The 115343-nt window shown below is 64.7% G+C and carries 94 protein-coding genes (2 of these 94 only partly in view); 45 read left to right on the top strand and 49 right to left on the bottom strand.

All coding sequences use genetic code 11. The annotated features are described in order from the left end of the window. Positions 1–238, top strand: the 3' portion of a protein-coding gene (locus AB7G19_RS41985) for a MarR family winged helix-turn-helix transcriptional regulator (RefSeq protein WP_085404035.1). 233 nt of this gene lie to the left of the window's left edge; 238 of the gene's 471 nt are visible here — the last part of the coding sequence; its start codon lies off the left edge, out of view; the stop codon is at positions 236–238. A 126-nt stretch (positions 239–364) separates the two neighbouring features. After that, a complete protein-coding gene (locus AB7G19_RS41980; RefSeq protein WP_085404034.1) occupies positions 365–655 on the top strand; it encodes a hypothetical protein in 291 nt (96 codons plus the stop codon). Between the two features lie 32 nt (positions 656–687). On the opposite strand, the gene AB7G19_RS41975 is transcribed toward AB7G19_RS41980, so the two are convergent. From AB7G19_RS41975 to AB7G19_RS41960, 4 genes are all read right to left on the bottom strand, one after another. Beyond that, complete coding sequence (locus AB7G19_RS41975; protein ID WP_135215592.1) at positions 688–3555, bottom strand: PAS-domain containing protein; 2868 nt, start codon at positions 3553–3555, stop codon at positions 688–690. 402 nt (positions 3556–3957) lie between these two features. Beyond that, positions 3958–4833, bottom strand: a complete 876-nt coding sequence (locus AB7G19_RS41970; RefSeq protein ID WP_085404032.1) for an acyl-CoA acyltransferase — start codon at positions 4831–4833, stop codon at positions 3958–3960. 95 nt (positions 4834–4928) lie between these two features. Then, on the bottom strand, positions 4929–5909 hold the full coding sequence (locus AB7G19_RS41965) for an amino acid--[acyl-carrier-protein] ligase (protein ID WP_028155272.1): 981 nt from the start codon (positions 5907–5909) through the stop codon (positions 4929–4931). 65 nt (positions 5910–5974) lie between these two features. Next, positions 5975–7192: an acyl-CoA dehydrogenase family protein gene (locus AB7G19_RS41960; protein WP_085404031.1), complete on the bottom strand. Its 1218-nt coding sequence runs from the start codon at positions 7190–7192 to the stop codon at positions 5975–5977. Positions 7193–7550: 358 nt separating this feature from the next. Here AB7G19_RS41960 and AB7G19_RS41955 point away from each other — a divergent pair, with 358 nt between their 5' ends. The 3 genes from AB7G19_RS41955 to mtnA all read left to right on the top strand — a co-directional run bounded on the left by AB7G19_RS41955 (position 7551) and on the right by mtnA (position 10006). Then, positions 7551–7823, top strand: a complete 273-nt coding sequence (locus AB7G19_RS41955) for a phosphopantetheine-binding protein (RefSeq protein ID WP_014491153.1) — start codon at positions 7551–7553, stop codon at positions 7821–7823. 179 nt (positions 7824–8002) lie between these two features. After that, positions 8003–8878: an S-methyl-5'-thioadenosine phosphorylase gene (locus AB7G19_RS41950; RefSeq protein ID WP_085404030.1), complete on the top strand. Its 876-nt coding sequence runs from the start codon at positions 8003–8005 to the stop codon at positions 8876–8878. 18 nt (positions 8879–8896) lie between these two features. After that, positions 8897–10006 (top strand): S-methyl-5-thioribose-1-phosphate isomerase, encoded by a 1110-nt coding sequence (mtnA, locus tag AB7G19_RS41945; protein WP_085404029.1) that lies wholly within the window; start codon positions 8897–8899, stop codon positions 10004–10006. Positions 10007–10118: 112 nt separating this feature from the next. Here the strand turns inward: mtnA and AB7G19_RS41940 are convergent, their stop codons facing one another. After that, positions 10119–10754 (bottom strand): HAD-IA family hydrolase, encoded by a 636-nt coding sequence (locus AB7G19_RS41940; RefSeq protein ID WP_085404028.1) that lies wholly within the window; start codon positions 10752–10754, stop codon positions 10119–10121. A 108-nt stretch (positions 10755–10862) separates the two neighbouring features. Between AB7G19_RS41940 and AB7G19_RS41935 the strand changes: the two genes are divergently transcribed. Both AB7G19_RS41935 and AB7G19_RS41930 read left to right on the top strand, forming a co-directional pair. Continuing rightward, positions 10863–11621, top strand: a complete 759-nt coding sequence (locus AB7G19_RS41935) for a S1 family peptidase (protein ID WP_063980005.1) — start codon at positions 10863–10865, stop codon at positions 11619–11621. Positions 11622–11746: 125 nt separating this feature from the next. Beyond that, positions 11747–13249, top strand: a complete 1503-nt coding sequence (locus tag AB7G19_RS41930; protein WP_085404091.1) for a flavin-containing monooxygenase — start codon at positions 11747–11749, stop codon at positions 13247–13249. 227 nt (positions 13250–13476) lie between these two features. Here AB7G19_RS41930 and AB7G19_RS41925 read toward each other — a convergent pair whose 3' ends face one another. Next, complete coding sequence (locus tag AB7G19_RS41925; protein WP_014491159.1) at positions 13477–14403, bottom strand: response regulator; 927 nt, start codon at positions 14401–14403, stop codon at positions 13477–13479. After that, positions 14387–17758 carry a hybrid sensor histidine kinase/response regulator gene (locus AB7G19_RS41920; protein WP_441268808.1) on the bottom strand — a complete coding sequence of 1124 codons (3372 nt, stop codon included), beginning with the start codon at positions 17756–17758 and terminating at the stop codon, positions 14387–14389. The genes AB7G19_RS41925 and AB7G19_RS41920 overlap by 17 nt, the downstream gene beginning before the upstream one ends. A gap of 169 nt (positions 17759–17927) precedes the next feature. Between AB7G19_RS41920 and urtA the strand changes: the two genes are divergently transcribed. From urtA to AB7G19_RS41875, 9 genes are all read left to right on the top strand, one after another. Beyond that, entirely contained in the window at positions 17928–19187 is a 1260-nt protein-coding gene (gene urtA, locus AB7G19_RS41915; protein WP_135215591.1) for an urea ABC transporter substrate-binding protein, read from the top strand. A 130-nt stretch (positions 19188–19317) separates the two neighbouring features. After that, positions 19318–20244 carry an urea ABC transporter permease subunit UrtB gene (urtB, locus tag AB7G19_RS41910; RefSeq protein ID WP_085404025.1) on the top strand — a complete coding sequence of 309 codons (927 nt, stop codon included), beginning with the start codon at positions 19318–19320 and terminating at the stop codon, positions 20242–20244. A gap of 18 nt (positions 20245–20262) precedes the next feature. After that, the gene (urtC, locus tag AB7G19_RS41905) at positions 20263–21405 is read left to right on the top strand and encodes an urea ABC transporter permease subunit UrtC (RefSeq protein WP_085404024.1); all 1143 of its coding nucleotides are present in this window, start codon (positions 20263–20265) and stop codon (positions 21403–21405) included. 64 nt (positions 21406–21469) lie between these two features. Further along, positions 21470–22225 (top strand): urea ABC transporter ATP-binding protein UrtD, encoded by a 756-nt coding sequence (urtD, locus tag AB7G19_RS41900; RefSeq protein WP_441268807.1) that lies wholly within the window; start codon positions 21470–21472, stop codon positions 22223–22225. A gap of 70 nt (positions 22226–22295) precedes the next feature. Beyond that, on the top strand, positions 22296–22985 hold the full coding sequence (gene urtE, locus AB7G19_RS41895; RefSeq protein WP_085404022.1) for an urea ABC transporter ATP-binding subunit UrtE: 690 nt from the start codon (positions 22296–22298) through the stop codon (positions 22983–22985). Between the two features lie 28 nt (positions 22986–23013). Next, on the top strand, positions 23014–24243 hold the full coding sequence (fmdA, locus tag AB7G19_RS41890) for a formamidase (RefSeq protein ID WP_085404021.1): 1230 nt from the start codon (positions 23014–23016) through the stop codon (positions 24241–24243). A gap of 94 nt (positions 24244–24337) precedes the next feature. Next, positions 24338–24715: an FmdB family zinc ribbon protein gene (locus AB7G19_RS41885; RefSeq protein WP_085404020.1), complete on the top strand. Its 378-nt coding sequence runs from the start codon at positions 24338–24340 to the stop codon at positions 24713–24715. Positions 24716–24760: 45 nt separating this feature from the next. Then, the gene (locus tag AB7G19_RS41880) at positions 24761–25801 is read left to right on the top strand and encodes an aliphatic amidase (protein ID WP_028155256.1); all 1041 of its coding nucleotides are present in this window, start codon (positions 24761–24763) and stop codon (positions 25799–25801) included. Between the two features lie 393 nt (positions 25802–26194). Continuing rightward, positions 26195–29191: an autotransporter outer membrane beta-barrel domain-containing protein gene (locus tag AB7G19_RS41875; protein ID WP_135215590.1), complete on the top strand. Its 2997-nt coding sequence runs from the start codon at positions 26195–26197 to the stop codon at positions 29189–29191. Between the two features lie 159 nt (positions 29192–29350). Here the strand turns inward: AB7G19_RS41875 and AB7G19_RS41870 are convergent, their stop codons facing one another. The 5 genes from AB7G19_RS41870 to AB7G19_RS41850 form a co-directional block, all read right to left on the bottom strand. Next, a complete protein-coding gene (locus AB7G19_RS41870) occupies positions 29351–30181 on the bottom strand; it encodes an MlaD family protein (protein ID WP_085404018.1) in 831 nt (276 codons plus the stop codon). Positions 30182–30323: 142 nt separating this feature from the next. After that, positions 30324–32543 (bottom strand): acetate--CoA ligase family protein, encoded by a 2220-nt coding sequence (locus AB7G19_RS41865; protein ID WP_085404017.1) that lies wholly within the window; start codon positions 32541–32543, stop codon positions 30324–30326. Between the two features lie 213 nt (positions 32544–32756). Beyond that, positions 32757–33749 carry a glycosyltransferase family 2 protein gene (locus AB7G19_RS41860; protein ID WP_085404016.1) on the bottom strand — a complete coding sequence of 331 codons (993 nt, stop codon included), beginning with the start codon at positions 33747–33749 and terminating at the stop codon, positions 32757–32759. 153 nt (positions 33750–33902) lie between these two features. Further along, positions 33903–34472, bottom strand: a complete 570-nt coding sequence (locus tag AB7G19_RS41855) for a class GN sortase (protein WP_085404015.1) — start codon at positions 34470–34472, stop codon at positions 33903–33905. 181 nt (positions 34473–34653) lie between these two features. After that, positions 34654–36918: a marine proteobacterial sortase target protein gene (locus tag AB7G19_RS41850; RefSeq protein WP_085404014.1), complete on the bottom strand. Its 2265-nt coding sequence runs from the start codon at positions 36916–36918 to the stop codon at positions 34654–34656. 187 nt (positions 36919–37105) lie between these two features. Between AB7G19_RS41850 and AB7G19_RS41845 the strand changes: the two genes are divergently transcribed. Both AB7G19_RS41845 and AB7G19_RS41840 read left to right on the top strand, forming a co-directional pair. Next, positions 37106–37876: a helix-turn-helix domain-containing protein gene (locus tag AB7G19_RS41845; protein WP_085404013.1), complete on the top strand. Its 771-nt coding sequence runs from the start codon at positions 37106–37108 to the stop codon at positions 37874–37876. Positions 37877–37924: 48 nt separating this feature from the next. Beyond that, on the top strand, positions 37925–39415 hold the full coding sequence (locus AB7G19_RS41840; protein WP_085404012.1) for a glycosyltransferase family 2 protein: 1491 nt from the start codon (positions 37925–37927) through the stop codon (positions 39413–39415). Here AB7G19_RS41840 and AB7G19_RS41835 read toward each other — a convergent pair. Beyond that, the gene (locus AB7G19_RS41835; RefSeq protein ID WP_085404011.1) at positions 39412–40632 is read right to left on the bottom strand and encodes an ABC transporter substrate-binding protein; all 1221 of its coding nucleotides are present in this window, start codon (positions 40630–40632) and stop codon (positions 39412–39414) included. The two genes, AB7G19_RS41840 and AB7G19_RS41835, sit on opposite strands and share 4 nt — an antisense overlap. Before the next feature lie 88 nt (positions 40633–40720). Beyond that, positions 40721–42271 carry an acyl-CoA synthetase gene (locus AB7G19_RS41830; RefSeq protein ID WP_085404010.1) on the bottom strand — a complete coding sequence of 517 codons (1551 nt, stop codon included), beginning with the start codon at positions 42269–42271 and terminating at the stop codon, positions 40721–40723. A gap of 265 nt (positions 42272–42536) precedes the next feature. On the opposite strand from AB7G19_RS41830, the gene AB7G19_RS41825 reads away from it, so the two are divergent. From AB7G19_RS41825 to AB7G19_RS41790, 8 genes are all read left to right on the top strand, one after another. Next, positions 42537–43673: an acyl-CoA dehydrogenase family protein gene (locus AB7G19_RS41825; protein WP_085404009.1), complete on the top strand. Its 1137-nt coding sequence runs from the start codon at positions 42537–42539 to the stop codon at positions 43671–43673. Between the two features lie 169 nt (positions 43674–43842). After that, the gene (locus tag AB7G19_RS41820) at positions 43843–45006 is read left to right on the top strand and encodes an acyl-CoA dehydrogenase family protein (protein WP_085404008.1); all 1164 of its coding nucleotides are present in this window, start codon (positions 43843–43845) and stop codon (positions 45004–45006) included. After that, positions 45006–45662, top strand: a complete 657-nt coding sequence (locus tag AB7G19_RS41815; RefSeq protein ID WP_085404007.1) for a glutathione S-transferase family protein — start codon at positions 45006–45008, stop codon at positions 45660–45662. The genes AB7G19_RS41820 and AB7G19_RS41815 overlap by 1 nt, the downstream gene beginning before the upstream one ends. 205 nt (positions 45663–45867) lie before the next feature. After that, positions 45868–46668, top strand: a complete 801-nt coding sequence (locus AB7G19_RS41810; protein ID WP_085404006.1) for a helix-turn-helix domain-containing protein — start codon at positions 45868–45870, stop codon at positions 46666–46668. A 198-nt stretch (positions 46669–46866) separates the two neighbouring features. Beyond that, a complete protein-coding gene (locus AB7G19_RS41805) occupies positions 46867–47733 on the top strand; it encodes a 3-keto-5-aminohexanoate cleavage protein (protein WP_028155241.1) in 867 nt (288 codons plus the stop codon). A 114-nt stretch (positions 47734–47847) separates the two neighbouring features. Next, positions 47848–49464: an acyl-CoA carboxylase subunit beta gene (locus AB7G19_RS41800; protein ID WP_085404005.1), complete on the top strand. Its 1617-nt coding sequence runs from the start codon at positions 47848–47850 to the stop codon at positions 49462–49464. After that, positions 49461–51437, top strand: coding sequence for an acetyl/propionyl/methylcrotonyl-CoA carboxylase subunit alpha (locus AB7G19_RS41795; protein WP_085404004.1), 1977 nt, complete (start codon positions 49461–49463; stop codon positions 51435–51437). Before AB7G19_RS41800 ends, AB7G19_RS41795 begins: the two co-directional genes overlap by 4 nt. 266 nt (positions 51438–51703) lie before the next feature. Next, positions 51704–52516 (top strand): hypothetical protein, encoded by an 813-nt coding sequence (locus tag AB7G19_RS41790; RefSeq protein WP_085404090.1) that lies wholly within the window; start codon positions 51704–51706, stop codon positions 52514–52516. Here the strand turns inward: AB7G19_RS41790 and AB7G19_RS41785 are convergent. From AB7G19_RS41785 to AB7G19_RS41755, 7 genes are all read right to left on the bottom strand, one after another. Next, positions 52488–53474 carry an ABC transporter ATP-binding protein gene (locus tag AB7G19_RS41785; RefSeq protein ID WP_085404089.1) on the bottom strand — a complete coding sequence of 329 codons (987 nt, stop codon included), beginning with the start codon at positions 53472–53474 and terminating at the stop codon, positions 52488–52490. The two genes, AB7G19_RS41790 and AB7G19_RS41785, sit on opposite strands and share 29 nt — an antisense overlap. Continuing rightward, positions 53471–54478, bottom strand: a complete 1008-nt coding sequence (locus AB7G19_RS41780; protein WP_135215586.1) for an ABC transporter ATP-binding protein — start codon at positions 54476–54478, stop codon at positions 53471–53473. The genes AB7G19_RS41785 and AB7G19_RS41780 overlap by 4 nt, the downstream gene beginning before the upstream one ends. After that, positions 54478–55371 carry an ABC transporter permease gene (locus AB7G19_RS41775; protein ID WP_071909067.1) on the bottom strand — a complete coding sequence of 298 codons (894 nt, stop codon included), beginning with the start codon at positions 55369–55371 and terminating at the stop codon, positions 54478–54480. Before AB7G19_RS41775 ends, AB7G19_RS41780 begins: the two co-directional genes overlap by 1 nt. A gap of 9 nt (positions 55372–55380) precedes the next feature. Next, complete coding sequence (locus AB7G19_RS41770; RefSeq protein ID WP_071909068.1) at positions 55381–56328, bottom strand: ABC transporter permease; 948 nt, start codon at positions 56326–56328, stop codon at positions 55381–55383. 35 nt (positions 56329–56363) lie between these two features. Continuing rightward, positions 56364–57962 (bottom strand): ABC transporter substrate-binding protein, encoded by a 1599-nt coding sequence (locus AB7G19_RS41765; protein ID WP_085404088.1) that lies wholly within the window; start codon positions 57960–57962, stop codon positions 56364–56366. 350 nt (positions 57963–58312) lie between these two features. After that, complete coding sequence (locus tag AB7G19_RS41760; protein ID WP_071909070.1) at positions 58313–59863, bottom strand: AMP-binding protein; 1551 nt, start codon at positions 59861–59863, stop codon at positions 58313–58315. 18 nt (positions 59864–59881) lie between these two features. After that, positions 59882–61036: an iron-containing alcohol dehydrogenase gene (locus AB7G19_RS41755; protein ID WP_085404002.1), complete on the bottom strand. Its 1155-nt coding sequence runs from the start codon at positions 61034–61036 to the stop codon at positions 59882–59884. A gap of 338 nt (positions 61037–61374) precedes the next feature. Here AB7G19_RS41755 and AB7G19_RS41750 point away from each other — a divergent pair, with 338 nt between their 5' ends. The 3 genes from AB7G19_RS41750 to AB7G19_RS41740 all read left to right on the top strand — a co-directional run bounded on the left by AB7G19_RS41750 (position 61375) and on the right by AB7G19_RS41740 (position 67231). Further along, the gene (locus AB7G19_RS41750; RefSeq protein ID WP_085404001.1) at positions 61375–62586 is read left to right on the top strand and encodes an efflux RND transporter periplasmic adaptor subunit; all 1212 of its coding nucleotides are present in this window, start codon (positions 61375–61377) and stop codon (positions 62584–62586) included. Continuing rightward, positions 62583–65753, top strand: a complete 3171-nt coding sequence (locus AB7G19_RS41745) for an efflux RND transporter permease subunit (protein WP_085404000.1) — start codon at positions 62583–62585, stop codon at positions 65751–65753. The genes AB7G19_RS41750 and AB7G19_RS41745 overlap by 4 nt, the downstream gene beginning before the upstream one ends. A 284-nt stretch (positions 65754–66037) precedes the next feature. Next, positions 66038–67231: an ABC transporter substrate-binding protein gene (locus tag AB7G19_RS41740; protein WP_063979973.1), complete on the top strand. Its 1194-nt coding sequence runs from the start codon at positions 66038–66040 to the stop codon at positions 67229–67231. 150 nt (positions 67232–67381) lie between these two features. Here the strand turns inward: AB7G19_RS41740 and AB7G19_RS41735 are convergent, their stop codons facing one another. Genes AB7G19_RS41735 through AB7G19_RS41720 form a run of 4 tightly spaced genes read right to left on the bottom strand, consistent with a single transcriptional unit; the run spans position 67382 to position 71980 of the window. Beyond that, the gene (locus AB7G19_RS41735) at positions 67382–67768 is read right to left on the bottom strand and encodes an MAPEG family protein (RefSeq protein WP_085403999.1); all 387 of its coding nucleotides are present in this window, start codon (positions 67766–67768) and stop codon (positions 67382–67384) included. Between the two features lie 27 nt (positions 67769–67795). Continuing rightward, on the bottom strand, positions 67796–68878 hold the full coding sequence (locus tag AB7G19_RS41730; protein WP_085403998.1) for a lipocalin-like domain-containing protein: 1083 nt from the start codon (positions 68876–68878) through the stop codon (positions 67796–67798). Further along, the gene (locus tag AB7G19_RS41725; RefSeq protein WP_135215585.1) at positions 68868–71330 is read right to left on the bottom strand and encodes an FtsX-like permease family protein; all 2463 of its coding nucleotides are present in this window, start codon (positions 71328–71330) and stop codon (positions 68868–68870) included. Before AB7G19_RS41725 ends, AB7G19_RS41730 begins: the two co-directional genes overlap by 11 nt. Further along, positions 71327–71980, bottom strand: coding sequence for an ABC transporter ATP-binding protein (locus AB7G19_RS41720; protein WP_085404087.1), 654 nt, complete (start codon positions 71978–71980; stop codon positions 71327–71329). The genes AB7G19_RS41725 and AB7G19_RS41720 overlap by 4 nt, the downstream gene beginning before the upstream one ends. 146 nt (positions 71981–72126) lie before the next feature. On the opposite strand from AB7G19_RS41720, the gene AB7G19_RS41715 reads away from it, so the two are divergent. Next, positions 72127–73464 carry an MFS transporter gene (locus tag AB7G19_RS41715; RefSeq protein WP_085403996.1) on the top strand — a complete coding sequence of 446 codons (1338 nt, stop codon included), beginning with the start codon at positions 72127–72129 and terminating at the stop codon, positions 73462–73464. Positions 73465–73667: 203 nt separating this feature from the next. Here the strand turns inward: AB7G19_RS41715 and AB7G19_RS41710 are convergent, their stop codons facing one another. From AB7G19_RS41710 to soxX, 11 genes are all read right to left on the bottom strand, one after another. Then, positions 73668–75386 (bottom strand): N-acyl-D-amino-acid deacylase family protein, encoded by a 1719-nt coding sequence (locus AB7G19_RS41710; protein WP_085403995.1) that lies wholly within the window; start codon positions 75384–75386, stop codon positions 73668–73670. Positions 75387–75574: 188 nt separating this feature from the next. Beyond that, a complete protein-coding gene (locus AB7G19_RS41705; RefSeq protein WP_085403994.1) occupies positions 75575–76783 on the bottom strand; it encodes an MFS transporter in 1209 nt (402 codons plus the stop codon). Positions 76784–76932: 149 nt separating this feature from the next. Then, positions 76933–77100 carry a hypothetical protein gene (locus tag AB7G19_RS41700; protein WP_166071036.1) on the bottom strand — a complete coding sequence of 56 codons (168 nt, stop codon included), beginning with the start codon at positions 77098–77100 and terminating at the stop codon, positions 76933–76935. A gap of 81 nt (positions 77101–77181) precedes the next feature. Next, positions 77182–78219, bottom strand: a complete 1038-nt coding sequence (locus AB7G19_RS41695) for an MBL fold metallo-hydrolase (protein WP_085403993.1) — start codon at positions 78217–78219, stop codon at positions 77182–77184. A 248-nt stretch (positions 78220–78467) separates the two neighbouring features. After that, positions 78468–78923, bottom strand: coding sequence for a DsrE family protein (locus AB7G19_RS41690; protein WP_085403992.1), 456 nt, complete (start codon positions 78921–78923; stop codon positions 78468–78470). Beyond that, positions 78920–80671, bottom strand: coding sequence for a thiosulfohydrolase SoxB (gene soxB, locus AB7G19_RS41685; RefSeq protein WP_354115295.1), 1752 nt, complete (start codon positions 80669–80671; stop codon positions 78920–78922). Before soxB ends, AB7G19_RS41690 begins: the two co-directional genes overlap by 4 nt. Positions 80672–80727: 56 nt before the next feature. Next, entirely contained in the window at positions 80728–81033 is a 306-nt protein-coding gene (locus AB7G19_RS41680; protein ID WP_085403990.1) for a hypothetical protein, read from the bottom strand. Then, a complete protein-coding gene (gene soxA / locus AB7G19_RS41675) occupies positions 81030–81890 on the bottom strand; it encodes a sulfur oxidation c-type cytochrome SoxA (RefSeq protein WP_071909084.1) in 861 nt (286 codons plus the stop codon). The genes AB7G19_RS41680 and soxA overlap by 4 nt, the downstream gene beginning before the upstream one ends. Next, positions 81890–82201 (bottom strand): thiosulfate oxidation carrier complex protein SoxZ, encoded by a 312-nt coding sequence (gene soxZ / locus AB7G19_RS41670; RefSeq protein WP_085403989.1) that lies wholly within the window; start codon positions 82199–82201, stop codon positions 81890–81892. The genes soxA and soxZ overlap by 1 nt, the downstream gene beginning before the upstream one ends. 10 nt (positions 82202–82211) lie before the next feature. Beyond that, on the bottom strand, positions 82212–82697 hold the full coding sequence (soxY, locus tag AB7G19_RS41665; protein ID WP_063985941.1) for a thiosulfate oxidation carrier protein SoxY: 486 nt from the start codon (positions 82695–82697) through the stop codon (positions 82212–82214). 37 nt (positions 82698–82734) lie between these two features. Further along, positions 82735–83091 (bottom strand): sulfur oxidation c-type cytochrome SoxX, encoded by a 357-nt coding sequence (soxX, locus tag AB7G19_RS41660; protein WP_085404086.1) that lies wholly within the window; start codon positions 83089–83091, stop codon positions 82735–82737. A gap of 246 nt (positions 83092–83337) precedes the next feature. On the opposite strand from soxX, the gene AB7G19_RS41655 reads away from it, so the two are divergent. Further along, positions 83338–84012, top strand: coding sequence for a DUF938 domain-containing protein (locus AB7G19_RS41655; RefSeq protein ID WP_085403988.1), 675 nt, complete (start codon positions 83338–83340; stop codon positions 84010–84012). 121 nt (positions 84013–84133) lie between these two features. On the opposite strand, the gene AB7G19_RS41650 is transcribed toward AB7G19_RS41655, so the two are convergent. Further along, the gene (locus AB7G19_RS41650; RefSeq protein ID WP_085403987.1) at positions 84134–86200 is read right to left on the bottom strand and encodes a prolyl oligopeptidase family serine peptidase; all 2067 of its coding nucleotides are present in this window, start codon (positions 86198–86200) and stop codon (positions 84134–84136) included. Between the two features lie 186 nt (positions 86201–86386). On the opposite strand from AB7G19_RS41650, the gene AB7G19_RS41645 reads away from it, so the two are divergent. After that, complete coding sequence (locus AB7G19_RS41645) at positions 86387–87634, top strand: MFS transporter (protein ID WP_038942180.1); 1248 nt, start codon at positions 86387–86389, stop codon at positions 87632–87634. Between the two features lie 177 nt (positions 87635–87811). Then, on the top strand, positions 87812–89044 hold the full coding sequence (locus AB7G19_RS41640; RefSeq protein ID WP_085403986.1) for an MFS transporter: 1233 nt from the start codon (positions 87812–87814) through the stop codon (positions 89042–89044). A 107-nt stretch (positions 89045–89151) separates the two neighbouring features. On the opposite strand, the gene AB7G19_RS41635 is transcribed toward AB7G19_RS41640, so the two are convergent. Together AB7G19_RS41635 and AB7G19_RS41630 are read right to left on the bottom strand one after the other, a co-directional pair. Continuing rightward, a complete protein-coding gene (locus AB7G19_RS41635; protein ID WP_441268806.1) occupies positions 89152–89646 on the bottom strand; it encodes a VOC family protein in 495 nt (164 codons plus the stop codon). A gap of 90 nt (positions 89647–89736) precedes the next feature. Then, positions 89737–90282 carry a carboxymuconolactone decarboxylase family protein gene (locus AB7G19_RS41630; protein ID WP_014491220.1) on the bottom strand — a complete coding sequence of 182 codons (546 nt, stop codon included), beginning with the start codon at positions 90280–90282 and terminating at the stop codon, positions 89737–89739. A gap of 136 nt (positions 90283–90418) precedes the next feature. Between AB7G19_RS41630 and AB7G19_RS41625 the strand changes: the two genes are divergently transcribed. Continuing rightward, on the top strand, positions 90419–91618 hold the full coding sequence (locus AB7G19_RS41625) for an acyl-CoA dehydrogenase family protein (protein ID WP_085403984.1): 1200 nt from the start codon (positions 90419–90421) through the stop codon (positions 91616–91618). 135 nt (positions 91619–91753) lie between these two features. After that, a complete protein-coding gene (locus tag AB7G19_RS41620; protein ID WP_085403983.1) occupies positions 91754–92893 on the top strand; it encodes an acyl-CoA dehydrogenase family protein in 1140 nt (379 codons plus the stop codon). Between the two features lie 278 nt (positions 92894–93171). Here the strand turns inward: AB7G19_RS41620 and AB7G19_RS41615 are convergent, their stop codons facing one another. The 10 genes from AB7G19_RS41615 to AB7G19_RS41570 form a co-directional block, all read right to left on the bottom strand. Beyond that, complete coding sequence (locus tag AB7G19_RS41615; RefSeq protein ID WP_063985936.1) at positions 93172–94209, bottom strand: amino acid ABC transporter substrate-binding protein; 1038 nt, start codon at positions 94207–94209, stop codon at positions 93172–93174. A 55-nt stretch (positions 94210–94264) separates the two neighbouring features. After that, the gene (locus AB7G19_RS41610) at positions 94265–94858 is read right to left on the bottom strand and encodes a L,D-transpeptidase (protein ID WP_085403982.1); all 594 of its coding nucleotides are present in this window, start codon (positions 94856–94858) and stop codon (positions 94265–94267) included. A 350-nt stretch (positions 94859–95208) separates the two neighbouring features. After that, a complete protein-coding gene (locus AB7G19_RS41605; protein ID WP_085403981.1) occupies positions 95209–96183 on the bottom strand; it encodes a hypothetical protein in 975 nt (324 codons plus the stop codon). 84 nt (positions 96184–96267) lie between these two features. Further along, positions 96268–96831: a thioredoxin family protein gene (locus AB7G19_RS41600; protein WP_085403980.1), complete on the bottom strand. Its 564-nt coding sequence runs from the start codon at positions 96829–96831 to the stop codon at positions 96268–96270. Between the two features lie 31 nt (positions 96832–96862). Next, the gene (locus tag AB7G19_RS41595) at positions 96863–97561 is read right to left on the bottom strand and encodes a cytochrome c biogenesis CcdA family protein (RefSeq protein ID WP_085403979.1); all 699 of its coding nucleotides are present in this window, start codon (positions 97559–97561) and stop codon (positions 96863–96865) included. A gap of 434 nt (positions 97562–97995) precedes the next feature. Then, on the bottom strand, positions 97996–98607 hold the full coding sequence (locus tag AB7G19_RS41590) for a sigma-70 family RNA polymerase sigma factor (RefSeq protein WP_028151983.1): 612 nt from the start codon (positions 98605–98607) through the stop codon (positions 97996–97998). Between the two features lie 322 nt (positions 98608–98929). After that, positions 98930–99661, bottom strand: a complete 732-nt coding sequence (locus AB7G19_RS41585; RefSeq protein ID WP_028151984.1) for a response regulator — start codon at positions 99659–99661, stop codon at positions 98930–98932. 24 nt (positions 99662–99685) lie between these two features. Beyond that, positions 99686–101431 (bottom strand): ATP-binding response regulator, encoded by a 1746-nt coding sequence (locus tag AB7G19_RS41580; protein WP_441268805.1) that lies wholly within the window; start codon positions 101429–101431, stop codon positions 99686–99688. Further along, positions 101401–103401: an ATP-binding protein gene (locus tag AB7G19_RS41575; RefSeq protein ID WP_441268864.1), complete on the bottom strand. Its 2001-nt coding sequence runs from the start codon at positions 103399–103401 to the stop codon at positions 101401–101403. The genes AB7G19_RS41580 and AB7G19_RS41575 overlap by 31 nt, the downstream gene beginning before the upstream one ends. An 83-nt stretch (positions 103402–103484) precedes the next feature. Then, a complete protein-coding gene (locus tag AB7G19_RS41570; protein ID WP_085404085.1) occupies positions 103485–104480 on the bottom strand; it encodes a TRAP transporter substrate-binding protein in 996 nt (331 codons plus the stop codon). Positions 104481–104623: 143 nt separating this feature from the next. On the opposite strand from AB7G19_RS41570, the gene ugpB reads away from it, so the two are divergent. From ugpB to AB7G19_RS41520, 10 genes are all read left to right on the top strand, one after another. Next, positions 104624–106006: a sn-glycerol-3-phosphate ABC transporter substrate-binding protein UgpB gene (ugpB, locus tag AB7G19_RS41565; protein ID WP_085403978.1), complete on the top strand. Its 1383-nt coding sequence runs from the start codon at positions 104624–104626 to the stop codon at positions 106004–106006. A 6-nt stretch (positions 106007–106012) separates the two neighbouring features. Then, entirely contained in the window at positions 106013–106966 is a 954-nt protein-coding gene (locus AB7G19_RS41560; protein ID WP_085403977.1) for an aminoglycoside phosphotransferase family protein, read from the top strand. 246 nt (positions 106967–107212) lie between these two features. Further along, entirely contained in the window at positions 107213–108835 is a 1623-nt protein-coding gene (locus AB7G19_RS41555; RefSeq protein WP_085403976.1) for an ABC transporter substrate-binding protein, read from the top strand. Between the two features lie 242 nt (positions 108836–109077). Then, a complete protein-coding gene (locus tag AB7G19_RS41550) occupies positions 109078–110091 on the top strand; it encodes an ABC transporter permease (RefSeq protein WP_135215219.1) in 1014 nt (337 codons plus the stop codon). A 3-nt stretch (positions 110092–110094) separates the two neighbouring features. Next, entirely contained in the window at positions 110095–110994 is a 900-nt protein-coding gene (locus AB7G19_RS41545; protein ID WP_085399228.1) for an ABC transporter permease, read from the top strand. Positions 110995–111277: 283 nt separating this feature from the next. Next, the gene (locus AB7G19_RS41540) at positions 111278–113017 is read left to right on the top strand and encodes a dipeptide ABC transporter ATP-binding protein (protein WP_085399229.1); all 1740 of its coding nucleotides are present in this window, start codon (positions 111278–111280) and stop codon (positions 113015–113017) included. Between the two features lie 18 nt (positions 113018–113035). Beyond that, positions 113036–113215, top strand: a complete 180-nt coding sequence (locus AB7G19_RS41535) for a DUF4089 domain-containing protein (RefSeq protein WP_028148078.1) — start codon at positions 113036–113038, stop codon at positions 113213–113215. Between the two features lie 7 nt (positions 113216–113222). Beyond that, the gene (locus AB7G19_RS41530) at positions 113223–114617 is read left to right on the top strand and encodes an AtzE family amidohydrolase (RefSeq protein ID WP_085399230.1); all 1395 of its coding nucleotides are present in this window, start codon (positions 113223–113225) and stop codon (positions 114615–114617) included. A 12-nt stretch (positions 114618–114629) separates the two neighbouring features. Beyond that, positions 114630–115022: an oxalurate catabolism protein HpxZ gene (gene hpxZ / locus AB7G19_RS41525; protein ID WP_071909099.1), complete on the top strand. Its 393-nt coding sequence runs from the start codon at positions 114630–114632 to the stop codon at positions 115020–115022. A gap of 4 nt (positions 115023–115026) precedes the next feature. Further along, positions 115027–115343: the 5' end (the start) of a GntR family transcriptional regulator gene (locus AB7G19_RS41520; protein ID WP_071909100.1), read on the top strand. 406 nt of this gene lie beyond the right edge of the window; only the first 317 of its 723 coding nucleotides appear in the window; the start codon lies at positions 115027–115029; its stop codon lies beyond the right edge, outside the window.

The following is a 115343-nucleotide window of genomic DNA, read 5'->3' as shown; positions in this document are numbered from 1 at the left end:
CAACGACCTCGCGCGGGATGGTCTCGTCGTGTTCGAGACCAACCCGCATCACCGCCGGGCGCAGCTCGTGGTGCTCACCGACAAGGGCAGGCAGGTCTACGACGCCGCCGGCCGGTTGCAGGTCCCGTGGGTCAACGGCCTTGCGGATGGATTGTCGGTCAGGGATATCGACGTGGCCCATCGCGTCGTGACCGCACTGCGAGCCGGTCTGAAAGACGCCGGTGAAGCGAACGAGTAAGCAAGCGAGGCGCCGGGGGACACGAGGCGTACATCGTGTGAGCCCATTTCGGACTCAAATCCGCCGCCGACTCAATCGATGTATCCAAATGCGGTTGGAGGCATGTCCTGAGTTGGGGAATTTGCCATGAGTGATGAAGATTTAATGCGTCATAAGCTGATTTCCACTGCCGAAGATATCGTGCGTGATGAGTCTTTCGAACTCTTGTCGCAGCAGCTCTGCGAAGGCGCTAGCTTTTCGGACGATGAATCCCCGTCGAACGACGTTTTTTTGCTTCTTGAGGAGAATGCGCGGCTTCGTGCGCTTGCCATCAGCCTTTCCAGCCTGGTCGGAGACCTCTCCGAACGGGAGTGGAGCAATGCGCTCGCATCGGCCGATCGTGCCACGCTCAATCGCCTGAGGTCGTGTCGGGCGTAACGATAGAGAGAGCGGCGAGGTGAAGCGGAGCGTCACGCCACGCGCCTGACCGCGTTCAGTCGCTCGATCGTGCGTCCGACCTCGGCTGCCGGGCACGGCCTGCCGAAATAGTAGCCCTGGACTGCGGTGCAGCCGCATTCGCGGACGAAGTCGAGCTGCTCGATGGTCTCGACACCTTCCGCCGTGGTCTCGACGCCGAGCACGGAGCCGAGGCTGGCGATGGTGCGGACGATGGCGACGCTCTCCGGGCTTTCGCCGAGCGTGCCGACGAAGGAACGGTCGATCTTGATGCGGTCGAACGGAAACTTGCGCAAATAGCTCAGCGAGGAATAGCCGACGCCGAAATCGTCGAGGCTGACGCGCACGCCAAGAGCGCGGAGCTGGTGCAGGATCTCGATCGTCGCCTCGCTGTCGTCGAGCAGCGCCGTCTCGGTGACCTCGAGCTCGAGCCGCTGGGGCGGCAAACCGGCTTCCGCAAGCGCGCTCGTGACCATCGCGACCAGTCCGCGCGAGCGGAACTGCACCGGCGACAAATTGACCGCGACGGTGACATCGGGCCAGGACGCCGCTGTCGCACAGGCCGTGCGCAGCACCCATTCGCCGATCGGGACGATCAGCCCGTTCTCTTCCGCGAGAGGAATGAATTCGGCCGGCGAGACCAAGCCGCGCGAGGGGTGTTTCCAGCGCAGCAGTGCTTCGAAGCCGGTAAGCTCGGTGGTGTCGAGCCGCACCTGCGGCTGGAACACGAGGTGAAATTCGCGGGCTTCAAGCGCGCTACGCAGATCGTGCTCCAGCGCGTGCCGGCCGCGCGCCTGTTCCTCCATCTCGGGCTCGAACAGCTGGTAGGCGCCGCGGCCCTTTGCCTTGGCCTGGTACAGCGCGAGGTCGGCGCATTTCATCAGCTCGTCGGCATCGAGCCCGTGATCGGGCGCGATCGCGATGCCGACCGAAACGCCGACATGGATCGACTGGCTTTCCAGCGGCGGCGGGTGGCCGATGATCTCGACCAGGCGGCGGGCGAGCCGTTCCGCCGATTGTGGCTGCGGTCCGCGCTGGAGAACGGCGAACTCGTCGCCGCCGAGGCGGGCGACGGTGTCATGCTCGCCGACATTCTCCTTCAGCCGCGCCGCGACCCAGCGCAGAAGCCGATCGCCGGCGGCGTGGCCGAGGCGATCGTTGACGGTCTTGAAATTATCGAGGTCGAAGCACAGCACGGCCATCGCTCCGCCGGCGATCGCGACCTGGTTCAGTCCCTCGCCCATTTTCTCGCGGAACAGCGTGCGGTTGGGCAGGTCGGTGAGTGAATCGTGCTGCGCCATGTGCGCCACGCGGGCCTGGGCCTTGTGGCGCTCGGTGACGTCCTCATAGGTGACAACCCAGCCGCCGTGCTCCATCCGCTTGTGATTGAGCTTGATGATGCGGCCGTCGTTCAGGTGACGGTGCAGCGTGTGTTCGCCCTCGCGCAGCCTTTCGACATAGTCGGCATAGATCCTCGCGGCGGTCGTGTTCGGATGGATGCCGAGGTCGCAGCTATGCTCCATGATCTCGCGCATCGAGACGCCGGGCTTCACGACATCGGGCGACAGCCCATACATCTCGATGTAGCGGCGATTGCAGACGATGACGCGCAGGCTCGCATCGAGCATGCACAGGCCCTGGCTCATGTTGTTCAGCGCCGCGTCGAAGCGGCGGTATTGCTCGCTCAGCTCTTCGATCGCGCGCTCGCGGTCGGTGATGTCCTCGTAGGTGGCGACGAAGCCGCCCTCGGGCAGCGCGCAGTAGCGCACCGAGATCACGGTGTCGTTCGACATGCGCCGGCGCATCGGCGAGGAATCGTGGTTCGCGATCCTCGCGCTGGCGGCTTCCAGCAGCTGTTGCGGACTGTATTCGGAAACGAACGCCCCGTTCACCATCGACCGCTCGATCAGCTCGCCGAGATGCGTGCCAGGCCTGGTTTCCTCCGGCGACAGCCGATAGATCTTGCGGTAGGTGGTGTTGCAGACGCGCAGGCGCATGTCGCTGTCGTAGAAGGCGAGCCCGTGCGCCATGTTCTCCAGCGCCGCATCGAGGATGAAGTTCTGTTGCCGCAGCGCTTCTTCGTACTGCAGCCGCTCGGTGACGTCCTCATGCACCGTCACCCAGCCGCCGTCGGGCAGGAAGCGGGACACCGCCTGCACCATCCGGCCGTCATAGCGCATCACCAGCAGGCTCTTCGCCTTTCTGCTGCGCACATCCTCCAGCCTGGTGTCATGGAACTCGTCGGCCGGCATGCCCGGCAGGTTGCCGCGCGACATCCAGTGTTCGATCACTGAGCAATGCGAGACGCCCGGCTTCACGATATCGGGGTCGAGATTGTAGAGGTTCAGAAACCGCTCATTGCAGACGACGACACGGCTGTCGCCATCGTACATGATGAGGCCGTGCGACATGTTGGCGAGCGCGTGCTGGCTGCGCTCCGTCTGCACGCGTAATTCCGCCTCGAGCCGGGCGAGGCGGCTGACGTCATCGCAGATCGTCATCCAGCCGCCGCCGGGAAGCGGCTTCAGCTCGAGCGCCATGACGAGTCCGCTCGCGAGTATCTGTTCGGTGCGGAACGGTTGACCAGCCGCGATCTGCTTCACGCGCCGGCCATAGAGCGCATCGAGTTCGCTGACAGGAAAGTTGCCGAGCGCCGCGCTGTGGGCGAGCACGTCGCGATAGCTGGTGCCGACCCGCACGATGTCGGCCGACATGTTGAACAGCGTGAGGTAGCGCTGATTGACCAGCACGATCCGGTTGTCGGCGTCGTAGACGCAGACGCCCTGCTCCATGTGATCGAGCGCAAGCTGGCTCAGCCCGACGAGGGCCTGCGGGCCCTCTGCGCGGCGTGCACCAAGCTCGTTATCGCGGATCGGCGTCATGGGATCGACGGGTCTCGGCCGGCAATAGACTTAACGCAACGTAGTTCAGCCACTGAGCGTAGCGAAGAGGCCGGAAAATTCCCTTAAGCGCAGTAGTTTACGGAGGGTGACTGGGGATGCGGAGCGGCGTGCGCCAAGCGCGCGAATGCCGAGATATCTGCAAGCCAGAGTTGGCCGTAAGCGCACGACAAACTCCGCTGTCGTCCCTGCCTAGTGCGCAATTGCGCACGGGCGCAGGGACCCATACCGCGTGATCTACCTGTGAGCCCAGACGCCGGTACCGCGGGAAGACCATTCAGGATCAGTCTTCGCCAAATTTCTCCCTGGGGTTATGGGTCCCTGCGCCCGTGCGCAATTGCGCACTAGGCAGGGACGACAGCGGATGTTTGGGTCGAGTGTCCCCTACGGCCCGTACAGCACGAGTTCCGTGTCCGTGAGGTCGCCGAGCTGCGGCCGGTGCGGACCCTTGAAATACTTGCGCCCGCGCCGCTCGGTGTAGATGCCGGCGAGGCCGGGAATCGGGCCATTGGAATCGATCGCCACCGAGATCTTGCCGAGTCGCAGCAGCAGCCGGCCGATGCGGCCTGCGCAGGCGGCGTATTCGGCGGCGCTGCGGCAATAGATCAGCTTCATCGCCGGCGGTGCGATGAAGCCGCGGCGGATGCGCACCGGCTGCAGGATGAAGGGGAACGTCCCCTTCGGCGTGCGGCAGACCAGGCTGAGGCAATTGTAGCGGGCATGCCGCGTGAGGAGCTGCGTCTCGTCGTCGGTCAGCCCTTCGATCGTCTTGGCGTGCTGCGAGATGACCTCGATCTTGCTCCAGCGCGGAGGGCGCGCGAGTGCAGGCACGGAGAAGAAGATGCCGTGGCAATAGGCACGAAAGCCCTGCGTCTCGATGATCGGCCAGGTCCACGGCGCCGGGCTGATGTTGAGATAGGTGACATCCTTGTGCCGCTGCGCGATCTTGGTCAGCAGCGGGGCGTAGTTGCGGTAGGCCGGATCGACATACCAGCTCGACAAATTGCACTGGATGGCGGCCTCTTCGCCGTGCTTTCGCGCCGTGTAGATCAGCAGCAGCACGCCGACGGGCGCGCCGTCATTGTCGAGCATGTAGCCGAAGCGCGGATAGCCCTCCGGCACGGGCCGGAAGGCCTGCCGGCGCAGACCCTGGATCCAGTAATTGCGCGAGCGGCCGACGAAGCCGCGCGTCAGCAGGTCCGCGACCGCATCGACGTCGGCCTCGGTGATCTCGCGGCATCGGACCTTGGTGTGGATCACGCTCGTTTTACCCGTGGAAATGGGAGGCCTCGTTCGCTCTATCGTTTCAGCACGATCTATTCGGAAAACCGACCCGCACTTTTCCGGATCATGCTCTAGCGCCAGCCTTCACCATGGGCATCGGCCGTGGCTAACGGCTGCATGCCCATGATCTCCCGCACCTTGGCGGGCCAAGCGGCGAGATCCGTGCCGTGGGTGTGGAACATGGCGACGGCCAGGCGGTCCATGCCGAAGGCGACGCAGCCGGTATGCGCGGGTTCGCCATTGGCGTCCTGGATGCCCCAGGTCGTGCCAAAATGTTCGCGGTGATAGTTGAAGCTCATGCAGGCGGTCGGCTGATCCTCCGAGCGGAGCGGGATCAGGAGCTCGAACTTGAGCTGCTGCTGCTTCTGGCTCACCGCCTTGATCTGGCCGACGCGGCCGAAGAAGGGGTCGCTGGCGTAGTCGACGCGGAAGGTCAGGCCGAGGTCGCGGGCGATCGCCTGCGCGCGCACCATCCAGCGCTCGCGGAAATCGGCGACGTCGTCGGGGCTGCCGATGCAGACATATTCGCGCATCCGGAACGATTGCAGCCGGTCGAGATGTTTCGACGGCTCGCGGCGGAAGCAGTCGGCAGCGACGTCGAAGCGCAGGCCGCCCTTCGGCAAAGGTCCGCGGCTCGCCGCGATCGGATAGACCGGGTAGCACGCGGCGGGCGACAGCACGAGGTCGGCCGGCGAGAGCGATGAAGTCCAGTCGCCGCCGGCATCGAAGCGGCTCACCGCCGCGTTGATCTCGCGTTCGGTGCCGTGCAGGCCGCAGACGCAGCCGAGCAGGTTCGGAAAGCTCTTGAGATAGCCGGATTTCTCGAGCTGGGCCCGGCTCATCACCGGCGGAAAGCGCATGACCTCGGTGCCGGTCTCGCGATGGTTCGTGATCAGCGCGGCCAGCCGCTCGACGACGCCCTCATAGAGCGCGGTGCGGGCGTAAACGCCGTCCGAGCCCATGGGGTGGAACAGCTTGTCGGCGAGATGATCGAGCGGATCTGCGATTTGCGGCGCGGTCTCGGGCGAGCTGGGGAGAACAGCAATGTTCATGTTCGACTTCCTGCTATCTGAAATTGTTCTTTTTGGCCGAAAGGCACGTCAGTCGCGAAGGCTTTCTAGTCTCGAAGGCTTGCCGGAATGCCGCTCATCAGCGTCGAAGTGGCGGCGTTGGCGAGAATGCGGTCGTTGTTGATCATGATCGGCGAGGACAGCACGTCGCGCAGGTGGCGGCCCATGGTGAACTCGCCATCGTTGCGGTAGCCGGAGAGGCCCGCGGTGCGCATCGCATGCATCACGGTCTCGACCGCGAGCTCGGAGGCTTGCACCTTCAACAGCGTGATCGAGGACTGGAAATCGAGCGAGCTCAGCGCGCGCTCGTCATGCTCGGCGCGGGCAAAGGTGTCGACATTGGCTGCGATCAGCGCGCGCAGCTTGGCCAGCGACATCTTCGCGGCAGTGAAATGCGCCGCGGCCGGCGGCATCTGGCCGCCCGAGGTGCGGGCCGCCTTGCGAACGAAAGCCTGAGCACGGGTCACGGCCGCGGCGGCGATGCCGGCCCAGGCCGAGGACCAGCACAGATGCGCGAACGGCGTCATGGTCTGGGCATGGATCTTGTCATAGGATTCCGGGAAGATGCGGTCGGCCGGGCAATCGACCTTCAGCTCGAAGCCGGTCGAGCAGGTGCCGCGCATGCCGAGCGTCTCCCAGCCCTGCGTCTGCTTCAGCGAATAATCGTCCTTGGCGAGCGCCAGCAGAACCTGGTCGGAGGCGGCGGCCTCGGTGGCGCGGCGGGCGATGGTGACGAGGCCGTCGGCCTCCGCACCGTAGGAGATCACGGTGGCGTCGCGCACCAGCGAGACTGCGTCGCCGGCGTGGTCGACTGCCGCGGCGCTGGCGCGAATGTTGCCGCCGTTCTGGCCTTCGGTGGTGGAGGAGGCGAGCAGCCACTGGTCGCGGGCGACCCGGCGCATCATCGTTTCCATCCAGGGGATGCCATGGCCGTGCCTGATGACACAGGCGACCTTGGTCGTGTGCATCGCATAGATCATCGCGGTCGAGGCGCAGGCGCGCCCGAGCGTGTAGCAGATATCGGTGACGTCGTAGATCGAGGCACCGAAGCCGCCGAACTCGACCGGGATCATGACGCCGAGCAGTTTCTGCTCACGCGCGACCTCGAAAGCCTTGTGGGGGAAGCGGGCGCCGCGATCGACCTCGTCCGCATCGGCAGCCGCCGCAGCGGCTGTCCGGGTAGCGCGTTCGATGAGGGAGGGGCCGTGTTCGAGAAAGCTCGTTTGCGTTTCGTCGACAGTGAGGACTGCTTCACGCACGTTCATACTCGTCCGCCTCCGGTTTGCCGTTCAGGATCGCCGGCATCATTCGCGATGCCGTGCAAGCGATCCTCCGACCATTTTGCTTGTGAGACGAGGCTACGGATTTAATTCAAATTCGTCGATGAAATAGAGGGTAAACAAAGCCAAATTCCGAACGAACAGTTAAGTTCGGGTTGTTTGCATCACCGACAATTCCGCGGTCGCGTTAGGGATCTGGAAGAACTCGGAATTCCAGACAATCTGAGTCATCGTTTACTAAGAAAGGCGAAGTAATGGTGGCGCCCATTGTGGGATCGGCCCGTCGCGCCCATCGTAGCCGGCAACCGGTCCGACCGTTGAATAGACAGATGGGAATTTACCGATGCAGGCCTTCGATACCGACGTGCGCGATCGCATCATCAAGCTGGTGAAGGGCATCCTCGAGCAGAACTCGCTCACCGCGGACATCACACCACAGGCGAAGCTCGTCGATGCGGGTCTGACCTCGATGGACATGGTCAATCTGATGCTCGGCGTCGAAGCCGAGTTCGACTTCACCATCCCGCAGTCCGAGATCACGCCCGAGAATTTCCAGTCGGTCGAGACGCTGGAGCGGATGGTCGCGACCCAGCTGCAGCTGGCGGCGGCGGCCTAATTAGACGTACCTATCACTCCCCGGGTCGTCCCTGCGAACGTCGGGGACGACACTGAGAGCGAGGCGAGCACTCCAGGCTCCTCACAGCACCGGCATCGCCCCACCGCCCCCGTTTCAAAATCGCCGCAAAACTGGCATAGCTTAACCATGTCGCACATAGCTGACAGGGTGGAGCAGGCATGACGCAGGCGGTATTGGGCATCATTGGTGGCTCCGGCATCTACGATCTGCCGGGTCTCGAGGGCGCGCGCGAAGAAGTGATCAAGAGCCCTTGGGGCGAGCCGTCGGCCCCTCTGCGGCGCGGCTCGATTGCCGGCCTGCCGATCGTGTTCCTGCCGCGGCACGACAAGGGTCACCGGCTCTCGCCCTCCGACATCAATTATCGCGCCAACATCGATGTTCTGAAGCGGGCCGGCGTCACCGACTTGATCTCGCTCTCGGCCTGCGGCTCGTTCAGGGAGGAGCTGTCACCCGGCACCTTCGTTCTCGTCGACCAGTTCGTCGATCGCACCCACAAGCGCGAGAGCTCGTTCTTCGGCAGGGGATGCGTCGCGCATGTGTCGATGGCGCATCCGGTCTCGCCGCGCCTGCGCATCCATCTTGCGGCGGCAGCTGAAGCCGAGGGCATCGCGTTTGCGCGCGGCGGCACCTATGTCTGCATGGAGGGGCCGCAATTCTCCACCTACGCGGAAAGCATGACCTACAAGACATCGGGCTATTCCGTGATCGGCATGACCAACATGCCCGAGGCGAAGCTCGCGCGTGAGGCGGAGATCTGCTACGCCACGGTCGCGATGGTGACGGATTTCGACTGCTGGCATCCCGACCACGACGCCGTCACCGTCCAGGACATCATCCGCGTGCTGACCTCGAACGCCGACAAGGCGAAGGCGCTGGTGGCGCGGCTCGCGACGGATTTTCCGCGCGAGCACGAGCCGTGCCCGATCGGTTCGGACCGCGCGCTCGACACCGCGTTGATCACGGCGCCCGAGGCGCGCGATCCCGAGCTCTTGAAGAAGCTCGATGCGGTGGCCGGGCGCATCCTGCGGGCGTGATACGAAAGGCAGAATGCCATGAAGGTTGACGGCAAGCATTTCCGCAGCATCTGGCGCGAGCGCGATGGCTGGTCGGTCGGCGCGATCGACCAGCGCCGCCTGCCGCATGAGTTCGTCATCGCGAAGCTGACTTCATGCGAAGACGCTGCGGTCGCCATTCGCGACATGCTGGTGCGCGGCGCGCCGCTGATTGGTGCAACCGCGGCCTACGGCATGGCGCTCGCCATGCGCGAGGACTCATCCGACGCTGGCCTCAAGCGCGCCTATGACACGCTGGTCGTGGCGCGGCCGACCGCGATCAATCTGAAATGGGCGCTGGACGAGATGCGCACGGCGCTCGCCCCGGTCGATCCGGTTGAACGGGCGGAGGCGGCCTATGCGCGCGCCGACGAGATCGTCGAGCAGGACGTCGAGATCAACCGCGGCATCGCCGGCAACGGCTTGAAGCTGATCGAGGCGATCGTCGCAAGGAAGAAGCCGGGCGAGACGGTCAACGTGCTGACCCATTGCAATGCCGGCTGGCTTGCCACCGTCGACTGGGGCACCGCGACGGCGCCGATCTATCTGGCGCATGAGCGTGGCATCAAGATCCATGTCTGGGTCGATGAGACCCGTCCGCGCAACCAGGGCGCCTCGCTCACGGCCTGGGAGCTCGGTCATCACGGCGTGCCGCACACGGTGATCCCCGACAACACCGGCGGGCACCTGATGCAGCACGGCATGGTCGACCTCGCCATCGTCGGCACCGACCGCGTCGCCGCCAATGGCGATGTCTGCAACAAGATCGGCACATATCTGAAGGCGCTTGCAGCACACGACAACGGCGTGCCGTTCTATGTCGCACTGCCGTCGCCGACGATCGATTTCGCCGTTGATGACGGCATCCGCGACATTCCGATCGAGCAGCGCAGCGGCACGGAGGTGACCGACATGACCGGCCGCACCGCGGATGGCCGGCTGGAGACGGTGCGCATCGTGCCGGAGGGCTCGCCGGTCGCGAATTACGCGTTCGACGTGACGCCGGCGCGGCTGGTCACTGGTCTCATCACCGAGCGCGGTGTGCTGAAGCCGGATAGAGCATCGCTGGCGGCTGCCTTTCCGGAGCGGATCGCCGCCGCGGCGGAATAGGCTGCCGTAAGGTGGGCAAAGGCGCGAAAGCGCCGTGCCCACCATCTGCTTGTGGTGGGCACGCTCCGCTTTGCCCACCCTACGGCTTCGTGCCTCGCAACGATGAGCCAGCCTACCCCAACTTCAGCCCCGTCGCCGCCTCAAGCTCCGCAATCGCCTGCGCCCCACTCGCCACCTTGATCGTGGTCATGCCCATCTCGCGCGCGGGTTTTAGATTGACGCCGAGATCGTCGAGATAGACGCACTTCTTCGGATCGACCTTCAGCGTCTCGACCATCATCCTGTAGATGCGCGGGTCGGGCTTGCGCAAGCCGATCTTGGCGGATTCGACGACGTGGTCGAACAGAACCATCACCTCGGCGATGTAGAGTGAGCGCCCGGTCATGCTGCCGATCGCGTTGGCAGGCAGATTGTTGGTGATGCAGCCGGTCTTGAATTGCGCCTTGATGCGCTTGAGGGCCTCGACCATCTCGGGACGCAGATCGCCCTGAAGCAGCGGCAGCACGTCGCGGCCGCGCACCTCCGCGCCGAGCGCGCGAGATTCCTCGGCGAAAAGCTTGTCGAAGGTGTCGATATCGACCTCGGCCCGCTCGAACTTGGCCCAGGCGTTTTCCAGATGATTGGCGGCGTTGGTGCGCCGGATGATGTCGACGGGGAGACCGCGCTCGGTCTCGTACCGCGCGAACGCCTCGAACGGCGAGCTCGTCAGCACGCCGCCAAAATCAAAGATCACAGCCTCGATCGTCAAGATCCCGCCCTCGTCAATTCCTTCCCAAGAGCGCTAGCATGCGCTATCGGCAAGGGCCAGTCTGAAGCAATCCCGCCGTCACCGATGCTGACGCCAAGGCGTGTTCCCATGAAGAAGCTTGCAACCCTCATCGCAGCCGCGCTGCTGCTCGCCACGCCCGCACACGCCATCGTCGGCGGCGGCACGCCGCAGGCCGATGGTGTCGCGCGCGCGGTCGTCACCATCGTCGGCTCGCGGGGCAATTTCTGCACCGGCAGCCTGATCGCCCCGAAGGTCGTGCTGACGGTTGCCCACTGTGTGCAGCCCGGCGCGGACTACAAGATCGTCGATCGCGGCGCTGACGGTGCGCCGCAATTGCTGAACGTGCGCACCGTCGCGATCCATCCCAACTTCAACATGCAGGCAATGCAGGCGCACCGCGCCACCGCGGACGTGGCATTGTTGCAACTGGAAATTCCACTCAAGGGAAAATCGACGGTGTCGGTCGGTGCGCCGACTATTCCAATCCAGGTTGGCAGCCGCTTCGTCATCGCCGGTATCGGCGTCACCGTCCGTGGCGACGGCAAGAGCGGCGGCGCGACGCGCGTCGCCGGGCTCGTGGCCACGGGCCAGCCCGGCACGTTCCAGATCCGGCTGGTCGATCCCGTAACCAACGGTGTTCGCGACGGAATTGGCGCCTGCACCGGCGATTCCGGCGGTCCGGTGTTCGAGGACAAGCCGAACGGCCCGGTGCTTGTCGGCGTCATCAGCTGGTCCACGGGGCCGAACGGCGCCGCCGGCTGCGGCGGATTGACCGGCGTCACGCCGCTCACGCTCTATCGCGACTGGATTTTGCAGACCGCGCGGAGCTGGGGTGCGGCGTTATAGTTTGACCGCGAATTGATCTATGTCATTTTGAAGTGGAAGCGCGATGGGTGACCATGCCCGTCGCGGAGGAAACGCGCCGTCCGGTCAAGGGCGGCCACAAAAACAAGCAAGGCATAGAAGCAACAATGAATGTCGCTGTCCGCAGTCACGCCACAACCAAGCAGGCCTCTGAACATTTCGACGTGCTGATCGTCGGTGCCGGCATCTCCGGCATCGGCAGCGCCTATCACATCGAAAAGCAGCTTCCCGGCACGAGCTACGTCATCCTGGAGACGCAGGCGACGTTCGGCGGCACGTGGAGCACGCATCGCTATCCCGGCATTCGCTCGGACAGCGATCTCCATACCTTCGGCTACAGTTTCAAGCCCTGGGTCGGACCGCCGATCGCGACCGCCGAGGAAATCCTCGCCTACATGAACGAGGTGATCGACGACAACGATATCGCCCGACACATCCGCTACAAGCACCAGATCAATTCCGCGAGCTGGTCGAGCGAGCAAAATCTCTGGACCATCGAGGCGACAACGACCGACACCGGCGAGGCGAAAACGTTCACCGCCAACTTCCTCTGGATGTGCCAGGGCTATTATCGCCATTCCGAAGGCTACACGCCGGAATGGAAGGGCATGGACCGCTTCAAGGGCCGCATCGTCCATCCGCAGAGCTGGCCCGACGATATCGACCTCGTGAACAAGAAGGTCGTCGTGATCGGCTCCGGCGCGACCGCGGCGACGCTGGTGCCGAACATCGCCGACGCCTGCGCGCATGTCACCATGTTGCAGCGCTCGCCGACCTATTTCCGGCTCGGCCGCAACGCCATCGAGATCGCCGAGGAGCTGCGCCGGCTTCAGGTCGACGAGGAATGGATCCACGAGATCGTCCGCCGCAAAATATTGTTCGAGCAGGATGCTTTCACAAAGCTCTGCATTGCCAAGCCGGAGCAGGTGAAGAAGGATTTGATCGACCAGATCCGCGCGGTTCTCGGGCCGGACTACGACGTCGAGACGCATTTCACGCCGACCTACCGGCCGTGGCGGCAGCGTATCGCCTTTGTGCCCGACGCCGATCTGTTCAAGGGCATCGCCAGCGGCAAGGCCTCCGTCGTCACCGATGAGATCGAATGTTTCGTCGAGAACGGCATCCAGCTCAAGTCCGGCAAGCTGCTGGAAGCCGACGTCGTCGTCACCGCAACCGGCTTCAATCTTGCGGCGCTCGGTGACATCGCCTTCGAGATCGACGGCAAGCCGCTCGCCTTCGGCGACACCGTGACCTATCGCGGCATGATGTTCACGGGCGTGCCGAACATGGTCTGGGTGTTCGGCTATTTCCGTGCGAGCTGGACGCTGCGCGTCGACGTCGTCGCCGATTTCGTCTGCCGGCTGCTCGGCCACATGAAGGCCAAGGGCACGAAGAAGGTCGAAGTCAGGCTGCGGCCTGAGGACCACAACATGCCGATCCTGCCCTGGATCGATCCGGAAAACTTCAATCCCGGCTACATCATGCGCAACATGGACCTGCTCCCCAAGCGCGGCGACAAGCCGGAATGGCAGCACAGCCAGGATTACTGGACCGAGAAGGACGAGATCCCGAAGACGGATCTGGACGACGGAGCGTTTGTTTACGGGTGAGGGGCCGTCGGAGTAGGGAACGTTAGAAGCCCCCCACACTCGGCTGTCGTCCCGGGGCGCGGAAGCGAGCCCGGGACCCATACTCCCAGGCAGTGGTCATAGGGTTGGCTGGTCACTCCGAGTCTTCACCAAACCACTTCCTGTGGTTATGGGTCCCGGGCTCGCTTCGCGCCCCGGGACGACACTGTTGGTTGGGTGAACGGCGCACCAACTCATCTGCAGTGCTGCTACGAATTCCTTCGCGTCGCATTCGTTGCAATCGCGGCCGCCGCGGTCCGGTTCTCCACGCCGAGCTTGGCGTAGATCTGCTCCAGGTGCTTGTCCACGGTGCGCGGGCTCAAGCCCAGGATCTGCGCGATATCGCGGTTGGTCTTGCCCTTGCTGAGCCAGGCCAGCACTTCGCCCTCGCGGGTGGTGAGGCCGAGCTCGCTGGTGAATTCGGGTGGCAGCGCAGTGCCGGACTCCTTGGACAGCCGCAGCAGGAACTCGTTCGGCGCGGTCTCGCCCATGTAGTAGAGCCGCAGTTGCGGATTGTCGGGCAGGGGAGCCGCCTGCGACTTCGAGCTGCCCTTGTCCTTCGCCTGCTCCAGCCATTGCAGGAGTGATGGCGGCAGGACGAAGTCGTCGGCCTGCGCGCCATGATGATCGGCCAGCAGTTTTTGCGCCTGCGGGGTGGCCCAGAGCACGTGGCCCTGGCGGTTGACCGCGAACAGGAAGCGGCCGGAGACGTCGAGCGCGGCACGCGCGCTCTGGGTCAGGCGGGCGTTGCCGAGATGGACGCGGATGCGCGCCAGCATCTCCTCGATCACAATCGGTTTTGTCACGTAGTCGACGCCGCCGGCCTCCAGCCCGCGCACGATGTGCTCGGTCTCGGCGAGGCCCGTCATGAAGATCACGGGCACGTTGGCAACGCCCGCATCGCGCTTGAGCCGGCGGCAGGTCTCGAATCCGTCCATGCCGGGCATCACGGCGTCCAGCAGCACGATGTCGGGCGTGATCTGGTCGACGATGCGCATCGCGGCCGCGCCGTCGAGCGCCACCATCACCGTCATCCCGGCGCCGTCGAGCGCGTCGGTGAGCAGCCGCAGCGTCTCCGGGGAGTCATCGACAACGAGCGCGACATCGCGCTTCCTCGACTCAATGCTCATGCGCATGCAACGTCTTCAATGTGGCCATGTACCGGTCGAGATCGAAGCGGTCGACCAGCGACCGCATTTCCGCGACGAAGTCGGCATGCTCGGGGTGCTCGCTGCCGATCTCGTCCAGCTTCAACTGGATGCCCTTGACGTAGCCGATCTGGCCCAGCCCCATCAGCGCCTCGATGTGCCGCACCGGTGGCCTTGATCCGCTCTCGAGCCGCCAGAACGGCACCGCGATCTGGTCCGAGCCGTACTGCCATTCGATCTTCAGGAGCTGACGGATCGTCTCCAGCAGCCGCGGGATGTCGATCGGCTTCATCAGATAGCCGTCGTGGAAGGGCTGCGCCAGCGGCGCGCCGTGAGCCTCCAGCGCGCTCGCCGACACCATCAGGATGCGCGCCTGGTGGTGGCCGCTCGTGCGCAAGGCCTCCGCGACGGCCCAGCCGTCCATGGCAGGCATCGAGATGTCGAGCAGGAACAGGTCGGGCCGGCAATGCTGCGCCAGCGCGAGGCATCCTGGCCCATCGGGTGCACTGAGCAGGATGAAGCCGAGCGGCGCCAGCACCTCGCGCAGGAGGTCGCGATGCACGGGGTCGTCGTCGGTGATGAGGATGGTCTTGCGTGCGCCCCGATAGCCGGAGACCGGCGCCTCTACCGGCGCGATGCGCAGCGGATTGGCGACTTCCGATAGCAGGATCTTGACCTTGAAGGTGCTCCCGGCGCCAACCGTGCTCAGGACCTTGATGTCGCCGCCCATGACGCCGGCGAGCAGCCGGCTGATGGTCAGGCCCAGCCCGGTGCCGGTCTGCGGCTGCGAGACGCCGAGCGCGCCACGCTCGAAGGGCGCAAAGATGCGTTCGAGGTCGTCGCCCTGGATGCCGGGGCCGGTGTCGATCACTTCGAACTCGGCAACGGGGCTGCGATAGTGCACGACGAACTGCACGCTGCCGGTCTGGGTGAACTTGATCGCGTTGGAGAGCAGGTTGATCAGCACCTGGCGGAGCCGCTTCTCGTCGGCGTAGACCACGACCGGCAAATGCGCCGGCCGCCTGAACACGAAGTCGATGCCCTTGGCCGCGGCCTGGAGACGGAACATGCCGACGAGCTGGTCGAGGAATTCGCTCAGGCGCACTTCGTCGCGCGACAGATACAGCCGTCCCGCCTCGATCTTGGAAATATCAAGAATGCCGTCGATCAGGCCGGAGAGGTGATCGGCACTGCGGCGAACCACGCGGACCTGGTCGCGCGGCTTGGTGTTGAGCGTTGCGTCCTGCTCCAGGAGCTGGGCATAGCCGCTGATCGCATTCAGCGGCGAGCGCAGCTCGTGGCTCAGCCCCACCACGTAGCGACTCTTGGCGAGGTTGGCAGATTCGGCGACCTCCTTGGCGCGCTGAAGCTCGGCGTCGGTGCGCTTGTGCGCGTCGATCTCCTGGATCAGCAGCGTCGTCTGCCGCCGCGTCTCGGCCTCGGCGGCGCGACGGCTCTGCTGCGCCAGCACGAACAGCCAGGCCACAACGCCGATGATGATGCTGAGCGAGAAGAACACCTTCCAGAGCACGTTCGAGACGAGCAAATTCTCGCCCGGCACGCTCGCCGAGGTCTGAAGATAGATCAGTCCCAGCACCAGCGCGACGAGGCCGGCGGAGACCACGAAGACGCCGATATAGTGGCCGAACTGCGAGTTGATCCGCCGGTAGATCGGTTCGGGAAGAATCTTGCCGAGCGCGTCGGCGAACTGCACCTGCGCCCGCGCATGCGGCTTGCAGAGGTCGTGGCAGCGCGCATCGAGCGAGCAGCACAGCGAGCAGATCGGGCCGGCGTAAGCGGGGCAGGACGTCATGTCCTCCGGCTCGAAACTGTGCTCGCAGATACAGCACTGGATCGACTCGATGTTGGCCCAGCTCCGCTTCGGCTTGCGCGCGATGTAGTACTTTCCGTCGGTGAGCCAGGCGATGACAGGCGCGGTGACGAAGGCGACCGTCAGCGCGACGAAGGCGGCGAGCGCCTTCATGGTCGGGCCGAACAGGCCGTAGAACGCCGCGATCGAGACGATGGTCGCGATCGTCATGGCGCCGACACCGACCGGATTGATGTCGTAGAGATGGGCGCGCTTGAACTCCATCTGCGGCGGGCGCAGGCCGAGCGGCTTGTTGACGACGAGATCGGCGACGAGCGCGCCGACCCAGGCGATCGCGACATTGGAATAGAGCGCCAGCGTCTGCTCCAGCGCCTTGTAGACGCCGATCTCCATCAACAGCAGCGCCACCATCACGTTGAACACCAGCCAGACCACCCGGCCGGGATGGCTGTGCGTCAGACGCGAGAAGAAGTTCGACCAGGCGATCGAGCCGGCATAGGCGTTGGTGACGTTGATCTTGAGCTGCGACAGGATCACGAACATGCCGGTGAGCGCCAGCGCCAGGTCCGGCTGCGACAGCACGTAGCGAAACGCTTCGAGATACATGTGCGCGGGCTCGGCCGCCAGCTCGCCCGAGAGGCCGTGGCTCAGCGCGAAGAAGGCGAGAAAGGAGCCCAGTAACAATTTCAGTGCGCCGAAGATGATCCAGCCCGGGCCCGCGATCAGCAGGGCGATCCACCACGACGTTCGCGACGTGCGGCGGTCGCGCGGCAGAAACCGGAGGAAGTCGACCTGCTCGCCGACCTGCGCCACCAGCGAGAACACCACGGAGGATGCGACACCGAACAGCAGCAGATCGAAATGCCCGCTCGGGTCGCCATGCTCGCCGGCGAACTTGCGCCACTCCTTAAACGAGTAAGGGTTGGCCCAGGCGATCGCGGCGAAGGGCAGGATGTGCAGGATGATCCAGATCGGCTGCGTCCAGAGCTGGAAGCGGCTGATCAGCGTGATGCCGTAGGTCACGAGCGGAATGATCGCCACTGCGCTGATGAGGTAGCCGATCGGGCGCGGAATGCCGAAGCACATCTCCAGCGCCGTTGCCAGGATCACCGCCTCGATGGCGAAGAAGATGAAGGTGAAGGAGGCGTAGATCAACGAGGTGACGGTCGAGCCGATATAGCCGAAGCCGGCGCCGCGGGTGAGCAGGTCAATGTCGATGCCGCATTTGGCTGCGTAATAGGCAATCGGCACGCCGCAGAAGAAGATGATGGTGGAGACAACGAGGATCGCGGCGCTGGCGTTGGTGACGCCGTAGTTCAGCGTGATGGTGCCGCCGATCGCTTCCAGCGCCAGAAAGGAGATGGCGCCGAGTGCAGTGTTGGCGACACGGGCGGCAGACCAGCGGCGCGCGCTCTTGGCGGTGAAGCGCAGCGCGTAGTCTTCCAGCGTCTGGTTGGCGACCCACTGGTTGTACTGGCGCCTGACGCGGTCTATTCGCTGCCGCCCTGCCACTCGTTACCCCACTCCCGATACGTCCCAGAGCCCTCGCAAATTCCGTACCAGAAGCCTACGTCGGTATTTTGCGGTGCAGTATACGCGATCTTGCGTATGCTTGCGCTGCACAAATTCGAGCCATCCTAACGGCACCAATCGCGTGTCCTCGAACAAAAGTGGGGTGCTCATGTCAGACGAAGCAAACAAGGGCCTGTTGTCGCCGCTCCGGCGCAAACTATTGATGGGAATGGCCGTCGTGCCGGCCATCACGATGCTGCCGCGGGCGTCTTTCGCGCAGGCTCCGGCGACCTCGGCGGTCAACACCACGGGCCTCGCGGTCACCGACACCGAGGTGACGGTCGGCATCCTGCACTCGGCGACCGGCACCATGGCCATCTCCGAGACCGGCTCGATCGAGGCCGAAAAGCTCGCCATCGAGCAGATCAACGCCATGGGCGGCGTGCTCGGGCGCAAGATCAAGTTCATCCAGGAAGACGGCGCCAGCGATTGGCCGACCTTTGCGGAGAAGGCCAAGAAGCTGCTCGTCAACGACAAGGTCGCGGCGATCATGGGCTGCTGGACCTCGGCATCCCGCAAGGCGGTGCTGCCGGTCATGGAGCAGTACAACGGCATGCTCTATTACCCGACCTTCTATGAGGGCCTCGAGCAGTCCAAGAACGTGATCTACACCGGCCAGGAAGCGACCCAGCAGATTCTCGCCGGCCTGAACTGGATCGCCAAGGAAAAGGGCGCCAAGTCGTTCTTCTTCATCGGCTCCGACTACATCTGGCCGCGCACCTCGAACAAGATCGCGCGCAAGCACGTCGAGAACGTGCTGAAGGGCAAGGTCGTCGGCGAGGAGTATTATCCGCTCGGCAACACCCAGTTCAACTCGGTGATCAACAAGATCAAGCTGACCAAGCCCGACGTGATCTTCACCGACGTCGTCGGCGGCTCGAACGTCGCGTTCTACAAGCAGCTCAAGGCCGCCGGCATCGACCTCTCCAAGCAGGCGCTGCTGACGATCTCGGTGACCGAGGACGAGATCGACGGCATCGGCGGCGAGAACATCGCGGGCGCCTATGCCTGCATGAAGTACTTCCAGTCGCTCGACAATCCGAACAACAAGACCTTCGTGCCGGCGTTCAAGAAGATGTGGGGCGAGAAGACCGTGATCGGAGACGTCACCCAGGCTGCCTATCTCGGCCCGTGGCTGTGGAAGTTGACGGTGGAGAAGGCGGGCTCCTTCGACGTCGACAAGATCGCGGCGGCCTCGCCCGGCGTCGAGTTCAAGGGTGCGCCGGAAGGCTATGTGCGCATCCACGAAAACCATCACCTCTGGTCGAAGACCCGGGTGGGGCGCGCCAAGCTCGATGGTCAGTTCGAGCTGATCTACGAGACCGCCGATCTCGTCGAGCCGGATCCGTTCCCCAAGGGTTACCAGTAAGTCGCGACGTCGCTCGCGCCTTTCCTCAACACCAAGCCTCTCCCTGGCGTGGACAGCAAATCCACGCCCAAGACCCCCGCGTCGCGAACCTGCTCGCGACGCGGGACCTTATCCCTGACGGAGGACATCGATGTTCGGCGACTATTCGCTTGGTGATCTTGGCTCCATCTTCGTCATGCAGGGGTTTGCAGGACTGATCCTGTTCTCAGTCTACGTCCTGATGGCGCTTGGGCTTGCGATCATCTTCGGCCAGATGGGCGTCATCAACATGGCTCATGGCGAGTTCATGATCCTCGGGGCCTACGTCACTTGGATGACCTCGAATTTCTTCCAGGCCTATCTGCCGAGCCTGTTCAGCGGCTACTTCTTCCTGGCGATGATCCTGGCCTTCGTCGCATCCGGCGCGCTGGGAATGCTGGTGGAGTGGGTGCTGATACGGCATCTCTACAAGCGCCCGCTCGATACGTTGCTTGCGACCTGGGGCCTCAGCCTGATGCTGCAGCAGGCCTATCGTTCCGTGTTCGGCGCGCGCGAGGTCGGCGTCGAGCTGCCGCAATGGATGCTCGGCTCGCTGCACGTCACCGACAGCATCGAGGTGCCGATCAACGGCGTCTTCGTGATGTGCCTCACTTTGCTGATCACCATCGGCGTCGCCTATGTCATGTACAAGTCGCGCTGGGGCCGCCAGGTCCGCGCCGTCGTGCAGAACCGCATCATGGCCGGAGCCGTCGGCATCAACACCGAAAAGGTCGATCGCTACACCTTCGGTCTCGGTTGCGGCATCGCCGGTGTCGCCGGCAGCGCCTTTACGATGATTGGCTCCACCGGGCCAACCTCCGGACAGCTCTACATCGTCGATACGTTCCTGGTGGTCGTGTTCGGCGGCGCCGCCAGTTTGATCGGCACCATCGCCTCGGCCTTCTCGATCTCGCAGACGCAATCGACCCTCGAGTTCTTCATGTCGGGCTCGATGGCGAAAGTGCTGACGCTGCTCGCGGTTGTCGGAATCCTGATGCTGCGGCCGCAAGGGCTGTTCGCCCTCAAGGTCCGCAAGTGAGAAACTGGGGCTGATGCAATGACCGACAATCGTTTCTGCAATCGATCGGAGTTCATCGGAATTCTGGTGCTCGCGGTCTTCCTGGTGGTGGTCCTGCCGCTCACACTTGATGTCTTCAGGCTCAATCTGGTCGCGAAATACCTGACCTATGCCTTCGTCGCGCTGGGGCTGGTGATCTGCTGGGGCTACGGCGGCATTCTCAGCCTCGGTCAGGGCGTGTTCTTCGGGCTCGGCGGCTACTGCATGGCGATGTTCCTCAAGCTCGAGGCATCGAGCGTGGAGAACACCAAGATCCAGTCGACGCCCGGCATTCCCGATTTCATGGACTGGAATCAGATCACTGCGCTGCCGCTGTTCTGGAAGCCATTCAGCAGCCTCACCTTCACGATCGCCGCCATCATTCTCGTGCCTGGCATCTTCGCCCTCATCATCGGCACCGCGATGTTCAAGCGCCGGGTCGGCGGCACCTACTTCGCCATCATTACCCAGGCGGTCGCGGCCATCCTCACGATCCTGATCGTGGGACAGCAGGGCTATACCGGCGGCATCAACGGCATGACGGACCTGCGGACGCTCAAAGGTTGGGACATCCGGCCCGACCATGCCAAGATCGTGCTGTACTTCTTCGAAGTGGGATTGCTGTTCGCCTGCATCATGATCGCGCAGTTCGTCCGGCACTCCAAGCTGGGACGCATCCTGGTCGCGATGCGCGAGAAGGAGGACCGCGTCCGCTTCTCCGGCTACAGCGTCGCGAATTTCAAGATCTTCGCCTTCTGCATTGCCGCCGTGTTCGCCGCGATCGGCGGCGCCATGTTCGCGCTCAATGTCGGCTTCATGTCACCGTCCTTCGTCGGCATCGTGCCGTCGATCGAAATGGTGATCTACACGGCGGTCGGCGGCCGGCTCTCGATCCTCGGCGCGGTCTACGGCACGCTGCTGGTCAACTTCGCCAAGACCAGCCTGTCGGAAACCTTTCCCGAATTGTGGCTGTTTGGCCTCGGCGGATTGTTCATCGCCGTGGTCCTGGCCTTCCCGAACGGTCTCGCCGGGATCTGGGGCGACTACGTGCAGCCGCGCATCGATCGCCTGATCTCGTCGCGCAAACCGAAACCCGAAGGTTGGACCGACAGCTCCGTCGCTGACGGCGCCCCGGCGGAGTGAGGAGATCGTCATGCTCGTAGGTCGCCACGATGCCGATGCCACGCTGGCAGTGAGGAGATAGATCATGCTCGTCGGTCACCAGCCCAAGGAATTCCTGCTCGCCGTCGAAGCGCTGACCGTGTCGTTCGACGGGTTCAAGGCGGTCAACGACCTCTCGTTCTACGTCGACGAGAACGAGATCCGCGTCATCATCGGTCCCAACGGCGCCGGCAAGACCACCGTGCTCGACCTGATCTGCGGCAAGACCAAAGCAACCTCAGGCTCGATCCAGTTCCGCGGCAAGGAGCTGACCCGGATGAAGGAGAACGAGATCGTCGAGACGGGCGTCGGCCGCAAATTCCAGAACCCCTCGATCTACGACGATCTCACGGTGTTCGAGAATCTGGAGATCTCCTATCCGCGCGGCCGCTCGGTATTCGGCGCACTGACCTTCACCCGCGACGCCGCCGTGCGCGACCGGGTGCACGAAGTCGCCGAAATGATCTTCCTGAAGGATCGGCTCAACGTGAACGCCGATCTGCTCAGCCACGGCCAGAAGCAGTGGCTCGAGATCGGCATGCTGCTGATCCAGGATCCGGATCTGCTGATGCTGGACGAGCCCGTTGCCGGCATGAGTGTGTCCGAGCGCACCAAGACCGCCGAGCTGCTCAACCGCATCATCAAGAACCGTTCAGTGCTGGTGATCGAGCACGACATGAAATTCGTCGAGGACATCGCGCACAAGGTCACCGTGCTTCACCAGGGGCAGATCCTCTCCGAGGGCACCATGGAAAAGGTGAAGAACGACCCCAAGGTCGTCGAAGTCTATCTGGGCCATTAGCACATGATCCCGGAAAGTGGCGTCCGGTTTCCGGACAAGATCATGTGCAAGAAGTAAGGAGCGCGCGACGATGCTGGCAATTTCCGATCTTCACGTCGCCTACGGCCAGAGCGAGGTGCTGCACGGGCTCAACGTCAAGGTCGCGCCCAACGAGATCGTTGCGATCATGGGCCGCAACGGCATGGGCAAGACCACGCTGATGAAGTCGCTGATGGGCATCCTGCCGGCGAAGAGCGGTTCGGTGACAATGGACGGCGCCGAGCTCGGCAGTCTGCCGAGCTACGAGCGCGTCGCCAAGGGCCTCGCCTATGTGCCGCAGGGCCGCATGATCTTCTCGACCATGACCGTGAAGGAGAACATCGAGACCGGCCTCGTCGTCTCCGGCGGGACCGAGGTGCCGGCCGACATCTACGAATTGTTCCCGGTGCTGCTGGAAATGAAGGGCCGCCGCGGCGGCAATCTCTCCGGCGGACAGCAGCAACAGCTCGCGATTGCGCGTGCGCTCGCGACCAAGCCGAAAGTGTTGCTGCTGGACGAACCGACCGAAGGCATCCAGCCGTCGATCATCAAGGAGATGGCGCGCACCTTGAAGCGCATCCGCGACGAAAAGGGGCTCTCGATCGTGGTGTCGGAGCAGGTCCTGAGCTTCGCGCTCGATATCGCCGACCGCGTGCTGGTGATCGAGAACGGCGAGATCGTGCGCGACGATCCGCGCGACGCCGTCGATGCCGCGCAGGTCTCGAAATATCTATCCGTCTAACCAACCGCAGTAAAAGGGGAGCATCTCGATGCCAGAGACACTGATCAAGGTCGATCTCACCAAATCGGCTTACGATAATGACATGGTGCACAACCGCTGGCACCCCGACATCCCGATCGTGGCCTGGGTCAATCCCGGCGACGATTTCATCATCGAGACCTATGACTGGACCGGCGGCTTCATCAAGAACAACGATTCCGCCGACGATGTGCGCGACATCGATCTGTCGATCGTGCACTTCCTGTCCGGCCCGATCGGCGTCAAGGGCGCCGAGCCCGGCGACCTCCTCGTCGTCGACCTACTCGATGTCGGCCCGATGAAGGAGAGCCTGTGGGGCTTCAACGGCTTCTTCTCCAAGCAGAACGGCGGCGGCTTCCTGACCGACCATTTCCCGCTGGCGCAGAAGTCGATCTGGGACATCAAGGGTCTCTACACCTCGTCGCGTCACGTGCCCGGCGTCAACTTCGCCGGCCTGATCCATCCTGGCCTGATTGGCTGCCTGCCCGATCCGAAGATGCTGGAGACCTGGAACAAGCGTGAGGCCGAGCTGATCGCGACCAACCCGACCCGCGTGCCCGGCCTCGCCAATCCGCCATTCGCGCCGACCGCCCATGGCGGCCGCGCCAAGGGTGACATCAAGGCCAAGATCGGCGCCGAGGGTGCGCGCACCGTGCCGCCGCGCGAGCACGGCGGCAATTGCGACATCAAGGATCTCTCGCGCGGCTCGAAGATCTACTTCCCGGTCTATGTGCCCGGTGCGGGTCTCTCGATGGGCGATCTGCATTTCAGCCAGGGCGACGGCGAGATCACCTTCTGCGGCGCCATCGAGATGGCCGGCTGGCTGCATCTGAAGGTCGAGGTGATCAAGGACGGCATGGCGAAGTACGGCATCAAGAACCCGATCTTCAAACCGTCGCCGATCACGCCGAACTACAAGGACTATCTGATCTTCGAGGGCATCTCGGTCGACGAGCAGGGCAAGCAGCACTATCTCGACGTCCACATCGCCTATCGCCAGGCCTGCCTCAACGCGATCGAGTATCTGAAGAAGTTCGGCTACTCCGGCGCCCAGGCTTATTCGATCCTCGGCACCGCGCCGTGCCAAGGCCACATCTCCGGCGTGGTCGACGTTCCCAATGCCTGCGCCACGCTATGGCTGCCGACCGAAATCTTCGACTTCGACGTGATGCCGTCGGCGGCAGGACCGATCAAGCACATCACCGGCGATATCCAGATGCCGATCTCGCCGGACAAATAGTCTCCCTGCGCGACGGGATGCGGGACGGCGCGACTTTGCAGCCCCGCATCCGCCGCGGGAATTCTCTCACAGGCAACAGCGTAGGGATGATGCGATGCCGGTCTATGAATATCTCTGTGACGATTGCGGGCCGTTCAAGGACCTGCGCCCGATGGCGGAATGCGACGATCCGCAAAGCTGTCCGCACTGCGAGACGATGGCGCCGCGGGTGATCCTGACCGCGCCGAATTTCTTCTGCATGCCGGCGGAGAAGCGCAAGGCGCACGCCGTCAACGAGCGCAGCACGCATGCGCCGCAGACGCTCGCGCAATACAAGGCCTCGCACGGTCCCGGCTGCGGCTGCTGCTCGTCGGGCAAGACCGTGAAGGACAAGAGCTCGACGGACAAGACAAAGCCCGCGCGGCTGATGACCAAGACCAGGAGTGGCGCCAAGGGCTTTCCGACCGCGCGGCCCTGGATGATCAGCCACTAACGCCACGCGCCAACATCAAACGAACAAAAGACAGGAGCGGCCCAAATGCTTCACGGTGACATTTCCAGCAGCAACGACACCGTCGGCGTCGCAGTGGTCAACTACAAGATGCCTCGCCTGCACACCAAGGCCGAGGTGCTCGACAACGCCCGCAAGATCGCCGACATGCTGGTGGGCATGAAGGCGGGCCTGCCCGGCATGGATCTCGTGATCTTCCCGGAATACTCGACCCAGGGCATCATGTACGACTCCAAGGAGATGTACGAGACGGCCTCGGCGGTGCCAGGTGAAGAGACCGCGATCTTCGCGGAGGCCTGCCGCAAGGCCAAGGTCTGGGGCGTGTTCTCGCTGACCGGCGAACGCCACGAGGAGCATCCGCACAAGGCGCCCTACAACACCCTGATCCTGATGAACGACAAGGGTGAGATCGTCCAGAAGTACCGCAAGATCATGCCATGGGTGCCGATCGAGGGCTGGTATCCCGGCAATTGCACCTATGTCTCAGACGGCCCGAAAGGGATGAAGGTCAGCCTGATCATCTGCGACGACGGCAACTTTCCGGAGATCTGGCGCGACTGTGCCATGAAGGGCGCCGAATTGATCGTGCGTTGCCAGGGCTACATGTATCCGGCCAAAGAGCAGCAGGTCATGATCTCCAAGGCGATGGCGTGGGCCAACAACGTCTATGTCGCCGTCGCCAACGCCGCCGGCTTCGACGGCGTCTATTCCTACTTCGGTCACTCCGCGATCATCGGCTTCGACGGCCGGACGCTCGGCGAGTGCGGCGAGGAGGACTACGGCATCCAATATGCCCAGCTGTCGAAACATCTGATCCGCGATGCGCGCCGCAACGGCCAGTCGCAGAACCATCTCTACAAGCTGGTCCACCGCGGCTACACCGGCATGATCAATTCCGGCGAAAGCCCGCGCGGCGTCGCGGCCTGCCCCTATGATTTCTACAAGAACTGGATCGCCGACCCAGAAGGGACGCGGGACATGGTCGAGGCGATGACCCGCTCGACGCCGGGGACGGAGGAATGTCCGATCGACGGCATCCCGAATGGGTCGGCCCCGAGCAATTACTGAGCTATTGCGGACGGCGCGCTTGCCATTCATGCGAATGCACCGAGGAATGGGGGCACGGGGCGCGGCCCTGGATGATCAGCCAAGATGTGAACAGCCGTACATGGAACGGACATTCTGACGCATGGGCGCATGCGCGGGGTAGGAATTGAGCCCGGCAAAACCGTGGCTCGGTTGCAACATGAGTTGTTGAATCTGCCCAAGTTGCGGTCCCGTTGGCTGATTCTCGAGGAACCGTAGTTCTACCGGCCAGCCTCATGGCCTAAGTTCCTCGCGGCGCCGCTGGGGAGCGCCGCGGGTGAGGGGAAGAGCGTGGGGGCTTGGTTGCCATCGAGCGGGCGGGGTTGCTCGCGTCGTGCCACCGCTGTTCGCGCGGCATTCTGGATCGGCCTCGCCTTGAGCGCGGCGGCGGCGGCGAGCCCCGCAGCAGCGCAGCAAATCTTCAACGGGTCGCAGACCACGCCGAACGGCGCCGTCAACGGCGGAGGCGGCGTCTGGGACACCACCACCACGAATTGGACGGACGTCTTCGGTTCGACCAGCACTGCTTACGATCCCTCGTCAGTCGGCACGGTGTTCGGCTACTCGGGAGTCTCGACGCCGGCAAGCGGTGGCACGGTGACGGTTACGCCAGGCGGCGTGCAGCTCACCAGCCTCGTGGGCTTCGACCTCACCGGCGACGGTTCTGTCTACACCATTCAGGGCGGCGATCTCAGGCTAGCCTCCGGGGGGACGACGTTCTTCACCAACGATGTCACCGGCACGACAGACCCATCGGCCGTCATCGCCTCGCGCATCACCGGCAGTGGTGGCATCTCCGTGCAGGGACCCGGCATCCTGGCGCTGCTCGGCGCCAACACCTATACCGGCGACACTTTCATCTGTTCGTGCGCAGCGCTGCAACTCGGTGACGCCACCCACACCGCGAGCATCATTGGCGCCGTCAACAACGAGGGCCTCTTCAATATCGTCAATGCCGATACGTCGGGAATTACATCGCTCCTGAACGCTATCTCCGGAACGACGATGTTCCTCAACGCGACCTCCGCCAGCTCTATGGTGATCACCAATAACGGCCAGCTGTACTTCGGTGATCCGCTCGGGGGCGGCACCGACACCGCCACGGCCGGCCGGGCGACCATCATCAATGACGGCGGCTTGACCGGCTTCTTTGGCCGGACCAATGCGGGCACGGCCAACATCACCAACCAGAATGGCGGCGGCACCGCGTTCCTCGATCAATCCTCGGCGGGCTCCGCGACCATCGTGAACAAGGATTTCAGCGGGACCGTGTTTGGTACGCTGTCCGGGTCCGATACTGCGACCGCCGGCAATGCAACCATTATCAACGAGGCCGATGGCCTGACCAATTTCGGTGCGTTCACGACGGCCGGCAACGCCACGATCGTCACCAAGGACGGTGGCAAGACCGAGTTCTTCGATAATTCCACCGGCGGCAATGCGCGCTTCATCACCACCGGCACAGGCGTCGTCGATTTCGGGATCAGCCTCGGCCCGAACGGCGACGGCCGCATCACGGCCGGTTCGATCGAAGGCAATGGCACCTACTATATCGGTGGCGGCAACACGCTCGTCGTCGGCAGCAATAACCGCTCCGCGCTGGTCGATGGCGTCATCGGCGACTACGATCCCTGCGGGTGTGGTTTCATCGGCTCCGGCTCGCTGGAAAAGGTCGGCAGCGGAACGCTGATCCTCTCCGGCACAAACACTTACACCGGTACGACGACGGTGAATGGCGGCATCCTGCGGGTTGATGGCGACATCTCGCAATCGAGCCTGACCACCGTGAATGCCGGCGGTGCGTTGTTCGGCGCCGGGATTGTCGGCAACACCGTTATCGCCACCGGTGGCATCTATGCGCCCGGCGACGGCGGCCCGGGCTCAAGCATGCAGGTCCAGGGCGATCTCACCTTGCAGCCCGGCTCGGTCTATGTTGTGCAGGCCGGTAGTGGATTCAGCACGAGCCATGCGCTCGTCAGCGGCAACGTCACGCTGGACGGGACCGTGGGTGTCGCGCTGTATCCCGGCAGCAAGATAATGCAGCACTACTCGATCATGCAGTTTTTCGGCAGCGCCACCGGTAATTTCGCCGGCGTTGCCGCGCCGGGTGGCCTAGTCGGCACGACGACGGTCGGGTCAAACGAAGTGTTCCTCGATTTCACGCTGAACTATGGCGCGAAATACGCGCTCAACATCAACCAGCAGAACGTCGCCACGACGCTTCAGAATTTCTTCAACGCCAATGGCTTCCTTCAAGCCGAATTCGCGGGCCTCGGCCCCAACGGCCTGACCCAGGCCTCCGGCGAACCGGCAACGGGGTCGCAGCAGACGACCTTCAATGCGATGAACCTGTTCCTCGGCCTCTTGACCGATGTCTTCGGCTCGGGACGTAGCGGCACATCAGGTCCGACGCCCTATGCCGACGAGCCGGGCGCGAATGCCTATGCCGCGACCGGCAAGGGCGCGCGTGACAAGAACGCGCGCGACGCCTTCGCCTCGATCTACCGCAAGGCACCGGCCGCAACCTTCGAGCAGCGCTGGGATGTGTGGGCGGCCGGCTATGGTGGCTCGCAGACCACCGACGGCAATGTCGCGCTCGGTTCGAACAACACCACCAGCAGCGTCTATGGCACTGCCGTCGGCCTCGACTATCGCTTCTCGCCGTCGACGATCGCGGGCTTTGCGCTTGCCGGCGGTGGGACCGGCTTCAACGTCAACGGGCTCGGCTGGGGCCGCTCCGACCTGTTCCAGGCCGGCGCCTTCGTTCGTCACACGGCCGGACCTGCCTATATCACGGCCGCACTGGCCTATGGCTGGCAGGACGTCACGACCAACCGCATCGTCACGGCCGCCGGCGTCGATCAGCTGCGGGCGCAGTTCAACGCAAATGCGCTCTCGGGCCGTGTCGAGGGCGGTTACCGCTACGCTACGCAGTGGATCGGCCTCACGCCCTATGCGGCGGCCCAGGCCACCATGTTCAGCCTTCCGAACTATTCGGAGTTCGCGGTGGTCGGCAACAGCACCTTCGCGCTCAACTATGCCGCCAAGGACGTGACCAGCACCCGTACCGAGCTCGGCCTGCGCGCCGACAAATCATTCGCCGCGGCCGGTGGCCTGATGACCCTGCGCGGCCGCGTCGCCTGGGCGCATGATTACAATCCGGACCGCACCGTCGGCGCGGTGTTCCAGACCCTGCCGGGCTCGGCCTTCGTCGTGAACGGTGCAGCGCTGGCGCGCGATTCCGCGCTGACCACGGCGGCGGTGCAGATGAACTGGATGAACGGCTGGTCTGCGTCGGCGACCTTCGAGGGCGAGTTCTCGAACGTCACCCGCTCCTACGCCGGCAAGGGCGTTGTGCGCTACGCGTGGTAGGGCGTTGCTGGGGCGATCGCGCGAAGCGCGAGCGGGGTGGGGTGATCTCTCCACTCGGGCACTGCATGCTGAGAAGCACTTTCGCCTCACCTCGGATCGCATTTCGCTTTGCTGCATGCGATCCGATCCTCCCCCTCCAGGGGAGGATAAGAAAGAGCGTCACTGCTTCTTCTGCGGAGGCTTGCGCGGCGGGCGCGGGGCGGCGGCGGGCGAGGGCGTGCCAGCCATCTTGTTGGCGGCGTCACTGACGTCGAGCAGCGAGCGCCGGATGTCCTCGACGTAGGCAGCCGACTTCTTCTTCATGGCATCGGCGAGCTCGTGCAGTCCCCTGATCTTCTCGAACAGCTCGTCGGCCTTGCCGTCGACGAAGCCGGGGACCACGCCTTCGATCTTGGTGACCGCCTTGTCGAAGCCTGCGAAGGCGCTGTCGACCTTGGCCATGACGGAGTCGATTTCGCCGCCCTTGCTTCTGAGATCGGCGGTGTAGTTCTCGAACGTGCGCAGGCCGTCCTTGATCGCAGGGGCATTGCTGACGATCGTGCGATCGACGCTGTGCAGAGTGTCGACGATGGATTCGGCGTCGCTGAGATCGGCGATCAGCATGGGGACGCCGTCCGTATCCAGCGGCACCGGCGGCGCGGAGGGCGCGCCGCCGATCAACGAGATCGCGGCGACGCCGGTGAGACCCTGGAACTCGATGCCCGCAACCGTGTCCTTGCGGATCGGCGCGGTGTTGTCGAGCATCACCAGCGCCACGATCTTGCGCGGATTATCCAGCTTGATCGACAGGATCTGGCCCGCGGGAACACCGTCGAAATTGACCGGCCCGCCGCGGCGCAGGCCGCTGGCGGAGCCGCCCTCGAACACCACGCGCAACTGGCTCCGGCTCTGGGCGGTGCGCCATTTCTGCACGCCGAGCACGCCGCCGAACGCCACGGCGATGACCGCCAGCGTCGCCGTTCCGATTACGAGGTTGCTCGCGCGTGCCATGCAGGGCGATTTTACGGCCAAAGCGGGGTGGTTGGAAGGACGATGCTGCGGCCGCAATACTAGAGCGGGCGGGTTAACGACTTGTCCGCCGTAGCTCGAAGAGAAGGCGGAAGCGTAACCCGCCAATCCGCCTTAGGCGACATCAATGCCCGGCCGCGCGTTTTGCAGCAGCATTGTTCAATACGATCAGCGCGTCGACGGCGACGCCCGTTTTGGTGTTGATCAGGAACGGGTTGACGTCGATCGAGGCGATCCGGTCGCCGGCATCTGCGATCAGGTTGGACAAGCCGACCAGCGCTTTCACCGCGGAGGCCTCGTGCAAGGCCGGCTTGCCGCGATAACCGCGCATCTTGATACCGGCCTTGGTGCGGCCGATCAGGAGCCGGGCCTCGGCCTCGTCCAGCGGTGCGCCGGCGAGCGCGACGTCCTTCATCAGCTCGATGTCGATGCCGCCGGTGCCGAACAGCACGACCGGCCCCATCTCGGCATCGAGCGAGGCGCCGACCACGAGCTCGAGATCGGCCTTGACCTGCTGCGCGATCAGGATGCCGTCGAGCTTCGGCTTGCCCTTCAGCTTCGCCACCCGCGCGGTGATGTCGGCGAATGCCTGCTTCACCTCCGCGGCGCTGTTGAGATTCAGCACCACGCCGCCGATGTCGGATTTGTGCAGGATCTCGGCGCTGACGACTTTTGCCACGACCGGGAAACCGATCTGCTTCGCGATCTTCGCGGCGTCCGCCGCCGTCTGCGCAATCGCTTCCTTCGAGACTGGAATGCCATAGGCCTTCAGCAGCTTCTTCGAGGCGACCTCGTCGAGCGCGGCACCGCTCGCCGATTTCAGCGCCTTCTCCAGCACGGCGCGGGCGGCAGGCTTCGAGCTCGAGGCGATGTCGGGCACTGCCTTGCGCAGCTTCGCATAGTCGAGCAGCGATTTGATCGCGGTCACCGCGCGGTCCATGCCCTGCATGACCGCGAGATGCGGCAGCGATTTGCGCAAGCCTTTGGTGAATTCGGTGAAGCCGACCGACATCGCGCTGATGTAGATCACCGGCTTGCCGGCCCGGCTCGCCATCCCATCGACGATGCGCAGATTGCGCTCGCGCAACTCGTGCGGCGCCTTGGGCAGTTCGGCATCGATGATGACGATGTCGATATCGGGGTCGTCGATCATCAGCTCGATCGACTTCATGTAGACGGAGGGATCGACCACCGCGGCAAAGCCGGCATCGAGCGGATTGCCCACGATCGAGCCCGGCCCGAGCATCTTCGCCAGTTCGGAGCCGACGTGCGGGCTCAGCGGCGCAAAGTTCAGGCCTTCCGCATAGAAGGCGTCAAGCAGCATGCCGCGCTTGCCGCCCGATAGTGTGACCGCGGCGAGCCGGTCGCCCTTGGGCACGGCCGCGTGAACGAAGCATTCGGTGGTCTCGATCAGCTCGTCGAGCCCGCCAACCCGGATCACGCCTTCACGGGTCGCGATGGCGTCGAACGTCTCGATCGAGCCTGCGAGCGCACCGGTGTGCGCCATCGCCGCCGCGCGGCCGCCCTCGGACGAACCGAGCTTGAGTGCGATGACCGGCTTGCTTGCGGCGCGCGCGGCCTTGCAGGCGTCGCGAAACGCCTTGGTGTTGCGCACGCCTTCGAGGTAGACCACGATCACCTTGATGCTCGGATCCTCGGCGAAATAGCGCATCAGGTCCGGCGTCTCGAGCCCGGCCTCGTTGCCGGTCGTCACCATGTAGCCGACCCCGACGCCGCGATCGTCCAGCGCCTGCCGGATCGCCATGACGATGGCGCCGGATTGCCCGGCGATCGCCACCGCACCCTGTTCCATGGTGACGACGCGGTCGTCGATATTGGTGAAGAGCTTTTCGCCCGCGCTCAGATTGCCGAGGCAGTTCGGGCCGGTGACGGCGAGCCCCGTTTCGCGTATCGCGGCTTGCAATTCGGCAGCGAGCTTCTGGCTCTCCTCATCCTGTAACTCGCTGAAGCCCGAGGTGACGATGGTGGCCGAGCGCGCGCCGGCCGCGGCGGCGTCGCGGATCACCTGCACGGCAAAGCGCGCGGGCACCAGCACCAGCACGTGATCGGGCTTTTCCGGGAGGCTCGCAAAATCCTTGTAGCAGGGCACGCCCCAGACGGTGTCGCGCTTGGCGTTGACCGGATAGAGCCCGCCCTCGTAGCCGTACTTGACGAGGTTGTTCCAGATGCGCTCGGCATAATTGCCGGGCTTGTCGGTCGCGCCCACCAGCACGATGTTGTGCGGGTGCAGCATGGCGTGGATGCCCTTGACGACATCGCTGGCATCGGGCGCTGGAGACCATGGACGCGGAGAAACAGACGCAGCAGGTACCTGGGCTTCCATGGCGCTTTACCTCTTGTTCTTGTTGCAGCGCCCTGTCTTGCGCCGGCGTCTGGCGGGGCTGATCGTGATGGCTCCATGCCGCGTGGCGGAATGCTGCGTGCTTCGCGACAAGGCTAGCATCACCAGACTTTTGGCGAAAGTGCGAACGATCGGACGACGTGCCACGACTGCGTGACGCATTCTTTCAAATGGTGATCACGCCTCTGCTATCGTTCAGTAATGCAGCAGGCGCAGCTTGTAGGCGTAGTGATACGCCAACTGCTTCGCGAGATAGGAAGCGATGGCGCGCCGGATCTGCATCTGCGTCGGATCGAAGCCGAGAACGCGGCGCCGCAGGATGCCCATCTCCCTGACGCCGAGCGCGTAGGTCGAAGCCGTCTTCTGTGCATCATGGATGCGGAAGCAGGCGAGAAATCGCGGCAGGCGCACGAACTTGAATTCCGCGGCTTGCGCGCGCAGGATGAAATCCCAGTCCATCGCGTAGTGGAAGCTCTCGTCGATGGGCCCGATCCTCTCCCACACGCGCTTGCGCCAGAACATCGTCTCCTGCGGGATGTAGTCGGCATATTGCAAAGCCTTGCCGTCATGAGGCGGCAGCACGGCGCGTCCGACCTCGAGCCCCTCGCGATCGACGAAAACGCGATGGCCGTAGACGATGTCGACATCGGGATGCGACATGAAGTAGTCGGCGACATAGGCGAGCGCTCCGGGCAGCAGCATGTCATCGCTGTTGAGGTAAGCCATGATCTCGCAATCGGCACCGGCGAAGCCGAGATTGATGGCGTTCGACTGCCCCTTGTCCGGCTCGCTCGTCCAGCTGATGCTCTCACCTCGGCTCTTCAGGAGATCGATCGTGCCGTCGATCGAGGCGCCGTCCTGCACGTGATAAGTCAGCTTCGGATAGTTCTGACTGACGATGCTCTCGATCGTGGCGTCGAGATATTGCGCATGATTGTAGCTTGGCGTGACCATCGTGATCCGCGGCGCATTCGCCGGGATCGCAGGCGCAGGCGGGAAGACAGTCAGGTTGAGCAGGCGCGGCGGATATTGCTCGAAGGTCCACATCGGCGGTCGTCGCCAGAGGCTCCGCAGCGAGGATCGTCTCTGTCCGGCAGCAATGAGGTCCTGATTCCGTTCCAGGAGCGCGACACGATTTTCGAGTTGCTCCAGCCGCTGTTCGAGGCGCTGCCTGAACTCGTCGTCCATTACAGGTTGTCCTGAAAATTACAGCGTCAAAAGATCAATCGGCTGTTCTTACAGGTCTATGGGAGACGACGCCAGTTCAGCGGCCCGATCAAGCGCGGTTCCCCGGCTGTTCGGCGCGGTCTCTATCGATCCCCGATGGCCGATTGCGAACCGCTATTCACCTGTTTCGATCAAGGTGGCATGCAGGGTGTAGCGCTCGGGTCCGGGCGTGACGGCGTCGAAGGGCCAGCAGGTTGTGAGCACCAGTTCGACATCCTGCGTCGCGGGATCGATGCCGGACTCATCGAAGCGAACCACAGCGGAGGAATCCGCCCGATAGCGAAAGTGCTTTCCGTCACGGCGTGTGACATCGATTACGTCACCAATGGCGACATTCCGCAGGAAGCGGAAATGTGTATCGCGGTGCGCGGCATATACCGCAACGCCGCGCTCGCCGGCATCAGCCGTTTGGTGGATATGGCCGGGTCCGAACGCGAGGGCCTGGCCGCTGGTACCTTCCAGCACGATCGCGCTGGCCCCGATTCGCTTCACCTCGATCCGCGCGACCGGCCAGGTGTCGGCCCAAGACCATGGCTTGACCACGCCGCCGGTCGTAACGCTCCTGTCGAACGCGCGCTCCAGCAGCACCTGGGCGAGCCATGCCTTGGCATGGATGTAGGCGCCGTCGCCGAACAGGATGAGGCCGACAAGTGCAACAGCGAGGGGGGAGATGAAGCGGGGCATAATGGTCCTTCCCCCGTCATTGCGAGCGAAGCGAAGCAATCCAGACCGTCTCCGTGGCGGCAGTCTGGATTGCTTCGTCGCTTCGCTCCTCGCAATGACGGCTGATAAAAAGGCGCGCGCGGCCGTTGGTATGGGACGGGCAGCCGCGCGCGCTAACAGAGGAGTTCGGGGGGCTCCTCTCTCAAGCGGCGTCAGTGAGCAAGGGCTGACGCCGGTTGAACACGTACAGGATCAGGGCGAGCACGATCAGGATGAAACCTGCGATCATCTTGAGCTCGGCTGAGGTCGCGGTCTTCGGTAGGCGGATCGCATCCGGCGCGGCGGGCGTCGGCCGCCTCGTCGCCGGCTGGTTGCGCGCATCCGCATGGCGTTCGCGCAATTGTGTGGGCGTCAGATGCGGTCGCTCGCCAAAGACCTTCTCGAAATCCCAACCGGCCGGCAGGTTGAGCGGCAGCTCGCTGAGCTTGAGCGGCGCGCCCTCGTGGCGGCTCGGCGTCTTATCGACCGCGACCAGGCTGGTGAGCCGCGTGACGATCTGATGGTCGAGCGCCAGCGCGAGGATCGCCTTGTCGGAGTCTTCGGGCGTCATCTCGCGCATGGTGCGCGCAACCTCGGCGTCGCCGATCTTGCGCTTGGCCCAGAGTTTTGACAGGCCCTTGCCTTCGGCGGCGTTTTGCAGCGGCAGCGTCACCGACCACGGGCGGTCGCCGACACGTCCCTTGATCTCGAGCGAGCCGGCGAGCTTGTCGAGCTTTGCCGCCAGCACCAGCGGTTCGTCGCGATAGACGTCGGGAATGATCGCAGGCGTCACGTCTGCCTTGGCATCGGAGAACTTTACGCTGAGCCCGGTCACCGCGGGGTTCTCCAGCTTGGCGAACAGGCCGCGCATGCGCTCCTCGACCTGCTCGACGGAGCCGATATGGGTGAAGGCCCCACGGCCGAGCTCGGCGGCGCGTGTCATCAGATAGGTGTTGGGCGCGGATCCGATGCCGACCATGAACACGCGCGAGCGGCCCCGCATCGCAGTGACCGTTTCGAACAATTGCTGTTCGTTGCCGATCGCGCCGTCGGTCAGGAACACCACCTGGCGGACCATGCTGGTGTCGCCAGCCTTGTCGGTCAGCGCGGCGCGCATCGCCGGCACCATCTCGGTGCCGCCGCGGGCCTGTAATCCATTCACGAAACCGAGTGCTTCGCCGAGATGCGCGGGGTCGGCCGGCACGGAGGTCGAGAACAGCACGTCCATGGTGTCGTCGAAACGGATCACATTGAAACGGTCATTCGGCTGGAGGCGGCCGAGGGCATAGAGTAGGCTCGCCTTGGCCTGAACGATCGACGTACCGCCCATCGAGCCGGAATTGTCGATCACGAACACGACCTCGCGCGGCAGCGGCTTTTGCGTCGCCTGCTCGGCGCTGGGCGGGGAGACGAAGGCGAGCAAATAATCGGCATCGCCGATACGCTCGCGGAACAGCCCAACGGACGGTGCCTTCTCCGCGGCCGGCTTCCAGGTCAGCTCGAAATCGCGGTCGGCGGCCACCGCGCCGTCAGCGAGCGTGACGATTCGCGTCGCATTGTCCGGGCTCTCGACCTTGACGTTATGGTGGTGACTCCTGACCTCGCCAAGCGCGAAGCCTGCCTTCAGGCGCACCGTGATGCTGGTCGGATTGACCGGCACGTTTCTGGCGGGATCCAGCACCGGCGGCGAGATACGGTCGCGGTCCGGCACCGGCTCCGAATTGGTCGCGCCCCAGCCCGAGCCGTCCTTGCGGAAGTCGACGCTCTGCACGATCGGTGCCGGATTGTAGCGCGGCCCGACCACCAGCGGCAGCCGCAGCGAATATTCATTGCCGGATTGATGCACCGGCTCCTGATATTCGATCTGCACCAGCACGGTTTCGCCGGGACCGATATTGGCGACCGAATTGGTGAAGATGTTCGGCCGCTCCTGCTCCGTGAGCGCGGCCTTCTGGCCGGCACGGCGCGCCTGCTCGTAGATCACCCGTGCCTGCTGCCGTTCCTTGATGTCGCCGATGATGACGCGGTCGCCGACCACCAACTTCAGCGTGTCGACGGCGCCGCCGGTGGGAAGCGGATAAACGTAGGTCGCCTCGACCCAGTCCTTGGTCGGATTGCGGAAGACCTGGGTGACGCGGGCGCGCAGCGTCGGGCCTGACACCGTGATGTCGACGTCGATGCCGAGGCGGATCGCCTCCGTGTAGGCGCCGTCCTCCTTCAGGAGAAGGGTGCCGGATTTGGCATCGCCGGGCTGGAGCAGGCTGGCCTGCTCCGTCGTCGCCGACCATCCGGGCTCAAGACTCACGAGCAGGGCCACGAAGGCAACCAGCATCACCGCGATGCCCTGCACCAGCAGAAACAATCCGAGCTTGATCAGCCGCCCCAACATGGGGTGCTCGTCGCCGTCGGCTGTGTCGTAGCTATCCATTTCGCCTGCTCCCGAAGGGTGTTCGCTGGCTCGGAGCATCCGTCGGGAGCGCCTGAATGCGCGAGCAGAATGATCGGCAATGTTCCGCCGCGGCCGGCCCCGGCAGGCCAAGGCCGGGATCGCCAAGTACGGTTTTGTGCTGGCTTGTCCGCCCTGCTAGACTTGCGTCCGTGGAGCAGGGTTGACGATGCAGACGCAGGATAAAGTCACCGACAGGCAGCTTTCGGACGAGCAGAGCCGCGAGATCGCGGAGACCATTCGCGAGGAACTCGCCAGGCGCCGGATGTCCCGGCAGGCGTTGGCCGAGCAGGCCAAGCTCAGCCTGTCGACGCTGGAGAAGGTGCTCGGCGGCCGGCGGCCGTTCACGCTGGCAACGACCGTGCGGCTGGAGCAGGCGCTGGGCGTCTCCTTGCGCAAAAGCGCCGCCGTGGTGACGCCTCCGGCCGCAAACGATGTCGCGCCCGACAGCCTCGGCTCCTATGCGCATCGCGCGGTGACCTGGCTCGAGGACGTCTACATCACGCTGCGGCCGTCCTTCGGCGACAAGGATGCGATCTTCGCCTATCGCACCGAGATCGTCTGGGAGCCGAAGGTGTCCTCACTGGTGTTCCGCGAGGGCGAGCGAACCGACGCCGCCTATGAGCACACCGGCGAGGTTGCGGTGCCGCATCAGTCCGGCTTCATCTATCTCGTCATCATCAAGCACGGCCAGCATCGCGTGATCACGGTGTCGCGGCCGACGGTTGCCGGCGAGATGTACGGCATCATCTCGACGCTCCGCGCCGGACCCGGCTCGCAACTGACGCCGATCGCAGCGCCGATCGCCTATGTGCCGCTCCGCAATGTCGCGAAGCCGTCCCTGGGACGGGTCGGCCCCGACGATGCCAACCACGCATTGTATGGAAAGCATCTGCGCCGCACGGTGGAGGAATCGTTCGCGTTGTTTCTGTCGGTATAGTCCGCGAGAAAGAGTCCGGAATGGCGTCGCGTGCGTCTATAAGGGAACATGCAGGACGTGCCCGCACCATACGGCGGTGAATCTCCGCTGTTCTCCATCATCATCCCGCTGGAACATCACCGCGGGCAGTGGGAGCTGTCCTGGCTCGGCTGGACGTCGCAGACCGCCGACAAATCGCTTTACGAAATCATTCTGGTGGTGCCGCCTGATTTCGAGGCACTCAACGAGCTGAAGGCGCTGGCCGGCGGCAAAGCGCGCCTCGAATTCACCAATTCGGACCATGACATCGGGCTCTGCGCCTTCGGCGCCGCCAAGGCCCGCGGCAAATATCTGTTCTTTACGGAGTCGCATTGCCGGCCCGAGCCTGACGTGATGGAGGCCTGCATCCGCGCGATCGACGCGCGTCCCGACTGGGCGGGGTTCTCCTGTCAGTCGGTGCCGATCTGCCATAACCGGCTGTCCGTGGCGGAGGCCGCCATGTACCAGGCCGACATCGAGTTCGGCATGAAGCAGCATCCCTGGCGCAAGGTACTGGACCAGTGCTTCGTGACGCGGCGCGACGTCTATTGGGAATGCGGCGGCCTGCGCGAGGAGCTCGGCCATTTCGCCGAATGGGTGCTCGCCGCCGCGTATCACGCGAGGGGCCATACGATCGGCTATCTCGAGGAGGCGCGCTTCCATCACTACTATATCGGCGAAATCGGCGAGCTGAAGACATTCACGCTCGATTTCGTGCAGGGCGAGATCCGCTATCTCAGCGAAGCACGCGATGATCCCGGCAGCGAGCTGCTCGAAACTCCGATCGAGTGGAGCAGCCGCGGCGATTTCAACGTCGCGCTGGCGCGCAGCGCCCTTGCTGCACGGATGCGCGCCGGCCGCGTGACAAGCGAAGGCCTGCAGGCGATCGGGCGTTGGTGCGCGATCGCACTGGCCGGCGACCGCCTTGCGCTTGGTCTTGCACGTTTGGCGGCAGGCTATGCGCGCTGCAGCCTGACCCTGCTCACCATGGGCGGCTCTCGCGGCAGCATCGCGCGCTGGCTGAAGCGTTATATCGCCGCGCTGATCCACTATCAGCGCCTCTATTGCATCCGTGGCATTCGGGGGAGCCTTGGCGGAGCTGCGCAGAGTCTCGGCGATCAGATGGTCGCACAGGCCGGCTTCCATGCCTGGGAGGTCTGGCAGGGCCGCAGCTTCCGCTGGAGCGAGCCGGAAGCCGCCTTGCGGATCGAGGCGCCGCCGGGGCGCACCATCATTCGGATCGCGTCGCCGGAGATTCGCGGGCCGCTGGATCGGATCGGCGTGCAGTTCTATCTCGACGGCGTGCGCGTTGCGGATGCCGCGACCGCGATCGACGCGGATGCCTTCGTTCTTCAGCTCGATCTGCCGCCATCGGGCGGGGCGATGCTGGCATGGGCATGTCCGCGTTTTGCGGCCATCGATGACCCGCGCCGGCTCGGCCTGCCGGTCGCGGGGATCGACGTCAGTGCAGGCGAAGACGTCAGCTGCACGTCTCCGCCCGTTGCTGCGATGCGTGGCTAGCCGCCCGTTTCGGCGCTGATGATGTCGCCGAACAGCTCCCACTGGCCCTTCTTGAACCGCCACATCTTGAGCTGCTCGATCGGCGCGAAGTCCGTGGCCGAGGTGTTGATCTTGATCCCCGGGATCAGCGTGTCAGGGACGAAGTCCTTGAGGCTCGAGGCCTGCTTCATCACGTTCTCACGGGTCAGATTGTCACCCGACTGCTTCAGCACCTGCACCATCGTCTGGGCCGCGGCATAGGCGTACACCAGATTGGCATCCGAGATGTTCGCGCCGGGCATGTACTTGTCGATGAAGGTCATGAACTTCTTCATGCCCTCGTCGTCCTTCCACTGCGGGTCCGACGCATCCTTCAGATAGCCGGCCGACAACACGCCTTCGGATGCCTCGAGGCCGGCCGGCTTCATCACCGCGCCGATCGACACCGAGACGTCGGTCATCAGGTGCATCGGCCTCCACTCCAGCTCCGCGATCTTCTTGATGGCCTGCGCCGCGAATTTCGGGGTCGCGATGTTCACGAAGACATCGGCGCCGGTGCCCTTGAGTTTGACGATATGGGCGTCGATCGACGGCTCCGAGGTCTCGTAGCTCTCCTCGGCCACGATCAGCTTCGATGCCTTGTCGCCGAACACGTCCTTGATGCCGGCGAGGTAGTCCTTGCCGAAATCGTCGTTGGCATAGAAGATCGCGACCTTCGCGTCCGGCTTCTCCTTCAGAATGTATTTTGCGAAGATCTGTGCCTCGACCCGGTAGCTCGGCTGGAAGCCCATGGTCCAGGGAAAGTTCTTCGGGTCGTTCCACTTGCTCGCGCCGGTGGCGAGGAAGAGCTGCGGCACTTTCTTGGAATTGTGATATTTCTGCACGGCGGTCTGGGTCGGCGTGCCCAGCGCGTTGAACACCAGGAAGACCTCGTCGCTCTCGATCAGCTTGCGGATCTGCTCCACGGTCTTCGGCGGCGAGTAGCCGTCGTCATAGGAGATCCAGTTGATCTTGCGGCCGTTGATGCCGCCCTGGTCGTTGATCATCTTGAAATAGGCTTCCTCGGTCTTGCCGATGATGCCGTAAGCGGAGGCGGGACCGGAATAGGCCTCGACATTGCCGATCTTGATCTCGGTGTCGGTGACGCCGGTGTCGTACGCCTTCTGCGCATACGCGGACGGGGTCGCAAGCAGCGTCAACGCCGTTGCTGCGGCAAGCAGGGGGAGTTTCTTGTTCATGAAAATTCCTTGGGGTTTTCTTTGCGGTTTCTTCTGGGTTGGAGCAGGCACGTCAGAAACGAAGAAGCGCCCGCAAGGGGCGCTTTGATCAGGTGTTGGCGACTTTCTTGTCGACTTCGGACGCCACCGAGAATTCTTTCCGCAACGTCGGCTTGTGGATCTTGCCGGTGGCGTTGCGCGGCAGCGCATCGACGAAGCGCACCTGTCGCGGGCATTTGAAGCGCGCGAGATTGGCCGCGCAGTGCGCAAAGACAGCCGCCTCGGTCAGCCGCTGACCGGGCTTGGCTGCGACGATGGCGAGGCCTACCTCGCCCCATTGCGGATCGGGAATGCCGATCACGGCGGCTTCCGCGATCGCGGTGAGCTGATGCAGGATGTTCTCGACCTCGGCCGGATAGACGTTCTCGCCGCCCGAGATGTACATGTCCTTCCAGCGGTCGACGATATAGTAGAAGCCTTCCTCGTCGACGCGCGTCGCATCGCCGGTGTGCAGCCAGCCGTCGGTGAAGGATGTCTTGTTCGCCTCAGGCCTGTTCCAGTAGCCCGGCGTGATGTTCGGGCCCTTGACCCAGAGCTCGCCGAGTTCGCCGACATCGGCATCGCTGCCGTCGGGTCGCACGATCCGCACCTCGGTGTGCAGCACCGGCTTGCCGGCCGAGCCCGCCTTGCGCGCCGCATCCTCGCGATCAAGCACCAGCACGGCGGGCGAGGTCTCGGTCATGCCGTAGCCCTGCTGGAGCGCGACGCCGCGCGCCTCCCAGACTTTGAGCAGCGGCACCGGCATCGGCGCGCCGCCGACACCGCAGACGATCAGCCGGGTCAGGTCAGTTGTCGCGAAGGCCGGATGCTGCGCCATGAACTGGTAGATCGCGGGCACGCCGAAGAACACGTTGATGCCCTGCGCGGGATCGTTGATCAGGCCGAGCGCCGTGCCGGGATCGAAGGCGCGCATGATCATCACGGTGCCGCCGGCATGCAGCACCGGGTTGGTGTAGCAATTGAGCCCGCCGGTGTGGAACAGCGGCAGCACGGTCAGCAGCACCGAGGCCGGCCCGATGCAGGCGGGGCCGCCGAGATTGACGCAATTCCAGAAGGTCATGCCATGGGTGATGGTCGCGCCCTTGGGATGGCCCGTGGTGCCCGACGTGTACATGATGGTCGAGACGTCATCGAGCGTGACCTCCTCGGCGCGGGCGAGCGGCTTGGCGGACGCGATGCCGGTCTCGTAAGCGCCGCCGGGGCCGAGCAGCAGGCTGCTCGCGACGTTGCAGAGTTTTGCGACGCTCAGCGCGGTCTCGGCCAGGTCAGTGTCGTGGATCATCACCTTCGGCGCGCAATCGCCGGTGATGAACTGAAGCTCGGGAACGGTGAGGCGGGTGTTCAGCGGCACGAAGACGGCGCCGAGCCGTCCGCAGGCGAACTGCACCTCCAGCGTATCGGTCGTGTTCAGCGCCAGCACGGCGACGCGGTCACCGCGCGACACCTTGAGAGTGTCACGGAGAAATCCGGCCAGGCGCGAGACGCGGGCATCGAGCTGCGAATAGGTGAAGCGGCGCTCGCTCGCGAGGTCGATGACCGCGACCTTGTCAGGCGTACGGCGGCCGTGATGGACGATCCAGTCGTAATAACGAACGGCCAAAATCCCTCCCTCGGCGGTCTTGTGCCGCCTGCGTCCCTATTTGCCGGGCACCATGCCCGGCGTGGCCCTGGGGCCAGCCGGAGTTTGTGCGCACGTCTTTTTTTGCCCCGGAGTTGGCCTGCGGGGGGCGAAAATCGTCTTGCGTTGAGTTGCTAGGCATGGCTGCGCGTGGAGTGGTTCCCCCGGTCAGCCACTCTGCGCAAGTGAACGGCAGATGTTCCGGCCATGGTGGCCAACACGAATCCGCCAGCAGGGCGAGACGACGATGAAGAGCCCGTTCTATACCACCGAGCATGACGCCTTCCGCGAGGTGATGCGCCGCTTTGTCGACAAGGAGATCACGCCCTTTGCCCATGAATGGGACGAGGCCGGCGAATTTCCCCGCGTGCTCTATCGCAAGGCGGCCGAGATTGGCCTGTTGGGGCTCGGATTCCCCGAGGAATATGGCGGGATCGCCGCCGACCAGTTTATGAAGATCGTGGCGAGCCAGGAATTGGCGCGTGCCGGGGCCGGCGGGGTCAGCGCCAGCCTGATGAGCCACACCATCGGCTCGCCGCCGATCGCGCGGGCGGCGCGCCCGGAGGTCAAGGCACGCGTGCTGCCGCAGGTGCTGTCGGGCGAGAAGATCTCCGCGTTGGCGATCACCGAGCCGGGCGGCGGCTCCGACGTCGCGAACCTCCGCACCAGGGCGCGGCGCGATGGCGATCACTACGTCGTGACCGGCGAGAAGACCTTCATCACCTCAGGGATGCGCGCCGATTATCTGACCGTTGCGGTGCGTACCGGCGGCGAGGGCGCCGGCGGCGTCAGCCTGCTCCTGATCGAGGGTGACACGCCCGGCCTGTCACGGACGAAACTGAAGAAGATGGGCTGGTGGGCCTCCGACACCGCGACGCTGCATTTCGACGAGTGCCGCGTGCCGGCCGAAAACCTGATCGGCGAGGAGGGCCAGGGCTTCAAGATCATCATGCGGAATTTCAATAGCGAGCGCATGGGCATGGCGGCGGGCTGCACCGCCTTTGCGCGGGTCTGCCTCGACGAGGCGATCGCCTACGCCAAGGAGCGCAAGACTTTTGGCAAGCCGCTCGCCCAGCACCAGGTCATCCGTCACAAGATCGTCGACATGGCGCAGAAGGTCGCGGCATCCCAGTCGATGCTGGAAATGCTGGCCTGGCGGCTGGAGCAGGGCGAGAGCCCGATCGCCGAGATCTGCATGATGAAGAACCAGGCCACGCAAACCATGGCGTTCTGCGCCTCGGAAGCCGTGCAGATCTTCGGCGGCGCCGGCTTCATGCGCGGCATCAAGGCCGAGCGCATCTACCGCGAGGTCAAGGTCAACGCCATCGGCGGCGGCACCGAGGAGATCATGAAGGATCTGGCCTCAAGGCAGATGGGGTTGTGAACGCCCCACCGTCATACCCGGGCATAGCCGTCCGCAGGACGGCGTCGCTTCCGCTCGCCTATGTCCCGGGCATCCACGTTCTTGCTGCCGGCTGACGAAGACGTGGATGGCCGGGACAAGCCCGGCCATGACGAGCACATTAGAGATACCGAGAGCTGAGCTGACAAAAATGCTATTCACCGCCGACCACGACGACATCCGCCGTTCCCTGCAAAAATTCATCGCCAACGAGATCAATCCTCATGTCGATGACTGGGAGAAGGCCGACATCTTCCCGGCGCATGAGCTGTTCAAGAAGATGGGCAGCCTCGGTTTCCTCGGCTTGAACAAGCCGGTCGAGTTCGGCGGCTCCGGCCTCGACTATTCCTATGCGCTGATGATGGCGGAGGAGCTTGGCGCCATCACCTGCGGCGGCGTGCCGATGGCGATCGGGGTGCAGACCGACATGGCGACGCCGGCGCTGGCGCGGTTCGGTTCGGACGAGGTGCGGCGCGAATTCCTCAGTCCGTCGATATCAGGCGATTACGTCGCCTGCATCGGCGTTTCCGAGCCCGGTGCGGGTTCGGACGTTGCCTCGATCAAGACAAATGCACGCTCCGACGGCGACGACTACGTCATCAATGGCGGCAAGATGTGGATCACCAACGGCACCCAGGCCGACTGGATCTGTCTGCTCGCCAACACCGGCGATGGGCCGGTTCATCGCAACAAGTCGTTGATCTGCGTGCCCATGAAGAGCAAGGGCGTCACGGTGGCACGAAAGCTCGACAAGATGGGCATGCGCTCCTCGGACACCGCGCAGATCTTTTTCGACAATGTCCGCGTGCCCAAGCGCAACCGGATCGGCGAGGAAGGCAAGGGCTTTACCTACCAGATGATCCAGTTCCAGGAGGAACGGCTCTGGGGCGCGGCGGCCTGCCTGAAGGCGCACGAATACATCATCGATCAGACCATCGAATACACCCGCAACCGCAAGGCCTTCGGGAAGTCGATCCTCGACAACCAGGTCGTGCACTTCAAGCTCGCGGAGATGCAGACCGAAGTCGAGCTGTTGCGCGCGCTGATCTATCGCGCCGCCGAGCAACTCGTGGCCGGCGAGGACGTGACCAAGCTTGCGACCATGGCCAAGCTCAAAGCCGGCCGGCTCGGCCGCGAGCTCACCGACGCCTGCTTGCAATATTGGGGCGGAATGGGCTTTACCAACGAGACGCCGGTCAGCCGTGCCTATCGCGACAGCCGCCTGACCTCGATCGGCGGCGGTGCTGACGAGGTCATGCTGATGGTCCTGTGCAAGATGATGGGCACGCTGCCCGGCAGTAAAGGTATTTCCTGATGATCACGCTCTATCACTGCGACGCCGCGCGCTCGTTCCGTCCGCTCTGGATGCTGGAGGAGATGGGGCTTCCGTATGAATTGAAGATGCTGCCGTTCCCGCCGCGGGTCTTCGCCAAGGAGTACCTTGCGCTCAATCCGCTCGGCACCATTCCCTTCATGGTCGACGGCGAGACGAAGATGACCGAGTCCTCCGGCATCTGCCATTACCTCGGCATCAGGCACGGACCGACGCCGTTGATGGTCGGACCCGAAGATCCCGCCTATGGCGCGTTCCTGAACTGGATGTATTTCAGCGATGCCACGTTAACCTTCCCGCAGACGCTGGTGCTCCGATACACCCAGCTCGAGCCGGAGGAGCGCCGCAATCCGCAGGTCGCAGGCGACTATGCGAAATGGTTCTTGGGGCGCCTGCGCGCGGTCGAGGCAGCGACGGCCAATGCCGAAACATTGTGCGCAGGCCGCTTCACCGCCGCTGACATTGTCATCGGCTACGCGCTCCGGCTCGCCAACAATGTCGGGCTCGCCAAGGATTTCGGGCCAAATGTCGCAGCCTATTGGGCGCGGCTGCAGCAGCGCGACGGATTCAAGCGCGCGGTTGCCGCGGAGCTGAAGGCCGGCGTCGAGCAGAATGTTGCGCCGCGCGTGAGGGCGTAAGGGAGGCTGTCATTCCGGGCGATGCGAGGCGTCGAACCCGGAATCTCGCGCAGCAATCTCCAGGTTCCGGTTTCGGTCCGGCGGACCGCCCCGGAACAATAACGCATGTCTCCATGACAGCGCTATCGCGCCGTGACAGCGCCCAAATTTCCGCTAAGGTGACCTCCGTCCGCAGCGGCCAAAGAGCCGCGCGAGGAGGATCCCAATGGAAGATAACGGTCGCGAATCCGACCATCTGATGCTGATCACGCCGGAGCGGGTATTCTATGCCGGCCTGCTCGGCCGCCCGCGCAAGCGCACCCCCGGCTGCTGCCACGTCTATGTCGCGGTGAAGGGCAGCCTGCATCTGACGATCGACGACGTTCTCGCCACCGGCGAGCTGTTCGTGACCCTGCCGAACCAGCGGCATTCCATCGCCAGCGACTACCGCACTGCAATCAGCGTGACGCTCGAGCCGGAAAGCATGCCGGACGGCGTAATCGAGGCCCTGGCCGAGCGGCTGACCGGACCTGACCGGGCCGTCTATGCCCGCAAGATCCTCGCCGCCTACACGCTGCTGCGCCAGCGCCGCTATGGCGACATCACCACCGCCGAATTCGACGAGATGTGCTTTGGCGAGGCGTTGCCGCGTCGCGTGCTCGATCCGCGCGTGATGCGCGCCGTCGCCCGCATCGGCCGCTTCTCCGGCGAGCCGGTGACGGCGGATACGTGCGCCACCGAAGCGGGGCTCTCGGCCTCGCGCTTCCTGCATCTGTTCAAGGAGGAGACCGGCATCTCGTTCCGCTCCTTCCGCGCCTGGAAGCGTGCGCGGCATTTGCTGCACTTCGCCAACCAGGACCTCAATCTCGCCCACCTCGCGCAGGACATCGGCTATCCCGACTCCACCCATTTCAGCCATTCGATCCGCCGCTTCTATGGATTGAAACCGCGCGCGATCTTCGTCGGCTCGCGCGACCTCGCGATCTACCGCAGCACCGAGACGGTGAGGCTCGCGGAGGCGAGTTAGGCGCGCTCTCGTAGGGTGGGCAAAGCGAAAGCGTGCCCACCATCTTCGTTCAGCGCCAAGATATGGTGGGCACGGCGCGAGAGCGCCTTTGCCCACCCTACGATAGCCGTGCCTTCCAGCTTCTCCGCGCAAGAAGCCGCATGCCGCTCATCACATGATCGCAAGCGTTGAATTCTCAACGTGCGAGACATTTTTGGCATGAGCGACAAGGCCGTCATCACCTGCGCGCTGAACGGCGTGCTCACCGACCCGAAGCAGCACAACGTGCCTGTGACGCCCGAGCAGATGGCACGCGAAGCCAAGGCTGCGTTCGATGCCGGCGCCAGCATCATGCACATCCATCTGCGCCAGCAGGCGCCGGACAAGGGACATCTGCCGTCCTGGGACGTGAGTGTCAGCAAGGAGATTCAGCAGGCAATCCGCGAGGCCTGCCCCGGCGTCATCATCAATCACACCTCGGGCGTCTCAGGGCCGAACTACAGCGGCGCGCTCGACTGCATCCGCGAGACCAGGCCGGAGATCGCGGCCTGCAATGCCGGCTCGCTGAACTATCTGAAGGTGAAAGCCGACAACACCTGGGCCTGGCCGCCGATGATGTTCGACAACGCGGTCGAGAAGGTGAAGGACTATCTCGACGTGATGAACGCGGTCGGGACCATCCCCGAGTTCGAATGTTTCGACGTCGGCATCGTCCGCTGTGTCGGCATGTATCACCAGGTCGGCATGTACAAGGGCCCGCTCGAATATAACTTCGTGATGGGCGTTGCCTCCGGCATGCCGTCCGATCCTGATCTGCTGCCGATCCTGATCAAGCTGAAACGGCCCGAGGCGCATTTCCAGGTCACCGCGATCGGTCGCGAAGAGATCTGGCCGCTGCACCAGCGCTGCGCCGAGCTCGGCGGCCACCTGCGCACGGGTTTGGAGGATGCCTTCTATCTCGCCGACGGCAAGAAGGTGACGTCGAACGGCCAGTTGATCGAGGCCATCGCCGCCTGCGCCCGCCGTGCGGGCCGCGAGATCGCAAGCCCCGCCGAGGCGCGGAAGATCTTTGGGACGAATAGGTAAGGTATCGCCTCAACCGTCATTGCGAGCGAAGCGAAGCAATCCAGGGTCTTTCCGCGGTGACGGTCTGGATTGCTTCGTCGCTTCGCTCCTCGCAGTGACGAGCAGGATAGAGTTATGTCCATTCTCGACAACACTATTTCTCCCGGCAGCGCCAGCTACCACGCCAATCGCGACGGCATGCTCGCGCTGATCGACCGCATGCGCGCGCTGGAAGAGCGCACGCGTGAGGCGTCGGCGGCGGCAAAGGATCGCTTCCACAAGCGCGGCCAGCTGCTGCCGCGCGAACGCGTCGCGCTGGTGCTCGATCCCGGCGCGCCCTTCATCGAGCTGTCGACGCTCGCCGGTTACATGTTCGACGTATCAGATGCGAACAAGAGCGTGCCCGGCGGCGGCGTCATCGCCGGCATCGGCTTCGTCTCCGGCGTCCGCTGCATGGTCAGCGCCAATGACGCCGGCATCGATGCCGGTGCGCTCCAGCCTTACGGCCTCGACAAGACGCTGCGGGTGCAGGAGCTCGCGCTGGAGAACAAGCTGCCCTACGTCCAGCTCGTCGAAAGCGCCGGGGCCAATCTGCTGCGCTACCGCGTCGAGGACTTTGTCCGTGGCGGCAACATCTTTCGCAATCTCGCGCGGCTCTCGGCGGCGGGGCTGCCGGTCGTCACCGTCACGCACGGCTCGTCCACCGCGGGCGGCGCCTACCAGACCGGCCTGTCCGATTACATCGTCATGGTCCGCGGCCGCACCCGCGCCTTCCTTGCCGGGCCGCCGCTGCTGAAGGCCGCGACAGGCGAGATCGCGACCGAGGAAGAGCTTGGCGGTGCCGAGATGCACACGCAGGTCTCCGGCCTCGGCGATTATCTCGCGGAGGACGACCGCGATGCGCTGCGCATCGCGCGCGAGATCATGGCGGCGCTGGAATGGGAGCGGCCGGGCCGAGCGGTTTCACAGTTCAAACCGCCGCGCTACGACCAGGACGAGCTGCTCGGTATCATGCCGATGGACCACAAGCGCACCGTCGACATGAAGCAGGTGATCGCGCGTATCGTCGACGATTCCGACTTCACCGAGATGGCGCCCAATTACGGCCCCGCCACCGTCTGCGGTCACGCCCGCATCGAAGGCCAGGCGATCGGCATCATCACCAACAACGGCCCGCTCGATCCCGCCGGCGCCAACAAGGCGACGCATTTCATCCAGGCCTGCTGCCAGACCCGCACGCCGATCCTCTATCTCAACAACACCACCGGCTACATGGTGGGCAAGGCCTATGAAGAAGCCGGCATGATCAAGCACGGCTCCAAGATGATCCAGGCGGTGACCTCGGCGACGGTGCCGCAGATCACCATCTACTGCGGCGCCTCGTTCGGCGCCGGCAATTACGGCATGTGTGGCCGCGGCTTCCATCCGCGCTTCTGCTTCTCCTGGCCAAACGCCAAGACAGCAGTGATGGGCGGCGAGCAGGCCGCCGAGACCATGGCGATCGTGACCGAGGCCGCCGCAGCACGGCGCGGCAAGCCGGTCGAGAAAGAAAAGCTCGACGCGATGAAGGCGCAGATCATCGGCGTGTTCGACGGCCAGATGGACGTGTTCTCGACCAGCGCGCGCGTGCTCGACGACGGCGTGATCGATCCGCGCGACACCCGTGCGGTGCTGTCCGAGGTGCTCGCGATCTGCCGCGAGGGCGATGCGCGCACCCCTCAGCGCATGCAATTCTCGGTGGCCCGCCCATGAGGAACGGATCAGTGCAGCACCGGCCGTTCTTCAGGGTTTTGGTTGCCAATCGCGGCGAGATCGCGCTGCGCGTGATGCGCAGTGCGCGGCAGCTCGGCCTCGGCGTCGTTGCGGTCTATTCGGATGCCGATCGCGATGCGCTCCATGTACGGCAGGCCGACCAGGCCGTGCGCATCGGCGAAGCCCTGCCGGCGCAATCCTATCTCAACATTCCCGCGATCATCGCCGCGGCCAAGGCGAGCGGCGCGGATGCCGTGCATCCCGGCTATGGCTTCCTCGCCGAGAACGAGGAGTTTGCACAAGCGTGCAAGGATGCGGGCCTCGTCTTCATCGGTCCCTCGCCGCAGGCGATCGAGGCCATGGGTAACAAGGCCGGCGCCAAGGAGATCATGAAGAAGGCCGGCGTGCCCTGCGTGCCCGGCTATCAGGGCGCCGACCAAACCGACGAGGTCATGCTCGCGGAAGCCAGGAAGATTGGCTTCCCCGTGATGATCAAGGCGGTTGCGGGCGGCGGCGGACGCGGCATGCGGCTCGTTACCGATGCCGCATCCTTCCCCGATGCGCTGCGCAGTGCGCGGTCGGAGGCGAAGGCCGCGTTCGGAGATCCCACGGTCATCCTCGAACGTGCCATCCAGAATCCCCGACACATCGAGATCCAGGTGTTCGGCGACAGCCACGGCAACGCCATCCATCTCGGCGAGCGCGACTGCTCGGTGCAGCGGCGACATCAAAAGCTGATCGAGGAGGCACCATCGCCGGCGGTCACGCCGGAGCTGCGCGCGAAAATGGGCGAGGTCGCTGTCGCCGCGGTGAGGGCATTGCGTTACGAGGGCGCCGGCACGCTGGAGTTCCTGCTCGACGCCAGCGGCGAATTCTACTTCATGGAGATGAACACGCGCCTCCAGGTCGAGCATCCCGTCACCGAGGCGATCACCGGGCTCGATCTCGTCGAGCTGCAGCTGCGTGTCGCGCGTGGCGAGCCTCTGCCGGTGAAGCAGCAGGACATCCGATTCTCGGGCCATGCCATCGAGGTGCGGCTGTGCTCGGAAGATGCCGCGCAGGATTTCATGCCGCAGTCCGGCCGCATGGCGCGCTGGCAGGTGCCTGACAGCATCCGCGTCGAGCACGCGCTGCAATCGGGCGCGGAGATCCCGCCGTTCTACGATTCCATGATCGCAAAGGTGATCAGCCATGGCGCGACACGCGAGGAGGCGAGGGGGCGGCTGATCGTCGGCCTGGAGCAACTCACTGCGTTTGGCGTGACCACCAACCAAGCATTTCTGATGTCCTGCCTGCGCCATCCCGGATTTGCCAGGGGCGAGGCGACGACAGCCTTCATCGGCGCACATCGCGCCGAACTGTTGGCGCCGCCGGCGAATGCTGCATTCGATACGGCGCTGGCGGGCCTGCTGCTCTATGTCACCAATCCGCGCGCGCCGTCATGGCAAGGTGGCCGGAGCCTGGCGGCAACATTTCCGTTAACGGCGAAAGTCGAGATCGCCAGCCACACCCACGAGCTCGAAGTCACGCGTGAGCGCAGTGGCGGCTACATCGTCGCCGCCGACGGCCGTCAGGACAAGTTCGAGATCGACCAGCTCGATCCCGACGCCATCCGCTTCCGCCACGACGGCGTGATGGACAGCGCAAAATTCCTGCGCGACGGCGACCGGCTCTACCTCCAGCATCGCGGCATCCCGCTTGCGGTCACCGACCTCACCCTCGCCGCACCGAAGGCGGCCGCAACCAACGGCGGCGATGGCAAAGTCCGCGCCGCCATGAACGGCCGCGTCGTCGCCGTGCTGGTCAAGCCCGGCGACCGCGTCACCGCCGGTCAAGCGGTGATGACCCTGGAAGCAATGAAGATGGAGCACGTCCACAAGGCCGGCATCGACGGCGTGGTCGCCGCGATCGACGTCGCCGAAGGCGAGCAGGTCACGACGGGCAGGATCGTCGCGGAGATTGCGGCGGGGTAGCCTCTCTCCGTCATTGCGAGCGAAGCGAAGCAATCCAGTCTGCATCCGCAGAAGCACTCTGGATTGCTTCGCTGCGCTCGCAATGACGATGGGGAGAGATGCCGTCTCAAACGCGACTCGCCGCCGTGGCTGCACGCGGGCGTCCCAATAAATCCAAATAATTCCAATATGATATTGCCTGTTTGATCTCGCTCAAGATTTTTATTGAACATTGTTCAATTTAGGGCTACTAATATTGAGCGATGTCAAATCATGTGGAGGCCTGCATGTTGCGCGCAAATCACCACGCCCGAGAGACCGATGCCCTGCTGCCGTCAGTGTCCCGCCGGTTCTCGTTCGCCCCGCCGCAAGTTCGCGAAAAATATCTGATCGGCGCACTCTTCGTCCTGACGCTCGTGGCGCTCCTCGCACCCGCGATGCCCGCCTCCGCCTGGCACATCCCGCATTTCGTCGACACCCGCACCTGGCTGGGCGTGCCCAACGCCGGCGACGTGCTGAGCAATCTTGCCTTCCTGGCGATGGGCGCTTGGGGCTTGCTGCGCCTGCGTGCCCACCCTGATGCGCCCGCGGGTGCAGGTTGCCTCTTCGTGGGTCTGATCCTCACTTGCCTAGGATCGTGCATCTATCATCTGGATCCCGACGCGCCGCAGCGGCTGGTGGCCGATCGTCTCGGTATGGCGGTGGCGTTCGCGGGCTTTCTGGGCATCGCGGCCAGCGAGCGCATCAGCGTGCGTGCCGGTCAGGCGGTGGTGGTGCTGGTGACGGTTGCGGGCCTGCTCGCGGCCTGGGTGGCACGCGAGAATCTCACGCCATGGGTGGTCGTGCAGTTCGGCGGCATGGCGTTGGCCGTGGGACTGGCGTTGACACGGCCCCGGCCCGGTGCGCTTGGCGTGTCTCTGGGCGGCGTGATCTTCTTTTACGCGCTGGCCAAGCTTTTCGAGCTGGGTGACGTGACCATATTTGAAGCGACAGGCCACATTGTCTCGGGCCACACGCTCAAGCATCTGGCCGCCGCGCTGGCGGCCTGGCCGGTGATCCGGGCTTTGCGGCCTACTGGCTCCGTCCGGTCCCCTCGTTGAGCAGACACGCCACCTGATGTCCGCCGCCCGCGTCCACCAGCGCCGGCCGCTCCGTCCTGCACCGCCCGATCGCAAACCGGCAGCGGGTGTGAAACGCGCAGCCCGGCGGCGGATTGACCGGGCTCGGCACGTCGCCGTCGACCAGCGGCGCGAGCTTCTTGGCAAACGGGTTCGCAACCGGCACTGACGCGAGCAGGGCTTGCGTATAGGGATGGCGGGGATTGCGGAACAGCTCGTCCTTGTCGGCGATCTCGACGATGCGGCCGAGATACATCACGGCGACGCGATGGCTGATATGGGCGACCACGGCGAGGTCATGCGCGATGAAGAGATAGGAGAAGCCGTGCTGCTTCTGCAGGTCGATCAGGAGATTGATCACCTGCGCCTGGATCGAGACGTCGAGCGCGGAGACCGGTTCGTCGCAGACGATCAGGCGCGGCCCCAGTGCCAGCGCGCGTGCGATACAGATGCGCTGGCGCTGGCCGCCGGAGAATTGATGCGGGAAGTTGCGCATCTGATCAGGCCGCAGGCCCACCTGCTCGAACAGTCTTGCGGTACGCGCTTCCAGCTCCTTGCCGCTTGCGAGCCCATGCACGGCGAGCGGCTCGCCGACGATGTCGCCGGCGGTCATGCGCGGATTGAGCGAAGCAAAGGGATCTTGAAACACGATCTGCATTGAGCGGCGATGCGGCCGCAGCGCGGTCTTGGAGAGACGGGTGATGTCCTCTCCATCAAGGCGGATCTGACCCGAGGTCGGCTCGACCAGCCGCAGCACGCTGCGCGCCACCGTCGACTTGCCGCAGCCGGATTCACCGACCAGGCCGAGCGTCTCGCCGGTATGAACCGAGAACGAGACGCCGTCGACCGCATGCACGGTGCCGACCTGCCGCCGCAACACGCCGGCGCGCACCGCGTAGTGCTTCTTGAGATCGGTGACTTCGAGCAGCGCTTCGGTCATGCCACCTCCGCCACTTCGGCCGCGCGCCAGCACGCCGCGAGATGGCCGCCGCCCCAGTCCTCCAGCGGCGGATATTCGGCCTCGCAACGCTTGATCGCGAGCTTGCAGCGCGGCGCGAAGGCACAGCCTTTCGGCAGCCGCACCAGCGACGGCACGGTGCCGGGAATTTCGTTGAGCCGCGCCTGCACCGGAACACCTGACGCCGGCACGGCCGGGATCGAGGCCATCAGCCCGCGGGTGTAGGGGTGCTTGGGATCGGCGAACAGCGCTTCCACCGTTGCCTCCTCCACCTTCTTCCCCGCATACATCACGATCACCCGCTGCGCGGTCTGCGCGACGACGCCGAGATCATGCGTGATCAGCACGAGGCCGGTGCCGAGCTCCTTCTGAAGGTCGAGGATCAGCGCCAGGATCTGTGCCTGGATGGTGACGTCGAGCGCGGTGGTCGGCTCGTCCGCGATCAGCAGCGCCGGACGGCAGGCCAGCGCCATCGCGATCATCGCGCGCTGGCGCATGCCGCCGGAAAGCTGATGCGGATACTCCCGCGCGCGCCGCGCCGGTTCGGGAATGCGGACCAGCCGCAGCATCTCGACCGCGATGTCGCGCGCTTCTCTGGCCGGCATCGCCCGGTGCAGCCGCACCGCCTCGACGATCTGGTCACCGATCCGCATCACCGGATTGAGCGAGGTCATCGGCTCCTGGAAGATCATGGAGATGCGATTGCCCCTGACGGCGCGCATCTCGGATTCATCCAGCGCCAGCAGCTCGGTGCCTTCGAGCGAGACCGACCCGCCGACGATGCGGCCGGGCGGATCGGGCACCAGCCGCATCAGCGACAGCGCGGTGACGCTCTTGCCGCAGCCGGATTCGCCGACGATCGCGAGCGTCTCGCCACGTTTCACGGTGAACGAGACGTCGTCGACGGCTTTGAACAGGCCGGAATTGGTGAAGAACACCGTCTTCAGGTTCTTCACATCGAGCACGAGATCGGATTTTTCTGCCATCAGCCGCGCTGCCGGGGATCGAGGATGTCGCGCAGGGCGTCGCCGAACAGATTGGCGCCGAACACGGCGAGGCTGATCGCGATGCCGGGGAAGATCACCAGCCACGGTGCGGTGCGGACATATTCGGCGGCGGATTCCGAGAGCATCCGACCCCATGACGGATAGGGCTCGGGAATGCCGAGGCCGAGGAAGGAGAGCGAGGCTTCGGTGAGGATGGTCGAGCCGAGCTGCGCGGTCGCGAGCACGATCAGCGGCGCCAGCGTGTTCGGCAGCACGTGGCGCAGCGCGATCCGCACCTCGCTCATGCCGATCGACTTGGCGGCTTCGATAAAGGGCAGCTCGCGCAGCGCCAGCGTGTTGGCGCGAATGACGCGCGACACGGTCGGGATCAGCGGAATGGCGATGGCGATGATGACGTTCGGCAGGGACGGACCGAGTGCGGCGGTCATGATCAACGCCAGGACCAGCAGCGGAAGCGCTTGAAGAATGTCGGAGACACGCTGGAACACCAGATCGACCCAGCCGGAGAGATAGCCGGAGGTCAGCCCGACGATGACGCCGATCGTGCCGCCAAGTGCCGTCGAGCCGATACCGACGGCGAGTGAGATTCGTGCACCGTGGATGATGCGGCTGAACACGTCACGGCCGAAGGAATCCGTGCCCATCCAGTGCGCCAGGCTCGGGCGCGCCAGCGCACGGGCGGCGTCGATGGTCAGGGGATCGTAGCGCGCGATGAAATCGGCAAAGATCGCCGTGAGCACGAACAGCGTCATGATGATCAGCCCGGCCGCGCCCAGCACATGCCGCTGCGCCAAATACAGCACGCGCCGCCAGCCACCGGTCGCATACGCGCCGGCCCGCCTCAGTTCGAGATCATAGTCAATCGCGGCCAAGCTGATCTCCTAATCCGTATACCGGATACGCGGATCGAACACCGCGTAGAGCATGTCGACGATGAAGTTCGCGCTGACCACCACGACCGCAATCAGCATCACGAGGTTCTGCACGATCGGGTAGTCGCGCCAGCGGATCGCTTCGACCAGGAAGCGCGCGACGCCGGGGATGTTGAACACGGTCTCGGTCACGATCAGGCCGCCGATCAGGAACGCTGCCTCGATGCCGATCACGGTGATGACGGGCAGGATCGCGTTCTTCAGCGCATGCTTATAGTTGACGGCGGCGTCGGAGGCGCCCTTGGCGCGCGCGGTGCGGATATAGTCCTGCCGCAGCACCTCCAGCATCGAGGATCGCGTGATGCGCATGGTCAGCGCGGCGCTGCGGAAGCCGACGGCGGCCGCCGGCACGGCGTAGGTCGCGAACGCCTCGAGCCAGGTCTGCGGATTGGGATTGAAGATCGGCATCTGGTTGAACATCGCCACCGACGCCGTGAGGATCAGCAGGCCGAGCCAGAACGAGGGCAGCGACAAGCCGCTGAGGCTGACGACGCGCAACGCGTAATCGAGCCGCGTCCCCTGCTTCACCGCGCTGATGACACCGAGCGGAATGCCGATCGAGGCCGAGAACAACAGCGCCAGCCCGGCGAGCCGCGCGGTGATCGGGATCCGCGGCAGGATCTCCTGAAGCGCAGGCTTCTCCGAGACATAGGAGTAGCCGAAATCGCCGCGCAGAAAGCCGCTGATCCAGTGCCAGTACTGCACGACCAGCGGCTGGTCGATGCCGAGCTCCTTCTCCAGATTGGCCCTGTCGGCGGGATCGACGTAGCCGGCCGCGGCAAACAGGATGTCGACGATGTTGCCGGGCACGACGCGCAGCAGGAAGAAGATGACGACCGAGATCCCGAACAGGGTCACGAGCATCAGGAACAGGCGCCGCACCAGATAGGCAAACATGCATCGCCTCCTGTCGAAACCGCCAGCCGCCTGCGCTACTTGTCCATCCAGACGTCCTCGTAGCGATACCCATTATAGGAGCTGTTCGACATCACCGTTACGCCCTTGACATAGGGCTGCCAGCAGGAGCCGGTGCGCGCGTGGAAGATGATCGGGCGGGCGACGTCCTCCTGCAGCTTCTTGTCGATGTCCCACACCAGCTTCTTGCGCTTGTTGACGTCGGTCTCCTGCGACTGCACGTCGAACAGCTTCTCGATCTCCTTGTTGCAGTAATTGGTGTAGTTGCGCTCGGAGCCGCAGGAATAGTTCTCGTAGAACGACTGGTCGGGATCGTCGACGGCGTTGCCGGTCAAATTGAGCCCGAGCATGTAGTCCTTGCGTGCGATCTTCGGGAACCAGTTCGCGGTCTCGACCACGTCGAGCTCGCCGTCGATATAGATGCTCTTGAGCTGGTCGATCAGGATCACCGCGGGATCGCGATAGACCGGGATGTTGCGGGTCGAGACCTTGACGGCGAGATGCTTGTCCGGCCCGTAGCCGGCCTTCTGCATCAGCTTCCTGGCTTCCTCGCGGTTGGCGTTCACATCGGGGCCGTAGCCGGGAATGCTCTCGAGCATCTCCTTCGGCATGCCCCACAGTCCGTTCGGCGGCGGCAGCATGGTGCCGCCGACATCGCCCTGGCCCTCGAACATGATCGAGATGAAGGCCTTGCGGTCGAGCGACAGCGCCATGGCGCGGCGGATGTCGATATTGTCGAACGGCGGCGCGGAGGAATTGACGATGATGTTGGTGGCGACATTGTTGGGCTCGACCACGCAGACCGCTTTCGGCGCCTGCGATTTGACGTCCTTCAGCAGCGGAATGCTCACTTCGGTCGGGAACGCCATGTCGAACTTGCCGGCGACGAAGGCGAGGATCGCGGTCGAACGGTTCGGGATGATGGTGAACTCGATGCCGTCGAGATAGGGCCGCCCCTCGCGCCAATAGTCGGGATTGCGGGTCAGCTTGATCGATTCATTGGCCTTGAACTCGACGAATTTGAACGGGCCGGTGCCGATCGGGTGCGTGCGCATGTCGCCGGGCGAGACGTGACAGGGATAGACCGGCGTGTAGCCCGAGGCGAGCAGGGCCAGCAGCGACGGCTGCGGCCGCTTCAAGTTGAAGGAAACCTCGAGGTCGCCGTTGGTGGAGACGTCGTTGACCTGCTCGTACCAGGTCTTGCGCGGATTCTGCCGGAACTTCTGCTGCGACTTGCCCATCAGCATGTCGAAGGTGCATTTGACGTCCGCGGAGGTGAACGGCTTGCCGTCGTGCCATTTCACGCCCGGGCGCAGCTTGAAGGTCAGCGTCTTGTTGTCGTTGACCCAGGCCCAGCTCTCGGCGAGTTCCGGAATGATGTTGTCCATCCTGTTCTGCGCCTCGTCCTGCTTGTAGATGACGAGGTTGTTGAACACAGGCATGAAGGGAACATTGAGCGAATAGGTCGCGCCTTCATGGATCGAGGCATTGCCGGGGCTGTCGCGGTGGTACATCCGCAGGACTCCGCCCTGTTTGGGCCCGCCGGCGAGCGCGGTGGTCGAGGTCGTCAGCACAGATAGCGCCGCCACTGCGGCGAGCGCCCACACGCTCCGCATGCTCATCCTCCCTGGACATTAGTCTTTTGGGCCTTTGCGGCCTGTTTGTCAGACGATAGCGACGCGCGTGCAGCGAGGCAACCGGCAAGGCCGCTCGCCGCCTCGACAATTCGGATGACGGAAGGCCGCAGGCGTTCACACTCTCTTCATGTGAGAGTGCAGGTGCGAAGGGATGGTTCCTGTGCGCGCAGCTGTCTCAACAAACTGCGGCGTCGTCCCGGATAAGCGAAGCGCAGATCCGGGATCCATAACCACAGGAAGTCGTTTGATGAAGACTCGGAGTTGACTCCCGCCGGTGGTTATGGGTCCCGGGTTCGCGACTTCGTCGCGCCCCGGGACGACAGTGGGGCTCACACGATCCGTGACGTCTTGTTCCCCCAATAGCGGTCCCGCAGCAGCCGCTTGTACAGTTTGCCCGTCGGCAGCCGCGGCAGTTCCTTCTCGAAATCGACCGAGCGCGGCACCTTCTGCCGCGACAGCGATTGGCCGCAGAAGGCGATCAGTTCTTCGGCGAGCGCCTCGCCCGGCACGATGCCGGGCATCGGCTGCACCACCGCCTTCACCTCTTCGCCGAGATCGGGATTGGGCACGCCGAACACCGCGGCATCGGCGACCTTCGGATGGGTGATGAGCAGGTTCTCGCATTCCTGCGGATAGATGTTCACCCCGCCGGAGATGATCATGAAGGTCGCGCGGTCGGTCAAATAGAGGAAACGATCCTCGTCGACATAGCCGACGTCGCCGACCGTGCTCATGCTGCCGTCGGCCGAGCGCGCCTCCCTGGTCTTCTCGGGGTCGTTGAAATATTCGAACGACGATGCCGTCTTGAACCAGACCTGGCCCGGCGTGCCGGTCGGGCACGCCCTCATGTTCTCGTCGAGAATGTGGAGGTCGCCGAGCAGCACCTTGCCGACGGTGCCGCGGTGGCTAAGCCATTCCTCGCTGTTGCAGGCGGTGAAGCCGAGGCCTTCGGTCGCGCCGTAATATTCGTGGATGATCGGCCCCCACCATTTGATGATGTCGTCCTTGACCAATGCCGGGCAGGGCGCTGCGGCGTGGATCGCAATCTCCAGCGACGACAGGTCGTAGCGGTCGCGCACCTCCTCCGGCAGCTTCAGCATGCGCGAGAACATCGTCGGCACCAGCTGGGTGTGGGTGATGCCCCATTGCTGGACGAGCTGGAGATAACGTTCGGGATCGAACGTCTCCTTGATGATCACGGTGCCGCCCATGCGGATCGTGAGGTTCACCGCGGCTTGCGGCGCGGAGTGATAGAGGGGGGCAGGCGAGAGATAGACCATGCCCTCGCGGTAGCGCCAAAGCTTTGTCAGGAAATCGAACAGCGGCAGATTGTGCTTCGGCGGCTCCTCCGGCAGCGGGCGCAGGATGCCTTTCGGCCGTCCGGTCGTGCCGGATGAATAGAGCATGGCGGTGCCGAGCCATTCATCGGCGATCGGAGCCTCGGGCAGGTCGGCGGTCACCTCGGCGAGGCCGACGATGCGGTCGCTCTCGCCGGGGCCGTCGGCGACGATGCAGAGCTTGATGTCCGGACAGGCCTTGATCGCCTCGCGGGCGATGTCGAGTTTCGCAACGGACGTGATCAGGATTTTCGACTGGCTGTTGACGAGGAGATAGGCGAGCTCGCCCGGCGTCAGGAACGAGTTGATGCAGGTGTAGTACAGCCCGGAGCGCTCGCCCGCGCCGCATGCTTCGAGATAGCGCGAATTGTTCTCCATGAAGATCGAATAATGGTCGAGCCGCTTCAAGCCGTGCTCGCGGAACAGATGCGCCAGGCGGTTGCTGCGCGCATCGAGCTCGCGATAGGTGACGGCCTCGCCGGTTGCAGCCATGATGAATGCGGGCTGGAGCGGGCGTAGACGAGCATGCTGACCTGGATACATCAGTCCTCCGGCTTGAAATTATGCGGCGAGAAGCAGGATTTCGCGAATGTCGGCGGGGCCGTCGATCTTGCGCGGGTTGCGCGGGATCCAGTTCGTGCGCATCGCCTGTTCGGCGATGGCGTCGAAATGCTCAGGCGAGACGCGGACGTCGGCGAGGCTGCGCGGCATGCCGAGTGAGCGGATGAAGGCATCGAGCACGTCGCCGGCGTTGTGGCCGGGAAAACCCATCGCGGCGGCGACGATCATCTGGCGCTCGGCGTTGTCGCGCGCATTCCAGCGCATCACCGCGGGCAGCATGATGCAGGAGGTGTAGCCGTGCGGCACGTCGAAGGCCGCACCCAGCACATAGCCGATGCCGTGGCTCGCACCCATCGGCACGCCGGCGGCGAGCGCGCCCATCGACAGCCAGGTGCCGATCTGCGCATCCATGCGGGCGTCGAGGTCGGCAGGGTCGGCCTTCACCCGCGGCAGCGCGTCGGCGAGCATGGCCAGCCCCTTCACCGACTGCGCGTCGGCATAAGGATGCGTCTCGCGCGAGCAGATCGCCTCGACGCAATGGTCGACGGCGCGGATGCCGGTGGAGAGAAACAGCCATTCCGGCGTGCGCACGGTGATGGCGGGATCGAGAATGGTCGCACGCGGCACCGTGAGCGGATGCCGCAGCATCTGCTTCACATGCGTGGCGCGGTCGGTGACGCCCGCGATCGCGCTGAACTCGCCGCCGGCGATCGTGGTCGGCACGCTGATCTGCCGCACGTTAGGGGCGGTCATCTCGGGCGCGACGCCCTTGTGGACGCGGATGCGCTCGATGCCCTCGACGTCGTCGATGCCGTTGGCAAGGCAGAGCTGCACCGCCTTGGCGCCGTCGGTGATCGAGCCGCCGCCCACGGTGACGATCAGGTCGGCGTTCACTGCGCGCGCCGCATTGGTCGCCGCGATCACCGCCTCGCGCGGCGTATGCGCCGGCATGGCGTCGAACAGGCCGGCGCAGCGCGCGCCGAGCGCCTGTTTGATCTTCGCGATTTCGTCGGTCTGACGGTTCAGCGTGCCGGAGACCATCAGGAAGGCGCGGCGCGTCCCCAGCCGGTCCATCTGCGCAACGACGGCCTCGGCCGCGGGATGGCCGAACACGACCTCCTCGATCGCGCCGTAAACGACACGTCCCTGGTGCACGCCTGTCCTCCCAGGACAATTCGGCTTTGTTTTTCTGGGAGTAATCTAGCCGAGCGGACGGTGTCCGTCATGTGCGAAGACGCTGGCGACTTTCTTACCCTCCGCCTCCAGGGGAGGGTGGCGAGCGCCGCGTCTTGATTGCTGACCTTCCGCCGACGCGCATCAGCTGCCGCTTGTCATCATCTCTCTCGCTGTCAACCCGTCATCCGGCTAGGGCATCCTCCCAAGCGTTGCGCGCGCTTTCGTCTTGAAGATTTCATCATTGAAACCCATCTTGTGTCGCCCGCGGGTAGGCGAGTACGCTGCTTTTGCTGCGGCAAATGTGCGAGGGACTTGGGATGAGCGGACCGGACCGAAACGAGCATTTTGTCAAAACGCACGATTTCGTCCTACCTCGACTTTGCGCAATTGCCGGGCTCCTCGCCGCGACGTTCGCTCTCACTGGTTGCGGACAACCGGCCTCGCAGGCCGCCGCCCCACCGCCGCCGCCGGTGACCGTCGCCCAGCCCGTCAAGCGCACCGTCACCGATTGGGACGAGTTCACCGGCCGCTTCGAGGCGGTCGAGGAGGTGCAGGTGCGCCCCCGTGTCGGCGGCTTCGTCAACTCCGTCGAGTTCCAGGACGGCGCGATCGTGCATCAGGGCGACCTGCTCTACGTCATCGACCCGCGCCCGTTCGAGGCGGTGGCCGAGCAGGCGGACGGCCAGTTGTCCGACGCGCGTGCCAAGGTGGAGCTTGCCAAGCGCGAGCTCGACCGTGGTCTGAACCTGGTCCAGACCAGCGCGGTCTCCGAGCAGGCCGTCGACCAGCGCCGCCAGGCCCTGCAGGCGGCGCATGCCGCGGAGACGCAGGCCGCAGGTGCGCTGAAGGCCGCCCGGCTCAATATCGAGTTCACCCATGTGACCGCGCCGCTCACCGGCCGCGTCAGCCGCCATCTCGTCAGCCCCGGCAATCTCGTGCAAGGCAGCGACACCGGCACCTCGACGCTGCTCACCTCGATCGTCGCGCTCGACCCGATCTACGTCTATTTCGACATGGATGAAGCAACCTTCATCAAATACAGCAAGCTGTGGTTCGAAGGCCGCCGCCCGAGCTCGCGCGACACCGCGAACCCGGTGCAGGTGACGCTCGCCGGCGAGACCAAGCCGTCGCATGAGGGCACCATCAACTTCCTCGACAACCGCCTCGATGTTTCCACTGGCACGCTGCGCAGCCGCGCCGTGATCAAGAACACCGATCTCTCGATCCTGCCGGGCCAGTTCGGCCGCGTCCGGCTGATCGGCAGCGCGCCCTATGACGCGCTGCTGATTCCCGACGTCGCGGTCGCGACCGACCAGTCCCGCAAGATCGTGTTCGTCGTGAAGCCGGACGACACCGTCGAGGCGCGCCCCGTGGTGCTCGGTCCGCTCGATGAGGGCCTGCGCGTGATCCGCGAGGGGCTGAAGGCGGAGGACCGCGTCATCGTCAACGGCATCCAGCGCGCCCGCGTCGGCGCCAAGGTCGCTCCGTCTCCCGCGCCAGCGCCGGCCAAGTCCGGTGACAAGTCATGAACCTTGGCCGTCTCTCCATCAACCAGCCCATCCTGGCGATGGTGCTGTCGATCGTGCTGCTGATCGTCGGCGCGCTCGCCTATACGACGCTGCCGGTCTCCGAATATCCGCAAGTGGTGCCGCCGACGGTCGTCGTCACCACGCAATATCCGGGCGCCTCGGCGCAGACCGTGTCCGACACGGTCGCAGCTCCGATCGAGCAGCAGATCAACGGCGTCGAGGACATGCTGTATCTCTACAGCCAGGCGACCTCGAACGGGCAATTGACGATCACCGTCACCTTCAAGCTCGGCACCGATCTCGACAAGGCGCAGGTGCTGGTGCAGAACCGCGTCGCGATCGCACAGCCGCAGCTGCCGGACGAAGTGCAGCGCAACGGCGTCGTCACGCGCAAGAACTCGCCCGACATCCTGATGGTCGTGTTCATGCTGTCGCCGGACGATACGTTCGACCAGCTCTACATCTCCAATTACGCGCTGCTCCAGGTCCGTGACCAGTTGCTGCGGATCGACGGCGTCGGCGATATCCAGATCTTCGGCGCACGCGACTATTCGATGCGGCTCTGGCTCGACCCTGATCGTATCGCCAATCTCGGCCTGACCTCGACCGAGGTGCTGGCCGCGATCCGTGCCCAGAACGTCCAGATCGCGGGCGGCCAGATCGCCGAACCGCCGATCGCCGACCGGGCCTTCCAGCCAAACCTCGTTTTCACCGGGCGCCTCAAGGACCAGAAGCAGTTCGAGGACATCCTGATCAAGGCCGGCTCCGACGGCCGCACGGTGCGGCTGCGCGACGTCGCCCGCATCGAGCTCGGTGCTCTCGCCTACTCCACCAACAGCTTCCTGCTGCGCAAATCGGCGGTCGCCATGCTGGTGACGCAGCGGCCGGGATCGAACGCGCTCGCGACGGCGAAAAACATCTCCGACACGATGACGACGCTCAAGCAAAGCTTCCCGAAGGGCCTCGACTACAATATCGGCTACAACCCGACCGAGTTCATCGCGCAATCGGTCCACGAGCTGATCAAGACCATCTACGAGGCCATGCTGCTCGTGGTCATCGTGGTGCTGGTGTTCCTGCAAGGATGGCGGCCCGCGATCATTCCGATCATCGCGATCCCTGTCTCGCTGGTCGGCACCTTCGCGGTGATGGCGGCGCTCGGCTTCTCCATCAACAACCTCACCTTGTTCGGCCTCGTGCTTGCGGTTGGCATCGTGGTCGACGACGCCATCGTGGTGGTGGAGAATGTGGAGCGCCATCTCGAGCACGGCTTAAGTCGGCGCGATGCGGCGCTGAAGACCATGGAGGAGGTCGGCGGCGCGCTGGTCTCGATCGCGCTGGTGCTCTGCGCCGTGTTCGTGCCGACCGCATTCATTGGCGGCATCTCCGGGCAGTTCTTCCAGCAATTCGCCGTCACCATTGCGGTGGCGACCGCGATCTCCTGCTTCTGCTCGCTGACGCTGTCGCCGGCGCTGGCTTCGATGATCCTCACGCCGCACGCAGAGAAGCGACCGCCTGCCGCCTGGAATCTCCTCGCGCGTGGCTGGAATGCGTTCACCGGCGTCTTCAACCGCGTGTTCGATCGGCTCTCGCATGGTTATGCCGGCCTTGCCAATTTCGTGATCCGCCATTCGGTGGTGATGATCCTGATCTATGTCGTGCTGATCGGCAGCGCCGGCTGGCTGATCGCGACCACGCCGCAGGGCTTCATTCCCGCGCAGGATCGCGGCTACGTCATCATCTCCGTGCAATTGCCGGGCGCGGCGTCGCTGGCGCGCACCACCGAAGTCGTGCGCGAGATCGAGCGGATCTCGCTGGACACGCCCGGCATCGTCCGCGTCGCCGCCTTCGCCGGCTTCTCGGGCGCCACCCGCACGCAGGCGGGCAATGCTGCGGCGCTGTTCCCGGTGTTCGACGAGCCCGAGGCGCGGATGAAGAAGGGATTGTCTGCGAACGCCATCACGGTCGAACTGCGCAAGCGCCTGGCCGCAATCCAGGGCGCCTTCATCATCGTGATTCCGCCGCCGGCCGTGCCCGGCATCGGCACCGGCGGCGGCTTCACCATCCGCGTCCAGGACCGCCAGGGCCGAGGACCTGAGCTGCTCGCCGCGGCCACCGACGAGCTTGTCGCCGCGGCGCGCAAATCGCCGTTGCTGCTCGGCCCCACGGTTTTCTCCCCGTTCTCGGCCAACACGCCGCAGCTCTTCGTCGACATCGACCGCACCAAGGCGCAGAAGCTCGGCGTGCCCATCGCCAGCATCAACGACACGATCCAGACCTACTTCGGATCGACCTACGTCAACGACTTCAACCTGTTCGGCCGCACCTATCACGTCACCGCGCAGGCCGACTTCCCGTTCCGAAAAGAGCCCAGCGACCTCTCGCGCCTGCGCACGCGCAACGCCTCCGGCGACATGGTGATGCTCGGCAGCGTGGTCGAGTTCAAGGACGTCTCCGGCCCCGACCGCGTCGCACGCTACAATCTCTATGCTGCGTCCGAGCTCCAAGGCGAGCCGGCGCCGGGCACCAGCTCGACCACCGCGCTCAACACCATCAAGAAGCTCGCGGACGACATCTTGCCCAGCGGCTTCACCTTCGAATGGACCGATCTGTCCTATCAGCAGGTCACCGGCGGCAATGCGGGCCTGCTCGTGTTCCCGATCTGCGTGCTGTTCGTCTATCTCGTGCTCGCCGCGCAATATGGCAGCTGGACGCTTCCATTCGCGGTGATCCTGATCGTGCCGATGTGCCTGTTGGCCGCCACGATCGGCGTGCGCATCATGGGGCAGGACGTCAACATCCTCACCCAGATCGGATTCGTCGTTCTGGTGGGGTTAGCTGCAAAGAACGCGATCCTGATCGTCGAGTTCGCACGCGACATCGAGAAAGAAGGCAAGCCACGGCTGGAGGCCGTGATCGACGCCTGCCGCCTGCGCCTGCGGCCGATCCTGATGACCTCCTTCGCCTTCATCCTCGGCGTGCTGCCGCTGGTGATATCGTCCGGCTCCGGCTCGGAGATGCGGCAGGCGGTCGGCGTTGCCGTGTTCTTCGGCATGATCGGCGTCACCCTGTTCGGCCTGCTGTTCACCCCGATCTTCTATGTGGTGGTGCGGAACCTGGCGGAAGGGCGGAACGAGGGGAAGAAGCCGGAGGTGGTGGCTTCGTAATATTGGTGGTGGCCGCCGGCTTATCCAAATCCTCGATGTCGTCCCCGCGAAGGCGGGGACCCATAACCACAGGGAGGAGTTTGGCGAAGGCTGGCAACCACTAGCTCGCGCCAAACTCCTCCCTGTGGTTATGGGCCCCGGATCTGCGCTGCGCTTGTCCGGGGCGACACCAATTTTGTAGCTGGCGCCCATACTAACGATCAACATGAAATGGATGGGCAGGCGCGGGGTTCTTCACTAGTATCCGCGCGATTTCAAAACAGAAAACTGCTGGGAGCCAACATATGAAATCAGCACTTTTGGCCGCTGTCGCAACGTCTGCTCTGTTGCTGGCTGCGCCGGCCTTCGCGCAAGGCGTCAAGATCGGCATTCTCAACGATCAGTCCGGCGTCTATGCCGACTACGGCGGCAAATACTCGGTCGAAGCCGCCAAGATGGCGATCGAGGATTTCGGCGGTGAAGTGCTTGGTCAGAAGATCGAGATGGTCACCGCCGATCACCAGAACAAGCCGGATCTCGCCACGTCGATCGCGCGGCGCTGGTACGATGTCGAGAACGTGGACATGATCACGGAGCTGACGACCTCCTCGGTCGCGCTCGCGATCCACGAGCTCTCCAAGGAAAAGAAGAAGATCGACATCGTCGTCGGCGCCGCGACCTCGCGCCTCACCGGCGATGCCTGCCAGCCCTACGGCTTCCACTGGGCCTATGACACCCGTGCGCTCGGCGTCGGCACCGGCGGCGCGCTGACCAAAGCGGGCGGCGACACCTGGTTCTTCCTCACTGCCGACTATGCCTTCGGCTATGCGCTGGAGAAGGACACCAGCGAGATCGTCACCGCCAATGGCGGCAAGGTGGCCGGCTCGGTCCGCGTGCCGCTCAACTCGTCGGACTTCTCCTCCTTCCTGCTCCAGGCGCAGAGCTCGAAGGCGAAGATCGTCGGCCTCGCCAATGCCGGCCTCGACACCACCAACTCGATCAAGCAGGCGGCCGAGTTCGGCATCGTCTCCGGCGGCCAGAAGCTCGCCGGCCTCCTGATGACGCTCGCCGAGGTGAATGGTCTCGGTCTGCAGGCCGCGCAAGGCCTGGTGCTGACCGAGGGCTATTACTGGGACCTCAACGACCGCACCCGCCATTTCGGCGAACGCTTCTTCAAGCGCACCAGCCGGATGCCGAACATGATCCAGGCCGGCACCTATTCGGCGACGCTGAGCTATCTCAAGGCGGTCAAGGCCGCCGGCACCAAGGACCCCGACGCGGTCGCCAAGAAGCTGAAGGAGCTGCCGGTCGACGACGACTTTGCGCAGGGCGGCAAGGTGCTCGAGAACGGCCGCATGGTCCACGACATGTATCTGTTCGAGGTCAAGAAGCCGTCGGAGTCGAAGAAGCCGTGGGACTATTACAAGCTGCTCGCAACCGTCCCAGGCGACAAGGCGTTCTTCGCCGCCAAGGACAGCGGCTGCCCGCTGACGAAGTAAGGCTCTCGTGTCCCGGACGCGCTGCAGCGTGAAACGCTGCTGCGCAGAGCCGGGACCCACATTTCTCCATAGGGCGAGACCAGATTGGGTTCCGGTGCAGCGTTACACGCTGCACCGCGCCCGGAAGGCGAGCGCGCGTGATGCCCCGCCTCACACCATCCGCAACACCACCGCCCCCAATGCCCCCGCCCACAGCGCAATCGCTGCGATGCCCTGGATCGCAAAGCCCGGGCCGCGCTTTGCCGCCGCCTGCGAATAGCCGATGAAGTAGACGATGCGGCCGATGATCCAGACCGCGCCGATTCCCGCTGCAATGGCGTCGCCGATATAGATCGCGAACAGCCAGAGCGCCGGCAGGAAGACCGGCATCCATTCCAGCGTGTTCGCCTGGATGCGGAAGGCGCGCTCGAAATCCGGGTGGCCTGACATTGCCGGCACCTTGACACCGGTCTTGGTGCGCGAGCGCGAGACGTTGATGCAGGTGAACATGTAGAATGCGATCGCCAGCAGCGTGACGAGGGCGGTGAGATGATACATCGCAGATCCTTTTGAGGAGGTCGCGCTTCAATAGCCGGTCAGCTCGAGGTAGCCAACGCCGTCATGCGTGCCGGCAAAGCTGATCGGCCCTTCCCAATAGGAGAAGCCGGTTCCCATCCAGGCTTTTGGGTTAAGCGGCTTGCAGGCAATCGAAAATGATCGTGAGGGGATCGCGATCTGCCATTCCACCGGCAGCTTGCGCCCCGCGATCTCGGCGGTCGCTTTCGGACTCATCTGGATATCGCCACCCGCGATCATCTGCGTGTCGCCCGCGGCGCTGATCCAGTTGCCGAACGGATACTCCTGGCCGTCCTTCTGCCGCAGCCGGTACAGCATCAGCTTGTCGCCGGATGCGAGATGTAGCGACAGCCAGTCCCAGCCGGTCTGGTCGGCATCGAGCGGCTGGCTGCTCCACTCGCGGTCCATCCAGGCCTGGCCCGAGACATCGACGGATTTGTCGTCGATCGTGAGGCTGCCGCGGGCGCGGTAGAACGGCTGGCTGTAATAGTAGGACGCCTGCCCGCGCTCGGACTTGCGGCTGAAACCGTGATCGCCCTGCAGCACCACGGGACGATCGGCCTCCAGTGTGAGCGAATAACTGAAATCGGTGCCCGAAGCCTTCAGCGTCAGCGGCGCCAATGTGCGATCGTCGGTGCGCTCAAAACCCTTCATCTCCCAATCGTCGATCCACGCCGCAAATGGCTTTGCGGTGACGCCGGCCTGTCCAATGCCGCCGCGTGCAAACACCTCGCTGAAGCGGTGAGTATCAGCGCGCGTCACCGCCGCATGCGCCATCCAGATCTGCTGATTGGCCCAGCCCTCTCCTTGCGGGCCCGACTGCGCCGCCTGGCGGAACAGCGTAAATTGCAGGCCGCACGCCGCGCCGCTGCCATCGACAAGGTTCGCGGTGAGATACCACCATTCGATACGAAACTCCGGATGCGGGCCGTGATCGGCCGGGAAGCTGAACGTCTTTCCCGGCGTCACCTTCGCAAAGCCGTCGGCGGTCTCGCCGAGCCCGGCATAACCTTGCGCGCCAGCGCGGCGGGCAGCCGCGAGTGCGGCGATGCCGCCGGCAAAGGCGCGCCGCGTGATTTTATCAGCGCTCATTGGCAAACACCTTGACGAGGCTCGCCGGCTGCATCCGCGCCAGTCGTATCATCGGCAGCAGCGCGGCAAGCAGCGAAGCGATCAGCGCGACCGCGACCAGCTCCACCAGCTGCAGCGGAAACACGTGGAACGGCAGCCGCCAGCCGAACGCCTTCACATTGACGATTGCGATCAGGCACCACGCCACCAGCAATCCGAGCGGCACGGCCAGCAGCGCCGTGAACAGCGCAACCGACAATGTCTTGGTCAGTTCGATCGCGGCAAGGCGCGGCCGCGTGATGCCGATCGCCCACAGCGGCGCGAGCTGCGGCAGGCGGGAATTCGCCAGTGTCAGCAGGCTGGTCAAAAGCGCGATGCCGGCCACGCCGAGCGTGAAGGCATTGAGCGCTGACGTCACCGCAAAGGTGCGGTTGAAGATCCGGATCGATTCCGCCTTCACCGTCGCCTGATCGGCGACGCTGCGGTCGTCGAGCGCGAATTGCTTCTGCAACGCCGCGATCAGGCCGGGGATATTTTCCTTCGCGACGATCAGGCCGATGCGCGTCTGCGGCGTCTGCGGAAAGTGCCGGATCAGCGCCGCGACGTTGACGGCGAGCTGCCCCTTGGGGTTGCCGTAATCGGCATAGATGCCGGCGATGTCGAGCTCCCAGGTGCCGCCCGGCGCCGGCACCTCGATGACATCGCCGACGCGGACGTTGAGGCGGCGGCTCAGCTGCTCGCTGATGAAAGCGGCATCGCCGGGCACGAGCTGGGTCCAGGCGCGCGGCGCGGTCTCCAGCAGCGGCCAGCGTTCGCGATAGAGCGCGTGATCGGGCAGGCCGAGCAGCTCCACCGGCTGCCCCTGAACCTGCGTATCGGCGCGTCCGCCCGACAGGATCGCCTGCACGTCGCTGCGCTCCTTCAGCCAGCTCCGGATCGCAACGCCTTGCGCATTGTCGGAGGCGCTGATGTAGACGTCGGCGGCAAGCCGCCCGTTGAGCCAGCCGACGAAGGTGCGGCTGAAGGTCTCCACCATGGTGGACACCCCGACATTGACGGCCAGCGCGAGCAGCAGCGCCATCAGGGCCAGCGACAAGCCGGAGAGCTGTTGCCGGCTGTCCGCCCAGAACCACAGCGCCAGCGGCCCCTTCGCCCAGCGCTGGCCCACGAGCAGGATGATTTCTAGGAATGCCGGCAGGATCAGCGCCGCGCCGAACATCAATGCGGCCAGCACGCCGAATCCCGCAATCAGCGATTGTCCGTAGTGAAGCAACAGCAGCGCGACCGCGAACACGGCGCAGGCCGCAATGCTCTGCAGGACCAGCCAGCGGCGCTGCCGCTGCTGCCAGGCGTAGGGCTGCGCGGTCGCCAGCACCGGCATCCTGATCGCCTTGATCAGGCTGGTCGCCGCCGCCACGATCGCGCCGGCGATGCTGATGCCGATACCGGCGAGCCACCATTCGGAGCGCAGTGTGAGCTGTCCCGGGATCTGCGCGCCATAGAGCCCGCGCAGCGACGCCGCGACATCGGGCAACAGCGCGGCCGCGATGAAATAGCCGCAGACGAGCCCGATCAGTCCTGCGACCAGCGCCAGCGCCACCAGTTCGACCACCAGCACCGTGTTGACCAGCCGCGCCGAGGCACCGCAGGCCCGCAACGTGCGCAGCATCGGCAACCGCTGCTCGAAGGCGAGGCCGACGGCGGAGTTGACGATGAAGAGACCGACGAAGAACGACAGCAGGCCGAAGGCGGTGAGGTTGAGATGGAAGCTGTCGGTGAGGCGCTCCAGCTCCGTCTCCGCATTCGGCTCGACCAGCTGCAACTGCTCGCCAACGACGCTCGCCAGTGGCGCCGGCTTGCCCTTGGGCTTGCCGATCAAAAGCCGCGACACCTGGTCCGGCTTGTTCAGCAGCCGCTGCGCGACGCCGATGTCGACGACCAGTACGCCGGCCACGAGTTGCGGCAGCACGCGCAGCGGCGGCAGTTTTGCGCCGTTGCTGATCGGCGGTGCCGCGCCTTCCGGTTCCTGCAGATCGCTCAGCGTCTCCCGCGCCACCAATGTCTGGCCGGGCGGCGCAACGAAACTGCTCAAATCCGGGGCGCCGAGGCGTGGCGCGTTGCCGACGTCGGCCGGCATCGTGATCGGCTCGATGCCGAGCAGCCGCACCGAACGCCCGTTGACCTGGACGCGGCCTTCCAGCACCGGCGAGACCGGCCAGCCCGCGCGGCGGAGTTTTATGAACAGCTCCTGCGAAAAGGTCGCTGCATCAGGCGCCACCAGCATCGCCGTGCGCACGCCGCCGAACGTCGCCGCCGCGCGGTCATAGGCATTGCGGGCCTGCTGGTTGATCGCCTGCACGCCGCTCCACAATGCGGTCGCCGCGATCAGCCCGATCAGGAGCGTCGCGAACTGCATCTTGTGCCGTCGCCAATGGCTCAGGAGAACCGCGAGGACCCACAGCGCGCGCCTCATGCGATCCGCCCCGCATGCAAGGTGACGTGGCGGTCGAGCGTGCCGGCCAGATGCAGGCTGTGCGTCACCATCAGGAAGCCGCAGCCGGTGCGCGTGACGAGATCGCGCGTCAGCGCCAGCACGTCGTCGGCGGTGTCCTCATCCAGGTTGCCGGTCGGTTCGTCCGCCAACAGCAGCGAGGGCTTGGTCGCCAGCGCCCGGCCGATCGCGACCCGCTGCTGCTGGCCGCCTGATAATTGCTCTGGATATCGCTTGAGCAGGCTGCTGAGCCCGAGCCGCTCGATCAGCTCTTTTGACCAGGCCGCATCGTGACGGCCGGCGATCCGCGCCTGGAAGACCAGATTGTCGGCGACCGACAGGCTCGGGATCAGATTGAACTGCTGAAAAACCAGGCCGATCCGGTCGCGCCGCAGCTCGGCCCGGCCGGCGTCCGAGAGCTTGGTCACCTCGGTGTCCTCCAGGCGAATTGTGCCGCTGTCGGCGGCATCGAGACCCGCAATCAGGTGCAACAGCGTGCTCTTGCCGCTGCCGGACTCGCCGGTCAGCGCGACGCGCTCGCCGGCCTTGAGGTCGAGGTCGACACCACGCAGCACGTGGACCGGCTCGCCGGCCGAGGAGAAGGTCTTTGAGAGGTTTCGGATGCTCAGCAAGGTCAATGCGCCGGACGGAATTAACTCAATGCTGCGTAGCACACTTGCCGTGGAAATGCCGGGGTTGCGTTGGCCTTGAAGCCGTTGTTAGCTCCCAAAACGGCCAAATCAAAAACGTGCCGACAAAAAGACATACGGGGAGATTGATGAGCGCTCAGGGAACGCCCGACGTTGCGGGCAGGACGGCAGGGGAAGTCAAGGCAACGCCGAAGGGCGCCTGGACCGTCACTTTTCTCCTCTTTCTCTTCATGGTGGTGAACTTCGCGGACAAGATCGTCGTCGGTCTCGCCGGCGTGCCGATCATGACCGACCTGAAGCTCGATGCCGAGCAATTCGGCCTGCTCGGCTCCTCGTTCTTCTTCCTGTTCTCGATCTCGGCCATCGTGGTCGGCTTCATCGTCAACAAGGTGCCGACGCGCTGGGTGCTGCTGACGCTGGCGGTGATCTGGGCGCTGGCGCAGTTCCCGATGGTGGGCACCGTCTCGTTCACCACGCTGCTGATCTGCCGCATCGTGCTGGGCGCTGGCGAAGGACCTGCCTTCTCGGTCGCAGCCCACGCCATCTACAAATGGTTCCCCGACGAGAAGCGCACGCTGCCGACCGCGATCCTGTCGCAAGGCTCGGCCTTCGGCGTCATCCTCGCCGTGCCGGCGTTGAACTGGGTCATCGTCAATCACTCCTGGCACTACGCCTTCGGCGCGCTTGGCGTCGTCGGCCTGCTCTGGGTCTGCGCCTGGCTGACGTTCGGCAAGGAAGGCCCGCTCGAGGATACGCAGGTTCTCGCCGTCACCGAGCCGAAAATCCCTTATGTGCAGCTGCTGACCTCGCGCACCTTCCTCGGCTGCGTGATCGCGACCTTCGGCGCCTATTGGGCGCTGTCGCTCGGCCTCACCTGGTTCACGCCCTTCATCGTCAAGGGCCTGGGCTTCTCGCAGAGCCAGGCCGGCTACGTCTCGATCCTGCCCTGGGTGTTCGGCGCGACCGTCGTCATCCTCACGGGGTGGGTCTCGCAGGTGATGATGGCGCGCGGCTACACCACGCGCATCTCGCGCGGCGTGCTCGGCTCGGTGCCGCTGATCATCGGCGGCCTGATCCTGGCGATGATGGCGCATGTGCAGGGTGCTGGCCTGCAGATCGCGCTGCTCGTCGTCGGCTCCGGCCTGTGCGGGGCGATCTACGTCGTCTGCCCGCCGATGCTCGGCGAGTTCACCCCGGCGTCGCAGCGCGGCGCGGTCATCGCGATCTACGGCGCGCTGTACACGCTGTCGGGCATCATTGCGCCGAACGTGATGGGCACCGTGATCCAGCGCGCCGGCAACATGGTCGACGGCTACCTGACCGGCTTCACCATCAACGCGGTGGTCATGGTCGGCTCCGGCGTCATCGGTCTGATGCTGCTCTGGCCGAACACGGAAAAGGCCAGGCTGACCCGTGGTGCGGCTCCGCAGGCCGCGGCGCTGAAGGGCGCCGTGTCGCCGACGTAAGGGGCGCGATTGCTCCAGGCACACTGTCGTCCCGGGGCGTGCGAAGCGCGAGCCCGGGACCCATAACCACAGGGAGTGGTTTGGCGATGACTCGGAGTGACCAGCGTGGCGCCGCAACGAATCCCTGTGGATATGGATCCCCGCGTTCGCGGGGATGACAGCGAGAGTGAGGCGCGGCTTTCGCGCCTCAGACTCGGTCTTCGCTAGCTCGCCATCCCCTGCGCACCCCGGATCAACTTCCCCGGTCGCCTTCCCGTGGCCTCACCGTGCCGCCGCGTCACCACGCCCGACACGATCGTCGCGTCATAGCCGTCGACATCCTGCAACAGCCGCCGCCCGCCGACCGGCAGATCGTAATGCACCTTCGGCGGATGCAGATGCAGCCGGTCGTAGTCGATCACGTTGACGTCGGCCTTGTACCCGGGAGCAACGAGCCCGCGATCGGTGAGGCCGACCGAGAGCGCGGTCTTGCGCGACTGCGCGGCGACCACGAAGGGAATCGTGAGCTTCTCGCCGCGCGTGCGGTCGCGGGTCCAGTGCGTCAGCAGATAGGTCGGGAAGCTCGCGTCGCAGATGATGCCGCAATGCGCGCCGCCGTCGGAGAGGCCCGGCACCGATTGCGGATCGATCAGCATCTCGCGCGTCGCGTCGAGATTGCCGTCGGCATAGTTGAGGAAGGGCACGTAGAGCATGCCGCGGCCCTCGTCGGAGAGCATCGCATCGTAGGCGAGCTCTTCCGGCTGGCGGCCCTGCTTGCGCGCCTGCGGCCCCAGCGCGTTCTCCGGCGGCTGCTCGTAATCGGGGGGATCGCCGAGCAAAAACATCTTGTCGTAGTTGGGCCGGAAGAACAGCGGATCGTCGGTCGCGGTCGCCGTCTCGCTCAGGATCGCCTTGCGCACTTCCGGCCGATGCAGCCGCGCCAGCCGCTCCCTGAGCGGCAGATGCGCGATCGCCTTGTAGCTCGGATGGGTCTGGAACGGATTGCGCGACAGCTCGAGCCCAAGCAGCAGGCCGACCGGGCGCGCCGCGATCTGCGCGGTGATGGAGAGGCCGCGCTTCGCCGCCGCATTGATCTCGTCCAGCGTCTGGCGCCAGCGGTTTGGCGCCTTGTCGTTCTGCGTGATCGAGAACGAGATCGGGCACTTTGTGCTGTCGGCCACCCGCAGCATCATCGGCAGATCTTCGTGGAGGGTGGAGAGGTCGAGCACGAATTGCAGCACGCTGCGGCCTTCGCGATGCATCGCGCCGGCAATGGCGGTGAGCTCGTCCTCGCCGGCCTTCAGCGTCGGCGTGAAATCGCCGGTCGAGGTGCGGTGGTTGAGCGTGCGTGAGGTCGAGAAGCCCAGCGCGCCCGAGCGCACCGCTTCGCCCGCGAGTTTCGCCATTGCCGCATTGTCCTCGGCGGTCGAGGGATCGCGGCGCGCGCCGCGTTCGCCCATGACATAGACGCGTAGCGCCGCATGCGGCAGCTGCGCGCCGACGTCGATGTCGAAATCGCGCTTCGACAGCCAGTTCATGTAATCCGGAAAGCTTTCCCACGCCCAGGGAATGCCGGCGCTCAGCACCGGCTCGGGAATGTCCTCGACGCCCTCCATGAGCTGGATCAGGCGGATGTGGTCGGCGGGCTTGCACGGCGCAAAGCCGACGCCGCAATTGCCCATGATCGCCGTGGTGACGCCGTTCTGCGACGACGGCGTGATGTCCTGGCTCCAGGTGACCTGGCCGTCATAATGGGTGTGCACGTCGACGAAGCCCGGCGTGACGAGCTTGCCGCGCGCGTCGATCTCTTCCTGTCCCTTCGCGGAGATCTTCCCGACCTCGGTGATCTTGCCGGCGGTGATGGCGACGTCGGCTTCAAACAGCTCGCCGCCGCTTCCATCCGCGACGGTGCCGCCGCGGATCACGAGATCAGGGGTGCTCATGGTGTTTCTTCCCAGTTTGTTGTTTTGCGTTTCTCTGTCCGTCGTCCCGGACAAGCGAAGCGCAGATCCGGGACCCATAACCACAGGGAGTAGTGTCGCGAAGACTCGGAGTGACCAGCTTCGCGCGACGATTGCTCCCTGTGGTTATGGGTCCCTGCTTTTAGCAGGGACGACGACTGAATTCTTGGCTATGCCTTGGCTTGCGGCTTCCGCTCCGTGAACGGCGACAGCACCACGGTTGCGACCATGAAGATCACGGACGCCCCGAACACCCAGTGTGGCGCGCTCTGGTCCATGATCCAGCCGAACAGCAGCGGGCTGACGATGCCGCCGAGATTGAAGCCGGTGGAGACGATGCCGAAGGCGCGACCCGCGGCGCCAGGAGGCGCGGCGTTGCGCACTAGCATGTCCCGCGACGGCGCGATCACGCCGGAGAGGAAGCCCGCAGTCGCCATCGTGACGGTCAAAGCCCAGCCCGGCAGTGTCACCAGCGCGATCAGCAGCACGATCAGCGCATTTGCGGCAAAGCAGGCGGCTGCGACATAGCCATGGCGCTCGGTGTAATCAGCGAGGAAGCCGCCGGCGAGCACGCCCACAGCGCTGGAGCCGAGAAACGCCGTCAGCGCGACGTTGGCGGCGGAGTAGGACGCACCGTAGCCGCTCATCAGCGCCACCACGCCGAAATTGTTGATGCCGGCGACCGACAGGCTGAGCAGCATGAACAGCGCGGTGAGCGTGATCAGCGCCGGCGTGATCACGGCCTGCTTCGGCGCATTTTCGTTGCCCGGCTTGGTCTTGTGCGCGCCGGCATCGGGAATGTTCATGACGACCAGCAGCAGGGCCACCAGCACGGCGATCGCGCCCGACGCGATCAGCGCACCCGTGCCGCCGGAGACGGTGACGAGCGCCGCGACGATCGCCGGCGCCACGGCGCCGCCGAGATAGCCGGCAAAGGTGTGGACCGAGAAGGCGCGGCCCATCCGCGCCTCATCCATGTGCTCGGCCAGGATGGCGTAGTCGGCGGGGTGGTAGACGCTGTTGGCGAGACCCAGCAGCACCGCGCAGGCAATCAGCGAGGCATAGCTGAGGTGCAGGCCGAGCAGGATCAGCGCGAAGCCGCCGAGCGCGAGCCCGCCCAGCAGGATTCTGCGCGCGCCAAAATGGTCGACGAGATAGCCTGTCGGCGCCTGCGTCAGGCCGGATACGACCGCAGAGACGGTGAGCGCGAAGCCGAGCTCGATATAGCCGACGCCGAGCTGGCTCTTCAGGAACGGAAACAGCATCGGCAGGACCAGCAGATGGAAATGGCTGACCCAATGCGCGATCGAAATCCCGGTCAGCGTGCGCAGCGCGCTGTCCGCCTTGCCTTGTTGCGGTGCGGCGAGAACGTCGACCATTGCAGTTCCGTTTCACGTCCTAAAGGGGGACGCGCAAACTATCGGGCAGAGCCGTTATTTGTCCATGAACGCGGGCGCATGGCAGGTAGCGCGGGTGGGGCGCCGCGATCTGGGGGAGGGAACGCACCGTTCGTGGGGCAGGCTTCAACTCACAACGGCTCGTCATCCGAACCGTAGCGGTCGCGTTTCGGCGTCGCGATGTCGCCGTCGTCGTAATCGTCGTCGTCGAGCGGAGGCGAGGGCTTCTTCGCCTTGTCGTCCGCTTGCTTGTTATCAGCGACTTTGGGCGGCTTGCGCGGCTTGGCGGTCTTGGCCATGGGTGATCCCGGATGGTGATGCGTCATCCGCTTCTACCCCGAAAATATGTGCGGTTCCTGACTTACCGCAAGAAGGGGGCGTCAGTGCACCACAGGCCCGCCAGCCTTCTTCCAGGCATCGATGCCGCCGGCGATGTGGGCAGTGTTGCTGAGGCCGGCTTCCTTGGCGGCGGCGACAGCCATCGCCGAGCGTTCGCCGAAGGCGCAGAAGAACACGACGCGGCGGCCGGTGGCGGCCGCGACCTCGCGCAGCATGCCGCCGGGCTTCAGACTGTCTTCAACGGACGGATAGGGCGTATGCAGCGCGCCTTCGAGCATGCCGTGCTTCATCCGCTCATTGGTCTCGCGCAGATCGACCAGCAGGATATCGGGACGGCCGAGCGAGCGGATCGCCTCGACGGCGCTGACTGCGCGGCCCTCTTTTTCCAGCTCCTCCTGATGCAGGCCGACATGCATGTTGGCGGGCACCGCGACGTCCATCATCTTCGGATTGGGCAGCTTCAGGTTTGCCATCAGCTCGATATATTCGTCGACCGAACGCACCTGGAGCCGCGGATTGTAGCGCTTCTCCTCGCCGATGGTGGAGACCGTGTCGCCCTTGTAGTCATGCGCCGGGAACACCATCGTCTCGTCCGGCAGCTTGAGCAGGCGGTTGAAGATCGACTCGTATTGCGCGCGCGACGAGCCGTTCTGGAAATCGGTGCGGCCGGTGCCGCGGATCAGAAGCGTGTCGCCGGTGAAGACGCGGTCGCCCATCAGATAGGAGTAGGAATCGTCGGTGTGGCCGGGCGTGTACATCACGTCGAGCGACAGGCCCTCGATCGTCACCTTGTCGCCGTCGGCGACCCGCATCGCCACCACGTCGGCCTTGGTCTGGTCGCCCATGACGGTCATGCAATGGGTGCGGTCGCGCAGCTCGCCGAGGCCGGTGACGTGATCGGCATGCAGATGGGTGTCGACGGCTTTCACCAGCTTGAGGTCGAGCTCGCGCAGCAGCTGGCAGTAGCGATCGACCTTCTCAAGCACGGGATCGAGGATCAGCGCCTCGCCGCCGGGGCGGCTGGCGAGGACATAGCTGTAGGTGCCCGAAACGCTGTCGAAGAGCTGGCGAAAGATCATGGCAAGACCCGGCGTGGATTGGTTTCCAGTTCTTACTACGCCACGGGTCAAAAAGAGAAGCAAGTCACTGTGTAGGGAGCAAAACAGGGAATATTATTTTACGTAGCTGTTCCGCGGCGTCATGGCCGGGCTTGTCCCGGCCATCCACGGCTAGCCACGCGGCACGAAGAACGTGGATGCCCGGGACAAGCCCGGGCATGACGACCACTCGTGAATGCCTGCGATTGCCCTCCATATGACGGGAGCGCTTACGGCCGCACCACCGTGTACCCATTCTCCGCCAGGAACAGGATCTGCCCGACGCCCACCTGCACCGGCGTCGCCGCCGGAATGAACTCCGGCCGGTTTCCGGTCTCCCGCTCGATCGTGTCGACCGTGTTGAGGCAGATATCGAAGCGCACGCCCTGTACGATCAGGCTTTCGACCTGCTTGCGGCGTTCGCTGCCGGTGAACAGGAGATCAATGCCGGGGCCGAACGCCACCACCTCGATCGCGACCTTGTCGGGATCGTAGGCCTTCAGGAGATTGTTGGCGACGCTCAGCACCAGCGCATGCTTCTTCGCATCGCCGTCGGAGAGCTGAAGCACGATTTTGTGCTCGGCGAACGGCTTGTCCTGGAGCGGCACCTGCTGTGCCGAGGCCCATGGCGTGGCGAAGGCGAACGTCGCCAGCAGCATCGCGCGACAGATTTGCCACCGCATCATCCCTGTCCTGCAATGCCTGGATTGCCCTCGACGCCCTTCAGCGTCACGCCGGAGCCGAGCCGCTCCTGAAACATCCGGCCCGAGCGCAGATATTTGGCGACGACATCCCACACCGGTGCGCCCTGCTGGCCGTTGACCGAGGCCCAGCCCGCGACCTTGTAGCGGTGGCTCGCGCTGAGCGCCTTGCCGCCATTGAGCTTCAGCTCGGAGATGCGGCTGCCGACCGCATCGGTCGGCGTGCAGGTGTAGCTGAGCCCGCCGGCGCGCACCATGTCGCCGCCCTGCTGGTAATAGGGGTCGGGGTTGAAGAGGTTGTCGCAGATGTCTTCCAGCACCTCCTTGATCTGGGCGCCGGTCATCTCCTGCACATAGGTCTCGGGATAGGTGATCGCGGTTTCCGCGAGCACATCCTCCATGGTCAGCGGCTGGCCGGACAGTGCGGTGACGCCCCAGCGGAAGCCCGGCGACAGCGCGATCTCGGCATCGAGCTCGCTGCGTAGCGCGGTGCAGATCAGCTCGTCGACGGGGCCGGCGAAATTGTCGCGGCGATACAGCAGGCGGTCGGGCGTTGCGATCTTCTCCGACCAGTCGGTCACATGCGGCGCGCGCACCCGGCCGATCAGCTCGGCCATGCCAGGGTCGGGCTTCAGCAGCTCGGAATAGACCGGCAGCAGATGGTACCTGACATCGCCGACCTTGCCCTTGTCGAGCGCGAGATCGAGGACGCCCAGAAATTTTCCGTTGGAGCCGGCATTGGTGACGAGCGTCGTGCCGCTGGCGTTCTTCACTGCGATTGGCTGCGGGATTGCATCATGGGTATGGCCGCCGAGGATGACGTCGATGCCGGTGACGCGGCTCGCGAGCTTGAGATCGACGTCCATGCCGTTGTGCGACAGCAGGACGACTGCATCGACCTTCTCGGTGCCGCGCAAGGCATCGACATGCTTCTGCAACTCCTCCTCGCGGATGCCAAAAGTCCAGTCCGGCGTGAACCGCTTGGGATGCGCGATCGGCACATAGGGGAAGGCCTGGCCGATGATCGCAACGCGATGGCCGCCGAGCTCCTTGATCATCGAAGGCTTGAACACGCGCCCGCTCGCCTTGTCGAAAGCGGGGGCGTCGTTGAACGCGGCCTCCTCGGTCAGGAAGACGTTCTGCGCCAGAAACTCGCCCTTGAAGCGCTCGAGATTGTCGCGCAGCGCCTGCTCGCCATAGGTGAATTCCCAGTGCCCGGTCATCGCCTCGATGCCGAGCAGATTGGCGACCTCGACCATGTCGCGGCCCTGCATGATGTTGGCAAGCCCGGTGCCCTGCCAGAGGTCGCCGCCGTCGACGAGCACGGAGTGCTTTTCGCCGGCATCGCCGCGCAAGCGATCGATCAGTGTCTTCAGATGCGCGAAGCCGCCGAGCTTGCCGAAGCGGCCCGCGGACTTCTCGAACTCGAAACAGCTGAAGGCATAGGCATCGGCGCTGTCGGAGCGGATGCCGAACCGCTCGAGGAAAGCGCGGCCAACCAGATGCGGCGGCCGTCCCGCCATCTCGCCGATGCCGATATTTACGCTGGGCTCGCGGACATAGACCGGGTTGAGCTGCGCATGCGTGTCGGTGGTGTGCAGGATGCGCGCATTGCCGAACCGCTCGAGGTCGTAAATGCTCGCGGTCTCGGCGCCGCGCGCGAGCCGCGGCAGGCTGAGCGATGTGGCGACAGCAGCGGTGCTCTTCAGGAAATCGCGGCGGCGGATGGCCATCCAGAAATTCTCCGCGCCTCTCAACGGCAATTCGACGGTTCCACGAGATTTTTAGTCTAGCGGATTTCCATCGCCTTCCACGCCTCTTTTTCTGACGTCGCCTGGAAGATCGAGGCCTTCGCCAGCGCCTCGGCCTCCTTCGAAGCGGCAACCGCGCGGTCGAAATCGCCGCCGTCGGCCGCCTTCTTGGCTGCCGCCAGCGCAGATACGGTCACGGTCCACTGGTTGCGCATGCCGGCTGCCTCCTTGGAGGCGGCCTCCGCAGCGGCATAGGCCGCCTTGTAGTCCGCCTCGTTTGCCGCGCGCGCTGCTGGCGCGAGGCTCAATGCGAGCACCATGGCGAGAGGAAGTGACAGCTTCATGGCCGCGCTCCCGGCCCTGAAATCGGTAGGCCGTTGGCGACGTAGGACAGGAAATATTCGACGTCGCGATATTCATCGGCCTGCGGCTCCAGCGGAACCGCGCGGGTCTGGCTGTTGCAGGTGACGAAGCGGCGGCTGGTGGTGCCCATGCCGCTCCATTCGGAGCGGTAGATCGGCATCGCGTTCAGAATGCCGAGTGCCGGCGCCAGGATCTCGGCGCGAATGCGCTCGCCCGGGCTCTGCACATGGCAGCTCGCGCAGGAGAAATTCATCTGGCCGCGGCGCGTGTAGAAGTAGCGCTTGCCGTTCTCGTACGCGGCGAGCGCACGGGGATCATCGGGAATCTTGATGTCCATCGGCTTGCCGCGCGAGGTGAACGCCATGTAGGCGGTGAGCGAAGCCATCTCGTCCTTGACGTAGGAGTAGGGCGCCTCGCCATTGGCCTCACGGCAGCGGTTGAGCGCGAGCTCCAGCGTGACGACCTTGCCTTCCCCAGTGTCGAAGTAAGGATAGTTCTGGCGGATGCCGATGCCGCCGTTCGGGAAGCAGTCGGCATAGGTCTTGCCGTTCTTGAACGGGGTCGCGAACATCTCCTTGCCGGCGTCGAGCGCGAACTCGTAGGGCGGGAATTCCTCCTTCTCCTGCCACTGCCGCTTCATGTCCTCGTTCATCGAATAGGGACCGTTGACGAAATCCTCGTGCTTCACGGTCGGAAACTTCTGGAAGAAGAAGTTCTGGAACGCTTTCGCATCGGCAACGGGATCGACCTTGTCGGCCGCGATGACGCGCGGAGAGGTAAGGGCGAACGCGACCAGCGTGGCGCTCAACGAACCAAGGAGAAAGAAGCGGGCATTCATCACGAAATCTTCGCGGTGGTCGTGTCCGAACCGCCCTTGTTGTCGGTCCAGGAGACCTTGAGGTCGTCGCCCTTCTTGGCGCCTTTGAAGCTGAACTTGACGTAGGGGTCCTTCGAGACCGCGGTGCCCCACTCGGCGACGAAGACGTCCTTGCCGTTACATTCGAACTTCAGTCGCTGGATGAAGTGCGCCGGAATCACCTCGCCCTTGGCGTCCTTGACCAGGCCGGTGTCCATGGGGTGCTGGATCAGCACCTGCACCTCGGTGATGTCGCCGTTGGCCGTGGCGCGGACGCGAATGCTGGATGCCATCTAACTTCTCCTAACCGCCGCAGCCGCCGACCGTGACTTTGACTTCCTTGGTCGCGCTGTAGAGCTTGCCGTCGGCTTCCACGATCGCGGTCACGTTGGTGGTCTTCGCCATCTTCAGGCGGTTGGCGACAGCAGGGATCGTGCCATCGGGAATCTTGTAGCTCGCCGCGAGCGCGCTCGGATTCTCGGCCACGAAGAACGAGATCGAGGTGACCTTGTCGAGCGTCGTCGTCACCGAGATCGGCACCACGCCGCCGTTCTCGGCGATCTCGGGCGCATCGAGCTTGACCTTGTCGGACGGCTCGGCGGTCTTGCCGTAGAGCGCCTTGATCGCGTCCGCCTCGCTCTTCTGCTTGAACGCTTCTTCCGGATATTTGTCGTTGGCCGCTGCACGCGCGGGCGCGAACGGCAGGTTGCCGAGGCCGAGCAGCGCGACGCCGGCTGCGCCCTGAAGGATCAGGCGCCGCGTCGGATGAGGGCCGGTGGTGATGGTCATCTCAAATCTCCTGGACATTCTCTTGGCGTGCCGGCGGTCACAGGGTCTGGAGGAAATCAACGATCGCGTTGATCTCCTGCTCGGTCAAAATCCGGTTCCGGCCGAACGGCGGCATCATGGTCTGCGGATTGCGCTTGGTCTCGTCGAAGATGATCGCGACCAGCTCGTTGCGATCAGGGTATTTTGACTTGATGTCCTTGAGCTCCGGTCCGATCGTGCCCGGCAGGTCGCCGCCCTTGATGACGTGGCAGGTCAGGCAATTGCCCTTGCCGCGGTCGAAGGCGAGCTTCTGGCCGTCAGCCACGGCGGATTGCGCCCGCGCGGGGCCTGCGGCAAGGCCGGCGGCGATCGCCAGCAGGACGTAAAGGACGGGCGTCCGTGGAAAGGCGGTCAAGGCGTCATTCCGAGGCGTTATGTCGATGATCTCGTTCGCGGAAATATAGTGTTCCAAAGCACAAAGGGCATCGGCTGACAATCAAGACTATGCGCGCGGCAAAATGGAGTTAATATCTTCCGCATTGCAACTAAAGAGCTTATTTGTCCGGCGGATTCGGGCCAGGAGCGCTGGCCGGCTGTTTTCGGGGCGTTTGGGCGCCCATCGTGTTTTTTTCCCGTTCTCGTTTTTTCAAGGGGACCTCAATTGGCTGAATATGTCGTCGAATTTGGCAGGGACGGCGGACGGGTGGAGTCGGATGGGCGGCTCGATGCACCGGCATTTCATCGCAATCACGAGCCGCTCTGGGCGGCGCTGGAAAAGCATCTCGCAGGCCTGACCGGCAACGTGGTCGAGCTCGGCAGCGGAACCGGCCAGCACGTCGTCCATTTCGCGCAGCACACGCCCGGCCTGATCTGGTGGCCGAGCGACCTCAACCAGCGCCACCTCAAGAGCATCGAGGCTTGGCGCGTTCATTCGGGCCTGCAAAACATCCGCTCGCCCCTGCGGATCGATCTCACCGACCCTGACTGGTGCCCGGAGATGCGAAGCGGGCAGGGCCCGACGAGTCTTGCCGCATTGTTCTGTGCCAACGTCATCCACATCGCACCGTGGAGCGTGGCCGAGGGCCTGTTCGCCGGCGCCGGCCGTTACTTGCGGGCCGACGGCAAGCTGTTCCTCTACGGCCCGTTCAAGCGCGACGGCAAGCACACCGCGCTCAGCAATGCCGTGTTCGACACCTCCTTGCGCGAAGGCAATCCCGAATGGGGCGTGCGTGATATCAGCGACGTCGAGACGCTCGCCCGCGGAGCCAGCCTTCGCCTCGTCGACACGATCGAGATGCCGGCGAACAATCTGACGCTGGTGTTTTCGCGGAGCTAATTCGGGTCGTCGTCATGCCCGGGCCTGTCCCGGGTATCCACGTTCTTCGAGTGGCAAGGCAAGGCGTGGATGGCCGGGTCAAGCCCGGCCATGACGATGTGGAGGCGTCAGCGTCCAAGCGCTAGCCTTCATCCTTCCACCCGATCCTGTCCTTCAAGAACCGGAAGCCGATCACCTCGAAGCCGGCGCGCTCCTTGTTGTCCTTGCCGTAGCCGTGGCCGCCGGCTTCCGGTTCGTAGAACCAGGCCTCGTAGCCCATCGCCTGCAGCTTTGCGGCCATCTTGCGCGCGTGGCCGGGATGAACGCGGTCGTCGCGCCGTGTCGTGGCGATCAGGATCGACGGATAGGACTGGCCGGCCTTCACGTTGTGATAGGCCGAGTAGGTCTTCAGCCACTCCCACTCTTCAGGTTTGTCAGGGTCGCCATATTCCGCGATCCAGCTTGCGCCCGCGAGCAGTTTTGTGTAGCGGCGCATGTCGATCAGCGGGATGGTGCAGAACAGCGCGCCGAAGCGCTCGGGGTAGCGCACCAGCATGTTGGTGATGAGGATGCCGCCGTTCGACCCGCCTTGCGCCGCGATCCGCTTTGGCTTGGTCACGCCGCGTCGCACGAGATCGGCCGCAACGGCCGCGAAATCGTCGTGCGAGAGTTTCTTGCCGGCGAGCCGGCCGGCATCGTGCCAGCGGGTGCCGAACTCGCCGCCGCCGCGCAAATTCGCCTGCACGATGGTGCCGCCGCGCTCGAGCCACAGCTTGCCGAGCGAGGGGTTGTAGTACGGCTTCACCGCATGGGCGAAGCCGCCATAGGCGCTCATATAGACCGGCGCATCGCCGGTCTCGCCGGCGGGACCCGTCTGCACATAGGGAATGCGCTCGCCGTCGACCGAGATCGCCTCGTGCTGTGTGACCACGAGGCCGTCGGCGGTGAACGTCTTCGGCGCCTGCTTCAGCACGGTCGGGCTTGCGACGCCGCGCTCCAGCAACAGCAGTGACGGCGGCGTGAGCGGATCCTGCACATTGGCGAGCAGGTCGCCATTGCTCTCCGACGGATGGCGATCGAGCGGCCAGATGTCGACGACGCCAATCTCGGGGAGGCCGGGAAGCGTCTCGCGGCTCCAGCCCGCGGCTGACGGCGTGCAGATCTCGAAGCGCGGCCTGAGCTCGTCGAGGATCGACAGCACCAGCTTGCCGCCCGCCCAGAACAAGCCTTGCAGAGCGCGCCGCGGCGCGGGCTCGAACAGGACCGCGAAATCGCGGTGGCCTGCGAGGAACGCGGAGAGCGAGATGCCGAGCACGGTGTCGGTGGGATAGGTCCGCCCCTCGACCTGCCAGTCCTTGCGCAGCTTCATCGCGAACCAGTCGCCATGCGCCTGCATCCAGATGCCGGTCGGCAGATCGAGCTTCGTCGTCGTGCCGGCCGCATCGCGCAGCCAGATGGCGTGATTGAAGAAGTCGATCTGGTCGACGATCCAGACCCGTGGCGCCGGTCCCGTGTCGTCGGCCATGCCTGACATCGCCATGTGATCAGCCGTGGTCTCGAGGATCGTTTGCGCCTGATCGACAGGCTGGCCGCGCCGCCACACGCGAACGGTCCGCGAATATCCGGAAGTCGTCGCCATGCCCTCGCCATGGGCGCTCGACAGCAGCAGCGTATCGGCATCGATCCAGTCCACGCCGCCCTTGGCCTCCGGCAGCGTAAATCCGTCCGCAACGAAGCTCTTCGTGTCGAGGTCGAATTCCCGCAAGGTGACGGCGTCGCTGCCGCCGCGCGACAGGCTCAGAATCGCCCGCGAGTGTCCCGGCATCGTGGCGATCCCGCTCAGCAGCCAGTCCTCGCCTTCGCTCGCCGCGAGCTGGTCGATGTCCAGCATGATCTCCCACGCCGGATGCGGTTTGCGAAATTCCGCCAGCGTGGTTTGCCGCCACAGGCCGCGCGGGTTGGCGGCATCCTTCCAGAGATTGTGAAGATCATCTCCGCGCCGGCTGACATAGGGGATGTTGTCGGGACGATCGTAGATCGCCGCGAGGACATCGCGGTCGCGCTCGAAGGCCGCGCCCCCGAACGCGGCGAGCGTCAGTTGATTCTGCCGCGCGACGAAATCGAGCGCCTGCTTGCCTTCGATCTCCTCCAGCCAGAGCCAGGGATCGTCGTCGGGAGCGCTGAGCGTGGGCCGGTCGTCGACGGACATGAACGATACTCCTGCAGGTCGCGGCGGATAGGATTTGATCGAGCGCAAGCCGTCAATAGCGCGGGCCGGTATCATCCGCCCGATTGCGTCAGAGGCATGGCCTGCGCCCGTTTGCGCCGGTTGCCCGCCCTCCCACGCCCCTCCATAGTGCCGGGAATCAACAAGTCCTCTCGGGCGGAAATGCCGATGTTAGACGTGACTACAGCCCACGAAATCGCTGCCGACGCCCGCGTGCGTGCCAATGTGGTGCGCCTTGCGGCGGCGCAGGCGCTGACCGGCGCCAACTCGGCCGTGATCTTCGCCACCGGCTCGATCGTCGGCGCGACGCTCGCGCCCGACATGTCGTTCGCGACGGTGCCGATCTCGATGTATGTGCTGGGGCTCGCCGCCGGCACGCTGCCGACCGGTGCGATCTCGCGCCGCTTCGGCCGCCGCGCGGCCTTTATCGTCGGCACGGGTCTGGGCACGCTCACCGGCCTGTGCGGCTCGTTCGCGATTTTGCATGCGTCGTTCGCGCTGTTTTGCGTCGCGACCTTCCTCGGCGGCCTCTACGGCGCGGTGGCGCAATCCTATCGCTTCGCCGCCGCCGACGGCGCGAGCGCGGCCTACCGGCCGAAAGCTGTGTCCTGGGTGATGGCGGGCGGCGTGTTCGCCGGCGTGCTCGGTCCGCAGCTCGTGCAATGGACCATGGACGTCTGGTCGCCCTATCTGTTCGCCTTCAGCTTCCTGGTGCAGGCTGCGGTCGCGCTGGTCGCGATGGGCATCGTCGCCGGCGTCGACATGCCGAAGCCGGCACCGGCAGATCTGCACGGCGGCCGGCCGCTGCTCGACATCGTGACCCAGCCGCGCTTCATCGCGGCCGCGCTGTGCGGCGTCATCTCCTATCCCATGATGAATTTGGTGATGACCTCGGCGCCGCTCGCCATGAAGATGTGCGGCCTCAGTGTCAGCGATTCCAATTTCGGCATTCAATGGCACATCGTTGCCATGTACGGGCCGAGTTTCTTCACCGGCGCGCTCATTGCGCGTTTCGGCGCGCCCAAGATCGTCGCCGCCGGCCTGCTGCTGGAGGCCGTGGCCGCCGGCATCGGTCTCTCCGGCCTCACCGCGATGCATTTCTGGGCCACGCTGATCGTGCTCGGTGTCGGCTGGAATTTCTCCTTCATCGGCGCCTCCGCGCTGGTGCTGGAGACGCACCGTCCGCAGGAGCGCAACAAGGTGCAGGCCTTCAACGATTTCCTGGTGTTCGGCATGATGGCGATCGGCTCGTTCTCCTCCGGCCAGCTGCTGGCGAATTACGGCTGGTCGGCGGTGAACATGGTGGTGTTCCCGCCGGTGGTGCTCGGCCTTGCCGTGCTCTCGCTGGCGTCCTGGGCCCGCCGCCGCAAGGCGCGGCTGGACGCGGCGATGGGCGAATTCCCGGATGCGATCTGAGTTGGCAGGAGACTGTCAGCAGCGTTGATATTTCGATCCAGGTCGAAGTGATTTTCGGGTGAAGGGCTATTTAGATGTCGTCATGGCCGGGCTTGTCCCGGCCATCCACGTCTTTGCTACGTCGAAGGAAGAACGTGGATGCCCGGGACAGGCCCGGGCATGACGGAGTAAGCGCCAATGCTCGATAACCCTCAACAGCCCAGGATCGACGAATCCGCGCTCCGCTACGAAGGCTGGCGCATCGTCGCGGTCTGCTTCCTGCTCGCGACCTTCGGCTGGGGGCTCGGTTTCTACGGCCAGAGCGTCTATGTCGCCGAGCTCCAGCGCGCGCGGGGCTGGCCGGCCTCGCTGATCTCCTCGGGCACGACGTTCTTCTATCTGTTCGGCGCGCTGCTCGTCGTCTTCGTTGGCGAGGCCGTCAGAAAATATGGCCCGCGGCTCTGCCTGATCGCCGGCACGCTGGCGATGGCGGCGGCCGCGGTCGCGATCGGCGCGGTGCGCGAGCCCTGGCAGCTCTATCTCGCCGACGCCGTGCTCGCCCTCGGCTGGGCCGGCACCAGTCTCGCCATGATCACCAACACGATCAGCCTGTGGTTCGACCAGAAGCGCGGCATGGCGATCAGCCTGGCGCTGAACGGCGCCAGTTTCGGCGGCATCGTCGGCGTGCCGCTGCTGGTGACCCTGATCGGCCACATCGGCTTCGCCAGCGCGATGTACGCCGCCGCCGGCGCCATGCTGGTATTGCTGCTGCCGGTGATCCTCCTTCTCGTCGGCCGGCCGCCCGATCTTCACGGCTGGTACGCGACGGCGAAGGCCAGGCCGCAATCGTCGACGGAGATCCGCGCATGGGCGTTGCGCGACGTCGGCTTTCTCACGGTGACGATTGCGTTCGCGCTGGTGCTGTTCGCGCAGGTCGGCTTCATCGTGCACCTGATCTCGTTCCTCGATCCCGTGATCGGCCGCGAGCGCGCGGCGGTGGCGGTCGCGGTGCTGACCGCGATGGCAGTGATCGGCCGCGTGCTGTTCTCGATGGTGATCGACCGCCTCAACCAGCGGCTTGCCTCGGCGCTGTCGTTCCTCAGCCAGGCGGCGGCGCTTTGCGTCGTCATCAATTTGCACAACGACTATGCGCTGATCGCGGCTTGCGCGGTGTTCGGCTTCTCGGTCGGCAATCTCATCACGCTGCCGTCGCTGATCGTGCAGCAGGAATTCGACTCCGCCTCGTTCGGCGTGCTGATCAGCCTGAATACGGCGATCAACCAGGTGACCTATGCGTTCGGCCCGGGCGTCGTCGGCTTCCTGCGAGATCTCTCGGGCGGCTATACGCTGCCGTTCTATCTCTGTATCGCGCTGGAGGTGGCGGCCGCGGCGCTGATCATGGTGCGGGGGAAGCCAAAAGCGAAGCTCTAGTAGGGTGGGCAAAGGCGCGAAGCGCCGTGCCCACCATCGACCTCTCAACGTGCCTCGCGAGAGGTGGTGGGCACGCTACGCTTTGCCCACCCTACGAGACTACGGCATCACCCCTCCCGCTGCTTCAGCAACGCCTCGACATCCAGCCGCTTCGTGATCATCGCCAGCTTGCCATCCGGCCCGAGCGGCCATTGCTCTTTCGGCTTGTCCCAATACAGCTCCACGCCGTTCTCGTCGGGATCGCGCAGATACAGCGCCTCGCTGACGCCGTGATCGCTGGCGCCGTCGAGCGCAATGCCGGCCGACAGCACACGATGGAGCGCATCCGCCAGCGCCGGCCGCGTCGGATAGAGGATCGCGGTGTGGAAGAGGCCCGTCGTGCCCGGCGGCGGCGGCGAGCCGCCCTTGCTCTCCCAGGTGTTGAGCCCGATGTGGTGATGATAGCCGCCGGCCGAGATGAAGGCCGCGCCCGAGCCCATGCGCTGCATCAGCTCGAAGCCGAGCACGCCGCAATAGAAGCTGAGCGCACGATCGAGATCGGCGACCTTGAGATGAACGTGGCCGATCCTTGTGCCGGCATGGACGGCTGGGCTTTGCGACATGGTGCTGCTCCGTTGACCAACTCCAGATAAGGCCGGCTCCGGGACAGCGCTACCTGCCTATCCCGAAACCCATCGTTTCCGGATGCGAAACTATGAGAGCTCCGGCACCTCGCCCTCCGGCAGCTCGAACTCGAACGTGTTCAATGTCATGGATACCATTGTGTAATAGCCGCACAGCCCGATCACCTCGACCACGCCGCGCTCGCTGAGGACCTTCACCGCCGCATCGTAAAGCCCCTTCTCGACGCCATGGCCTTCATGCAGCGACTTCGCGACGTCGTAGATCATCTGGCCCTTGGGATCGTCGAAGACAGGCGTGCGGCGATCGCGGATCGCGTCGATGATCTCAGGATCCATGCCGCCCTGGAGCGCCAGGCGCTTATGCGCATACCATTCGTAATGCGCAGTCCAGTGCCGCGCCGTCACCAGGATCGCGATCTCCGAAAGCTTGGCAGGGAATATCGTGTCGTAGCGCAGGACTTCGCCGAGCCGCGTGGCGTGACGGGCCATGTCGGGGCTGTTGAGCCAGGCCATCATCGGCGCCGGCGGCTTGCCGCGCTTGCCGGCAATCGACTCGTCATAGGTCTGCCGCTGGCTCTCGTTCATTTCGCCAGGCGAAAGTAGTTTCAGGCGCATTGTTATTTCCTCTTTGTTTTCAAGCTCGCCGTGGCGGCGACTATAGCCGAATGCAGCGCCACGGAAGTGGTTGAATTCCACGGTGCGATGGCTCAGAGTCGCGCCCAACAAGTCTTTTTGATTGATGGAAACGACCATGAGTGAATCTGAACCCGCCGATCTTGAGAAATTCCGCGAGCAAACGCGCGCCTGGCTGGAAGCCAACTGCCCGCCGGAGATGCGCAAGCCGGTGACCTCGGACAGCGACGTGTTCTGGGGCGGACGCAATACGAAATTCGCGTCCGAGCCGCAGCGCCTCTGGTTCGAGCGCATGCGCGACAAGGGCTGGACCGTGCCGGACTGGCCTAGGGAATATGGCGGCGGTGGCCTGAGCGCTGCCGAGCACAAGGTGCTGCGCGCCGAGATGGCCAGGATGGGCGCGCGTCCGCCGCTGTCGAGCTTCGGCATCTGGATGCTGGGGCCGGCGCTGCTCAAATACGGCAACGAGGCGCAGAAGAAGGAGCACCTGCCTGACATCGCGGCGGGCCTGATCCGCTGGTGCCAGGGCTATTCTGAGCCGAACGCCGGCTCCGATCTCGCCTCGCTCCAGACCCGCGCCGAAAGTGACGGCGACGATTTCGTCATCACGGGGTCGAAGATCTGGACGTCTTACGCCAACTACGCCGACTGGATCTTCTGCCTCGTCCGCACCGATCCCGCGGCGAAGAAGCACGACGGCATCAGCTTCATCCTGTTCGACATGGCCTCGAAGGGCGTGACGACCAAGCCGATCCTTTTGATCTCGGGCTATTCGCCGTTCTGCGAAACCTTCTTCGACGGTGTCCGCGTTCCGAAGTCGCAATTGGTCGGCACCGTCAACCGCGGTTGGGACGTCGCAAAATATCTGCTGCAGCATGAGCGCGCGATGATATCAGGCATGGGCGAGCGCGGCGTCGGCCGGCCGCTCGGGCAGATCGCGGCGGATTCCGTCGGCACCGATGCACAAGGCAAGCTCGACGATTCCATGCTGCGCGGCCGGATCGCGAGCTTCGACGTCGACGAGGCAGCGCTCGCCGCTTGCGCCGAACGCGCCGTCGATCTCGCCAAGGCCGGCCAGGCGCATCCGGCGTTCTCGTCCGCGATGAAATATTACGGCACCGAGCTCAACAAGCGCCGTCACGAGATACTGATGTCGGCCGGTGGCGTCAACGCGCTGGAATGGGAGAGCGAGCGCTCCAGGCAGGGTGCCCGCCCGCGCGCCTGGCTGCGCACCAAGGCCAACTCGATCGAGGGCGGCACGACGGAGGTGATGCTCGGCATCGTCGCCAAGCGCATCCTCGATCTGCCGGGGGCGTGAGGCTTTCTGTCATTCCGGGGCGCGACGAAGTCGCGAACCCGGAATCCATTCTGCCGCCTGATGGATTCCGGGCCTGCGCCTGCGGCGCATCCCGGAATGACGACGACAAATAGATTTCGAATCGGAAACACGCACATGGCCCTCGTCCTCACAGAAGAACAATCGATGCTCCGCGATAGCGCGCGCGGGCTGATCAGCGACAAGGCGCCGGTGTCGCACCTGCGATCCCTGCGCGACGCCAAGGATCCCACCGGCTTCTCCAAGGAGCTGTGGCATTCCTTCGCCGAGATGGGCCTTGCCGGCCTCCTGGTGCCGGAAGAGTTCGGCGGCAGCGGCCTCGGCTTCATGGAAGCCGGTGTGGTGATGGAGGAGATCGGTCGCACCTTGATGCCGTCGCCGTTCCTCGCCACCAGCGTGGTCGCAGCCTCGGCGCTGAATCGCGGCGGCAATGCCGCGCAGAAGTCGGAATTTTTGCCGAAAATTTCCAACGGCTCGCTGCTCGCGACGCTCGCGATCGACGAAGGCGCCAAGCATCGCCCGCTTCAGACCAGCCTCCAGGCGGTGCGCGCCGGCAACGGCTTCAAGCTCTCCGGCGCCAAGGCGCTGGTCGTCGACGGCCACGTCGCGGACCTCTTCATCGTCGCGGCGCGCACCGCTGGCGCCGCCGGCGAGCGTGAAGGGCTGACGCTGTTCCTGGTCAATCCCAAGGCCAAGGGCGTTGCGATCGAGCGCACCATCATGGTCGATGCGCACAACGCGGCACGGATCGAGCTTGCCAATGTCGAGGTCAACGCCGATAGCGTGCTCGGCGAGGTCGATCAGGGTGCAGCGCTGCTCGACGGCGTGCTCGACATCGGCCGCGGCGCGGTCGCCGCCGAAATGGTGGGCTTGAGCGAAGAAGTCTTCAACCGCACCGTCGAGTACCTCAAGAACAGAAAGCAGTTCGGCAAGCTGATCGGCGAATTCCAGGCACTCCAACACCGTGCCGCCGAGCTCTATGTCGACATCGAGATCACCCGCGCCGCCACGATGAAGGCGCTCCAGGCGCTCGATGCCGACGTCGCCAAGGCCGCATCAAGCGTCGCCGTGGCCAAGGCCCGCGCCGGCACCACCGCCACCCGCGCGGTGCAGGAAGGCGTGCAGATGCATGGCGGCATGGGCATGACCGACCAGTTCGACATCGGCTTCTTCATGAAGCGCGCGCGCGTGTGCGAGGAGCTGTTCGGCGACGCGAACTACCACACCGAGCAGCTGGCAAGGGCGCGGGGGTATTGAGGCGAGTGGATGTGAGGCGCGAGGACGTGCCTCACACGCGGTGTCGTCGCCCGGCTTGACCGGGCGATCCAGTACGCCGCGGCCTGTCCGCATACGATTGACGTCTCGGAATACTGAATCGCCCGGTCAAGCCGGGCGATGACAGTTGAGAGTGTGGAGAAAGCTTGCCCCGAGCTCGTCATTGCGAGGAGCGAAGCGACGAAGCAATCCAGGCTGTCGCCGCGGAGGGATTCTGGATTGCTTCGCTTCGCTCGCAATGACGGCGGTGAGACCGCCGATTACCTCATCGGCGGCGCGTACTGCACGCCACCGGCATTCCACAGCTGGTTCATGCCGCGCGGGATCTTCAGCTTGGACTTCTCGCCGATGTTGCGCTCGTACATCTCGCCGTAATTGCCGACGTTACGGATGATGCGGACGACCCAGTCCTTGGTGAGGCCGAGCTGCTCGCCGTAATTGCCCTCGGTGCCGACCAGGCGCATCACTTCCGGCTTCTTCGACTTCAGCGCCTCGTCGATGTTCTCCGAGCTCACGCCGAGCTCTTCGGCGTTGATCATCGCGTAGAGCGTCCACTTCACGATCATCATCCAGTCGTCGTCGCGCTGGCGCACCACGGGCGCGAGCGGCTCCTTTGAGATCATGTCCGGCAGGATCATATGGTCGCCGGGCTTGGAGAGATTGAGCCGCAGCGCGTAGAGCTGCGAGACGTCGGCGCTCAGCGTGTCGCACTTGCCGGAGTCGTAGGCCTTCACCACGTCATCCAGCTTGTCGAACTTCACCTCTTCATACTTCATGTTGTTGGCACGGAAGTAGTCGGCGACGTTGAGCAGCGTTGTCGTGCCAGCCTGCACGCAGACCTTGCTGCCGGTCAGGTCCAGCGAAGTCTCCTTGTTGCGTGAACGCGGCAGCATGAAGCCGGCGCCGTCGTAGTAGGCCACCGCCGGGAAATAGAGGTCATAGTCGAGCTCGCGCGCCATGCTCCAGGTCGAGTTGCGCGAGAGGATGTCCACCTTGCGGCTCTGCAATTCCTTGAAGCGCTCGCTGGCGTCGAGTGGAACGAACTTGGCCTTGCCGGGATCGTTGAAGATGGCGGCTGCCACCGCGCGACAGAAATCGACGTCGAATCCGGTCCAGTTGCCCTTGTCATCGGGGATCGAGAAGCCCGGCAGGCCCTTGTTGACGCCGCACAGCACCTCGCCGCGGCGAACGGTGCGCTTCAGGGTGCGGGTATCGTAGAACTCATAGATCACCGCCAGGGCGCCGACCAGTACGGCAACGGCGAGCCCGATCAGCAGGCCGCCTCGAAAAGTGCGCATCATGTTGCTCTCTCGAAATAATCGGGAAAAGGACTATTCGCTAAGGCGAGGAAGATCAGAGTTCGGGCTTCTGTCGGATGACCACCTTGGTGCCAACCGGGACGCGATCGTAGAGATCGGCGACGTCATGGTTGACGAGACGGAAGCAGCCCGAGGATACCTTGGTGCCGATCGTATCAGGACGGTTGGTGCCGTGGATGCGGTAGACGGTGGTGCCGAGATACATGGCGCGGGCACCGAGCGGATTGCCGGGGCCGCCGGCCATGAAGCGCGGCAGATAGGGCTGGCGCTGGATCATCTCCGGCGGCGGCGTCCAGTCCGGCCACTCCTTCTTGTTGGTGATGTTCACCAGGCCCTGCCATTGGAAGCCGTCGCGGCCGACGCCGATGCCGTAACGGATCGCGCGCCCGCCCGGCTGCACCAGATAGAGGTGGCGCTCGGCGGTCGAGATGATGATGGTGCCCGGCGTCTCGGTGGTGCGGAAGTACACGACCTGCTTCTGCCATTCCGGCTCGAGCTGGTAGGCGTCGTCGGCGACCAGGCCCGGCTCGTCGCCGCGGTCAAGCTGCTGGGCGGAGGCGTATGAGGTGGTCAGGACCAGGCCCAGCACCGCGATGAACGCCCCGGTCAGGCGACGATAATCCGTCATTTCAAGCTCTCCCCGCTGCCACAGCGTAAATCATTCGGACCATCTGAACTCAGGGGCAGCTTCGTGGCAAGTTCATGGCGCGCCCGGCTGGTATGTCACGAGAATGCTTTGGTTTTTTGACGAGGCCGGGCAATGCCACAAACAGGGGGTGGCGCGAAAAGCAGTGCCGGCGCCATCCTCCGGGCGGCGGGCTGTCAAATCTGCATCCGTCAGGCCCTGGCTTGTCCCGCCTGCGCGGCCGAAGCCGCTTCGGCGAGGCGAAGGCCCGAGCATCCACGTTCTTCGTGCCCTGGGTAAAGACGTGGATGGCCGGGACAAGCCCGGCCATGACGACGTGGGCGTAGCGCGCTCTAAATCTTGCTATTCTCCGCCGCAATCCCAAGACGTCGGACGATTTCGGCACCCACCGCGCGAGCCTCGATCCGCGACCCGATTCGTGGGCTGCGAAAGCGTCGCCCCGAGCGCAATCGGATGGTGACGATGCAGTGCTCGTCCTCGGATCGGCCGCGGCGGTCGACGGTGATCGTCTTCACGTCGTGCCCCTCGATATGATCGGCGCGCGGCGTGCCGTCGCCCCACAGGCGTTCGACGCGGATATCGCTCTCGCGGATGATCCAGAACGCGCCGGTCACGAGGTTGGCGTATCGGTAAACCGCGAATGCGGCGATCGCGCCGAGCGGCAGCAGCAGGATGTCGACATGGCTGGGCGGCCATCCACGCCAGAGCTTGTAGGCGTAGGGAACGGCGGACAAGGCGACGGCGATCAGCGCGACGATCCTTATGTCCCGGGCGGAAAACGCCTCGAGCGGCTCGCCGAGACGCATCTCGGGATTGCTGGCATCGAGCGGATTGACGGGTGACTCGACGTCGGGGACATCGAACTGCGCGGCGATCCGCGCCACGGTATCGCGTACATGCGTGACGTCGGAGATCGGCGGGGACGTCAGGCGCTCCCCCGAGGCCAGCGTGAAGGCCAGCTGGAAACGGGCCTTCGCCCGCTTGCTGCCGGGAACCTGTAATCCCCTGATGTCGTCCTTCGCGACGATCCTGGTCCGGAGTTTTCCGAACGGCCGCTGTTGCCCGATCAGGATCTCGTTCGGCGTGATGATCCACACCACCGCAGGCGCCAGCATGATGCCGACCACGAACGCAGTTCCCACGAGGAGCGCGGCCACCGAGACGATCACCTCCAAAGTGTCGTGCGTGAACAGGCCCGGCGTGAAGCACAGCGCCACGGCGGCCGCAAAGCCGGACATGACCAGCCGCTGCGCGATCGAGGCGCCTTCGCGAAGGCGAATGTCGGGGCTGGTGGTCGCGTCGTCCATTGCGGGCGCTGATTCCGTCGCTCGGGAAACTCCACGGACGGGTCCGTGGAGTCAAGCAACAACGGCGGCAGCGGCGAGCCGGCCTCAGCTGCTGGCGTTCAGCAGCTTTGCCACGGTGCGGTCGATCTCGTCGTAGCGGCCCTCGCCCTCGTGCTGGAACACGATCTTGCCGCTCTGGTCGATAATGTATTGCGCCGGCCAATACTGGTTCTGGTAGGCGTTCCAGGTCTTGGAATCGTTGTCCTGCGCCACCGGATAGGTGATGCCGTGGCGCTTCAGCGCGGCCTGCACATTGGCGGCGGAGCGCTCGAACGGGAATTCCGGCGTGTGCACGCCGACCACGACGAGGCCCTTGTCCTTGTACTTGGCATAGAGGTCTGTGACGTGCGGCAGCGTGTTGACGCAGTTGACGCAGCCATAGGTCCAGAAGTCGACCAGCACGACCTTGCCGCGGAGGTCGGCGATGCTCAGCGGCTTCGAGTTGAACCAGGTGTTGATGCCGGTGAAGTCAGGTGCGGTCTGCTGGCTTGCGGCAGCGGTGACGACAGGGGTGGCGCGCACGGCCTCGTCGCAGATGCCGGGGATGACGGCGCCTGTCACGGCCATGCCGATCAGTGCGGCGGAGACGGCGAGCAGTTTGAAAGTCATGGAAGCGTCCTCCGGTGAAGATGAGGGATGATCACAGGCCGATCTGGCCGGTGGGATAGAATCCGGTGAGCCACGCCACGATCAGCGTGTCGTACTGGAAATAGGCGGCGACCGCGAAGGCGATCACGACGACACCAAAGCCCTGCTGCAGCCGCGGGGAGATCCGCGCGAGGCTGCGCACGCGCGTGGTCGCAGCCTGTCCGCCATAGGCGATCGCGAGCATCGGGATCGCCGCGCCGATGGCATAGGCAATCAACAGCACGCCGGCCCAGCTGGCGTTCTTCGACGTCGCGACCAGCGTCAGGATCGAGCCGAGCACGGGACCGGCGCAGGGCGTCCAGACCAGGCCGAGCGTGGTTCCGAGCACGAGGCCGCCAAGCGCGCCCTCGCGCTGCACGGCGCCGGAATTGCCGAGATCGAGCCAGCCGTTGAGCCGGATCGAGAGCCATTCGAACGGCGCCGGCCACAGCATCAACAGGCCGAAGCCGAGCAGCAGGATCGACGCGGCCTCGCGCAGCACGTTCGGATCGAAGTCGAACAGGCGCGTGATCGCACCCAACAGCAGCGCGGTCGCCGAGAACGAGACGACGAAGCCGAGCGCGATCATCGCGGGCCGCAAGTGCCCCGCCCGCCCGATCGAGGCGCCGAGCAGGATCGGCAGCATCGGCAGCGTGCAGGGCGCGGCGATGGTGAGGATGCCGGCAAGGACGGCGAAGACAAGTTCGAGCATCGGGCACTCGTGAAGGAGGTCACGAGGGCAGTTCGGGATGGCTGCGCGCGTTGTTACGTGGCGTCACACGTTCGTGAGGGGGCGGCTGCTTGGTGTGGGGCGTGCCGGGCGGCATTGCGAGGCAGCCCTGTTGGCCACGGCGCCGGCGCGCTCCCTCCCCCGCAAGGGGGGAGGGAATGATGGAGCGGTGCCCGCCTCACTTGGGTGGCGAGAATGGGCCTCAGCCCGCCAAACACAAAACGACCCGGAGGGGGGCATCCCGTCCGGGTCGCTGGAAGTCTTGGGAGGTTTAACGAAACCGTATGTGAGCTTTGTAGGAGGGAAGTTTTTCCGCCTGATGTTGTGCTTTGTTTCAATTATTTCGTCGGCGGTAACACTTCCGTGTCCGGGGACCGGGCCGAAACTTCGGTCCTATCCCATTGAAATCCTTGGTCTTAGGCGGCGAAACGGTCGACGCCGGCGCCCTTAAGCAAATCGGCCAGTTGCTTGCGCGCATAGAACATCCGGGTCTTCACCGTGCTCTGCGGGATGCCGATGATCTGACCGACCTCCTCCACCGACTTCTCATGGTAGTAGACGAGGTTGATGATCTCGCGATGCGCGGGCGACAGTTTTTGCACGCAGGCGCGCAGAATGGCGCTGGTGTCGTTGCGGTCGAGCGAGGTCTCGGGCGTCTCGGCATCGTCAGGAATCTGGCGCACGTCGTCCTGGTCGATGTCCTCGAAGCGGCGCTGGCGCATCGCGGTCAGCGCCTTGAAGCGTGCGATCGAGAGCAGCCAGGTCGAGACCTGCGAGCGGCCCTGGAACTGGCCTGCCGTGCGCCACACGTCGAGGAACACCTGGCTGACCAGGTCTTCCGCCGTGGTCGCGTCACGCACGATGCGCAGGATGAAGCGATACACCCGCACATTGTGCCGGCAATAGAGGATGTGCATGGACGTCCGGTTGCCGTCCGCAATGCTCTCCAGGAGCATGTCGTCCGAGGTCGCCTGAGCGGCAATGATGCTCTGGCTGGCTTGGGCGTTGATGGCGATGACGTTCGGCATTGACTTAGCTCCCCGTAGCGCCGCAACCGAGCGGCGTTTCCTTGGACCAAAGTGTTAATCAGCGAACGTTTCGGGACGTCTGCACGAAAAGCGAAAAATGGTTTCGTGCGCCGCCAAATTGTTTCGTCGGACAGACCGCGACGAAACATTCGGGGCGAAAAGCCGTGGAATTTCAATGTACGGAAAATACGGGGGTGAGGATTGGGGAGCGCCCGGGGCCGCCGGGAACGAAATTCCGGGCTTCGCGTTCGGTCGCGCCACCCATGCCGGCATTCCAGGGCGCGAAGCGAGCCCGGGACGACAGCGGTAGGCGTCGCGCGACTTACGCCTTCTCGCCCGCGGGCGAGAACAGATAGCCGCCGCCGCGGATGGTGCGGATCACGGCTGGCTTGGTCGGGTCGGGCTCGATCTTGCGGCGGATGCGCATGATGCGCAGATCCACGGCGCGGTCGAAGGCTTCGGCGTCGCGCGCATTGGCCAGTTCGAGCAGGCGCTCGCGCGACAGCACGCGCTTCGGATTGGCCGCGAACACCTTGAGCAGCCCGAACTCGGAGGCGGTGAGCGGGTGCTCGTTGCCTTCGTCGTCGCGCAAGGCCTGCGCTTCGAGGTCGAGCCATTTGGTGCCGAAGCGCACCAATTGATCCTTGTCCGATTTGGCGGGCGCGGTCTCGGCCGCCTTCACCGGCGTGCTTCGCCGCAACACCGAGCGGATGCGCGCCATCAGCTCGCGCAGCTCGCAGGGCTTTGCCACGTAATCGTCGGCGCCGAGCTCGAGACCGACGACACGGTCGATCGGGCTTGCGGTCGCCGTCAGCATGATCACGGGCACGTTGATGCGGCTCTTGAGGTCGCGGATGATCGAGAGGCCGTCTTCCTCGGGCATGTTGAGGTCGAGCACGACGAGGTCCGGCATGCTGCCGTCGATCGCGGTGCGCAAGCTCTTGCCGCCGTCGCACAGCGTCACGGTGAAGCCGTGCATCTTGAGGTAATCGCCGACCATCTCCCGGGCCGGGGCCTCGTCGTCGACGATCATGATGTGCTGGCTTTGGGTCATATCACTCAGATCTCGGTACTCGAATCACGGCAACTCGGTCGCGGGCAGGGTGATGGTGAAGGTCGATCCCTTGCCGGGACCGTCGCTCTCGGCCGTCACCTCGCCGCCATGCATGTCGATAATACGCTTGACGATGGAAAGCCCAAGCCCCGTCGAGCTCTCGCCCGCGGTCGGTTTGGCCGACAGCCGCTGGAACCGGCCGAACAGGCGGCCGAGATCCTCCGGCGACAGGCCGGCGCCCTCGTCGCTGACGCGGACGACGGTATCGCTGGCCTCATGGGTGACGGCGACGATGATCTTGCCGCCGATCGGTGAGTATTTGATGGCGTTGCTGATCAGATTGTCGATCGCCTCGCGGATGCGGTCGGTGTCGCACATGGTGACGATGTTGGGTGGCGCCGTGACGCTGATCGCCTGCTGCTTGTTGACGGCGAGCGGGTGGTTGGCATCGGCGACCTCTTTCACCAGCGCCGCGACGTCGACCGGCTCGCGGCGGATGGTAATGTCGAAGGCATCGGCCATCGCGTCCGAGATCAGATGATCAACCATCGTGGTCAGGCGCTTCGTCGCATCGCGGATGTGATCGACCTGGGCGACCACGCCATCGGACGAGGCGCCGGTCGAGATCAGCTCCTTCAGCATCTCGGTGCGGCCGAGGATGACGCCCAGCGGGTTCTTGAGGTCGTGGGCGACGGTGCCCAAAATCTCGTTCTTGAAGCCGTTGGCGCGCTGCAGCCGCAGCCATTGCGCCGAGAGGCGGCGGTTGGCCTGCATCAGCGCGCGGGTGCGCTGGGCGACGCGGTCCTCGAGCTGCGTGTTGGCGTCCTGGAGCTGCTGGTAGAGGATGACGTTGTCGAAGGCGATCGAGAGCCGGCTGGAGAAGATCTCGACCAGCGAGCGGTCGGTCTCGGACAGCTCGCGCTCGGCCTGCAGCAGCACCACCACCTCGCGGCCGGAGCCGGTCCGCAGATAGATCACGCTGCGGTGGTCGGCGAATTCGTTCTTGCGGCCCTGGAACGCGGCTTCCACCATCGTCCGCAGATCGGGGTCGAGCGCCTTCGACGAGGTCGTGCCGATGAAGCGGCTGTAGCAGCCGCTGCCGGCGAGCACGGAGAGCTCGGGGTCCACGCCGCCAGTGTCGCGCAGCACCAGTATGCCGGCGCAATCGACATTGAGCAGCGAGGCGAGCTGGGTCAGCACGCCCTCGGCGAGCCGCTGCATCGACTTGAAGTCGTACAGCGTCGAGGCCGCGTCGATGATGATCTCGAGCCCGCGCCGCGTCTGCACCATGCGCTCGAGCTGCTGATAGGAGCGCAGCGCCGCGGTCAGCGAGGTGAACAGCTTGTCGGCGGTGAGCTCGGTCTTGGCCTTGTAGTCGTTGATGTCGTACTGGACGATCACGCGCCGCTCCGGCGCCTGGCCGGGCTGTCCCGTGCGCAGGATGATACGCACGGTCTCGTTCTTGAGCTCGTTGCGGATGAACTCGACCAGCTCGAGGCCGGCGACATCCGTCTCCATGATGACGTCGAGCAGCACGGCGGCGATGTCGCCATGCGCGGCCATCAGCTTGCGACCTTCCGCCGCGGAATGGGCGGAGAGGATCTCCAGCCCCTGGCCGTTGAGGCTGTAGTCGGACAGCGCGAAGCGGGTGCCGTCGTGCACGGCCGGATCGTCGTCGATGACGGCGATCTTCCACTTCCGTGCGTTCTGGTCCTCCGGTGCGGTACCGGTATCGTCGATCAGGTGGAGGACATCGTCCTGTTCGGCCATTGAGAAGTCCCGTCAGTCTCTGTGCTTTGCGCGCCGCCCTTGGCGACCCGGGGCATGATAATGCGAAAAGTAGTGCCTTGTCCCAGCTTGGATTCCAGCATCATGCGCCCGCCGAGCTGCTGCGTGACAAGGTTATAGACGATATGCAAGCCGAGTCCCGTACCACCTTCATTGCGCCGGGTGGTAAAGAATGGGTCAAAGGCCTGGCGCTGCACGTCAGGGGTCATGCCGGCCCCGTCATCGGCGAAGATGATCTCGATGTCGTCGGTCCCGCGCGGCCGCGCCGAGATCGTGATCGTGCCGGCGCGGCCGTCGGCAAAGGCGTGGTTGGCCGCGTTGAGGAAGAGGTTGGTCAGGATCTGGCCATAGGAGCCGGGATAGCCGTCGAGCAGGAGCCCCTCGGGCACGTCGGCCTGGAGCGTGATCGGCGAGCGCTTCAGGACCGGACGCAGGCTGGCGATGATTTGGTCGGTAGCTTCGCTGAGTGAGAACTGCCGCCGCTCGGCATGCGAGCGGTCGACCGCGACCTGCTTGAACGACTGGATCAGCTCGCCGGCGCGGGTGAGGTTGGCGACGAGCTGCTGCGAGGCGTCGCGCGAGGACTGCACGAACTCCTCCAGCTGCGAGCGGCGCAGGCCGCCGTCGCCCTTGAGCTGGGCCTCGAAGATCTCGGTGCGCCGGGCGAAGCTGGAGGCGACGGTCAGGCTGATGCCGATCGGGTTGTTGACCTCGTGCGCGACGCCGGCGACGAGTCCGCCGAGCGCCGCCAGCCGTTCGGCGTCGATCAAATTCTGCTGCGCGGTGTTGAGCTCGAGCAGCGCGCTCTCGGCCTTCTCCTTCGACGCGCGCAGCTCGTCCTCGGTCTCGCGCTTCGCGATCGCGTTCTCGCGGAACACCTCGACCGCGCGCGCCATGGCGCCGACCTCGTCGCGTGCCTTGGTGCCCTGCACCTCGCGGTCGAGGTCGCCGAGCGTGATCGCGCGCATCGCGGTCATGATCTGCTGCAGCGGCAGGCGGATCGACAGCGCGATCAGCACGCCCGCGGTGAGGATGATGCCGAGGAAAATCACCGCGATCGACAGCACCCGCCGCGAGATATCGGCGAGGGTACGATCAAACGTCTCCTGCGCCTTCTGCTCGCGCTGGCGCATCTTGGTGGAGAGGTCGTCGATGGCGCCGATCGCCTCGGCCTGGCTGGCGTCGATGGTGTTGCGCAGCAATTCGGTGCGGCTCGTCAGCTGCTCGGAGAGTTTTGCGAAACCCTCGCGCAGCGCCATGGTGCGGGTCCCGAGCCGTTGCAGCGCCATGCGCTGCAGGTCGTTGTCGGCGATATCGATCATGACCGGAATGGTCTTCTCGATCGTCTCGGTGTTGCGGCGCGCGTCGTCAGCGGCACCGGGCGAGAGCGACAGATAGTAGGAGTTGGCGGCCACCAGCATCGCGGTGAAGGCTTCGCGGGACTTGCCGAGCGAGGGCCAGATCAAGGCGTCGCGATGGCCGGTGGCACCTTCGATGATGGAATAGAGCCCGGCCATGTCCCTGGCCGGGCCCTGCACCTGCTCCTCATAGGTCTTGGCGATGGTCGCCTGCACGCTGCGCAGCTCGCCGAAGCCGTTGAGGAAGCGGTCGGTGGTGCGCTCCAGCTCCTCGACTGAGCCCGACAGCATCGGGTCCTTGGCGGCACGGTCGGTGAGCGTGCCCAGCACCGCCTCGCGCAGCAGCAGGATCTCGGCAAATAGGTCCGGGCTCGGCTGGTTGATGTAGCGGTGGATCAGATTGTGCAGGCGCCCGGTCTCGCTCTCGAGCAGCGCCAGGATGCGGTCGGACTCGCGCACCTGGCGGACGTCGCCCCAGGCCGAGCCCAGCACCTGCGTGCCGTTCCAGATCAGCCCCACCAGCACCACGACCACGGCCGAGTTCAGCGCCGCGATCGACAGGATGCGCCAGCGGATCGGCACCGCGCGGAGCATCCCGACCAGGCGTGCGCGCAGCCGCCCGAGCGGGCCGGGCGGCCTGTCTGCGTGCTCGCTGTGTCCAAGTGCAGCCAAGCGGCTCACTCCACCTTGCGAATGCGTTCGATCAGCGCGGCCGCGGCGGGATCGCGCCCCGCCTTGGCATAGATCGCAGCCATCGCCTCCTCGAACGGCTTGCGGTCGATGTCCCTGGCGACGGTGATGCCGGCGGCTTCAGCCTTGTGCTGCGACTGCTCCTCGAGGTCGCGCCACTTCTCGCGCATGAACCGGCTGGAGTGAGCCGCGGCTTCGCGGAATATCTGCTGGTCGTCCGCCGACAGGCTTTTCCAGGCCTTCAGCGAGATCACCAGCACTTCCGGGCTCATCGTGTGCTCGGTGAGCGCGAGGTGGCCGGCATGTTTGTAATGGTCTGTCGTCACGAAAGATGGCCAGTTGTTTTCGGCGCCGTCGATCAGATGGTTGGCAAGCCCGGTGAGCACCTGCCCGTAGGGCATCTCGACCGGCTCGGCGCCGAGCGAGCGAATCATCTCGCTCATCAACTCCGACTGCTGCACCCGGATCCGCAATCCCCTGAGGTCGGCGACAGTCCGTATCGGACGGACGCCGTTGTAGATCGACCGCGCGCCGGAATCGTAGAAGGCGAGCCCGACGAAGCCGTAGGGCTCGAAACTGCCGAGGATCTCGCTGCCGATCGGCCCGTCCAGCACCTTCTGCATGTGCTCGATGGACCGGAACAGGAACGGCATGGCGAGCACGTTCATCGCCGGGACGAAGTTGCCGATCAGCGCCACATTGGTCCGGTTGAGGTCGATCGCGCCGACCCTGGTCTGCTCGATGGTCTCCTTCTCTTCGCCGAGCTGACGGGAATGGAACACCTTGATCTCGTGCCGGCCGCCGGTGCGCTCGGCAATCAGCGCGCCCATGTAGCGCAGCGCCTGGACGGTCGGGTAATCCTCGGCCTGGGTGTCGGCGGCGCGGAATTCGCGCGCAGCTGCGCTCGTCGCGCAGACCGCGAGCAGAAGCGCGACGAAGATCAACCCGGTCCGCGAGAGTTCGGCACGGTTCAGCACTGGCACACTCAACCCCTCAGTGGTGGAGTCTATGGCGAAGCAAAAAGGTTCAATGCAATCTAGCAGATGGTTGAGGGAAGGCCATCCCGCCGCACCCGGCGGAGCGATTGTGCGGCGCGGCCGCCGTTCATTCCCGGTTGAAACAGGAAATGCCGCGCCTTAAGCAGGTACGGTCGCCTTTGCCGCGCGACACGGGAAGAGCCATCGTGATTTCAGCATCGAGTCTTTTGCGGATCCTCGCCGCTTTCATCGTCCTCGCAATGCCTCTTCAGGCGCGCGCCGCAACCGACATCGCGCTGTGGCACGCCATGTCCGGCGAGCTTGGCCGGCAGCTCGAGAAGCTCGCCGCCGACTTCAACGCCTCGCAGTCCGATTACCGCATCGTGCCTGCTTACAAGGGCAACTACACCGAGACGGTGACGGCGGCGATCTTCGCCTTCCGCTCGCGCAGCCAACCGGCGATCGTCCAGGTCAACGAGGTCGCGACCGCCACCATGACCGCGGCCAAGGGCGCGATCTATCCCGTGTTCACCATGATGCGGGACATGAACGAGCCGTTCTCGCTGGGCGATTACCTTCCCGCAGTCTCCGGCTATTACACCGATGCGGCCGGCAATCTGTTGTCCTTCCCGTTCAATTCCTCGACGCCGATCCTCTATTACAACAAGACCATGTTCCGCGACGCGGGCCTCGATCCGGAGGCGCCGCCGAAGACATGGCCCGAGCTTGGGCTTGCCGCAAAGCGCCTGCGCGAGCGCGGTGCTGTGTGCGGCTTCACCACCTCCTGGCCGTCCTGGATCCACATCGAGAATTTCTCCGCCTTCCACAATCTGCCGCTCGCGACGCGGACCAATGGCTTCGCGGGGCTGGATGCCGAACTGACCATCAACAACCCGGTCGTCGTGCAACACATCGCCCAGCTTGCCGAGTGGCAGAAGGACAAGGTGTTCGATTACGGCGGCCGCGGCCAGTCGGCCGAGCCGCGCTTCCAGAAGGGCGAATGCGGCATCTTCATCGGCTCCTCGGCGACGCGGGCCGACATCAAGGCGAATTCGAAGTTCGATATCGGCTACGGCATGATGCCGTACTGGCCCGATGTGAAGAACGCGCCGCAGAACTCGATCATCGGCGGCGCCACGCTGTGGGTGCTGCGCGACCGCCCGCGCCAGGAATACAAGGGCGTGGCGCGGTTCTTCGCCTATCTGTCGCAGCCCGGCGTGCAGGCGGCCTGGCACCAGAACACCGGCTATCTGCCGATTACCCGCGCCGCCTTCGAGCTGACGCGCGCGCAGGGTTTTTACGAGCGCAATCCGGGCTCCGCGATCTCGTTCGAGGAGATCACGCTGCATCAGCCGACGGAGAACTCGAAGGGCATCCGGCTCGGCTCCTTCGTGCTGATCCGCGGCGCAATCGAGGACGAGCTGGAGCAGGCCTTCGCCGGCCAGAAGGGTGCGCAGGCAGCGCTCGATGCCGCGGTCGAGCGCGGCAACAAGCTGCTGCGCCAGTTCGAGCGCGCCAGCCCGGACCGGTAGCGGCAGATGACGAACGTCGCGCCGCTGCCGGCTTTCGCCGATGCGGACAGCTTTAGCGCCTTTCGCTCCGATCCTCCGCGATGGCTGCCGATCGCGCTCGACATCGCACGCAGCCACGGTCTCGATACCAGCGCGCCGCACGTGTTTGTAACAGGCACCAATCTCGTCGTCGGCCTCAGTGAGAAGCTGATCCTGAAAATCTTCCCGCCGCAGCTCGGCGCGCAATTCGTCTCGGAACGCGGGTCGCTGGCGCAGCTTGCCGGCCGCCTTTCCTTACCCATTCCCGAGATCGTCGCGGAGGGTGAGCGCGACGGCTGGCCTTACCTCGTCATCACGCGCCTTGCCGGCACGCTCGGCTCGGAGGTGTGGCCGCAGCTGGCGGAAGATCAGAAAGAGCGCCTGCTGCGCCAGATCGGCGAGACCATCGCCGCCGTGCAGCACGCGCCGCTTGGTCCGCTCGCAAACATTGAACCGCGCTGGGACGACTTCATGCGCGCCCAGATGCAGGGCTGTAAGGCGCGGCACACGCGCCTCGGCCTTGCACCGAAATTCCTCGAAGGCCTCGACGATCTCCTGCGCGACGCGGCCGAGCTGATTCCGATGGAAGCGCCGCCGGTGATCCTGGTCGGCGAATATATCCCCCAGAACTTCCTGCTCGCCTGCCACGACGATCAATGGTCGCTCGCGGGCCTGTTCGACTTCGGCGACGTGCTGACGGGATGGCGCGACTACGATCTGCTCGGCCCCGGCGCCTTCATGGCGGCGGGCCGGCCGGGGAGGGTGCGCAGTCTGCTCGAGGGCTTTGGCTATGCAAAGCCGGACTATGCGCTCAAGCGCCGGCTGATGGCGCTGATGCTGCTGCACCGCGCCAGTGACCTCAACAGCCACGTCTGTATCGAGGGCTGGCAGGACAGGGCGAACGATCTCGTCGAGTTGCAGGATCTGATCTGGGCGGGCTGAACGGGTCCGGGGCATCTGCGACGGCCTGCTCAATCCGGCAGCGCTCAATCTTTCAGCTTATTTTTAGAGCAGAATCGCATCTTTGTATGCAATTGACCGGCTTGTCCAAAACGCGATCAATCGCCAAGATATCAAAAATATTATTCAGAATCAGTATCTTATTTGGAAATTAAGACCTCGTTAAGCGCTGGCACGAACCTTGCGAATCCCTGTTCCAACCAGAAACTTTTGCGTTGGAGCATTTTCATGAAGCGCCGCGATTTCCTCAAGTCCGTGTCCGGATTGGCCGCAGGCGCGGCACTTCCGGCGATGCCACAGGTCATCTCCACCGCCTATGCCGATGCGCGCTCGGAGACGCTGCTGATCGTCTCGGAAGGCGGCCCGAACAATCTCGACATCCACGGCGTCGGCACCAACGTGCCCGGCTATGAAGTGTCCTGGAATTGCTACGACCGCCTGATCAGCCACGAGATGAAGACCGGCCCCGGCGGCGTACCCTATTACGACCGCGACAAGTTCAAGCCCGAGCTCGCCGAAGAGATGAAGATCGACGACATGTCGGTCACCTTCAAGCTGCGCAAGAACGCCAAATTCCACGACGGCACGCCCGTCACCGCCAAGGACGTGAAGTGGTCGCTCGACCGCGCCGTCAGCGTCGGCGGCTTCCCGACCTTCCAGATGAGTGCGGGCTCTCTCACCAAGCCGGAGCAGTTCGTCGTGATCGACGACACCACCGTGCGCGTCGATTTCCTGAAGAAGGACAAGCTCACGATCCCCGATCTCGCGGTCATCGTGCCCTGCATCGTCAATTCCGAGCTGGTGAAGAAGAACGCCAGCGAGAAGGACCCCTGGGGTCTCGAGTTTACAAAACAGCAGACTGCGGGCTCCGGCGCCTACAAGGTGACGAAGTGGACCGCCGGCACCGAAGTGATCATGGAGCGCAACGAGGATTGGGTCTGCGGTCCCTTGCCGAAGATCAAGCGCGTGATCTGGCGCATGGTGCCGCAGGCCGGCAACCGCCGCGCGCTGCTGGAGCGGGGCGACGCCGACATCTCCTACGAGCTGCCCAACAAGGATTTTCAGGAGATGAAGGCGAACGGCAAGCTCAACGTCGTGTCGCTGCCGTTCTCCAACGGCATCCAGTATATCGGCATGAACGTCACCAAGCCGCCCTTCGACAATCCGAAGGTCCGTCAGGCGGTGGCCTACGCGCTGCCCTATCAGAAGATCATCGACGCGGTGATGTTCGGCCTCGCCAACCCGATGTTCGGCGCGCCGAAGGACAAGCCGACCGAAGTCGCCTGGCCGCAGCCGCACAAATACAACACCGACATCGAGAGGGCGAAAGCGCTGATGGCGGAGGCGGGCCTCGCCAACGGCTTCGAGACCACGATCTCGTTCGACCTGAATTTTGCCGGCGTCAACGAGCCGCTCTGCGTGCTGGTGCAGGAGTCACTCGCGCAGATCGGCATCAAGACCACCATCAACAAGGTGCCCGGCGCCAACTGGCGCACCGAGCTGAACAAGAAGGAGATGCCGCTCTTCACCAACGTGTTCTCGGGCTGGCTCGATTACCCCGAATACTTCTTCTACTGGTGCTATCACGGCAACAATTCCGTCTTCAACACCATGAGCTACAAGTCGGCGGAGATGGACAAGCTGATCGACGGCGCGCGCACGGCAGCGGCGACCGGCGACACTGCGACCTACGATGCCGACGTGAAGGGCTTCGTCGATCTCGCTTTCACCGACATCCCGCGCATCCCGCTGTACCAGCCCTTCGTCAACGTCGCGATGCAGAAGAACATCAGCGGCTACCAATACTGGTTCCACCGAAGGCTGGATTACCGCGCGCTGGTGAAGGGGTGAGCCGTCATGCTGATCGTCGGCGACGCATCGGCATGTGGTGGTCTTCCGGACTCGAGTGAGGCGGCCACCGCCCTCTCACTCCCTCCCCCCTTGCGGGGGAGGGGCGGGGAGAGGGGTAGCCACGAACTCAGTCCTCTCCCGGAGCCACCCCTCTCCCTAACCCTCCCCCGCAAGGGGGGAGGGAACGCAGCGGTGCAAGCGGCGCGATCTCATTTCCAAGCTGAGCGCACGAGGAGGTCACCATGCTGACCATGATCGGCAAGCGCCTGATGTTCGCGATTCCCTCGCTGATCGGGGTCGTCATCGTCACCTTCCTGCTCACGCGCGCGTTGCCCGGTGATCCCGCCGCATACTTCGCCGGTCCCGCCGCGACCAAGGAAGCCGTCGAGCAGATCCGCAAGAAGCTTGGCCTCGACAAGCCGCTGATCGAGCAGTTCTTCCGCTACACCAACGACCTCGCCCATGGCGATTTCGGCAACTCGCTCACCACGGGACAGCCGGTCGCGGCCGAGATCCGCAATCGCCTGCCGGCTTCCGCCGAGCTGACGCTGCTCGGCCTCATCGTTTCGGTCGTGATCGCTATTCCGCTCGGCGTGCTCGCGGCGACGCGGCCGGGATCATGGGTCGACCATCTCTGCCGTGTCACGACGACGGCCGGCGTGTCGCTGCCCGTGTTCTTCACCGGCCTCGTGCTGGTCTATGTCTTCTATTTCCGGCTCGGCTGGTCGCCCGCGCCGCTCGGCCGCCTCGATGTGTTCACCAGCGCGCCGCCGACCGTGACCGGCTTCTATCTGATAGACACCCTGATCGCACGCGACTTCGAGGCGTTCCGCTCCGCGCTGAGCCAGCTCATCCTGCCGGCGACGACGCTCGCGATCTTCTCGCTGGCGCCGATCGCGCGCATGACGCGCGCCTCGATGCTGGCGGTGTTGTCGTCGGAGTTCGTGCGTACGGCCCGCGCCAGCGGTCTGTCGCCGTCGACCGTCATCATCACCTACGCGTTTCGCAATGCGATGCTGCCCGTCATCACCACGCTTAGCATGGTGTTCTCGTTCCTGCTCGGGGCCAACGTGCTGGTGGAAAAAGTGTTCGCCTGGCCCGGCATCGGCTCCTACGCGGTGGAAGCGCTGATCTCGTCGGACTTCGCGCCGGTGCAGGGCTTCGTGCTGACCATGGCGGTCATGTACGTGCTTTTGAATCTCGTGATCGACATTCTCTACGGCGTGATCGATCCGCGTGTCAGGTTGGAGGGCTAAATCATGAGCTCCGTTGCGCCTGCTGTTGAACCCGTCGGCCCTGCGCGGACCTCGGGGCTCGTCGCGATCCTCGAACAGACCCGCTACGTTCTCGGTGAGAACAAGGTCACGGGTTTCGCCTTCGCGCTGCTCATCGTGATCCTCATCGCGGCGATCTTCGGCCCCTACGTGGTGCCGTATGATCCACTCGCTTCCGATACCGCCGCGGCGCTGAAACCGCCGTCGATGGCGCACTGGTTCGGCACCGACCAGCTCGGCCGCGACATTTTTAGCCGCGTCATCGTGGCGACGCGGCTCGATACGTTAATCGCCGTCGCCTCCGTCGTGCTGGTGTTCCTGATGGGCGGGCTTGCGGGCATCGCGGCCGGCTATTTCGGCGGCTGGACCGACCGCATCGTCGGCCGCATTGCCGACACCATCATGGCTTTCCCGCTGTTCGTGCTGGCGATGGGCATCGTCGCCGCCCTCGGCAATACCGTGCAGAACATCATTCTGGCCACCGCCATCGTGAACTTCCCGCTCTACGCCCGCGTCGCGCGCGCCGAAGCCAATGTCCGCCGCAATGCCGGCTTCGTGCAGGCCGCGCGTCTCTCCGGCAACGGCGAATTCCGCATCCTGCTGGTGCACATCTTGCCGAACATCATGCCGATCATGATCGTGCAGATGTCGCTGACCATGGGCTACGCCATCCTCAACGCCGCGGGCCTGTCCTTCATCGGCCTCGGCGTCCGCCCGCCCACCGCCGAATGGGGCATCATGGTCGCGGAAGGCGCGGGCTTCATGGTCTCCGGCGAATGGTGGATCGCGCTATTCCCCGGCCTTGCTCTGATGATCGCCGTGTTCTGCTTCAACCTCCTCGGCGACGGCCTCCGCGACATCGTCGACCCCCAGCGGAGGACGTGATGATTGTCAAGTGCGGGATGAGAAGCGCAACGCTTGGAAGTGAGGAGAGCACCGCTCTCTCATTCCCTCCCCCCTTGCGGGGGAGGGGCAGGGAGAGGGGTAGCCACGAACTCCGACCTCTCCCGGGGCCACCCCTCTCCCCAACCCTCCCCCGCAAGGGGGGAGGGGACGAGAGGCCGGTGCCCGCCTCACACGCAAATTTCCCGCCGAAATTCCCCAATGATTCCAACCCCGTTCTACTGTGCATGGGGTTGTTTTCGACATTTTTGATCGGGAGGCCCTCATGACCGCCCAGCCCCTGCTCGACGTCCAGGACCTCACGGTCGAATTCACCACCCGCCGCGGCATCGTCAAAGCGGTGCAGCACGTCAACATTTCCGTCGCCAAGGGCGAGACGCTCGCCATCGTCGGCGAGTCCGGCTCCGGCAAGTCGGTGACGTCCTATGCGGTGATGCGCATCCTCGACCGGGCGGGGCGGATCGCCGAGGGCTCGGTCATGTTCTCGGGCATCGACGTGAAGGCCGCGACCGAAGGCCAGATGCGCGATCTGCGCGGCCGCGAAGTCTCGATGATCTTCCAGAACCCGCGCGCGGCGCTGAACCCGATCCGTAAAGTGGGCGACCAGATCGAGGACGTGCTGCGCACCCATGTGCAGCAAGCCATGGTTTCGGACCACGGAGAAAAGGCGATCGAGGCGCTGGAGCAGGTCAAGATCGCCCGCCCGCGCGAGCGCTACCACGCCTATCCGTTCGAGCTGTCAGGCGGCATGTGCCAGCGCGTCGTCATCGCGCTCGCGCTCGCCTGCAATCCGCAGCTCCTGATCGCGGACGAGCCGACCACCGGCCTCGACGTTACCACCCAGAAGGCGGTGATGGACCTGATCGTCGAGCTGACCAAGCGCAAGGCGATGTCGACCATCCTGATCACGCATGATCTGGGTTTGGCCGCAGCCTATTGCGACCGCGTCGTGGTGATGGAAAAGGGCCGCGTGGTCGAGACCGCGAAAGCCGCCGACATCTTCGCCAACCCGCAGCACCCCTACACCAAGAAGCTAATGCGCGCGACGCCGCGGCTCGGCGTGTCCTTGCGGGATTTGTTGGCCGAGGAGGAGGGCGCGTCCTCATCCGCAGCCGTCATGGCCGGGCCTGACCCGGCCATCCATCAGCCTTCGCAAGGTGAGACCTCCAAGCCCCTCCTGCTCATCGAAAAGCTCGTCAAGGAATATCCCCGCCAGGGTGCCACGGCCACGCTCGGAAAACTGTTCGGCCGCAAGCCGCCCGTGGAGCCTGACGTGTTCCGCGCCGTCGACGGCATCAGCCTCTCCATCGGCCATGGTGAGAGCGTCGGCCTCGTCGGCGAATCCGGTTGCGGCAAATCGACGACGTCGATGATGGTGATGCGGCTCTTGGACCAGACCTCGGGCCTGATCCAGTTCGACGGCGAGGACATCGGCGCCATCGCGCCTGCCTCCTTCGCCCGGCTGCCGCAGCGCAGCCGCATCCAGATGGTGTTCCAGGACCCGACCGACAGCCTCAACCCGCGTTTCACCGCCGCCCGCGCCATCGCCGACCCCATCATGCAACTCGGCGACATCAGGGGACGCGATGCGCTGCGAACGCGCTGCGAGGAGCTCGCGACCATGGTCGGGCTGCCGCACAATCTGCTGGATCGGTTTCCGCACCAGCTCTCCGGCGGCCAGAAGGCCCGCGTCGGCATCGCGCGCGCCATCGCCCTGCATCCAAAACTGGTCATACTGGACGAGCCGACCGCGGCGCTGGACGTCTCGGTGCAGGCGGTGGTGCTGAACCTGCTTCAGGACCTCAAGGCACGGCTAGGTATGAGCTATCTGTTCGTCTCGCATGATTTGAATGTAGTGCGCTTGTTGTGCGATCGTGTCATTGTGATGCGGACGGGGCGGATCGTCGAGGAAGGCTCTTCCGAGAAAGTCCTGAGCGATCCGCAGGACGACTACACCAAGGAGCTGCTGACGGCGATCCCGCATCCGCCGTTGCCAGTGCACTGAGATCAGCTTGAGAGAGTGATGGCCGAGCCGCTGGACGATTATATCGACGCCGTATCGAAAGCGCTGGCGCTGCCGGTCGAGGAGGCCTGGAGGCCGGCGGTGCGCGCCAATCTCGAAGTCTCGCTCCGGCTTGGCCGACTGGTCGACGAATTCGCGCTGCCGGACGAGACCGAGCCCGCGCCGATCTTCACGGTCTGACCCCGCCATGACCACCAAGCCAGAGATGACGGCTGCGGACATCGCCAAGGCTGTGGCCGGCGGCAAGATGTCGGCACTCGATGCCACCGAAGCAGCGCTTGCGCGCATCAAGCAGCACGATGGCGTCCTCAATTCCTTCACCGACGTCACCGCCGATCGCGCCCGTGCGAAGGCGCGTGCGATCGACGCCGACATCGCGTCGGGCAAGGAGGTTGGCCCGCTCGCCGGTGTTCCCTTCGCGGTGAAGAACCTGTTTGACGTCGCAGGCCTGCCGACACGCGCCGGCTCGAAGATCAACCGCGACCTCGCGCCTGCCAAGCGCGACGCCACGCTGATCGAGCGGATGGAAGCCGCCGGTGCCGTGCTCGTCGGCGCGCTCAACATGGGCGAATACGCCTACGACTTCACCGGCGAGAACGTCCATGACGGTCCCTCGCGCAATCCGCATGACACGACCCGGATGACCGGCGGCTCGTCCGGTGGTTCGGGGAGCGCCGTCGGCGGCGCGCTGGTGCCGATCGCGCTCGGCTCGGACACCAATGGTTCGATCCGCGTGCCGTCCTCCTTCTGCGGCATCTTTGGTTTGAAGCCGACCTATGGCCGGCTGTCGCGGGCGCGCTCGTTCCCGTTCGTCGCGAGCCTCGATCATCTCGGTCCGTTCGCGCGCTCGGCGACCGATCTCGCGCTCGCCTATGACGCGATGCAGGGACCGGATGCGGATGATGCCGCCTGTACCACGCGCGGTCTGGAGCCGACGCTGCCGCTGCTCGCCAATCCGGTGTCGGACCTGCGCATCGCGATTGCCGGCGGGCACTTTCAGAACAACGTGTTTCCCGAGGCCGTCGAAGCCGTCAGCCGCGTCGCCAAGGCGCTCGGCGCGACGAAGATCGTTGACGTCCCCGAAGCCTCGCGCGCCCGCGCGGCGGCCTATGTCATCACCACCACCGAAGGCGCCTCGCTGCATCTCGATCGCCTGCGCAAGCGCCCGAACGATTTCGATCCCGCCGTGCGCGACCGGCTGATCGCCGGCGCGATGGTGCCGGCGCCGCTGGTCGACCGCGCGCAGAAATTCCGCCGCTGGTATCGCGCGCAGCTCGCCGAGATCTTCAAATCTGTCGACGTGCTGATTGCACCGGCCACGCCCTGCACCGCGCCGAAGCTTGGCCAGGTGAATTTCACGCTTGACGGCGTCGAGTTGCCGGTGCGCGCCAATATCGGCATCCACACCCAGCCGATCTCGTTCATCGGATTGCCGGTGGTCGCCGTGCCGGTGCCGCTCGAGCCGCTGCCGATCGGCGTGCAGATCATCGCCGCGCCCTGGCGCGAGGACATCGCGCTGCGCGTGGCGCACGCATTGGAGAAGATGGGCGTGGTCTCCGCGCCGTCGCCAAGGGGACTTTGAGAGGGATTTAAAATGGAGATCGATCTCCCCGAGGTGATCGCGGAAGTGAAGGCCGCGTTCGATCGCTATGAGCAGGCGCTCGTCACCAATGATGTCGCCGTGCTCGGCGAGCTCTTCCGCAACGATCCCCGCACGCTGCGCTATGGCATCGGCGAGAACCTTTACGGCTATGAGGCGATCTCCGGCTTCCGCGCCGGCCGCTCGCCGGTCGGCCTGAACCGCCGCACCGCGAAAACCGTGATCACCAGCTATGGCCGCGACACGGCCGTGGCCTCCACTCTGTTCTATCGCGACACGGCTCCCGGCAAGGTCGGCCGGCAAATGCAGACCTGGATTCGCTTCGCGGAGGGCTGGCGCGTCGTCGCCGCCCATGTCAGCATCATCGACGAGTCGAAAGAGACCTGATCGTATGACGCTTGACGATCTTCCGCCCGGAACATTGCCGGCCGAGCCGGTGGTGCCGCGCGTCGACCGGGCCCAGCCCAGCCTGCACAAGATCACGCGCGCCGAGGAACTGCGGCTTCAACTCGCCGACGAGATCGTACGCGGAACCCTGGCCCCCGGCGCGCCGCTGGATGAAACCGACATCGCGCGGCGCTTCAGCGTCTCGCGCACGCCGGTCCGCGAGGCGCTGCGGCAGCTGGTGGCGAGCGGCCTCGTCGAATCGCGCGCCCATCGCGGTGCGGTGGTGGCGCAGCCCTCGGTCGAGCGTCTCAAGAGCATGTT

This window comes from Bradyrhizobium sp. 215_C5_N1_1 (assembly GCF_052075935.1).
Classification (GTDB): domain Bacteria; phylum Pseudomonadota; class Alphaproteobacteria; order Rhizobiales; family Xanthobacteraceae; genus Bradyrhizobium; species Bradyrhizobium barranii.
This window is presented reverse-complemented; position numbering and strand designations above follow the sequence as displayed.

Coding starts and splice junctions, on each gene's coding strand:
- AB7G19_RS41925 (WP_014491159.1), bottom strand. CDS start 14,403: ATGCGCATGAGCATTGAGTCGAGGAAGCGCGATGTCGCGCTCGTTGTC.
- AB7G19_RS41695 (WP_085403993.1), bottom strand. CDS start 78,219: ATGATCTTTCGCCAGCTCTTCGACAGCGTTTCGGGCACCTACAGCTAT.
- AB7G19_RS41820 (WP_085404008.1), top strand. CDS start 43,843: ATGCTATTCACCGCCGACCACGACGACATCCGCCGTTCCCTGCAAAAA.
- AB7G19_RS41845 (WP_085404013.1), top strand. CDS start 37,106: ATGCAGACGCAGGATAAAGTCACCGACAGGCAGCTTTCGGACGAGCAG.
- AB7G19_RS41725 (WP_135215585.1), bottom strand. CDS start 71,330: ATGAGGCGCGCGCTGTGGGTCCTCGCGGTTCTCCTGAGCCATTGGCGA.
- AB7G19_RS41580 (WP_441268805.1), bottom strand. CDS start 101,431: ATGGCCGAACAGGACGATGTCCTCCACCTGATCGACGATACCGGTACC.
- AB7G19_RS41825 (WP_085404009.1), top strand. CDS start 42,537: ATGAAGAGCCCGTTCTATACCACCGAGCATGACGCCTTCCGCGAGGTG.
- ugpB (WP_085403978.1), top strand. CDS start 104,624: ATGCCGCGCCTTAAGCAGGTACGGTCGCCTTTGCCGCGCGACACGGGA.
- AB7G19_RS41930 (WP_085404091.1), top strand. CDS start 11,747: ATGAATGTCGCTGTCCGCAGTCACGCCACAACCAAGCAGGCCTCTGAA.
- AB7G19_RS41800 (WP_085404005.1), top strand. CDS start 47,848: ATGTCCATTCTCGACAACACTATTTCTCCCGGCAGCGCCAGCTACCAC.
- AB7G19_RS41635 (WP_441268806.1), bottom strand. CDS start 89,646: ATGTCGCAAAGCCCAGCCGTCCATGCCGGCACAAGGATCGGCCACGTT.
- AB7G19_RS41795 (WP_085404004.1), top strand. CDS start 49,461: ATGAGGAACGGATCAGTGCAGCACCGGCCGTTCTTCAGGGTTTTGGTT.
- AB7G19_RS41745 (WP_085404000.1), top strand. CDS start 62,583: ATGAACCTTGGCCGTCTCTCCATCAACCAGCCCATCCTGGCGATGGTG.
- AB7G19_RS41610 (WP_085403982.1), bottom strand. CDS start 94,858: ATGACGGATTATCGTCGCCTGACCGGGGCGTTCATCGCGGTGCTGGGC.
- fmdA (WP_085404021.1), top strand. CDS start 23,014: ATGCCAGAGACACTGATCAAGGTCGATCTCACCAAATCGGCTTACGAT.
- AB7G19_RS41865 (WP_085404017.1), bottom strand. CDS start 32,543: ATGGAAGCCCAGGTACCTGCTGCGTCTGTTTCTCCGCGTCCATGGTCT.
- AB7G19_RS41935 (WP_063980005.1), top strand. CDS start 10,863: ATGAAGAAGCTTGCAACCCTCATCGCAGCCGCGCTGCTGCTCGCCACG.
- AB7G19_RS41590 (WP_028151983.1), bottom strand. CDS start 98,607: ATGCCGAACGTCATCGCCATCAACGCCCAAGCCAGCCAGAGCATCATT.
- AB7G19_RS41715 (WP_085403996.1), top strand. CDS start 72,127: ATGAGCGCTCAGGGAACGCCCGACGTTGCGGGCAGGACGGCAGGGGAA.
- AB7G19_RS41750 (WP_085404001.1), top strand. CDS start 61,375: ATGAGCGGACCGGACCGAAACGAGCATTTTGTCAAAACGCACGATTTC.
- AB7G19_RS41530 (WP_085399230.1), top strand. CDS start 113,223: ATGACCACCAAGCCAGAGATGACGGCTGCGGACATCGCCAAGGCTGTG.
- soxZ (WP_085403989.1), bottom strand. CDS start 82,201: ATGGCATCCAGCATTCGCGTCCGCGCCACGGCCAACGGCGACATCACC.
- AB7G19_RS41855 (WP_085404015.1), bottom strand. CDS start 34,472: ATGCCCCGCTTCATCTCCCCCCTCGCTGTTGCACTTGTCGGCCTCATC.
- AB7G19_RS41860 (WP_085404016.1), bottom strand. CDS start 33,749: ATGGACGACGAGTTCAGGCAGCGCCTCGAACAGCGGCTGGAGCAACTC.
- AB7G19_RS41840 (WP_085404012.1), top strand. CDS start 37,925: ATGCAGGACGTGCCCGCACCATACGGCGGTGAATCTCCGCTGTTCTCC.
- AB7G19_RS41850 (WP_085404014.1), bottom strand. CDS start 36,918: ATGGATAGCTACGACACAGCCGACGGCGACGAGCACCCCATGTTGGGG.
- AB7G19_RS41710 (WP_085403995.1), bottom strand. CDS start 75,386: ATGAGCACCCCTGATCTCGTGATCCGCGGCGGCACCGTCGCGGATGGA.
- AB7G19_RS41770 (WP_071909068.1), bottom strand. CDS start 56,328: ATGTTTGCCTATCTGGTGCGGCGCCTGTTCCTGATGCTCGTGACCCTG.
- AB7G19_RS41730 (WP_085403998.1), bottom strand. CDS start 68,878: ATGAGCGCTGATAAAATCACGCGGCGCGCCTTTGCCGGCGGCATCGCC.
- AB7G19_RS41785 (WP_085404089.1), bottom strand. CDS start 53,474: ATGACCGAAGCGCTGCTCGAAGTCACCGATCTCAAGAAGCACTACGCG.
- AB7G19_RS41645 (WP_038942180.1), top strand. CDS start 86,387: ATGTTAGACGTGACTACAGCCCACGAAATCGCTGCCGACGCCCGCGTG.
- hpxZ (WP_071909099.1), top strand. CDS start 114,630: ATGGAGATCGATCTCCCCGAGGTGATCGCGGAAGTGAAGGCCGCGTTC.
- AB7G19_RS41950 (WP_085404030.1), top strand. CDS start 8,003: ATGACGCAGGCGGTATTGGGCATCATTGGTGGCTCCGGCATCTACGAT.
- soxB (WP_354115295.1), bottom strand. CDS start 80,671: ATGGCCATCCGCCGCCGCGATTTCCTGAAGAGCACCGCTGCTGTCGCC.
- AB7G19_RS41540 (WP_085399229.1), top strand. CDS start 111,278: ATGACCGCCCAGCCCCTGCTCGACGTCCAGGACCTCACGGTCGAATTC.
- soxY (WP_063985941.1), bottom strand. CDS start 82,697: ATGACCATCACCACCGGCCCTCATCCGACGCGGCGCCTGATCCTTCAG.
- AB7G19_RS41545 (WP_085399228.1), top strand. CDS start 110,095: ATGAGCTCCGTTGCGCCTGCTGTTGAACCCGTCGGCCCTGCGCGGACC.
- soxA (WP_071909084.1), bottom strand. CDS start 81,890: ATGAATGCCCGCTTCTTTCTCCTTGGTTCGTTGAGCGCCACGCTGGTC.
- AB7G19_RS41535 (WP_028148078.1), top strand. CDS start 113,036: ATGGCCGAGCCGCTGGACGATTATATCGACGCCGTATCGAAAGCGCTG.
- urtB (WP_085404025.1), top strand. CDS start 19,318: ATGTTCGGCGACTATTCGCTTGGTGATCTTGGCTCCATCTTCGTCATG.
- AB7G19_RS41705 (WP_085403994.1), bottom strand. CDS start 76,783: ATGGTCGACGTTCTCGCCGCACCGCAACAAGGCAAGGCGGACAGCGCG.
- AB7G19_RS41550 (WP_135215219.1), top strand. CDS start 109,078: ATGCTGACCATGATCGGCAAGCGCCTGATGTTCGCGATTCCCTCGCTG.
- AB7G19_RS41955 (WP_014491153.1), top strand. CDS start 7,551: ATGCAGGCCTTCGATACCGACGTGCGCGATCGCATCATCAAGCTGGTG.
- AB7G19_RS41980 (WP_085404034.1), top strand. CDS start 365: ATGAGTGATGAAGATTTAATGCGTCATAAGCTGATTTCCACTGCCGAA.
- urtE (WP_085404022.1), top strand. CDS start 22,296: ATGCTGGCAATTTCCGATCTTCACGTCGCCTACGGCCAGAGCGAGGTG.
- AB7G19_RS41740 (WP_063979973.1), top strand. CDS start 66,038: ATGAAATCAGCACTTTTGGCCGCTGTCGCAACGTCTGCTCTGTTGCTG.
- AB7G19_RS41560 (WP_085403977.1), top strand. CDS start 106,013: ATGACGAACGTCGCGCCGCTGCCGGCTTTCGCCGATGCGGACAGCTTT.
- AB7G19_RS41765 (WP_085404088.1), bottom strand. CDS start 57,962: ATGCGGAGCGTGTGGGCGCTCGCCGCAGTGGCGGCGCTATCTGTGCTG.
- AB7G19_RS41975 (WP_135215592.1), bottom strand. CDS start 3,555: ATGACGCCGATCCGCGATAACGAGCTTGGTGCACGCCGCGCAGAGGGC.
- urtD (WP_441268807.1), top strand. CDS start 21,470: ATGCTCGTCGGTCACCAGCCCAAGGAATTCCTGCTCGCCGTCGAAGCG.
- AB7G19_RS41600 (WP_085403980.1), bottom strand. CDS start 96,831: ATGACTTTCAAACTGCTCGCCGTCTCCGCCGCACTGATCGGCATGGCC.
- AB7G19_RS41700 (WP_166071036.1), bottom strand. CDS start 77,100: ATGGCCAAGACCGCCAAGCCGCGCAAGCCGCCCAAAGTCGCTGATAAC.
- AB7G19_RS41760 (WP_071909070.1), bottom strand. CDS start 59,863: ATGTATCCAGGTCAGCATGCTCGTCTACGCCCGCTCCAGCCCGCATTC.
- AB7G19_RS41805 (WP_028155241.1), top strand. CDS start 46,867: ATGAGCGACAAGGCCGTCATCACCTGCGCGCTGAACGGCGTGCTCACC.
- AB7G19_RS41615 (WP_063985936.1), bottom strand. CDS start 94,209: ATGCGCACTTTTCGAGGCGGCCTGCTGATCGGGCTCGCCGTTGCCGTA.
- AB7G19_RS41965 (WP_028155272.1), bottom strand. CDS start 5,909: ATGAACATTGCTGTTCTCCCCAGCTCGCCCGAGACCGCGCCGCAAATC.
- AB7G19_RS41640 (WP_085403986.1), top strand. CDS start 87,812: ATGCTCGATAACCCTCAACAGCCCAGGATCGACGAATCCGCGCTCCGC.
- AB7G19_RS41595 (WP_085403979.1), bottom strand. CDS start 97,561: ATGCTCGAACTTGTCTTCGCCGTCCTTGCCGGCATCCTCACCATCGCC.
- AB7G19_RS41885 (WP_085404020.1), top strand. CDS start 24,338: ATGCCGGTCTATGAATATCTCTGTGACGATTGCGGGCCGTTCAAGGAC.
- AB7G19_RS41960 (WP_085404031.1), bottom strand. CDS start 7,192: ATGAACGTGCGTGAAGCAGTCCTCACTGTCGACGAAACGCAAACGAGC.
- urtA (WP_135215591.1), top strand. CDS start 17,928: ATGTCAGACGAAGCAAACAAGGGCCTGTTGTCGCCGCTCCGGCGCAAA.
- AB7G19_RS41585 (WP_028151984.1), bottom strand. CDS start 99,661: ATGACCCAAAGCCAGCACATCATGATCGTCGACGACGAGGCCCCGGCC.
- mtnA (WP_085404029.1), top strand. CDS start 8,897: ATGAAGGTTGACGGCAAGCATTTCCGCAGCATCTGGCGCGAGCGCGAT.
- AB7G19_RS41690 (WP_085403992.1), bottom strand. CDS start 78,923: ATGATGCGGTGGCAAATCTGTCGCGCGATGCTGCTGGCGACGTTCGCC.
- AB7G19_RS41780 (WP_135215586.1), bottom strand. CDS start 54,478: ATGGCAGAAAAATCCGATCTCGTGCTCGATGTGAAGAACCTGAAGACG.
- AB7G19_RS41650 (WP_085403987.1), bottom strand. CDS start 86,200: ATGTCCGTCGACGACCGGCCCACGCTCAGCGCTCCCGACGACGATCCC.
- AB7G19_RS41880 (WP_028155256.1), top strand. CDS start 24,761: ATGCTTCACGGTGACATTTCCAGCAGCAACGACACCGTCGGCGTCGCA.
- AB7G19_RS41835 (WP_085404011.1), bottom strand. CDS start 40,632: ATGAACAAGAAACTCCCCCTGCTTGCCGCAGCAACGGCGTTGACGCTG.
- AB7G19_RS41575 (WP_441268864.1), bottom strand. CDS start 103,401: ATGCTCCGCGCGGTGCCGATCCGCTGGCGCATCCTGTCGATCGCGGCG.
- AB7G19_RS41810 (WP_085404006.1), top strand. CDS start 45,868: ATGGAAGATAACGGTCGCGAATCCGACCATCTGATGCTGATCACGCCG.
- AB7G19_RS41630 (WP_014491220.1), bottom strand. CDS start 90,282: ATGCGCCTGAAACTACTTTCGCCTGGCGAAATGAACGAGAGCCAGCGG.
- AB7G19_RS41815 (WP_085404007.1), top strand. CDS start 45,006: ATGATCACGCTCTATCACTGCGACGCCGCGCGCTCGTTCCGTCCGCTC.
- AB7G19_RS41790 (WP_085404090.1), top strand. CDS start 51,704: ATGTTGCGCGCAAATCACCACGCCCGAGAGACCGATGCCCTGCTGCCG.
- AB7G19_RS41870 (WP_085404018.1), bottom strand. CDS start 30,181: ATGGCACGCGCGAGCAACCTCGTAATCGGAACGGCGACGCTGGCGGTC.
- urtC (WP_085404024.1), top strand. CDS start 20,263: ATGACCGACAATCGTTTCTGCAATCGATCGGAGTTCATCGGAATTCTG.
- AB7G19_RS41555 (WP_085403976.1), top strand. CDS start 107,213: ATGAAGCGCCGCGATTTCCTCAAGTCCGTGTCCGGATTGGCCGCAGGC.
- AB7G19_RS41605 (WP_085403981.1), bottom strand. CDS start 96,183: ATGGACGACGCGACCACCAGCCCCGACATTCGCCTTCGCGAAGGCGCC.
- AB7G19_RS41620 (WP_085403983.1), top strand. CDS start 91,754: ATGGCCCTCGTCCTCACAGAAGAACAATCGATGCTCCGCGATAGCGCG.
- AB7G19_RS41680 (WP_085403990.1), bottom strand. CDS start 81,033: ATGAAGCTGTCACTTCCTCTCGCCATGGTGCTCGCATTGAGCCTCGCG.
- AB7G19_RS41735 (WP_085403999.1), bottom strand. CDS start 67,768: ATGTATCATCTCACCGCCCTCGTCACGCTGCTGGCGATCGCATTCTAC.
- AB7G19_RS41625 (WP_085403984.1), top strand. CDS start 90,419: ATGAGTGAATCTGAACCCGCCGATCTTGAGAAATTCCGCGAGCAAACG.